The following is a 115343-nucleotide window of genomic DNA, read 5'->3' as shown; positions in this document are numbered from 1 at the left end:
GTGTCCAGCTCCGGCGCCGGCGACCTTTCCGACGGAGGCCTCCAGGATCCGCCCGCCGTCGGCGGGCCCCGGCCGTCTCAGCCGTCCCCCGGGTTGCGCCGCAGCAGATATGTGTCCATGATCCAGCCCTTGCGCTCCCGCGCCTCGGCGCGCACCCGCTCGATGCGGGGCGCCGCCTCGGCTATCGGGCCCCGGACGAGGATCTCGTCCGGGGTGCCCAGGTACGCACCCCAGTAGATGTCGATGTCCTGGTCCGCGTACCGCCGGAAGGCCTGATGGGCGTCGAGCATCACCACGACGTCGTCCACACCCTCGGGCAGCCCCTCGGCGAGCCGCCGACCGGTGGTGATCTGCACCGGCCGCGCCACCCGGTTCAGTCCGGTCCGGTGCCGGGCGACCAGCGAGGAGACGCTGCTGATGCCGGGCACGACGTCGTACTCGAACGACACCGCCCCGCGCTCCAGGATCCCCTCCAGGATGCCCAGCGTGCTGTCGTACAGCGCGGGGTCGCCCCACACCAGGAACGCGCCGCTCTCCTCCTCGCCCAGCTCCTCGGCGATCAGCCGCTCGTAGATGCCGGCGCGGGCACTGCGCCAGTCCCCGACGGCGGGGGAGTACGCCGTGCCGCCCGCGCTCCGGTCCCGCTCGGGGTCGCGCGCCTCGACGATCCGGTAGGTCCCCGGCGGTATGTGCGTCTCCAGCATGTCCCGGCGCAGCCGCACCAGGTCGGCCTTCGCCTCGCCCTTGTCCAGGACGAAGAACACGTCCGTGCTCCGCAGTGCCCGGACCGCCTGGAGCGTCAGCTGGTCGGGGTCGCCTGCACCGATACCGATCACATGAATTGTCCGCACGCCACGAGTCTGCCGCACGCCACCGACAACCCCCGGACCGGGCTCCCCCGGTTCTCCGGCCGGCCCGCCCTCAGCCCAGCAGCCGGGGCGCCCGCGCCCCCGCGTCCACCGGCACGCCGCCCTCCACGTCGCCCGCCAGCTCCCCGGCCCACCCGGCGACCGAGCCGAGATCCATGCCGTACGGCCGCTCCCGCCCGGCCGCCGACGCCGCCCACTCCGTCACGGCCTCCGCCCCGCGCCGCAGCAGCCTGGCCCCGCCGGTGACGTTGCCGCGAGCCGAGTGGGTGAGCCCCACGGCCAGCTGGGCCAGGCCCCGCCACAGCTGCCGCTCCTCCTCGGGACCCGCCTTCCAGGCGTCCTCGAAGACCTCGTGCGCGTGGAACGGCTTCCCCTCGTCCAGCAGCCGCTGCGCTTCGGCGACCGTGTCCTCGGGGGCCCGCACGAGACCCTCCGGCTGGCGGGGCACGCCGTGCGAGCCGTACGGCAGCGGGCGTCCGAGTCCGTCCCGCGGCCGGGCGTTGCGCGCCCGCCCCTCGTAGTCGCGGTCCCGTTTGTCCACCGGGCGGTCGGTGGCCGTGCTGTCCATGGGGTTGTCGGCAGGGCTGTCCATGGGGCCGATTGTCCCTCGCCCCCGCCCGCTTAGGCGTGACCCGGTGTGTGGGGTAAAGTGCTGTCCGCGTGATCGCGCGGTTCACCGCGCGTGAGCACACCGGGACGTGGCGCAGCTTGGTAGCGCACTTGACTGGGGGTCAAGGGGTCGCAGGTTCAAATCCTGTCGTCCCGACTGGAGACAGTCGCAGGTCAGGGCCGGTTTCGGGGGCATCCGAAACCGGCCCTTGATCATTCTTGGGGACCAGTCGGAGACCGGCGTCCTTGACCGGCTGTCCTCGTCGTCTCGGGTCCTCGCCCTGGTGACGGGCCGTGCCGTCACAGAAGTCGGTCGATGGTGAAGGGGAGGGAACGCAGGCGGCGGCCGGTGGCGTGGTGAATCGCGTTGCCGATGGCGGCCGCCACCCCGACCAGGCCGACTTCTCCAACGCCCTTGGTGCCGACGTTCGTGGCTCGGTCGGGTGTGCCGCAGAAGACCACATCCATGTCGGGGACGTCGGCGTTGACGGGCATCAGGTAGTCACCGAACGTGGCGTTGGCGATATGACCGGTGCCCTGATCGGTCGCGGTCTCCTCGAACATGGCCTGGCTGATGCCGCCGACGGTGCCGCCGACGACCTGGCTGGTGGCGGTCTTCTGGTTGAGGATGCGTCCACCGTCGATGGCGGAGGTCACGCGCGCCACCCGTAGCAGACCGAGCTCGGGATCGATACGGATTTCGGCGAACTTGGCGCCGAAGGCTCCCGCGGTGGCCATGCCGATATTGTGCGCGTCGGGCGGGGTGCTGCGGCCATCGGCGCTCAGTTCTTCCAGGCCGTGGCGGGCGAGGATGTCGGTGTAGGCCTCGCCCTGCTCCGGAGCGCTGATGCGGTGCAGGCGTCCTTCGTTCACCGCGACGTCCCCCGGGGGAGCCCCGCAAAGCGGCGAAACCTCGTCGTCACGCACGAGGCCGAGGAATTCCCGGACGAGGTTGCCGCACGCAGTGTGCACCGCGTTGGCCAGTGCCCCGGTGAGACCAGAGCCGCCGGCCTGGGGGGAATAGGGCATGTCGGAGTCGCCCAGGTCGAAGCGGACCTTGCGGATTTCCAGCCCGAGGAGTTCGGCGGCGAGCTGCGTCATGACCGTGTAGGTGCCGGTACCGATGTCGGTGGCGGCGCTGCGCACGTAGGCCGAGCCGTCGTGCCGCAGTGATGCTCGGGCCTGGCAAGGCGCCTGGTAGTACGGATAGGACACTCCGGCCATGCCGCACCCGACCAGCCACCGGCCGTCGCGCATGGAACCGATCTCCGGTGTGCGCCGAGACCAGCCGAACCGCTCCGCGCCCAGGCGGTAACAGTCGCGGAGGGCCTTGCTCGACCACGGAAGCCCGAGGACCGGATGCACCTCGGCGTAGTTGCGAAGACGGAATTCGACGGGGTCCATGCCGAGGGAGTGGGCCGCCTCGTCGATTGCGGACTCCAAGGCGAAGTTGCCCTGGCCTTCGGCGGGGGCGCGCATGGAGCCCGGGCAGGGGATGTTCAGGCGGGCCTGCCGGTCGCTCGTCAGCACGTTGGGACAGGAGTAGGAGACGGCCGAGCTGAAGGCGAGCGGCTCGTAGTCGTCGTCTTCCATGGCGACCGAGGAGATGGTGTGATGCTCGATGGCGACGATGTCGCCGGCACTGGTGACGCCGATCCTGACGCGCTGGACGTTGTCCGGCCGGTGCCCGACCGAGGTGAACATCTGAGGTCGCGTCAGTACCAGCTTCACCGGGCGCCCGACTTCGCGGGCAGCCAGCGCGGTCAGGATGGTGTGGGACCACACTCGCAGCCCGGCGCCGAAGCCGCCGCCGACAAAGGGAGCGAGCACCCGGACGCCGCTCTCCGGTATTCGGAAGATCTGGGCGAGTGAAGCACGCACGTTGCTGGGCCACTGCGTGGAGTCGTGCACCGTCACCGAGTCGCCGTGCCAGACTGCGACCGTGCTCATCAGACCGAGTGGGTTGTTGGTGTTGTCGGGCGTGGTGTAGCGCTCGTCGACCACCACGTCCGCCCGGGCGAAGCCGGTCGACACACTTCCGCGCTCGGTGTCCAGCCCCCACGGGTCGATCACCGTGTCGGCGCGTTCGTCCTCCACGTCCAGCAGCGCGTCGGTCGGCTCGTATTCCACGCGTACCAGCGACGCGGCGTGCCGTGCCTGCTCCGGACTGTCGGCCACGACGATCGCGATGTGCTGCCCGTAGTGCAGGACCCGGTCGTCCCGCATCGGTGCCGGCGGCGACGGTCCGAGCAGTGTCATGGGCCCGCGCTCCAGTCGTGGCGCGGTCAGTGGGGTGATCACCGTGAGGACACCCGGAGCGTACTGGGCCGCGGAGGCGTCGATCCGGCGGATGCGCCCTGCGGCGATCGTGCTCCCCACCAGGGCCGCATGCACCATGCCGGGATAGGTGTAGTCGTTGGGGTAGTGGGCTGCTCCCGTGACCTTCAACGGGGCGTCCACACGGTCCATGCCCTCACCGATGACGGTAGGCGGCGTTTCGAGGGTGGTCACGACGGGGCTCCTGCAACGGTCTCCAGGGCACGCACCAGCGTGCGCTTGGCCAGCTCCACCTTGAACGCGGTGCCCGGTAGCACACGGGCCCCTTCCAGGGCTGCTTCCGCACTGGCCCGGAAGATTCCATCGCCCACTGCGGCTCCCCGCAGCACTTCTTCGGCTCCCCGGGCCCGCCACGGGACCGTGCCGACCCCGCCCAGCCCGACACGGGCCTCGCGGACAGTGTCACCCTCCAACTGCAAGGCAATCCCGGCCGAGGTCAAGGCGAACTCGTAGGACACACGGTCACGTACCTTCAGATAGTGCGACCTGGTTCCTTCCGGCAGCAGCGGGATCTCCACCTCGGTGATCAGCTCGCCGTGTTTCAGCACGTTCTCGATGTGCGGTGTCGTGCCGGGCGGCAGATAGAACTGCGGCAGTGAGATCGACCGGTGGCCCTCCTGACCCTGTACGTGCACGATGGCGTCCAGTGCCACGAGGGGAACCGCGAGATCCGAGGCATGCAGGGCGATGCAGTCGTCACTTGTTCCCAGGATCGCGTGCATGCGCTGGATGCCGGCGATGGCGGCGCAGCCTGATCCGGGGTTCCGCTTGTTGCAGGCGGCTACCGTGGGATCCCTGAAGTACCGGCACCGGGCGCGCTGCAGGAGGTTGCCTCCGATGGTGGCCATGTTCCGCAACTGCGTTGAGGCTCCGAGTAGGAGTGCCTGCGGCACGAACGGGAGCCTCGCGCGCAGCTCGGTGTCGGCTGCGAGCTCCTCCATGGTCGTGAGTGCACCGATGTGCACGGACGACTCTGAGTGCATGATCCCCTTCAGAGGCAGCCGAGTGATGTCGACCAGCCGCTCGGGCTCCAGGACTCCGTCCTTCATCAGGTCCAGCTGAGTCGTACCTCCGGCGAGAAAAGACGTTCGGGGTTGTGCGGTGACGGCCGCCACGGCTTGCTCGGGGTCGGCGGCCCGGACGTACTCAAAGGGACGCATCGTCACCCTCCGAAGCGACTTCGCGGATTGCGGCACGAATGTTCGGATAAGCTCCGCAGCGGCAGATGTTCCCGCTCATGAACTCGCGGACGTCGTCTTCCGAACCTGCCCGGCCCTCGGCGAGCAAAGACACGGCGGACATGATCTGTCCGGGGGTGCAGTAGCCGCACTGAAACGCGTCATGCCGCGTGAACGCCGCCTGCATGGGATGCGGTACGCCGTTGTCCGCCAGGCCCTCCACCGTGGTGATCTCGCGATCTTCGTACTGAGCGGCCAACGCGAGACAGGACACGATGCGCTTTCCGTCGGCCAGGACCGTACAGGCGCCGCAGGCACCCTGGTCACACCCCTTCTTCGCACCGGTGAGCCCCAGGTGGTCACGCAGGGCGTCGAGAAGCGTCACGCGCGGGTCGATGCGCGCGTGGAACGAACTGCCGTTGACGCGCAGGGTGACGTCCACGCTCGGGAGTTCGGATGCCGTTGGCTCTTCCTGCCGCATGCCGATCACTCGATTTTCTCGTTCCTGCCATTCAGCGTATCGATCAACTTCTCCGCCAGAGCATGGCTGGAGTTGGGGTTCTGCCCCGAGATCAGGTTGTCGTCGACAACGACATTCACGCCCCATGCCTCGATCGACTGGATCTTGGCCCCGCGGGACCTCAGTACGTCCTCCAGCAACCACGGTGCGCGGTCGGCCGAGCCGTGGAGGCGCTCCTCCTCGTTCGTGAAACCCGTAAGTCTCTTCCCTTCGAACAACCAGCCTCCGCCAGGCAGATTCGCGCTCAGCAGACTCCCGGGGCCGTGGCACAGCGGCGCGATGATCTTTCCCGTCGCGTCGAACTCACTCAGGACACGGCCGACGTCGGGGTCATGTGCCAGATCCTCCATCGGACCATGGCCACCGACGATGAACACCGCGTCGAAGTCGTCAGCCGTGCGCACGTCGGACAGCGAAGTGGGGTTGGCCAATTCCGCGGAGTGATCGTCCAGGTACTTGGCGAACTCGGTGGCTTGGGGGCCGACCGCCTCCGTGCTCAGGCCTTCCTGGTCCGGTGTCGGCCTGCCCCCCGCGGTGGAGGCGACGTGCACATCGAAGCCTGCCTCGGTCATCAGGCGGTGCGGGACGGCGAATTCCTCAGGCCAGAACCCGCTGGGCTCCCTCGTTCCGTCGGCACCCGTCCAATGATCGACTCCCGACAAAACCATTAGAACACTGGTCATGACTACACCCTCTAAGATCGTCGAACCCGATCGGGCTCGTGCGAGGGTAAGGAAACGGCGGCGCCCTCGGAAGATGCGGCGTTGTACCCCCGCGATTCCCATCACACCATGCGGGCGGCGATTCGGCGAGCGCTGTAAATATGTGATAAGCCCCCCGGGCGGAGGAGCGCGCAACCGACTTCGTTGGTGACGCCGCGGAAGATTCGGGCGTGCATCCGACGGTCGTGGCCGTCCCTTGCTGTCGATTGCTGAGTCATATTGTGTTGTTTGACAGGGGCGTCTATTCCTGCACGATCGCCGCAGTCTGGAGGCGTGCCGCGTCCTGACCGGGTGGAGCCCCGAACATGCGCCGGTATTCACGGCTGAACTGCGAGGGGCTCTCGTACCCGACCGCGTACCCGATCGCAGCCACATCGTGCGGCGCTGCGATCAGCTGGATACGCGCTTTCTGGAGTCGGATCTGTTTCTGGTACTGCAGCGGACTCATCGCGGTCACCGCGCGGAAATGCCGGTTGAGCGAGGAAACGCTCATGCTGACTTCGTCGGCGAGGTCTTCGATGCGAATCACCCGGTCGTAGTGGGCCTTGATCCATGAGATCGCCCGAGCGACGAGAACCATGCGGCTGTCGGCCAGGCCGATCTGTCTGACCAGCGCCGCCTGCGGCCCGTTGAGCAGCCGCCAGTGGATCTCGCGTCGGACGGCGGGTGCCAGAACCGGGATGTCGCGTGGATCGTCAAGGAGGCGCAGCAGCCTGACGAGAGCGTCCAGCAGCCTTTCGTCGGCGTCGCTGGTCGCGATGCCCGGACCGACGTGAGAGCCGGCAGTGGCAGGGGTGGCCTCCAGCAGCAGCTGCGCGACGGTCGCGGGTTCCAGCGGCACCCCGAACCCGAGAAACGGCTCGGCGGGCGTGGCGCGGGTGATCTGGGAGGTCAGGGGCAGGTCGACGGTCGCAACGAGATACTGGCCCGAGTGGTAGTCGAAGATGCGGTCGTTGAGAACTGAACGTTTCGCTCCCTGGGCTGTCAGTGCGATCATAGGCGTATTGACTGTGCCCAGCGGTTCGGTCACACGTTCGGTCGAGAACACTGCCATCTGCTCGACCCACAGCGGGCGGGTGCTGCCCGCGGCCAGTCGCCTGATCCGGCGGCGGATTTCCTCCAGGTGATTCACCGCTCCAGAAGACCATACGAGCGTGCGCGAGAGCCAACACCATGAGGCCAAGGTTGAGCGGATCGTGCAACGGTCCGCGCGCATCGGTCTATGAGGTTGCGGCGAGGCGCGGTCCAATTGACGGAGTGCAGGGGAGATGGCAGCAGGTTCCTCCCCTCACTTCCTTCAGCTAGGGAGTTCCATCATGTCGCTCGATTCCTACGTCACGCTTGGCCGCTCGGGGCTGCGTATCAGTCCCTTCACCCTGGGCACGATGACGTTCGGGGAAGATCACGGATGGGGCAGCAGCCCGGAGGAGTCCACGAACATACTGGCCGCCTATCTGGACCGGGGCGGCAACTCGATCGATACCGCGAACATCTACACCAACGGTCACTCCGAGAAGATCGTCGGAGACTACCTCGCCGGCCGGTCGGCGTTGAGGGACCGGGTCGTACTGGGCACGAAATTCTTCGGCAATCTTTATGAGGGCGACCCCAATGGAGGAGGACCCGGCCGGAAGGCGATCGTGCGACAACTCGAAAACTCCCTGCGACGCCTGCGAACCGACTACGTCGACATCTACTGGCTGCACAATTTCGATCCGTCCACGCCGGTTGAGGAGACTCTCCGCGCGTTGGATGACATGGTCGGCGACGGCAAGGTCCGTTACGTCGGGTTCTCCGACGTGCCGGCGTGGGCGACGGCCGAGGCAGCCACCATCGCGCGTTTCCGTGGGTGGGCTCCGATCATCGCGCTCCAGTTGGAGTACTCGTTGCTCGAACGCACGTCGGAGGGGGAGCTGATCCCCATGGCTCAGGCCATGGGCATGGGTGTGATGCCCTGGGGGCCGCTGAAAAGCGGGTTCCTGTCCGGCAAGTATTCCAGCTCCACCACTGGAGCGGTCGACACCATGCGTACGCAGTTGGTCGGTGCCCCCCGGGAGGCCGACTACGTTGTGATCGACGCGCTCAACGACGTCGCCAGTCAGGTGGGCGCGAGTCCCGCCGCAGTGGCTCTGGCCTGGGTGAGGGGCCGCCCTGGAGTTACCTCGACCCTGGTCGGCGCGCGGCGCCTGGACCAGCTCGAAGCCAATCTGAGTGCCCTGGACGTGAGTCTCACCGAGGCGCAGCGGGGTGCGCTGAATGACGTCTCGACCCCCGCGCTGAACTTCCCGGCCGAGAACAACAGGACGTTGGCTCCGATGCTTCAGTTCGGCGGAGCCACCGTGGACGGCCGCACCTCGGCGGTGTCCCCGCTCCTGCGGACCAGCAGTACTCGTTACTGACCACCACCGCATACGTGCATCACCACGCCGAACATGGAGCTGGAAGGACAACCATGTCACAGCAGTTCGCGGGTAGGACGGCCTTGGTCACCGGAGGTGGGTCCGGTATCGGGAGGGCGACGACTCCGGCGCTGGCCGCCGAGGGAGCACTGGTCACCGTCTCGGGTCGTACGGAGGAGAGACCCTGAAGGAGACGGTGCGGCTGGTCGAGGCCGCCGGTGGTTCCGCCCGTTACATCGTGGCTGATGTATCCGATGAGTCCATGGTGGAAGCCATGGTCCGAGCGGCCATCGGGGACTCGGGCCGTTCGGACTTCGCTGTGAACAACGCCGGCTACGACGGTGAGTTCCAGCTCACCACTGATTACTCGACAGAGATGCTGGATCGAATGATCGCCGTCAGCATCCGCGGCGTGTTCCTGTCGATGAAGTACGAGCTGAGGCAGATGGTGGCGCAGGGCTTCGGTTCGGTGGTGAACATGTCGTCCGGCGCGGGGCTGGTGGGTGTGTCTGGGACGCCGACATCCACCTGCCCTTCCCCGGCCTCGGCGTCCAGCTCGGCGACCGGGTGCTCGCCGAGGTCGTCGCGCCCGCCCGCCGGCCCCCGGCACGAGCTGCACACGATCCGGAGGGCCGTCGGCCGAGGCAGGACCAGCACAGCCACCTGCGGCCCCGCTGCCGCTGCCCGGCGCCTCCTCGGTGGCCCGGCTCAAGGAGAACCTGGCAGCGGTTGGATCTGGAACCGACGGCGGATCAGCGGGTCCGGCCGGACGCGGCCCACTGAGCCGGGTCAAGTCCTGACCAGCAACTGGAAGTCGAACGCGTAGCGGGACGCGCGGTAGACGTGCGTCCCGTACTCGACCGGCCGCCCGGTGTCGTCGTACGCGGTGCGCTGCATGGTCAGCAGCGCGGCTCCCTCCTTCTCGTCGAGGCGCTCAGCCTCCTGGCGGCAGGCGATGCGGGCGCCGACGGTCTGGCGGGCACTGTGCAGGGTGATGCCCGACGCGCGCATCATCCGGTACAGGCCGGTCGACTCCAGCCGGGCGTCGTCGAGTTCCAGCAGGTCCGCCGGAAGGAAGTTGCACAGCAACGCCACCGGCCTGCCGTGGGTGAGCCGCAGCCGTTCCAGGACCGTGACCTCGGTGCCCTCCGCCACGCCGAGCGCCGCGGCCACCCCGGCGGTGGCCGGGACGCCCTCGTTGCGCACCACACGGGTGCCGGGGCCCTGGCCGGCCGCCTCCAGGTCGTCGTAGAGGCTGCTCAGCTCCAGCGGGCGCCTGACCTTGCTGTGCACCACCTGGGTGCCCACCCCGCGCCGCCGGACCAGGAGCCCCTTGTCGACCAGCGACTGGATGGCCTGGCGGACGGTCGGCCGGGACAGGCCGAGGCGGACGGAGAGGTCGACCTCGTTGCCCAGCAGGTTCCCCGGGACGAGGACCCCGTGCTCGATCGCCGCCTCCAGATGCTGGGCCAGCTGGTAGTACAGCGGCACCGGACTGCTCCGGTCCAGGGCGAAGTCCAGGGTGCCGAGCGCGGGGTCGGTCACGGCACGTGCGGGGTCGCCGGCCTTCGCCATGGACGTACCTCCCTTGCGTAGGTGACTGGCTGTCGGGGACAGGGGGCAGGGGAGCGGGGGACAGGGGGGTGGGCTGTCAGAGGTGGCGGCGACGGTCGGCGACCGAGCGCTCGTACGCCGCCCGCGCGTCCGTGGCGGCCTCGCGGGCGGACACCTCGGCCACCGGCACGTCCCACCACGCCTGCGCCGGGGAAGCGCTCCGCGCGGGCGCCGTCTCGACGTACACGCACGTCGGGCGGGTCGCCGCGCGGGCCGTTGACAGCGCCTCGCGCAGCTCCCGCACCGTCTTGGCGCGCAGTACGTCCATGCCGAGACTGGCCGCGTTGGCGGCCAGGTCGACGGGGAGCGGGGCGCCGGTGAAGGAGCCGTCGGCGGTGCGGTGGCGGTAGTCGGTGCCGAAGCGCTCGGCACCCACCGATTCGGACAGGCCGCCGATCGACGCGTACCCGTGGTTCTGCACCAGCACCAGCTTGACCGGCAGGTCCTCCTGCACCGCGGTGACGATCTCCGTCGGGTTCATCAGATACGTGCCGTCGCCGACCAGGGCCCACACCGGCGTGCCGGGGGCGGCCTGCTGGACGCCGAGCGCGGCCGGGATCTCGTAACCCATGCAGGAGTAGCCGTACTCCAGGTGGTACTGGCGGGGCGACCGGGTCCGCCACAGCTTGTGCAGGTCGCCCGGGAGCGAGCCGGCCGCGTTGATCACCACGTCCTCGTCGCCGACGACCGCGTCCAGTGCGCCCAGTACCTGCGTCTGGGTCGGCACCGCGCTGTCGTCGTCGGCGCGGAACGCCAGCCGGACCGTCTCGTCCCAACGGGCCTTCCCGGTGCGGTACTCCGTCTCGTACGCCGCGTCCACGCGGTGGCCGGACAGCGCCTCCGTCAGCGCGGTGAGTCCGGTCCGCGCGTCGCAGACCAGTGTGCGGGCGGCGAGCTTGTGGGCGTCGAAGGCGGTGATGTTCAGGTTGAGGAAGCGGACGCCGGGGCGCTGGAAGAGGGTGCCGGAGGCCGTGGTGAAGTCCGAGTAGCGGGTGCCCACGCCGATCACCAGGTCCGCGGTGCGGGCGAGGTCGTCGCTGACCGCGGTGCCGGTGTGGCCGACGCCGCCGAGGTCGGCCGGGTGGTCGTGGCGCAGCGCGCCCTTGCCGGCCTGGGTGGAGGCGACCGGGATGCCGGTGGTGTCCACGAACGCCTTGAGCGCCTGCTCGGCCTCGCTGTGGTGGACGCCGCCGCCCGCGACGATCAGCGGGCGTTCGGCGGCCCGGACCGCGCGCACGGCCTCGGCCAGTTCCTGCGGGTCGGGCGCCGGGCGCCGTACGCGCCACACGCGGTCGGCGAAGAACTCCTCCGGCCAGTCGTATGCCTCCGCCTGCACGTCCTGGGGGAGCGCGAGGGTGACGGCGCCGGTCTCGGCCGGATCGGTCAGCACCCGCATCGCCCGCAGCGCGGAGGCGAGGAGGGCCTCGGGGCGGCTGACCCGGTCGAAGTACCGGGACACTGGCCGCAGGGCGTCGTTGACGGACACGTCGGCCTCGACGGGGTGCTCCAGCTGCTGGAGCAGCGGGTCGGCGGCGTGCGAGGCGAAGTAGTCGCCGGGGAGCAGGAGGACCGGCAGCCGGTTGACGGTGGCGAGCGCCGCGCCGGTGACCAGGTTGGTGGCGCCAGGACCGATGGAGGTCGTCACCGCCTGCGCGGACAGCCGGTTCAGCTGGCGGGCGTGGCCGACGGCCGCGTGCACCATGGCCTGTTCGTTGCGGCCCTGGTGGTACGGCATGACGTCGCCGTACTCGACGAGTGCCTGGCCGAGGCCGGCCACGTTGCCGTGACCGAAGATGCCCCAGGTCCCGGCGATCAGGCGACGGCGTGCGCCGTCACGTTCGGTGTACTGCGCGGCCAGGAAGCGCACCAGCGCCTGGGCGGTGGTCAGTCGGCGGGTGGCGACGGCGCTCATGCGGACCTCTCCGGTGCGGTGTAGAGGGGGAGCCGGGCATCGACCGGCCGGTCCGGCCAGGTGTCCCGGATCCAGGCGTGGTCGGGATGGTCGCAGATCAGCCAGGCGCGTTCGGATCCGGGACCGGCCATGACGTTGAGGTAGTACATGTGGTGACCGGGGACGGCCATGGACGGTCCGTGCCAGCCGTCGGGGATCAGCACGACGTCCCCGTCACGCACTTCGGCCAGAACGTCCGTGCCCTGGCCGTGCCCGGACGGGGAGACTCGCTGATAGCCCAGGCCGGGGGTGCCGTCGTGGTCGGCGAACTCGAAGTAGTAGATCTCCTCCAGCACCGACTCCTCACCGGGACGGTGCTCGTCGTGCTTGTGTGGCGGGAAGGACGACCAGTTGCCGCCGGGGGTGATGACCTCGACCGCGATCAGCCTGTCGCACTCGAAGACCCCGGCCGCACCGAAGTTGTTGACCTGCCGCGAGCAGTTCCCGGTGCCCCGCAGCTCCACCGGTACCGACGACGCCGGGCCGTACCGGGCGGGCAGGCGGCGGGTGCAGCGGGCGCCGGTGAGCGCGAACCGGCCGCCGCCCGTGGACGTCACCGTCGTCCGGGCGTCGCGCGGGACGTACGCGAAGTCGGTGACCCCGCTGAACACGCTGTCGCGGCCGGTGAGTTCGAAGGTGTACTGGCCGAAGTCGTCGGCGGTGGCGACCGCGCAGCCACCGCTCAGCGGCAGGACGATCCACTCGCTCCCGCCACTGTCGAAGGTGTGGCTGCCACCCGGGGGCAGTCGCACCACACGCAGGCTGGAGAACCCCCAGCCGGCGCTCTCGGGGGTCACGTCCACGGCGTACGGGCCGTCCGCCTTCGCCTTGCCCGCCGGAAGGTGATGCCTCATCTCCTGGTCCTCCGCCTCTCCTCGGTCACAGCAGTCGCAGTCACAGCAGTCGCAGTCAGCGCAGTCGCAGTCGCAACAGTCCCGGTCACAGCAGTCCGACGGCCGTGTCCACCGCCTGTTCCACGCTGCCCTCGGCCGGGTAGAGCAGCGAACGGCCGACGACCATGCCCTGCACGGTGGGCAGCCTCAGCGCCTTGCGCCAGCGTTCGTAGGCCGCCGTCTGGTCCGCGGGGGAGCCGCCTATGTCGCCGCCGAGCAGGACGGCGGGCAGCGTGGATGTCTCCAGGACCTCGGCCATGTCGTCCGGGTCGTGGGTGACGGGCAGTTTCAGCCATGTGTAGGCGGAGGTGCCCCCGAGGCCCGAGGCGATGGCGATGGAGCGGGTGACCGCGTCGGCGGACAGGTCGTTGCGCACCCGGCCCTCGATCCGGCGCGAGATGAACGGTTCGACGAACAGTGGCAGTTCGCGTGCGGCCATGGCGTCGACCGCACGGGCGCTCGCCTCCATCGTGGCCAGCGAGCCGGGGTCGTCGTAGTCGAGGCGCAGCAGCAGCTTGCCCGCGTCGAAGCGCAGCCGGGCGATGTCCTCGGCGCGGTGGCCGGTGAAGCGGTCGTCCAACTCGAAGGCGGCGCCCGCGAGGCCGCCGCGGTTCATCGAACCCATGACGACCCTGTTCTCCAGCGCCCCGAGCAGCAGCAGGTCCTCCAGCACGTCGGCGGTGGCGAGCACTCCGTCGACGCCGGGCCGGGACAGCGCGGTGCACAGGCGTTCCAGCAGGTCGGCCCGGTTGGCCATGGCGAGCCCGCGGTCGCCGACGCCGAGCGCGCCGCGCGCCGGATGGTCGGCGGCCACGACCATCAGGCGGCCGGAGTCCCCGATCAGCGGTCGGCGTACCCGGCGGGCCGCCGCCTCGGCGATCGCCTCCGGGTGCCGGGCTCTGACCGCGGTGAGGTCGGGGATGCTGGAGATGCTGAGGGACAAGACGAAGCTCCGTTCAGGGAGTGGCTCGCGCGAGGAGGTCGTCGACCTCCGCCCCGGTGGGCATCGCGGAGGAACAGGCGAGGCGGGAGGCGACGAGGGCGCCGGCCGCGTTGGCGTACCGCATGATCCGCTCCAGCTCCCAGCCGGAGAGCAGACCGTGGCACAGGGCACCGCCGAACGCGTCGCCCGCGCCGAGGCCGTTGACCACCTCGACCGGCACGGGCGGCACCTCGGTGGACCGGCCGTCGCGGTGGACGGCGAGGACGCCCCTCGGGCCCTGCTTGACGACGGCCAGCTCCACACCGGCCGCCAGCAGGGCCTCGGCGCAGGCGCGGGGTTCGCGTACGCCCGTGGCGATCTCGCACTCGTCCAGGTTGCCGACCGCGACGGTCGCGTGCCGCAGGGCCTCGGCGTAGTACGGGCGGGCCTGGTCCGGGTCGCTCCAGAACATGGGGCGCCAGTCCAGGTCGAAGACAGTGGTGCCGGACTTCGCGCGGTGGGCGAGGGCGGTCAGGGTCGCCGTGCGGCTCGGTTCCTCGCTCAGTCCGGTGCCGGTCATCCAGAAGATCGAGGCCGCGCGGATCGCGGCGAGGTCGAGTTCGTGCGGGTGGATCTCCAGGTCCGGTGCCTTGGGGCGGCGGTAGAAGTACAGGGGGAAGTCGTCCGGCGGGAAGATCTCGCAGAATGTGACGGGGGTCGGGTGGGCGGCGACCGGGGTGACCCAGCGGTCGTCGACGCCGAACTCCTTCAGGGCGCTGTGCAGATAGCCGCCGAACGGGTCGTCGCCCGTGCGGGTGATGACGGCCGTGGCGCGGCCGAGCCGGGCGGCGGCGACCGCCACGTTGGAGGCCGAACCGCCGAGAAACTTGCCGAAGGTCTCAACCTGCGCCAGGGGTACGCCCGTCTGCAGAGGATAGAGATCGACCCCGATGCGACCCATCGTGATCAGATCGAAATGCTGGACTGACTCGGCCATGTGCGACGCTCCTCGGGCTGGGCGGGGGGCCTGCCGCCTCCCAGGTGTATGACTCCGAGGCGACCGTGTCAATACTTTGTACTTACATTCGGACCTGTGAGTGAAATGATGTCTTGACAAAGTATTGACAGCGGGCGCCTCAAGGACTTGTATCCGGTCCCAGCGCCACAGCCGTTCTTCTCCGGTCTGGCACACGGCTCCCCCGTCGCACAGTCGCACAGTGAGGTGCAGGAAAGATGGACCGCTCTTCGCACGCCCGCTCCCGCAGATTCGCCCCCGCCGTGGCCCTCGCCGCCGCCGCGGCCCTGACCCTCGCCGGCTGCTCCAGCGGCTCGGGCGGGAAGAAGGCCGACGAGGAGGGTGACCCGGGCGCCTCGGCGGGCAAGGCGAACACTCCCCGCATGACCGTCGCCCTGGTCACCCACCAGGCACCCGGCGACACCTTCTGGGACATCGTCCGCAAGGGCGCGGAGGCCGCCGCGGCCAAGGACAACATCAAGCTCGTCTACTCCGCCGACCCGAACGCGGGCAACCAGTCCAACCTGGTGCAGAACGCGATCGACCAGAAGGTCGACGGCATCGCCGTCACCCTCGCCAAGCCGGACGCCCTCAGGAGCGTCCTCGGCAAGGCGGAGAAGGCCGGGATACCCGTGGTCGGGCTCAACTCCGGTCTGGCGGACTGGAAGAAGCTCGGCCTGATGGAGTTCTTCGGCCAGGACGAGAGCGTGGCGGGTGAGGCGTTCGGCAAGAAGCTCAACGAGGTGGGTGCCAAGAAGGCCCTCTGCGTGATCCACGAACAGGGCAACGTCGGCCTGACCCAGCGCTGCGACGGCCTGAAGAAGACGTTCGAGGGCTCGGTGGAGAACCTCTACGTCAACGGCGCCGACAAGCCGTCGGTGAAGTCGACGGTCACCGCCAAGCTGAAGCAGGACAGCGACATCGACCATGTCGTCACCCTGGGCGCCCCCTTCGCCATGACCGCCGTCCAGTCGGTGGACGAGACCGGCAGCAAGGCCGAGGTCGCCACCTTCGACCTCAACAAGGAGCTGACCGGCGCCATCGAGAAGGGCGACATCGAGTTCGCCGTCGACCAGCAGCCCTACCTCCAGGGCTACCTCGCGGTCGACGGCCTGTGGCTCTACAAGAACAACGGCAACTACAGCGGCGGCGGTGAGCAGCCGGTGCTGACCGGCCCGGCCTTCGTCGACAAGTCCAACGTGAAGGCCGTCGCCGAGTTCGCCTCGAAGGGCACCCGGTGATGAGCACGACCCAACAGGCCGGGCCGGCGGTGACGACACCGCCGGCCCCCGGCCCCGGGCAGACCGACGGGCGGACGCGGCAGCGCTCCGTTGCGCTGCGGCTGCTCGGCCGCCCCGAGGTCGGGGTCTTCGTGGGCGCCGTCGCCGTCTTCGTCTTCTTCCTGATCGCCGCCCCCTCGCTGCGCGACGGCGGGTCCATGGCGACGGTCCTCTACCAGTCGTCCACCATCGGCATCATGGCGCTGCCGGTCGCCCTGCTGATGATCGGCGGAGAGTTCGACCTGTCGGCCGGTGTCGCCGTGGTCACCTCGGCGCTCACCGCCAGCATGCTCAGCTACCAGCTGACCATGAACGTCTGGGTGGGCGTGGTCGTCGCCCTCGTCGTCTCGCTCGCCGTCGGAGCGTTCAACGGCTGGGTGCTGATGAAGACCGGCCTGCCGAGCTTCCTCGTGACGCTCGGCACCTTCCTGATCCTCCAGGGCGTCAACCTCGCCGTCACCAAGCTCGTCACCGGCAACGTCGCCACCGACGACATCAGCGACATGGACGGCTTCGAGCAGGCCAAGGCACTCTTCGCCTCGTCCTTCGGCATCGGCGGCGTCCAGGTGAAGATCACGGTGGTGTGGTGGCTCGTCTTCGCCGCCCTGGCCACCTGGGTGCTGCTGCGCACCAAGTACGGCAACTGGATCTTCGCGGTCGGCGGCAGCCGGATGTCCGCCCGCGCCGTCGGCGTCCCCGTCACCTTCACCAAGATCACGCTGTTCATGCTGGTCGGCTTCGGCGCCTGGTTCGTCGGCATGCACCAGCTGTTCTCCTTCAACACCGTGCAGTCCGGCGAGGGCGTCGGCCAGGAGCTGATCTACATCGCCGCCGCGGTGATCGGCGGCTGTCTGCTCACCGGCGGTTACGGTTCCGCCATCGGCCCGGTCTTCGGCGCCTTCATGTTCGGCATGGTGAACCAGGGCATCGTCTTCGCCGGCTGGAACCCCGACTGGTTCAAGGCATTCCTCGGCGTGATGCTCCTCGGCGCCGTCCTCATCAACCTGTACGTCCGCCGCGCCGCGACCCGGAGGTGACCGGAAAATGACCAGCAGGACAGCGGGCACCCACGGGGCCGTCCCCGCGGACACCGTGCCCGAGACCGATCGGCCGACCGTCGAACTGCGAGGCGCGGGCAAGGCCTACGGCAACATCCGCGCCCTGCACGGCGTCGATCTCGCCGTCCACCCCGGCCGGGTGACCTGTGTACTCGGCGACAACGGTGCGGGCAAGTCCACCCTCATCAAGATCATCTCCGGGCTGCACCAGCACACCGAGGGCGAGTTCCTCGTCGACGGCGACTCCGTGCGCTTCACCACCCCGCGCGACGCCCTCGCCCGCGGGATCGCCACGGTCTACCAGGACCTCGCCACCATCCCGCTGATGCCGGTGTGGCGGAACTTCTTCCTCGGCTCCGAGATGACCAAGGGCCCCTGGCCGGTCCGCCGCCTCGACATCGCCCGCATGAAGCGGACCGCCGACGTGGAACTGCGCAACATGGGCATTGTCCTGGACGACCTCGAACAGCCCATCGGCACCCTCTCCGGCGGCCAGCGCCAGTGCGTCGCCATCGCCCGCGCCGTCTACTTCGGTGCCCGCGTCCTGATCCTCGACGAGCCCACCGCCGCCCTCGGCGTCAAGCAGTCCGGCGTGGTCCTCAAGTACATCGCCGCCGCCCGCGAACGCGGACTCGGCGTCATCTTCATCACCCACAACCCCCACCACGCCTACATGGTCGGCGACCACTTCAGCGTGCTGCGCCTGGGCACCCTCGAACTCAGCGCAGCCCGCGCCGACATCACCCTCGACGAACTCACCAACCACATGGCCGGCGGCGCCGAACTCGCCGCCCTCAAGCACGAACTGGCGCACACCGGCGGGGCCGACGTGGAGGCCCTCCCGGGCGAGGCGCCGGACGCCGCCGAGTCCGGCTCCGACACCGCGCCCAAGCCCGACGTTCCGCCCGCCAACGTGCCGGACTCCACCGCATCCGGCACCGCCGAAGGGAAGGCCTGAGAATGCCCTCTGCCCTCGACCGCATCCGCGTCGGCTCGGCCCCCGACTCCTGGGGCGTCTGGTTCCCGGACGACCCCCGGCAGGTGCCGTGGGAACGGTTCCTGGACGAGGTCACCGAGGCCGGCTACGACTGGATCGAGCTGGGCCCCTACGGCTACCTCCCCACCGACCCGGCCCGGCTCACCGACGAGGTGACCCGGCGCGGTCTCAAGGTCTCCGCGGGCACCATCTTCTGCGGGCTGCACCGCGGCCCCTCCGAGTGGGACGCCACCTGGGAACAGGTCAGCCGCGTCGCCGCCCTCACCCGGGCCATGGACGCCAAGCACCTCGTGGTCATCCCGTCCTTCTGGCGCGACGACAAGACCGCCGAGATCCTGGAGCCGCCGGAGCTGACCGGCGAGCAGTGGACCCACCTCACCCGGGGCATGGAACGCCTCGGCCACGAGGTGCGGGATACCTACGGCCTGGACATCGTCGTCCACCCGCACGCCGACACCCACATCGACACCGAGGAGCACGTCGAGCGCTTCCTCGACGCCACCGACTCCGACCTCGTGAACCTCTGCCTGGACACCGGCCACTACGCCTACTGCGGCGGCGACAGCGTCAAGCTGATCGAGACCTACGGCGAACGCGTCGGCTACCTCCACCTCAAGCAGGTCGACCCCGAGATCCTCGCCGAGGTGCGGTCCGGCGGGGTGCCGTTCGGGCCGGCCGTGCAGCGCGGCGTGATGTGCGAACCGCCGGCCGGTGTGCCGGACCTCGGCCCGGTGCTCACGGCGGCCCAGAAACTGGACGTGGACCTGTTCGCCATCGTCGAGCAGGACATGTACCCCTGCGAGCCGGACAAGCCGCTGCCGATCGCGGTGCGCACCCGGAAGTTCCTGCGGTCCTGCGGCGCCTGACGCCCACCGCTCGGGCGGGGAAGCGTCCCGCCGGTGCGCCGCTGGGCGGGCCCCTGTCCGTGGTGCGCGCCGGCGTGCCCAGCACTGGCACTTCGTCCCGTTCCCGGTAGGCGGTCACGACCTCGCGATCCCCATCCGTACCTCGGCTTCGGCGGCAACGGCCGACAGGCTATGGAGTTCTACGAGCAGGCGTTCGGCGGCACCCTGTCGCTGAACACCTTCGGCTCGTTCGGCATGTCCGCCGGCCCGAAGGCCGAGCAGATCACGCACGGCATGCCGGAGACCCCCGGCGGCCGCACCCTGATGGGCTCCGACCTGGCGCCGGGGCGGGGCGCCGCCCGCGGGGAACGATTTCTCGGTGCGTCTCGGCGGCGACGACGAGACCGAGCCGCGCGGTTACTGGGAGAAGCTCTCCGCCGAAGGCTCGGTCGGCGTGCCGCCGGAGCAGCAGATGTGGGGTGACGTCTTCTGCGGGGCGAGGTCTTCGGCATGCGCAGGGACCGGTTCGGCATCTCCTGGCTGGTGAACATCGGCGGGCCGGCGAGCTGACCCCGCAGCCCGCCGGTCCGGACGCCCCGCTCAGCCCCGCCGTACCTCCGCGATCGTCACCGGACGGTGCTCGTGCAGCGACAGAGTGCACGCCTCGGCGATCCAGCCCGCCTCCAGCGCGTCCTCGATCGTGCAGGGGGAGGGGCGGCCGCCCGCGACGACCTCGGTGAACGCGGTCAGCTCGGCGCGGTAGGCGGCGGCGAAGCGGTCCATGAAGAAGTCGTGGGGGGCACCGGCCGGGAAGGTCGCGCCGGGCTCTACCGAGCGCAGCGGGAGCTTGTCCTCCAGGCCGACGGCGATCGAGTCCGCGAAGCCGTGGATCTCCATGCGCACGTCGTAACCGCGGGCGTTGTGGCGGCTGTTGGAGACAACGGCGATCGTGCCGTCGTCCAGGGTGAGCACCGCGCCGGTGGTGTCGGCGTCACCCGCCTCCCGGATGAAGTCGGCGCCCCGGTTGCCTCCGGCGGCGTACACCTCGCCCACCTCGCGGCCGGTCACCCAGCGGATGATGTCGAAGTCGTGCACCGAGCAGTCGCGGAAGATGCCCCCGGAGGCGGCGACGTAGGCGGCGGGCGGCGGCGCCGGGTCCAGCGTGGTCGACCGTACGGTGTGCAGCCTGCCCAGCTCACCGGCCCGCACGGCGGCCCGGGCGGCGGCGAATCCGGCGTCGAAGCGGCGGTTGTAGCCGATCTGCACCGGCACGTCGTGGCCCGCGAGCGCCTTGAGCACCTCGACGCCCTCCGTCATGGTGCGGGCGACGGGCTTCTCGCAGAAGACGGGTACGCCGGCCTCGACCGCGGCGAGGATCAGGTCCGGGTGGGCGTCGGTCGCCGCCGCGATCACCACGCCGTCCACCCCCGCCGCCAGCACCGCCTCGGGCGAGTCCGCGACTTCGGCGCCGAACCGCCCGGCGGCCGTCTTCGCGGCGTCCGCGACCGGGTCGGCGACGATCAGCGAGTCGACGGCGTCGAGTCCGGAGAGGGTCTCGGCGTGGAAGGCGCCGATGCGGCCGAGGCCGAGGATTCCGATGCGCATGAGGGTCTTGCTCCTTGGTTGCGGTGCGGTGCGGTGCGGTGCTGTGCGGTGCGCTGCTGTGCGGTGTGCGGGTCGTGCGGGCAGTGGGCCGGTCCGGGCCGCCGAGCACGTTCTGGTGCCAGTCGGACAGTTCGGGGTGGTGTCGAGGAGCGTCCCGCGCGAGGTGGGTCCTGCCGAGTTGACCAGGCAGTCGACCCGGCCGTACGCCTCCGCCACCCGGGGCACGGAGGACTTCGCCCGCTCGGCGTCGGCGAGGTCGGCCCGTACGAACAGTGCCGTGCCGCCCGCCGCCGTCAGCTCGGCGACCAGGACATCACCGCGCCCGGTACCCCGCTCCGTGACGGTCACCGCCGCCCCTTCGCGGACGGCGGCCCGTGCGATCGCCGCCCCGACGCCCTGACTGCCGCCGCTGACCAGGACGGCCTTGTCGTCGAGAAGCGTCATCGCGCCCCTCGGCTCCTCCGGCGCTCGGCACCGGCCCGCAGCTCCGCCTCCAGCGCCCGGGGCGTCCACTCCTCGCGCAGCGCGCGCCGTACGACGTCCGCCTGGGAGGGCGGGGCCAGGCCGTCTGCCGGCGGGTCGCTGTCGAGGTCGGTGGGGAAGGGATATCCCTCCGCGCTCGCGGCGATCACGTGTGCCGGCCACCGCGCGTCCACGCCCTCGGCCCTGCGCTTCAGCAGCACGGGATAGACGGCGTTCACCACCGCCTCGCGGTCCACGGTCTCCATGGCGCGGCCGAACGCGGAGGAGATCTGCAGCAGGTTGGCCATGCGGCGGATGTCCGCGGAGCGGTTGGTGCCCGCCGCGTGGAACAGCGCGGGGTTGAAGAAGACCGCGTCGCCCTTGGCCAGCGGCAACTGGACGTGGTGCGCCTCGAAGTAGGCCCGGAACCGGGGGAGCCGCCAGGCGAGGTAGCCCGCCTCGTACTTCTGGGAGTGCGGCAGGTACATCGTGGGCCCCGACTCCACGGGCATGTCACGGTGCGCGACCGCGCCCTGGAGGGTGAGCACCGGGGACAGGCGGTGCACGTGCGCCGGGTAGGCGGCGGCGGCCTCGCCCGAGAGGAAACCGAGGTGGTAGTCGCGGTGCACGGTCTGGGCGGCGCCGCCCGGGTTGACCACGTTGATCTGGGAGGTGACCTGGTAGCCGGGGCCGAGCCAGGCACGGGCCACCAGGGCGAGCGTGTCGTTGGCGTAGTACTCGGCGAACGCCTCCGGGTCGTGCAGGGCCGCTTTCTCCAGCGCGTTCCACACCCGGTCGTTGGCGCCGGGCGCGGCGAAGTGGTCGCCGGAGCCGGTGCCCGAGGCACGCTGCTCGGCGATCAGGGCCTCGAAGACGGCGGTGGCCCGGTCGACGACCGCCGGGTCCGGGAACGCGCCCGCGACGACCACGATGCCGGGGCCGTCGCCGAGGGCGTGGACCAGTTCGGCCGCCGTCCCGCGGTCGTCGCGCAACCGTCCGGCGTCGTAGACCGGCACGTTCCGCTCCACGGCCGAGGCCCGCGGATACGCGGCGGGGTCGGTGGTGCGCTCGACGAGCGCACGGAAGGCGTCGAGGTCGCAGTCCCGTTCGGAGAGCCAGGTGCGGTGGGCGGGGACGGGAGTGGAGGACATCGTCGTCCTTTCGGTGACAGGGGCCACGCGGTGCTGTCATTGTTGTCCTGACAAACGCGGCGAACAACCAGCAGGCGGCCATCAAAAACCCCTCAGGCCGCACCCCAGGTCTACCCGAGGAGCCGGTGATGGGCCACCCCTTCCCCATCAGGGAGATCGCACGTCAGGCGGGCCTGAGCGAGGCCACGGTCGACCGGGTGCTCAACGGGCGCGGCGGGGTGCGGGGGAGCACCGCGGACGAGGTACGCCGGGCCATCGCCGACCTGGACCGGCAGCGCACCCAGGTCCGGCTGGTCGGCCGGACCTTCATGATCGACATCGTGATGCAGACCCCGGACCGCTTCTCCACCGCCGTACGCGCCGCGCTGGAGGCCGAGCTGCCCTCCCTGCATCCCGCCGTCGTGCGCTCCCGCTTCCACTTCCGGGAGACCGGCCCGGCCGGGGAACTGACCGCCGTACTGGACCGGATCGCCCGGCGCGGCTCGCAGGGGGTGATCCTCAAGGCGCCGGACGTCCCGGAGGTGGCCGCCGCGGTGGACCGGCTGACCGCCGCGGGCGTGCCCGTCGTGACCCTGGTGACCGACCTGCCCGCCAGTGCCCGGATCGGTTACGTCGGCATCGACAACCGCGCGGCGGGCGCGACCGCCGCCTACCTCGTGGGCCAGTGGCTCGGTGACCGGCCCGGCCACGTCCTCACCAGCCTGAGCAGCGGCTTCTTCCGCAACGAGGAGGAGCGCGAGATGGGCTTCCGGAGTGTCATGCGCGCCCGGTACCCGCAGCGCCGGCTCGTCGGGGTCGCCGAGGGCCAGGGCCTGGACGCCACCCAGTACGAGCTGGTCCGGACCGCGCTGGAGCGCGACCCGGACATTCGTGCGGTCTACTCGATCGGTGGTGGCAACATCGCCGCCCTGCGGGCCTTCGACGACCTCGGCCACCCCTGCGCGGTCTTCGTCGCGCACGACCTCGACCAGGACAACACCCGCCTGCTGCGCGAGCACCGGCTGTCCGCCGTGCTCCATCACGACCTGCGGCACGACGTGCTGGAGGCCTGCCGGCTGGTGATGCGGGCCCACCGCGCGCTGCCGCCCGCGGGCCCGACACCGCCGTCCGCGATCCAGGTGGTCACGCCCTACAACATGCCGCCCGCGCCGGCGCGCTGACCGACGGCGGGACGGGCCGCGCTGCGGTAGGCGCAGATGCCCAGGGCCAGCAGCCAGTAGCTGAGGACGGCGCCCATCAGGGCGGTCGTGCCCCAGCCGTTCGCCGCGTAGAAGTCGGCGGGGGTGTTGCCGAAGAACAGCGACGGTACGAAGGCCAGGTTGACGACGGCGAGGGCGTACGCCGACCGGCCGGTCCAGCGCGGCAGCAGGCGGGTTCGGGAGACGGCGTACCCCACGGCCGTGAGGAAGCAAGCGAGCATCAGCCGCGAGATCGAGCCGTAGAGGATGTACGTGCCGCTGACGTCGATGGTCGGGTCGATCGGGTGGTCGGTGGCGATGACCGCGCCGGCCTCCAGGCCGTGTGAGACCAGGGTGATGGTCGCGTAGACCAGCCCGGTGGCGAAGGCGAGGGAGCCGACCCACTCATGGGCCGGGCTCACCCGCCCGACCAACTCCCGGAAGGCCGTCACGAACACGACGAGGAAGGCGAGCGCCACGATCCCGATCAGCAACCGGGCCAGGACGTTCGAGTCCGGCGGCGGGCCCGAGTAGACGAAGTACAGCGGGACTTCGACGATGAGGGCGGCAGCGGCGGCGATGCCCGCGCCGCCGGTCAGCCGCCGGACGAGGGTCTCGTTCACGTTCATGGGTGACTCCCCGAGCGGCGTGGAGGGGCCTGTCGTCGGCGTGTTCGCCGATGCCGAGAGCCTGCCGTCCCGGGGGCCCGGCGTCCCTGGGCCTGGGGCCCGGAACGGGGGTGGTGCCACCGACACTCCCGTCGGCGCCTTCCGTCACCCCTCCTGCCGGACCTCGGCCCAGGCGCCGCTGCCCGCCGACCGTGCCATGGCCTCCAGGACGGCCGCGCTGTGGACCGCGTCCGGCAGGGTGGCGCCGTGCGGGGTGCCCTCCGCGATCGAGCGCAGGAAGCGGTAGGCCTCCACCACCTTCAGGTCGTCGTATCCCATGGCGTTCGCGGCACCCGGCTGGAAGGCGGCGAACTCGCCGTGCTCGGGGCCCACATGGACGGTGCTGACGGGCTGGTCCTGGTAGGCCGTGCCGCGGCTGACACCCAGTTCGTTCATGCGGCGGAAGTCCCAGAACACCGCGCCCCTGGTGCCGTGCACCTCGAAACCGTAGTTGTTCTGCTCGCCGACCGAGACCCGGCAGGCCTCCAGCACGCCGCGGGCGCCGGAGGCGAAGCGCAGCAGGCAGTTGACGTAGTCCTCGTTCTCGACCGGGCCCGGCTCGCCGCCCGCGGCCCGGGAGTGACCCGCCGTGGCCGCGGTGGGGCGAGCCCGCTCGGCCAGGAAGATCGCCGTGTCGGCGGTCAGGGAAGCGATCTCGCCGAGCAGGAAGCGGGCCAGGTCGGCGCCGTGCGAGGCCAGGTCGCCCAGTACCCCGCTGCCGCCGCGCTCGCGTTCGAACCGCCACGTCAGGGCGCCCTCGGGATGGGCCGCGTAGTCGCTGAAGAGACGGATGCGCACATGCGTGACGGCGCCGATCTCCCCGGCGGCGATCAGGTCGCGGGCGGCCTCGACGGCGGGCGCGTTGCGGTAGTTGAAACCGACGGCGCCCTGGACCCCTGCCCTGGCCACCGCGTCCGCGACCGCGCGGGTGTCCCCGGCGGTCAGCCCGACCGGCTTCTCGATCCAGATGTGCTTGCCCGCCTCGGCCATCGTGACGGCGATCTCGCGGTGCAGGAAGTTCGGCGCGGTGATGCTGACCGCCCGTACGCGCGGATCGGCGGCCACGTCGCGCCAGTTCCGGGTCGTCGAGGCGAACCCGAACTGCGCGGCCGCCTCCTCGGCCCGCCCCGGTACCTCCTCGGCGACCGTCACCAGCTCCGGACGCAGCGCCAGGTGCGGATAGTGGTGCCGGACGCGGGCGTACGCCTGGGTGTGCACCCGGCCCATCCAGCCGAAACCGACGACGGCGACACCGAGTGCGTCGACCATGAGAGCCCCTCTTCGGACCTGTCCGTGATCTGTCCAGGCCACCCTGGGCAGGACGTCGGCATCATGTCAACCTTTTGACAGGACAAACACCCGGGGCGGCCGGGACGACGGGTATGCGCTGTCCGAGGTCGACCGCGAACGCCTTGCGCAGCGTCTCGTGCACCGTCCACGTCGTGCGGTCGCCCTCGCGCAGTACGGCCAGGTCGCCCGGTCCGACCTTGAGGGTCGGACCGCCCGCCACCTCGATGGTGGCCGAGCCGCCGAGCACGACGAACACCTCGTCCGCCTCGGTGTCGGTGACCACGCCCGGCGTCATCTGCCAGATGCCCCGCACCTGGCGGCCGTCCGGCGACTCCCGGACCACCCGGCCGGTCACCTCGGGGGCGCCGGACACGATCCGGTCGTCGCCTTCTTCACGGACTACCTGGGCCTGACGGGCGGTCAACGGACAGGACATTGCCTACCCGGCACCTACGACGACTACGAACAGCGGCCGGCTGCGCGCCGCGCTCGGCGGCGACCCGCCCCACGGCCCCCTGTCCGGCGGCGGCCCTCCTCCAGGCGCCGCCGACCGGCGTCTCCGCCCCGCCACGGGGATGGGGTAGGCTTGACCGGCGCGATCACGGCGAACCCGGATCGCGCACCGGGACGTGGCGCAGCTTGGTAGCGCACTTGACTGGGGGTCAAGGGGTCGCAGGTTCAAATCCTGTCGTCCCGACGGAAACGTCGCAGATCAGAGGGGCCCTCCGGGGCCCCTCTTGAACGTTTACGGACGAGCAGTACAACGCGGAGATCGTCCGCGACTCCCTGGACACCTTCGAGGCTGTGGCGCGGGAGACCGGCCGGCCGGTCAACGAGCTGCGGACCGTCATCGCCCTGCGTCCCACGAAGGAGGGTTCGCCGTGGGCCAAGGTTCCTGATAGGACTGGAGCTTCTACAACCTGCGGGAAAGAGAAGGAGAACACTCCTTTTTGGGGCTCGTCATGATTCAGTGGAAGGCGGCCATATACGGAACCCTTTGGTGCACGGTTCGGGAGTACTGCCAATTGGCCTGGGAGTTCGGTGCTGCCACCCTTTCCGTCGGGGATATTCCATGTGCACAAGTAGTCATCCGGCTCGTATGGCAGGCGTAGTGGCGTCACTGATCGGACAAAGTTCCTCTTTTCTCAGCGCCTTCGCTGAAGGCCCTTAGCTTTACCGCCCCGGAAACGAGTGGCGTACCCCTAAGCGAGCAACAAGTGCCCATAGTCGGCCAGCACTTCGCGCGCCTCGGGCACGTCCTCGTAGGCCTTCAGCCGGTGGAGGACCGCCCGGGCCCGCTCCGCCGTGCGCTCCGAGGAAAGATCGCCGGACGTGTCGATGACGCGGCGGGCCTCTTCGGCGGCCTGCTCGGGTTCGTTCGCGTCGGCCAGGGCCACGGCCAGCCACGACCGGTACAGCGCGACCTCCCGGGCGTGCGTGGCGTCGTAGCGTCCCAGCACGTCCCGGAGCAGCGGCACCGCGCGCAGCGGGCGGCGCAGCTCGGTGAACACCCGGGCGTCCATGACCTCCAGCTCCTCGCGGTTCACCCAGTAGGCCCACGTCGGCGCGGTAGGTCCGCCCGTGGCGTCCAGGGCGGCGTGAGCCTCCCCGAGCGCCCGCAGGGCCGGTTGAGCCTCCCCGGCACGTGTATGCGCCCACGCCACGCGGTCCAGGAACAGGGCGCGGGTTGTGGCCGGAGCGTCCGGCCCGGCCTCGGCGACGGCTGCCTTCGCCAGTTTTAGGCCCTCCCGTTCCCGGCCGCTGTTCGTCAGGTGGTAGGCGAGGCTGCCCGCGAGCTGTGCCACCAGCGGCGCGTCCCCGGCCTGACGGGCGGCCGAGAGCCCGAGTCGGTACGCGTGCTCCGCGTCCTCACCCCGACCGGCGTCCGAGGCGATCCATCCGGCGATCTGACCCAACTCCCCAATCTGCACGAGCAGGCCGCGCCCCGTCTCCTCGGAGTGCCCGCACTCGCGGTACAGGCGGACGGCGGCGCGCAGCTCCCGGAAGGCGGGGGCGATCAGGTCACCGCCGGACAGCACATCGTCCGCGAGCCGGAGGCCGTGGACGCGAGCCGCCAGACCGTCCACGGTGGTGGCGCCGATTCGACGGCCACGGGGGGTCGCCAGGGGCTCCAGCACGTCCCCGTCGGGCAGCAGGTCCGGGAGGGTGGCCGCGACCCCGGGAAGGGTAGCCTGACTGTCCCCCCGGGCGTACGCGGCGGCCTGCTCCAGCTCACGCAGCGGCACGCCGAGCACCTGGGCGAAGGTGGGCAGCCACACGTCCGGGACGCGTTCCCCGCGCTCCCACCGGGAGACCTCGTTCCGCGTGATCGACTGGGCGCCCGACACGGCGCACAGCACGGCGGCGAACTGCCGCTGCGAGCGGCCGGAGTGCCGCCGCAGACCGGCGAGGTAGGCGCCGAACTCGCGGCGTCGCTCGGTGGTGTCGCTCATGGTGGCCCCCTTCCGTATCTAGTGTGGCCCCTCCCTGGCCCCCTGGTTGGCTCCTCCGCATGGTCACGCACCCCGGTTACCTGAACGCGAAGCGCCCCGGCGACCGCGTGAACGGCCCCGGGGCCGGCCGATCTGAAGGAAGCAGACCGACATGCCGCAACCTACAACCCGGGCCCGCCAGACCGGGCACCCCGGGTACAGCGAAATCCTGCCGAGGCAGCCCGAGAGCGCAGCCACCGCGCGGCGCCTGCTTCGTACCGCCTGTGCTGTCTGGGGGCTGGACGCATTGGCCGAGGATGGGGCGCTGATCGTCTCCGAGTTGGTGGCCAACGCCGTGCAGCACGCCCGGCGGGAGTCCATCCGGGTCGTCATCGACCGCCCCGGCGCCGCGCGGGTGCGTGTCGGCGTCGCGGACCTCTCCCGGGCGCGGCCGGTGCAGCGCGAAGCCGACGACAACAACGAGGGTGGGCGTGGTCTGCGTCTCGTGGCGGCGCTGGCCGCCGACTGGGGCACGGACGAGCGGCGCTGGGGCAAGATCGTGTGGGCGGACCTGGAGGGGCGCGGGTGACCACGGGAGAGGCCCCCGGCCGCAGTGCGGCCCGTACTCATCTGTCGCAGTTGATCGAGCTGTTCGGCACGGACGGATCCCTGCGGATCAGTACGGCCCCTGCTGAACCCTGGCCGCCCGCCGTCGGCAGAGAGGCCGAGGACGACGAGCAGAACTGACCGTCCCAAGGCGCGGCGAAACCCCGGCCGGTGAACTCGACCGAGCCGGGGCTTCGTCGTCTCACGGTCGTCTCACACAGGTCTCACGAACTGCACGGACTGACCTGGAATTGTGACGCTGACCTGGACGTTTCCGCTCTTCCTGGATCTCACGGACCCCCCTGGACTGTGTTTCGTTCACTGGGGGTCAAGGGGTCGCAGGTTCAAATCCTGTCGTCCCGACGGTTGCGAAGGGTCTTCGCGGGCGGAAGCTCGCGGAGGCCCTTTTCCGTACGGGCGATGTGCCGGCCCGGCGTCGGGCCGTCCCGCCCCACGGCACGGGACCTACGGAAGTCGCCGTGTCCGCCGCCCCCTCGCGGCGGACACGGCATGTGCCGCGGAACGTCTGCCCTCCCCCGAAGGAGACGTTCCGCGGCCGGCCCCCGGCGCCGGTCCGTGGCCACGGCGCCCGGGTGCTGGGGAGCCGCGCGGTCACCAGTACATGACCGCCGTCTCGCCCGCACCCCACGAGGAGTACAGGCGCACCCGGACGGCATAGCGGCGGCCCTTGACGAAACGGGCCCTGATGGCGGCGTTGCGGGGTGTTCCCCCGTCGTCCAGTCCGGCGAGGTAGCGGGGTACGCCGTCCCGCTCCTCGAAGACGACGACGACGGCGTCACTTTCGCCGAAGGTGCCCACGGTGTACTCGCGGGTCTCCGGCGGGTCCACTCGGAAGTCGGCCTGCTCGCCGGGCCCGAGGCCCAGCGGCACCGAGCGGAACGGCACCAGCGGACCAGGCCGGCCGGTGGGCGGGTACCAGCGCAGGGCGAACTCCTTGTCGGCGGCGGAAAGGGTCCCGGGCGGGTGCAGGCCGGAGCGGTAGTGCTCGGGCTCCAGGATCAGCCCCGACGGGAAGGGATACTCCATGATCGACTGCGGGTCCCAGACCCGGCCGTTGGCCTCGTCGCCGTCGAGCTTGCGCAGGATGTTGTGGAAGGTGCGCTCCCGGCTCCAGTGGTTCGGCGGGCCCGCCAGCTCGGTGTAGACGGCCTCGTCGTCCCAGAGGATGCCGGCGAACGGGCTCTGGTGCTCGTGCAGCATGCCGAGCGCGTGCCCGATCTGGTGCAGGGCCGTCGCACGCTCACCCTGCGCGGTCAGGTCCCAGCCGAAGTTCATCGTGCGGTCGTTCAGACCGACCCCGAGCGCGTCCTTGCCCACCGCCGACCAGGAGCCGTCGCCGGGCTGGAAGCCGATGCGCAGCTCCGCCTCCGAACGGTCGCGGACCTCCACGAGGCCGAGCCCGATGCCGAGGCCGAGCCATTCCCGGAAACACTCGCGCACCACGTCCCGCTGCTCTTCGGTCCCCACCCACGAACCCCGCCGCGGCCGTCCGGTGCCCGGCATCGGCACCACCGAGGTGTCGGTGTCGCCGCCGAGGAAGCAGTAGTGCAGCACGGTGCCGTTGACCCACATCCGCTGCCCGCCGACGAGCGCGGCGACGCGCTCGGCGGCCAGCCCCGGTGCGAGCACGGGGGCAGGCTGCTGCGCGAGCGAGCAGTAGCGTGCGGTCATGGTCATCAGGGTGCCGTCCGGCCCGGTACCGGCGCCTGAGTCGGGGGATACTCAAGTCACCCTGTATCAGGGCTGAGTAAGCCGACTCCTGTTGCCGTGACGACTACTCCGCGGGACGCGAAGACGCTGGAAACCCCCTGGCCGTTCACCGGGCGGGCGGACGAACTCGCGCTGGTGCGCGGGTCCGTGACCGCCGGGCGGACCGGCCTCGTGGTGACGGGGCCGGCCGGCTCGGGCAAGACCAGGCTCGTGACGGAGGCCGTGCGCGGCACGGACTGTGCCCGGGCCGCCGGGACGCCCGAGACCCGCGACATCCCCTTCGCCGCCTTCGCCCAACTGCTGCCCGGGACCGTCACCCTGCACCGGGCGGTACGACTCCTGTCCGGCGTGCGGCTGCTGCTGGTCGACGACGCCCACCTGCTCGACGACGCGTCCGCCGCACTCGTGCACCAGCTCGCCGTGCACGGCCGCACCCGACTGCTGGTCGTCACCACCGACGGAACCCGCGTGCCGGGCGCGGTGTCCCGGCTGTGGTCCGGGGAGCTGCTGCCGCGTCTGACCCTGGAACCGCTGCCCCGCGAGGAGACCGCCGAACTCCTCACGGCGGGCTCGGACACCGGCCTGGACCCCCTCACCGTCGACCGGCTGCACCGCCTGAGCCGCGGAGACCTGCGGCTGCTGCGCGAACTGCTGACCGCCGTGCGCGAGCAGGGACTGCTCGTACCGGTGCCGGACACGGACCACCGGGCGTGGCGGGGACCGGTACCGGTCACCGCGACCGTACGGGAGCGCACCGCCCCGGCCCTCGACCGCACCCGCACCGAGGAGCGCGAGACCCTCGAACGGCTCGCCTTCGCCGAGCCCCTGCCCCTGGACCCGGACGCCCCCGACGTGCGCATCCTGGAACGGTTGGAGGCCGAGGGCCTGGTCACCGTCGACGACCACGGTGCCGCCCGTCTCGCGCACCCCCTGCACGGCCCGGTCCTGCGCGCCGCCGCGGGCCGGCTGCGTGCCCGGCGCCTGGCCCGCACCCCGGACCGGTGCGGCCCCGCCCTGGAGGCCGAGCTGGCCGCCCTCGCCCTGCGCATCGAGCGGGCCGACGTACGGACGATGGAGACGCCCGTGGGGGAGTGGCTGGCGGCCGAGGGGGCACCGCTGCCGGCCCGGTACGCGGCCCTGCGGGCCCGGTTCGCCCGGCTGCGCGGCCGGCTGCGCGACGCCGCGGCCTGGGCCCGCGAGGGCCTGCGGACCAGCCACGACGACCTGTCCTGCCTCGGGGAACTCGCCCTGGCACTCGCACAGTCGGGCGACGTGCCGCAGGGCGGCGAGCGGGCGCCGGGCACCTGGGCCGCCTGGTCCGCCGCCGCGCGCGGCGACCTCGACGAGGCGGCCCGGATGGCCGCCGCGGGTGATCCGTACGACGCCGTCCGGCTCGGTGCACCCGAGCGGGCGGCCGGCCGCCTGACCGGTGTCTTCGCCGCACACGCCGACGCCCTCGCGCGCGCGGACGGACCGGCTCTCGACCGGGCGGCCGAGGAGCTGGAGCGGCGCGGGTTCCTGCTGTTCGCGGCCGAGGCGAACGCCCAGGCGGTACGCGCCCACCGCGACCCGCGTGCCGCCCGCACCGCCCGGACCCGCGCCGTCGCCCTCGCCCGGCGCTGCCAGGGCGCCCGCACACCTGCCCTGTCCGGCCTGGTGCTCGGCGAACTCACCGCCCGGCAACGGCAGATCGTCACGCTCGCCGCGGCGGGCCTGAGCAACCGCCAGATCGCGGAGCGGCTCACCCTCTCCGTCCGCACCGTCGGCAACCACCTCTACGGCGCCTACACCCGCCTCGGCGCGGGCGACCGCGGCGCCCTGCCCTGGCTGATGGAACTGCCCGAGCCCCAACCGGCCTGAGTTCCGGCCCGTCCGGGCCCGCGCCCTCTCAGGCCGCCCCGAACGCCGAGAACGCCCACCCGGTCGCCCGGTGCGCCGCGTCGCCCGGCAGCGCGGCCCGCGCGTCGCGCAGCGCCTCCGCCAGGGACAGACCCGCGTCCAGCCCCTTGTGCAGCGCCAGCATCAGCGGCACCACCGCGGCGTCGTTGACCGGCGCGGTGCACGCCACCACCCCGGCCGTGCCCAGCGGCAGCAGCGCGGTGACCAGGCCGAGCAGCTCGTCGGCGCCGACCGACGCGAAGCGGGCGGTGTCGCAGCAGGGCAGGATGATCCGGTACGGACTGCGGTCCAGCCGCTCGAAGTCGTGCACGATGAGCGGACCGTCCGCCATCCGCAGCGACGAGAACAAGGGGCTGTCCGCGCGGAAGGTCCCGTGCGCCGCGATGTGCGCCAGCGCGGCCCCGTCCAGTTCCCGCAACACCCGCGGCACCCGCGCGTCGTCCCCCTCCAGCACGGTCGGTCCGCCGCGCCCGGCGACGACACCGCCTTCCGGCACGGTCCGGAGCCCGTGGCGGTCGCCGCCGGAACGCGTTCGTCCGCCCCCGCCGTCCTCCCGGCGGGCCCCGCAGTCCCCCGGCGCGCGCGGCCCGCCGTACCGTTCGGAGAGCTCGGGTACCTCCGCGCCGCCGCTGGCCAGTCCGGGGCCGCGGACGAGGACCTGGCCCCCGCCGGGCGGGGGAGCGGTGTCCCCCGCCCGCAGCCAGCTGCTCGCCGACGGCGACACGCTCAGGACCCGTTCACGCAGCGCGGGCAACAGGGCCCACGGCACCCGGTGCAGCCGGCCAGGCGGGACCACGACGACCGGACCGGAGCCCAGATGTGCAGCGGCGGGCCCCAGCAGCAGTCGCTGAAGGCGGGCGCCCGCCGCCTCCACCAGCGGCAGCCGCGCCTCGGCCCCGGGATGGGCCAGCCGCCGCAGACCGGCCTGTACGTGCTCCGCCTCCCGCTCCGCCTCGGCCACCAGCCCGGCCTCGAACCGCCGCACCCGTCCCTGCCCGCACAGCAGCACGTGCACGCGCCCGTCGAGCACCGCCAGCTCCACCAGCCGTACGCCGTCGCCCAGCCGCCGCAGCAGCCGGCCCACGTCGAACCGGTCGCCGTCACCGGGCGCCTCACCGCGCATGTGCAGGGTGCGGGAGCGGATCTCCCGTTCCAGGCGCCGCTGTTCGCGCTCCAGGGCGGGAACGGGCCGGCCACCGTCGGTGCGGGCCTCGTCCGCGCGGGCGGCGAGCTCCCGGAACGCCGTCATGGTGCTCAGCAGCACCGGATCTGCGGGCGGCCGGGTCGGCGGCGCCGACAGCACCGTCGCCCGCCAGCGCTCGCTCCAGCCCAGCAGCCGCCGCGGCCCGCCCGAGACCAGGGACGCCCGCTGCGCCAGCGCCGCCAGCTCCGCGCCCTGCGCGGTGGCCCGGGCCCGCAGCTCCGAGGCGCCCAGCGTCATCCGGTGGTCGTCGAGGACGTCCAGACCGCGCCGGCAGGCCTCCAGCACACCCCGCGCCGAACCGGCCGCCCGCGCCCGCAGCGCCTGTGCGGCCCAGCCCGTCATCCGCGCCAGCGGCGGCCCGTTGTGACGGCTGCGGGCGGCCACCGCCAGGTGCCGTTCGGCGTCCGCCGTCCAGCCGAGATCCAGCGCGATGCGGCCCGCCAGCAGGGAAGCCTCCGGCGCGGCCGGCGCCCCGAAGGCCGCCAGTCGCTCCGCCACCGCCGCCGCGTCCGCGACCAGCCGGCCCGACCCGCGCCCCGTGGCGACCCGCGCCTCGATCAGCACCAGCCGGGCGTGCGTCTCGTACCAGGTGCGCCGCTGCCCGGCGAACAGCCGGACGGCGACGGCCGCGCGTGCGAGCGCGGTCTGCGGCTCGCCCGCCAGCCGGGCCGCCCGCGCGGCCACCAGCAGCAGCTCCGCCTTGCGGGTGGACTGCCCGCCGATCCCGTCCAGCGCCGCGATCGCCCCGTCCGCCTCGGTCAGCGCCTCGGTGGCCAGCCCCGCCGCCATCAGCACCTCGCAGCGCCGGATGGTGAGCATGAACGTCGGCGTGCCCAGCTTCGCGTACCGCTCCTCCGCCTCGTCCAGCAGCCTGAGCGCCGCCGGCACGTCACCCGACCGGAACGCCGCGAGCCCCCGGCTCTCCACCGCGTCGGCCTTGTCGTGCTCCTGGCCCGTGGTGTCCCACAGCGCCTCGGCCGCGGTGAAGTCCGCGTCCGCCCGCTCCACCGAGCCCAGCGCCAGATGCACGGTCGCCCGCAGCGTCAGCGCCCGCGCCGTCCAGATCACGTCGTCCGCCTGCCGCAGCACCGGGATCGCCCGCCTTACGTCCTCCAGCGCCTCGCCGTGCCGGCCCAGCACCCACCACACGTACGCCCGCCGGTACAGCACCCGCGCGCGCGTGTGTCCGCTTCCACGCGCCACGCCCCGCTCGAACGCGGCCAGCCCCTCCCGGGTACGGCCGGTGTGCACCAGCGCCACCCCCAGCGTGGCCAGTACGTCCGCCTCCCGTTCGGCCGAGTCGGCGCGGGCCGCCAGAACACGCGCCCGCCGCAGATGGGCCAGGGCCCGCCGGGTGTCGCCGAAGTCCCGCTGCCAGATGCCGATCACCTGATGGGCGATCGAGGCGTGCAGCGGCGAGGGGTCCGCACCCAGCAACTCCTCCGCCCGCGTCAGCGCTTCGCCCGGGGCGGCGAACACCATCGGCAGCAGTTGGAAAACCGGGTCGTCTCGCGCCGTCACCCCAGGGATGCTAGTGCTCCGCAACCACGCCACACAGGTTCGAGTCTGTATCAATCGGCCACCCCGGGACTCTGATTGACGACCGCGGCCACGACCGTGGACACGACCACGGCCACGACCGTCGTCACCGCCGCCGCCTCAGTGGAGGACAAGCCATGGCACCACAGCGATTCCGTGAGCAGTTCGACCAGATCCAGCGCTCGATGCCGGACGTCCCGCTGGCGATGGGCCCGGACGACTCCGCCGAGTTCTTCTACGAGAAGGGCGTCGTCCTCGCCCGCGACGGCGAGGAGGCCCGCCTCGTCGAGGACACCGTGCGCGACCACTTCACCACGATGGCCGGTCTGGCCCCGGACCACGTACGCCGGGCGGGCCCCGAGTCCAACCGCACCGGCATCACCCGCATCCAGGTCGCCGACCCCGGCGAGGGTGTCCGCGACGGCGACCCCACCGTCGCCCACGCCCTGCGTTCGCTCAGGACGGCGGAGGGCCGCGCGGGCCGCCGGCTGATCAGCCGCAACCACGTCGTCTCCATCGCCGTCAACGCCTGCCCCGGCGACGAGCCCGTGCCCGTCCCGGCGAGCGAGCCGCCGAACCCGGCCGCCGCCACGACCCCGTACGACGCCGCGACCGCCGTCGGCGTCCTCGTCATCGACACCGGCCTCATGCACGACTACCGGTCCTACCCGCTGCTGGCCCACACCGGGGGCGACGCCCAGATCAGGGAGTGCGACGACGACGGCGTCCTCCAGCAGTACGTCGGGCACGGCACCTTCATCGCCGGGCTCGTCGCCGCCGTCGCGCCCAACACCGAGGTGACCGTCCGCAACACGCTCAACGACGCGGGCGCGATCCTGGAGTCCGAGCTGGGCGAGAAGCTCTTCGAGGCAGTCGACCGAGGCGGCTGGCCGGAGGTCCTCAGCCTCTCCGCCGGTACCTCCAACGGCCGCACCGACGGCCTGCTCGGCGTCCACGCCTTCATGGAGGAACTCCGCGGCCAGCGCACCCTGCTGGTCGCCGCCGCGGGCAACAACGCCAGCGCCACCCCCTTCTGGCCCGCCGCCTACGCTACCGTCCCCGGCTGGGAGAACTCCGTACTGTCGGTCGGCGCGCTGCGCTCCGACGGCGAGTTCGGCGCCTGCTTCAGCAACCACGGCGGCTGGGTCAGGGCCTACGCCCCCGGCGAGCGCCTCACCGGCGCCCTCACGGGCTTCGCGGCGCCCGTGCCGTACGTCTACCAGCACTCCACCTACGACGCCTGCCGGTTCGGCTTCACCTACACCTGCACCTGCCAGTACCCCCGGCACAGCGGGGTACTGAGCGAGCCGGGCGAGGCACCCGCCAAGCCGGACCAGGTGATGTTCGAAGGGCACGCGCAGTGGAGCGGCACCTCCTTCGCCGCCCCCGTGGCCGCGGGCCTCGTCGCCTCCCACATGACGGCGCGCAAGGAGACCGATCCGCGCGAGGCCGGCAGGCAACTGCTCGCGGCCGGCACCGAGTACGCGGAGGTGCGCGGAGCTCACGTGCCCGCGCTGCTGCCGCCCACCTGGCGCCCGGTCCCCGTCGACCCGTCGGCCGACGGGTCGTGAGCGGCCCGATGCCGGTCGGAACCACCCACTCCACGGCGTACGATGGCAGGTCGTACACGAGGGGTGGGACCGTGGACCGTGCAGATGTCGGGGCGCTCGTCCAGTCGGCGGCCGACGGGGACGCGGCGGCCTGGAAGTCACTGGTGGACGGGCTCGGCCCGCTCGTGTGGTCCGTCGTGCGGTCGCACGGGCTGTCCGACGCCGACGCGCACGAGGTGTACCAGACCGCCTGGTTCCGGTTCGCCCAGCACCTGGGGCGGATCCGCGAACCGGAGAAGACCGGCTCCTGGCTGGCGAGCACGGCACGCCACGAGTGCCTGAAGCTGCTCAAGGCGTCGAGGCGGTGGACGCCGACCGACGATCCGCAGCTGCTCGACCGGCCGAGCGAGGACCGTACGCCGGAGGAGTCGGTGCTCGACTCCGAGGAGGCCGCCGCGCAGACCGAGCGCGTACGGCTGCTGTGGCAGGAGTTCGAGGAACTGGGCGAGCGGTGCCGCCGGTTGCTGCGAGTGCTGATCTCCTCGCCACCGCCCAGTTATCAGGAGGTGTCCGCCGCGCTGGGCATCGCGGTGGGCAGCATCGGGCCGATGCGCCAGCGCTGTCTGCGCCGGCTGCGGGCCCGGCTGGAGGCACGGGGGACACGATGAGCGATCTGAACGACGGATACGGCGAGTCCGGCGATTACGGCGAGTCCGGCGATCACGGCGAGTCTGGCGATCACGGCGATTACGAAGGCTCACAGGGAGAGCCGGGCGAAGGCTCTTTCACGGACGCGGAGCTGGACGCCGGTGTCCTGGAGGAGGAACTTCGCCAGGCCGCCGCGATCCTGGACCCGGTCCCGGCCGAGCTGCGGCGGATCGCCGTCGACGCCTTCGTCCTGCACGACATGGACGCCCGGGTCGCCGAGCTGACCTTCGACTCGCTGGTCGACGCCATCCCGGTCAGGGGAGAGACGGACCCGCCACGCATGCTGACCTTCCGCACGGACGAGACGACCGTCGACGTCGAGGTGACCGCGGGTGGTCTGATCGGGCAGGTGCTGCCGCCGGGGCCGGCCGGGATCGAGGTGCTGAGCGGCCCGTTGGCCCCTGCGCGTCTGACTGCCGACGACATGGGCCGCTTCACCGGCGAGGCACCACCCGCCGGCCCGTTCGCGCTGCGGCTGCGGACCGGCCGGGAGGTGGTCGTGACGGAGTGGCTGCGCGCCTGAACATGTCGTCCACCAGGTGCAGGGCAGGGCGCGCGGACCCCTGATCACGGTCTTGCGGCGCCAGGCCACCTGATCGGCGGGGACCACGAGCCGCGGTCCCGGCGGCCGCTCCAGCAGCGTGTCGACGAGGAGCTCGGCCCTCGTCCGGGCGGGCACGGCATCCGTGCGCAAGCGGCGCCCGTCGCCGGGGCCGGGTGCGGGTGGGGGAACGCCGGGTGCGGGTGGGGAACGGAGCGCGGGGCCGGGCCGACGGTCAGGCGGACACGGCGTCCACGAGCGCCGCCAGCGACGCGGCGAGCCGGGGCAGGCCCGGGCCGGCCGGGCCGCCCGGCTCCGTCATGTAGGTGTCCCGGCGGATCTCCACCATCAGCGCGCCGACCTCGCTCCGCTTCCCGTAGAAGTCCAGCGGCACGTACGCCCCTCCGAACGGACTGTCCAGGCCGGTCCCGCCGCACGGGGCGAAGGCCGCCCGGGCAGCCGCGAGCAGCTCGGGCGGTGTGTGGAAGCCGTCGGTGCCCAGGCAGACGGGCGGGCGCGGGCCTTCGCCGTGCAGCTCGTAGGGCAGGGGCTCACTCGGGTAGGAGTGCACGTCGATGATCACGGCCCGGCCGGTGACCGCGAGCCGGCCTGCGACCGCCTCGGTCATCGCCCGCGCGTAGGGACGGAAGTAGCGCTCGATCAGCGGTTCCGGGTCGGTGCCGTCCGACCGCAGCACCTCGCGGTGCGACGTCCGCGTGTACACGGCACCCATCCCGACGGCCGTCATCTCCTCCCGCTCGTCCGGAAACCGCTCAGGGTCGACCACCAGCCGCGACGCCCGGTTCACGAACCGCCAGGGTGTGAGACCGGCCAGTGCGGAGGCCCGCTCGGCGATCTCCGCCGTGTGCGAGTCGGTCATGTGGTCCAGCTCCCGTTCCAGCTCCGCCTCCCCCAGGACGATGCCGGGACGCACGTCGGCGGGTATCCGCCGGGAGGAGTGCGGCACGTGCAGGATCACCGGCGACGCGGCGGCGCCCGGGAGGAGGGCGAAGGCGGCGGTGGTGCCGGTCATACGGGCGCTCCGAAGGCGTGGGAATCGACAGACGGGCACCCCGCCTCCGCCGGGACGGAGGCGGGGTGCCCGTGGGACGTGCGGGGCTCCGGGGCGATCAGGCGAAGGAGGCCAGCGCCTCGTTCCAGGTGGCCGACGGGCGCATGACCTCGGCCGCCCTGGCCGGGTCGGGCTGGTAGTAGCCGCCGATCTCGGCGGGCTTGCCCTGTACGGCGTTCAGCTCCTCGACGATCTGCTGCTCGGCGGCGGTGAGCGTCTCGGCGAGCGGGGCGAAGGCCTTGGCCAGGTCCGCGTCGTCGGTCTGCTCGGCCAGCTCCCGCGCCCAGTACAGGGACAGGTAGAAGTGGCTGCCGCGGTTGTCGATGCCGCCGACACGACGGGTCGGGGACTTGTCCTCGTTGAGGAAGGTCGCCGTGGCGCGGTCGAGGGCGTCGGCCAGAACCTTGGCACGGGTGTTGCCGGTGGTCTCGGCGTACTGCTCCAGGGACGGCACCAGGGCGAAGAACTCGCCGAGGGAGTCCCAGCGCAGGTAGTCCTCCTTGACCAGCTGCTGCACGTGCTTGGGGGCCGAACCGCCGGCGCCGGTCTCGAAGAGGCCGCCGCCCGCCATCAGCGGGACGACCGACAGCATCTTGGCGCTGGTGCCCAGCTCCAGGATCGGGAAGAGGTCGGTCAGGTAGTCGCGCAGGACGTTGCCGGTCACCGAGATGGTGTTCTCGCCGCGGCGGATGCGCTCCACCGACAGCTTGGTCGCCTCGACCGGGGACAGGATCCTGATGTCCAGACCCTCGGTGTCGTGCTCCGGCAGGTACCGCTCGACCTTGGCGATCAGGTTGGCGTCGTGGGCGCGGCCCGCGTCCAGCCAGAAGACGGCCGGGTCGCCGGTGGCGCGGGCCCGGGTGACGGCCAGCTTGACCCAGTCGCGGATCGGGGCGTCCTTGGTCTGGCAGGCGCGGAAGATGTCACCGGCGGAGACCGCCTGCTCCAGCACGGCGTTTCCGGCGGCGTCGACCAGACGGACCGTGCCCGTGGTGGGGATCTCGAAGGTCTTGTCGTGGCTGCCGTACTCCTCGGCCTTCTGCGCCATGAGGCCCACGTTCGGCACGGAACCCATGGTGGAGGGGTCGTAGGCGCCGTTGGCGCGGCAGTCCTCGATGACGGCCTGGTACACGCCGGCGTAGGAGGAGTCCGGGATGACGGCGAGGGCGTCGTGCTCCTGGCCGTCCGCGCCCCACATGTGACCGGAGGTGCGGATCATCGCCGGCATGGAGGCGTCGATGATGACGTCCGAGGGCACGTGCAGGTTGGTGATGCCCTTGTCGGAGTCGACCATCGCCAGCTCCGGGCCCTCGGCGAGCTCGGCGTCGAAGGAGGCCTTGATCTCGGCGCCCTCGGGCAGGGACTCCAGGCCCTTGTAGATGCCGCCCAGACCGTCGTTCGGGGTGAGGCCGGCCTTGGCGAGCACGTCGCCGTACCGGGCGAAGGTCTTCGGGAAGAAGGCGCGGACCACGTGGCCGAAGATGATCGGGTCGGAGACCTTCATCATCGTGGCCTTCAGGTGCACCGAGTAGAGGATTCCCTCGGCCTTGGCACGGGCGACCTGGGCGGTGAGGAACTCGCGCAGGGCGGCGACGCGCAGTACGGAGGCGTCGACGACCTCGTCCTTCTTCACCGGCACGGACTCGCGCAGCACCGTGGTGGTGCCGTCGTCGCCGACCAGCTCGATCCGCAGGGCGCCGTCCTCGGCGATCACCACCGACTTCTCGGTGGAGCGGAAGTCGTTCTCGCCCATGGTCGCGACGTTCGTCCTGGACTCGCCGGTCCAGGCGCCCATGCGGTGCGGGTGGGTCTTGGCGTAGTTCTTCACCGAGGCCGGGGCACGGCGGTCGGAGTTGCCCTCGCGCAGGACCGGGTTGACCGCGGAGCCCTTGACCTTGTCGTAGCGGGCGCGGATGTCGCGCTCCTCGTCGGTCTTCGGGTCGTCCGGGTAGGCCGGCAGGGCGTAGCCCCGGCCCTGCAGCTCGGCGACGGCCGCCTTGAGCTGCGGGATCGACGCCGAGATGTTCGGCAGCTTGATGATGTTGGCGGCGGGCGTCTTGGCCAGCTCGCCGAGCTCCGCGAGGGCGTCCGGGATGCGCTGGTCCTCGGTCAGGTACTCCGGGAACAGGGCGATGATGCGGCCTGCCAGCGAGATGTCGCGGATCTCGACCGCGACACCCGCCTGCGAGGCGTACGCCCGGACCACCGGCAGGAACGAATACGTCGCCAGGGCCGGGGCCTCGTCAGTGTGTGTATAGATGATGGTCGAGTCAGTCACCGGGTACTCCGCTCCACGTCTGCAACATTGCTCGACATCAAGATATCTCGTGATCGACCTCGGCTCGACAGGGGTCGCGCGCGGATTCCGGCCACCCGGGCACCCGGGCACGCGACCCCCGCCCCGTCAATCGAACGGACGTGCGATTATGTGGTGATCAGGTGATCAGGTGATCAGGTGAACGGGACGACGTCCTCGCCCGCCCGCTGCTGCGGAAGGACCACGGCCCCCTGCTGGAGCGCGACCGTCCGCGCGGGCGACGGAATCCGGATGCCCTCCGCGCGGTAGCGCCGGTGCAGGCGCTTGATGAACTCGTGCTTGACCCGGTACTGGTCGCTGAACTCGCCCACGCCCAGGATCACCGTGAAGCCGATCCGCGAGTCGCCGAACGTGTGGAAACGCACCGCCGGCTCGTGCTCCGGCACCGCGCCGCTGATCTCGGTCATCACCTCGGCGATCACCTCGGTCGTCACCCGCTCCACGTGCTCCAGGTCACTGTCGTAGGAGACGCCGACCTGGACCAGCACCGTGAGCCGCTGCTCCGGTCGCATGAAGTTGGTCATGTTCGACTTCGCGAGCTGCCCGTTCGGGATCACGACCAGGTTGTTGGACAGCTCGCGGACGGTGGTCTGGCGCCAGTTGATGTCCTCGACGTAACCCTCCTCGCCGCTGCTGAGCTGGATGTAGTCACCCGGCTGCACGGTCTTCGAGGCGAGGATGTGAATGCCCGCGAAGAGGTTGGCCAGCGTGTCCTGAAGGGCCAGCGCGACCGCCAGGCCCCCCACGCCCAGGGCGGTGAGCATCGGCGCGATGGAGACGCCCAGCGTCTGCAGCATCACCAGGAAGCCGATGGCCAGCACCAGGATCCGGGTGATGTTGACGAAGATCGTGGCCGAGCCGGCCACCCCGGAGCGGGACGTCGTCACCGTCCGTACCAGACCGGCGATCACCCGGGCCGCCGTCACCGTCGTCACGAAGATCAGCAGGACCGTCAGCACCTGGTTGACGCCGTGCTGCACCGTCCGCGTCAGCGGCAGCGCCGCCGCCGCACCGGCCACCCCGCCCGCGACCGCCGCCCACGGCACCACGGTGCGCAGCGCGGCCACGATCACGTCGTCGCCGCCCCAGCGGGTGCGCCCGGCGTGTCCCGCCAGCCACCGCAGCAGCATCCGCAGCAGGAACGCCGCCAGCAGGCCCGCCCCCAGCGCGATGCCGGCGGGTACCAGCCGGTCCATGGTCAGGTCGTCGGTCACCGGCCACCTCCGGTGGGCACGGATGCGGCGAAGCCCCTCGCCGACGGCCGGATGTGATTGCTCGTCACGTCGTCACCTGCTCGATACCTACGGGATGTCGGGGATGCGATCGGCCGAACCGCATGACAGTTCGACCGGCGCGAGGGCTCATCCTGCCGTACACCGGGCGCCGTTCCCTACCGTGCCGAGCGGCGGACCTGGCGATGCGGACACCGCGCTCGGCCGGTTCCGCCTGCCCACGGCCGTCGCCGTACGCCGCGGTCGTGGACGTGCCGTACGAACGGCGGACGACGAACCACCACACGGTGGCCGATACCCGTACGACGGCCGGGGCGGGGGCGGCGTAGTCATCGTGTCGACCGTCACCGGGGGCGACCGCGGGAGGCGGAACAGCACGGTGACCAACGCCACCACACCACCGCGACCCACCCGGCCGGCCTGCTCCACCGCCCCAGGTTCCAGGGCCCCGGCTGCACCCGGTCACCGGCCCGCGGGCGCAGCAGCACCGGGACGGCGTACGCCTGGAGGATGCCGATGACGTCGAGGGCGGTCACCGCGCGCCGTAAGCCGTCGCCGAGTACGCGGTCGCCCCCCCCGGGGGCGGGCCGGTACACGTCACCGCCGTCCGGCCGTGTCCGAGGTAGGCCAGGCGTCCGGCCGTGCCCGCGGCGGGCCTCCCCTCAGATCACCCGCATCCTTACCAGCGCCGCCAGCGTCAGCGCCCCCGGCAGCAGTGGCAGCCACACCGTCAGCAGCCTGAACGCCAGTACCACCGCCGTGGCCGCCGCCGCCGGCCCGCCCGCCGCCACCAGCGCCACGACCAGCGCCGCCTCGACCGAGCCGATGCCGCCCGGCGTGGGCACCAGCGCCACCGCGACCGTCGCCGCGAGATACGCCACCGCCATGTGCGCGGCCGGCACCGGCAACACCAGCGCCCGCCCCACCAGCACCAGCGCCGACGCCTGCAGTGCGGGGAACACCAGCGCGCCGCCCCACAGCGCCAGCGCCCGCGCCGGGCGGCCGTGCACCGAGCGGGCCTCGCCCAGCGCCGTCCGCAGGAAGGAGACCACGGCCCCGCGCAGCCGTGGCATCAGCGCCGACGCCACCGCCGCCACGACCGGGACCGCGCCCACGACGGCCAGCAACGGCCCCGCGGCCCCCTCGGGCAGCAGCGAGCCGAGCCGCAGCGCGTCGGGAAACGCGATCAGCAGGGCACCCAGCAGGGCGAGGCGGCCGACGCTCTCCGCCAGCAGATACAGGGCGAGCGCGGCCGAGGAACGGGCGAGCGGCAGCCCGCACACCGTCATGAACCGCAGGTTCACCGCGCTCGCGCCCAGCCCCGTCGGCAGCAGATGATTGGCCGCGCCCGCCGCGAACTGCGTGGCCAGCAGCCGCCGCCGGGGCAACCGCTCCACCACCGCGCCCTGCCGGGTGCAGGCGGCGGCGACCCAGGTAAGGCAGGTCGCGCCGGCGGCGGCCAGCAGCCAGGGCCAGCGGGCCGTGGCGAGATGACCGAAACCCTCGGCCAGCACCGACCGGTGCCGCACCGCGACCACCGTCACCAGGAGCAGCGGAAGCACACACAGGACCCGGCGGACCGGGACACGGTGCGGAAGTGGCTTCTCGGGGTGTCGAACCGCTGTCGTCACACCACAAGACATTCCCCGAGTCGCGCCAACTACGGATGTCCGACGCGCGGACACGGGCTTACGGACCGCGGGCGTCGTCTCCTTGACCTCAAGGCCGGTCGAGGTTCTAACGTCACCCGCATGAGTATGGAGACCACAGCGTGGACCCAGCTGCACAGCGTCATGAACGCCGAGCAGGAGCGCCGCCCCCTCGCCCGTGCGACGCTGCGCCGCATCGGCGCGTTCGCCCGGCCGCACCGCCGCCGCATCGCCCGGTTCGTGCTGCTCGGGATGGTGACCGCGCTGCTCGCCGTCGCCACCCCCGTCCTGGCCGGAAAGGTCGTGAACGCGATCGTGTCGGACGGCGACGAGGGCACGGTCGTGCGACTCGCCCTGCTGATCGCGCTCATCGCCCTCGCCGAGGCGGTACTCGGCATCCTCTCCCGCAGGCTCTCGGCGACGCTCGGGGAGGGACTCATCCTCGATCTGCGGACGGCCGTGTTCGATCATGTGCAGCGCATGCCGGTCGCGTTCTTCACACGCACTCGTACGGGCGCGCTCGTCTCCCGTCTCAACAACGACGTCATCGGGGCCCAGCGCGCCTTCAGCAACACCCTCTCCGGCGTGGTCAGCAACCTGGTCACCCTGCTGCTCACCCTCGCCGTCATGCTCACCCTGTCCTGGCAGATCACCCTGCTCGCCCTGGCCCTGCTCCCGGTGTTCGTGCTCCCGGCCCGGCGCATGGGCCGCCGCATGGCCCGCATGCAGCGCGAGGCCGCCACCCTGAACGCCGCGATGGGCACCCGCATGACCGAGCGCTTCTCGGCGCCCGGCGCCACCCTGATCAAGCTGTTCGGCCGGCCCGAGGAGGAGTCCGCCGAGTTCGCCGGCCGCGCCCGCCGCGTCGCCGACATCGGCGTGCGCACCGCCACCGCCCAGGCGGCCTTCATCACCGCCCTCACCCTGGTCTCCGCGCTCGCCCTGGCCCTCGTCTACGGCCTCGGCGGCTTCTTCGCCCTGCGCGGCACCCTCGACCCGGGCGCCGTCGTGGCACTCGCCCTGCTGCTGACCCGCCTGTACGCGCCGTTGACCGCCCTCGCCGGGGCCCGCGTGGAGGTCATGAGCGCACTCGTCAGCTTCGAGCGGGTCTTCGAGGTGCTGGACCTGACCCCGCTCATCGACGAGAAGCCCGACGCCCGCCCGGTCCCCGACGGCCCGGTCGCCGTCGAGTTCGACGACGTCCGCTTCGGCTACCCGTCCGCCGACAAGGTCTCCCTCGCCTCCCTCGAAGAGGCCGCCTCCCTGGACACCCGCGGCGGCGAAGAGGTCCTGCACGGCCTCTCCTTCCGCGCGGAACCGGGCCAGACCGTCGCCCTCGTCGGCACCTCGGGCGCCGGCAAGTCCACCATCGCCCAGCTGCTGCCGCGCCTGTACGACACCGACGGCGGCACCGTGCGCGTCGGCGGCGTCGACGTGCGCGACCTCAGTGCGCGGTCGCTGCGCGACACCGTCGGCATGGTCACCCAGGACGGCCACCTCTTCCACGACACGGTCCGGGCCAACCTGCTGCTCGCCCGGCCCGACGCCACCGAGGACGAGCTGTGGGAGGCACTGCGCCGCGCCCGCCTGGCCGACCTCGTACGGACCCTGCCGGACGGACTCGACACCGTGGTCGGCGAGCGCGGCTACCGGCTCTCGGGCGGCGAACGCCAGCGCATGACCATCGCCAGGCTGCTGCTGGCCCGTCAGCGCGTCGTCATCCTCGACGAGGCCACCGCGCACCTGGACAACACTTCCGAGGCGGCCGTCCAGGAGGCCCTCGCCGAGGCCCTGGCGGGCAGGACGGCCGTGGTGATCGCACACCGGCTGTCCACCATCCGGGCGGCCGACCAGATCCTGGTGGTCGAGGCGGGTCACATCGTGGAACGCGGCACCCACGAGGAACTGCTCGCGGCCGACGGCCGCTACGCCCAACTCCACCGCACCCAGTTCGGGCGGCCGGTGATGGACAAGGCCGCGTAGACCGGCGGCGCGGGTGCGTGCTACGGCGGGCCGGACTCCCCGGCCCGCACCGGCAGGTCCTGCTCGGCCCAGACGACCTTCCCCTCGGGCGTGCGGCACGAGCCCCAGCGCCGGCACAGCATGTTGACCAGCTGGAGACCGCGGCCGCTCTCGTCGCTCACGTCCGCGTGCTGGATCTGCGGCAGGTCGGGACCGGAGTCGGAGACCTCCACCGACAGCCGCTCGTCCCGCAGCAGCCGCAGCTCACCGGGGGCGTTCCCGTACCGCAGGGCGTTCGCGACCAGCTCGCTGACCACCAGCTCCGTCGTGTCGACCAGCTCCTCCAGGCCCCACCGCACCAACTGCTCGCGCACCGCCGTACGGGCCTGCCCGGCGGCTTTGCCGTCCGGCGGCAGCGGCCGCACGTACACATCGCACCCCGCACCGAGCGGCCGGGCGCGGGCGGCCAGGACGATCGCGTCGTCCGACCGGTCACCGCCGACCCGCTCGGCGACCGTCCGGCACTCGGTGCCGTCGTCGGGCACGCCGTCGCCGACCGCCTCGCGCAGCCGCTCCAGCTGGGTGGCCAGATCGGCCGTGCGCGACTTGATCAGCCCGTCCGTGAACAGCGTGAGCCGGCTCCGCTCGGGCACGGGCCGCTCGACCGTGTCGTACGGGATCACCCCGGTCCCCAGCGGCGCCCCCGTGGGCACCTCCAGGAACGAGGAGTCACCGTCGGGCCCGGTCAGCAGCGGCGGCGGGTGACCGGCGCTGGCGATGCGGAAGGTGCCCCCGTACGGGTCGTAGACCGCGCACAGACAGGTGGCGACCTGGTCCTCCTCCAGATCGCGGGCCGCCAGGTCGAGGCGGGCCAGCAACCGCTCGGGCGCGATGTCCAGCGCCATCAGGGTCCGGGCCACCGTGCGCAGCCGGCCCATGGTCGCGGCGGCGGCCAGGCCGCGCCCCATCACGTCGCCCACCATCAGCGCGGTGCGGCCGCTGGGCAGCGCGACCACGTCGAACCAGTCGCCACCCACGGCGGCCGGATCGGCGGCCGGGTCGTAGCACGAGGTCACGTCGAGGCCGGGCGTGCTCGGGCTGGACCGGGGGAGCAACGCCCGCTGCAGGGTGACCACGTGCTCGCGCTCGCGCCCGTAGAGCCGGGCGTTGTCGATGTACACGGCCGCCCTGGACGCCAGTTCCATGACCAGTGCCACGTCGCCGCGTGTGAAGGGGGGCCGGCTGCCCGCCCGGATGAAATCGGCCAGACCCAGCAGCACCCCGCGGGCGATCAGCGGCACCGCGAGGTAGGAGTGCACTCCCGCGTGCCGCATCCGGTCGGCCGCCTCGGGGGTGGGTGCCACGGCGGCGAAGTCGGACCGCTCCATGCGCGCCACCAGCACGGGCCTGCGGGTGGTCAGGCAGGTGCGCACGAGCCGGTCCGGGGTGTACACGGACAGCTCGCCGACCGGATCCGGCGCGAGGTCGAGCCCCGGGATCTCGGAGACCGCCATGGCCCTCAGCTCGGGTGCGTCCGCCGTCGCCTCCGGGCGGTCGCCGTCCTGGAACCGGAGTACCGACTCCAGCAGGTCCACCGCGCACCCGTCGGCCAGTTCCGGCACGGTGAAACCGGCCAGCTCCTCGGCCGTGCGCCGCAGGTCCAGCGTGGTCCCGATACGCATCCCGGCCTCGTTCAGCCACGCCAGCCGACGCCGGGCGCGAACCGCCTCGGTCACCGGACGCACGGCCGCCTTCAGAGCCCGCCGGCCGCCCATGAGCGCCTCGGGAGGCCGGCGGCCCCCGCGCAGCCACGGTCGTTCCCGCACGCGTCGCCTCCTCCCACGGCCTCCTGCCCCGATTCTGCCTCGCCTCGGGGCGAGGGGCGACGGCGGCGCCCCGGGGGGCGGTCGCGCCCAGCGGGGCGCCGCAGCGGTGCGGCGCCCCCGGGGCGGCTCAGGCGCGCAGCCACACCGCCGTGTCACCCGGCAGCCTGCCGTCGCCGTCCAGGGGCCCGCTGAGGAGCAGGACGGCACTGTGCGGGGGCAGCTCGACCGGTGCGTCGGACAGGTTGACGACGCACACCGGGCCGTCCGCGCGCCGGAACGCGAGGACGCCGTCCGGCGCCGTCAGCCAGTCGAGCGGACCGTCGCCGAACCCCGCGGTGGAGCGCCGCAGACGCAGGGCCTCGCGGTAGAGCGAGAGCATCGAGCCCGGGTCGGCGTCCTGGCGGTCCGCCGCGTACGCCGACCAGCCCGCCGGCTGCGGCAGCCAGGGCTCGGTCTCGGAGCCGAACCCGCAGTACGGTGCGTCGGCGGCCCAGGGGAGTGGGACGCGGCAGCCGTCCCGCCCCGGATCGACGCCTGCGGAGCGGAAGTGCATCGGGTCCTGGATCCGGTCGCGCGGGACGTCGGCCTCGGGCAGGCCGAGTTCCTCCCCCTGGTACAGGTAGACGGACCCGGGCAGGGCCAGCGTCAGCAGCGCGGCGGCCCTCGCGCGCCGGGTGCCCAGGGCCAGGTCGGTCGGGGTGCCGAAGGCCTTCTTCGCGAAGTCGAAGCCGGTGTCCTCACGGCCGTACCGGGTCGCCGTGCGGGTCACGTCGTGGTTGCAGAGCACCCAGGTGGCCGGTGCGCCGACGGGGGCGTGCTCGGCCAGGGTGTCGTCGATGGCGCGGCGCAGCCGGTCCGCCTCCCAGGGGCAGGACAGGAAGTTGAAGTTGAAGGCGGTGTGCAGTTCGTCGGGCCGCAGGTAGCGGGCGAACCGCTCGGCGTCGGGCAGCCACACCTCACCGACGAAGACGCCCCCGTACTCGTCGGCGACGGCGCGCCAGGAGCGGTAGATGTCGTGCAGTTCGTCCTGGTCGATGTACGGATGCGGGTCGACGCCCTCCTCGAAGTCCGCGAGCGCGGGGTCCTTCGCGAGCAGCGCGGCGGAGTCGATGCGCACGCCCGCCACCCCGCGCTCGAACCAGAAGCGCAGCACGTCCTCGTGCTCCCGGCGCACCTCGGGATGGTCCCAGTTGAGGTCGGGCTGCTCCGGGGTGAACAGGTGCAGGTACCACTCGCCGTCCGGGACCCGGGTCCAGGTGCGGCCGGAGAACTGGGAGGGCCAGTCGTTGGGCGGCAGTTCGCCGTCCTCGCCGCGGCCGGGGCGGAAGTGGAAGCGCTCCCGCTCCGCGCTGCCGGGGCCGGCCTCCAGGGCCGCCCGGAACCAGGCGTGCTGGTCGGAGACATGGTTGGGGACGATGTCGACGATGGTCCGGATGCCCAGCTCCCGCGCCTCGGCGATCAGCTTCTCGGCCTCGCCCAGGGTGCCGAAGGCGGGGTCGATCGCGCGGTAGTCGGCGACGTCGTAGCCGCCGTCCACGAGCGGTGAGACGTACCAGGGGGTGAACCAGACGGCGTCCACGCCGAGTTCGGCGAGGTAGGGCAGTCTCGCCCGGACGCCCGCGAGGTCACCGGTGCCGTCGCCGTCACCGTCGGCGAAACTGCGGGGATACACCTGGTAGATGACGGCGTCGCGCCACCAGTCGTCGGTGCGGTGCGAGTCGGGGGCTGCCACGTGACGGTCCTTTCGGGCAGGGTGGGTCTTCGCCGCCGGCCCGGACGGAGCGGGGCGTCGGGCGGGCCGGCGGCGAAGGCTGACGGGACGAGCCGGGAGGCGGGGGGAGGGCGGGCGGCAGCGCCTCGCCCCTGGACCCCTCAGCCCTTGAGCCCTCCGGCGGTGAGTCCGCTCATGATGTTGCGCTGGAAGATCAGGAAGATGACGAGGGTCGGCAGCGAGGCCATGGTGAGCGCGGCGATCAGCACGTTCGTGGGCACCCCGTTGGACAGGGAGTAGATGCCGACGTTCAGGGTCTGCCTGGCCGGGTCGGGCAGGGTCAGCATGGGCCAGAGGAAGTCCTTCCAGACGCCCACGATCGCGAAGATGGACACCACCCCGAGGATCGGCCGCGAGATCGGCAGCACGATCGACCAGAGCGTGCGCACCGGCGAGGCACCGTCCATGGAGGCGGCGTCGAGCAGCTCCCTGGGGATCGAGTCGAAGAACCGCTTCAGCAGGAAGATGTTGAAGGCGTTGGTCACTGAGGGGAGCCAGATCACCCACGGTGTGTTCAGCAGGTTGCGTTCGAAGATCGGCACGTCGAGCACCGTCAGGTACTGCGGCACGACCAGCACGGTCGCCGGGATCATCAGGGTCGCCAGCATCAGGCCGAGGATGGCCCTGCCGAAGATCGGGCGGAGCTTGGACAGCGAGTAGGCCGCCGCCACGTCGAACACCAGCTGGAAGGCGAGTGCGCCGAACGCGTAGAACAGCGTGTTCCCCAGCAGGCCGGCCAGGTCCATGACGTTCCACGCCTGCGAGTAGTTCTCCGGCCGGAAGGACTCGGGGACCAGCGTCGGCGGCGTCCGGACGACCTCCTGGGTGTCCTTGAATCCGCTGGAGACCATCCAGTACATCGGCCCGAGAAACACCACGGTGAAGAGCGCGACGATGAGGCCGAATGCCATCCAGTACAGCAACTTTCCACGCGGACGGGCAAGTTGAGCCGGTGAGATGAGCGTGCGTGTGGACATCTGTGGTTTCCCCCGGCTCTACTCGTCCTCGGCGCGGCTGAGCTTCACGTACGCCGCCGAGAAACCGGCCAGGAGCACGAGAAGCAGCAGGCCGAGGGCCGCCGCGGCACCGTAGTTGTTGAAGTTGAAGGCGTACTGGTAGATGAGGTAGACGACCGTGGTGGTCGAGCCCTCGGGGCCGGCACCGCCGGTCAGCAGGAAGGGCTCCACGAAGACCTGCATGGTGGCGATGACCTGCATCAGCAGCATCAGCGAGAGGATGAGCCGCGTCTGCGGGATCGTCACGTGCCAGACCTTGCGCAGCAGCCCGGCACCGTCGAGCTCCGCCGCCTCGTACAGCTCGCCGGGGATGCCCTGGAGCGCGGCCAGGTAGATGAGCGCCGCGCCGCCCATGTTCATCCACGTCGACGCGATGACCACGGAGAGCATGGAGAGGCCGGGATCCTGCAGCCACTGCTGCTCGGGCAGCCCGAAGAAGCCGGACACCTCGTTGAGCAGGCCGTAGCCGGGGTCGTACAGGTACTTGAAGAGCAGCACGGCGGCGACCGGGGGCAGCATCACCGGCAGGTAGACGAGAAGCCGCAAGTACCCCTTGCCGTGCCTCAGTTCGTTGATGACGATCGCGACGACGAACGGCACGGCGAAGCCGAGGACCAGGGCCAGCGCGGTGAACAGCAGGGTGTTGCGCCAGGCCTGCCAGAAGGCCGGGTCGTTGAAGACCGTGGACAGGTTGTCCATGCCGACCCAGGAGACCTCGCCCTGGTCCGTCTTCTGGAAGGCGAGGAAGAACTCCCGGACCATCGGGTACCAGGAGAAGAACGCGAAGCAGAGAACCGCTCCGATCAGGAAGCCGTGCGCGGTGAGGTTGCGCTTCAGGCTCCTGCCGAACGACCCGCCGCGCCGGGGCGGGCCGTCCACCGGCGGCTGGGCGTGGCGCACTCTCGCCGCCTTGCTCGGGGTCAGGCTGGGGGCCGACATCGTCGCTCCTTGGGGCTGGTCTCATGGGCCCAGGGGGGCGGCGCGGCCCGCCCCCCGAGGGAGCCGGTCACTGCGTGGCCAGAACCTGGTCGACCTGCTGCTCCGCGGTGGAGAGCAGCTTGTCGACGTCGGCGTCCTCGTTGGTGAGGATGCCGGACATCACGTTGTCCAGGACCTTGTAGACCTCCTGGGCCTTCGGCGGCTCGGCCATGCCCGGGACCGGGGCGTCCATGAACGCCTTGAAGTTCTCGACCGGCATGGTGGCGTGCTCCACCCGGGCCGCGTCGTCCTTCTGCTTCGACCCGTTGAGCCAGAAGTTGGGCTGCGGGAGACCGACCGGCAGCTTGTCGGTCTTCTTGCGGGCCCAGTCGAACTGCCCCTTCCCGACGGTCAGGTTCTCGAAGTTCAGCCAGGCGACGGCCGCCTTGACCTTGTCGGAGGAGATCCCCTTCTTGATCATGTAGCTGTTGCCGCCGGCGAGGGTGCTCTTCGCGCCCGGGATCGGGCCCATGCCGAAGTTCTCGTAGTCGGCGCCCAGTTGCTGGACCATGTAGGTGATGTCGTCGGGCGCGGCGAGGAACATGCCGAGCTTGTCCGTGGCGATCTGCTTCTGCAGGTCGCCCCACTTGAGCAGCTGGGTCTTGCCCATGCTCTCGTCCTCCCAGCGCATGGCATGGAGGTTCTCGGCGACCTGCTTGCCCAGCGCTTCGTCGAACGCCGCCTTCTTGCCGCTCTCGTCGACGACCTCCCCGCCGATGCTGTACATCTGGGCGGTGAAGTGCCAGCCGCCGGTGTTGCCCGCGCTGTACTCGCCGAAGCCTGCTGTCCCGTCGCCCAGGTCGGCGATCTTCTTGGCGGCGGTGCGGACCTCGTCCCAGGTGCGCGGCGGAGCGTCGGGGTCGAGTCCGGCCTTCTCGAAGAGCTTGCGGTTGATCAGCAGGCCCATCGTGTAGTTGCTCGTGGGCAGGCCGTAGAGCTTGTTCTCGTGCTTGAGCGAGCCCAGGACGTTCGGGTCGATGTCCTTCAGGAGCGGCACGGTCTTCTCGTTGACGTACGCCGTGATGTCCTCGGCGCCGTCGTTGTCCAGCACCTGCGGCAGGTCGGTGAAGTAGGTGTAGAAGACGTCGGGCTGCGACTTGGCCTTGAGCATCGCCGTGAAGCGCGGCGGCTCCAGACACTGGCCGGGGGTGGAGCGGCCGTCGATGGTGACGTTGGGGTAGATCTTGTTGAACTCCTTGACGTCCTCCTTCCACTCCTTCAGCTCGGCCGCCTTCGCCGTCGGCGGCATGCAGTCGATGGTGATCGTCACCTTGGTCTTCGGGTCCAGCGGAGCAGCCGGGTCGGAGGACCCGCCGCCGCCTTCGGAACCGCCGTCGTCGCTGCTGCTGCTCGTGCCGCAGGCGGCAAGAGCGGTCAGAGTGAGAGCGGAGACGAGCGTGATGGCGCCGGCACGGCGAGTACGGCGGAACCGAGCACTTCTCATGGGTGGTCCCCTTCGGGCATGAACGTGGAAGGCGCCCCACCGCCGATGCGTTGTGGGGCGCCGCTCACTCAACCACCGCGAACAAGTGAGCGCAATATCTCGCGCTGACTTCGTAATTGTTTGACAGCGCGCCGAAGATGTTGAGGTCCCGTTATCGGGTGGCTGTCTGTGCGGTGGAGCCGCGGACCACGAGTTCGGGTTCGAAGAGCAGCTCTCCGTGGGGGACTTCGGTGCCCTGGATTTGTGCGCAGAGGAGGTCGACGGCGGCGCGGCCCATGGCTTCGATGGGTTGGCGGACGGTGGTGAGGGGTGGTTCGGTGCAGGTCATGAAGGCGGAGTCGTCGTAGCCGATGACGGAGACGTCGTGGGGTACGTGGTGTCCGCGTCGGCGGGCTGCGCGGATGGCGCCGAGGGCGAGGGGGTCGCTGGCGCAGATGATGCCGGTGATGCCGCGGTCGAGGAGGCGGGAGGCGGCTGCTTGGCCGCCTTCGAGGGAGAACATGGCCCGCTCGATGTGTGTGTCGGGGAGTTCGGCGTGGGTGGTCCGGGCGGCGTCGTGTGCGGCGGCGAGTTTCCTGCGGGAGGGGATGTGGTCGGAGGGGCCCAGGACCAGGCCGATGCGTTGGTGGCCGAGGGAGGCCAGGTGCCGCCAGGACTGCTCGACGGCCACGGCGTCGTCGCAGGCGATGCACGGGAAGTCGAGGTGCTCGATCGACGCGTTGATGAGCACGACGGGGATGTTGCGCTCGGCGAGCAGCCGGTAGTGGTCGTGGGGTGCGTCGGCCTGGGCGAACAGGCCGCCGGCGAAGACCACGCCGGAGACCTGTTGCTGCAGGAGCAGTTCGACGTAGTCGGCCTCGGAGACGCCGCCCTTGGTCTGGGTGCACAGGACGGGGGTGAGCCCCTGCTGGGCCAGCGCACCGCCGATGACCTCGGCGAACGCGGGGAAGATGGGATTCTGCAGTTCGGGCAGCACCAGCCCGACCAGCCGTGCGCGCTCCCCCCGCAGCTGGGTGGGCCGCTCGTAGCCCAGGACGTCCAGCGCACTCAGCACGGACTGCCGGGTCGCGTCGGAGACTCCCGGCTTGCCGTTGAGCACCCGGCTGACCGTGGCCTCGCTGACCCCAACCTTCTTCGCCACCTGGGCAAGTCGTCGCGTCACACACGCAAGACTAGCGCAAGTCTGTGCAAGAGGCTTGCGCCAGTCCGTGGGTCTTCCGACAAGGGTCGATACGGCCCCGCGGTCTACGGATTGCGGATGATCTTGAAAGTGGACGTCGTGTTGCGCACGTCCACGGCATTGTCGCCGAGCTTGAGTCCGTTGAAGGTGACCTCACCCACCGCCGGTCCCTGCCCGGCCTCGGGCAACTCGTTGGCCCACAGGCCGAAACCGGACTTGGCGTCGAACGCGTCACCGCTCTTGTGCGCGCCCGTGACGGAGACGTCGGTGAAGACCGTGTCCTTGATCGGGAACTGTGGCCGGCCTCCCACGTAGTTCGTCTGGAACATGATGCCGCTGTAGGTCGGATCGACGATGTCGACGTTGTCGACCCGGATGCCCCGGAACACCTTGGACGCCGAGAACACCCAGATGCCGGGGAAGGTCTGCCCGCCCCAGAAGTGTCCGCCCGCCCTGACGACCGAGATGTTCTCGAAGGTCGTCGGATCGGTGCCGAAGCCGTTCATCGGGTAGCCGAAGTCCAGCGAGCTGATGGTGATGCCCGAGTAGGCCAGGGTGTCCGCGATGTGGATGTTCCGGAAGGTGTTGTGGTAGCCGCCGTAGACGGCGAGGCCCGCGGCACGCCAGGTCAGCGTCGTCGTGAGGTTCTCGTACAGGTTGTTCTTCATGTCCGCGCCCCCGGCGTCGATCGCCGAGAAGAGCGCGAAGCTGTCGTCGCCGGTCGCCCGGGCGTCGTTGTTGGAGACGAGGTTGTCGGTCGAGCCGTTGGTCATGTTGATGCCGTCGGCGAACATGTTGCGGATCCGGGAGTTCTTGATCGTCATCCGGTCGGTGTTGGCGCCCCAGTACAGGCACACCATGTGCTCGTTCCAGATGTTGTCGATCACTATGTCCGACGTGTTGGAGAAGTCGAACACCTTGCCCGGCCCGTCGATGCGGCTCGTGTAGTTGCCGAAGTAGGCGAAGTTCGCGAACGTCGAGCCCTTCGCGCTCGCCTCGGCACGGAACCCGATGTCGGTGTTGTCCTGCGCCGCGGGCGCGTGGAACCGGGTGAACCAGGGGCCGGCGCCGATCACCTTCACCGCCTTGCCGTACACCTGGAACTTGCTCGACGTCTGGTAGTCACCGGGCGGCAGATACACACCGGCCAGCTTGCCCGAGGTGTCCATGCGGACCCTGTCGAGCGCGTTCTGCACGTCCTGGTGCGTGAACCCGGCCGGCACCGTGTACGCCGCCGGGTCGGGGTTCGGGACCGCCGCGACCTGCTCCAGGCTGACGAAGTCGATGGCGTAGTCGGAGGTGTTCGCCGCGTCCTTCTGCAGCCGGATCCTGCTGCCCGCCGGGACGGTCTCGCCCAGCATGATGTGCGCCTCGTCGTACACGTGCCGCGGCGCCCCCGCACCGGGGGAGTTACCGGGCCCGGCCTCGTTGCCGTACAGCCAGGCGTACTTCGACGTGAGCGGCAGCGCCTTCTTCATGACGCCGTCGACGTACACGTCGATCGTGGCGTCGATGCCGCCGCCACCCGGCGCGTCCGGGATGGAGAAGCGGGTCACCAGGGTGTTGGTGTCCGCCCTCGTGGTGAACTCGACGTACTCACCGGTCTCGTCCAGGTGGACGGCCTTGCGGCCCGACGCCTCGCCCGCGATGTCACCGATGGTCCGGTTGGGGCCTGTCACGGTGGCACCGCCGCCGACCGTACCGTCCTCCGCCTCGTACATGTCGTACGGCATGTTCGCGCCGCGCCCGACGAACAACGGCTGCGCCGAGGTGTTGTTCTCCCGCTTGACCGGCAGTTCGTTCGCGTCGTCGGCGACCCTCACCTTCAGGGTGTACGAGCCGTTGGCCGCCTTCCAGGTGCCGAGGTCCACGGCCGGGGCCGTGGTGCCGGCGCCGATGACACCGGAGTGCGCACCGGTCAGCGTCCTGACGGTGGTGCCCTTGACGTCGACCAGGTCGAGCGTCACCTGATGGCCGCCGCTATCGGAGTCCTGGGTGCCCTGGTTCCTGAGCGCTACCTCGAAGGTCACGTCGTCACCGGCGGCCGGGCTGGAGGGAGAGGCGGTGACGGCGGCGGCGACCAGGTCCGAACTCTGGACCGGCTTGACGACCAGCGGCTCGGGCCGGATGTAGGTGTTGTTGGTCTCGTTCTGCTCGATGATCTCGTTCGCCTCGTCGGCTACCGCACCCAGTTCGTACGAACCGGCCCCGCGGGCCCCGACGGAGGCGCTGACCGTGCTCTGCGCACCCGCCTTCAGGGCGGGGACGTCGGCGGTGGCGACCTTGGTTCCGCCCAGCCTGAGGGCGACCTCGCCGGCCGGGGCGTCGGCGGCGCCGCTGTTGCGGACCGTCGCGGACACCGTGATCTCGTCCGACTCGACGGGGGCGTCGGGCGTCGTGGCCAGCTTCGTGACCTCGAGGTCGGGGTTGGGTGCGGGAGTGCCGATGACCTGGAACTCGGCGACCTGCCCGGCCGTCGCCCCGGTGTTCGAGGTGAACCTGAGCTGGACGTCCGCGGCCCGGTCGCCGACGGGTATGGTCACGCTGTTGCCGCCGCTCACCGGGTCGAAGACGTAGTCCTTCGCGGCCACCAGGCCGGTGAAGCCCGACGCGTCCTGGGCGCGGCCGAGCACCTGGATGTTCTGGGTGCGCTTCGACCAGCCGGTGTCGGGATCGAGCTTGAGGACGACGCTGTCGATGTCCGCGTTCGCGCCCAGCCTGAGGGTCAGCGTGTTCGGGTAGCTGCCCGCCGCGCCCTCCCAGTAGGTGGAGGTGCTGTTGTCGTTGGCGTTCTCGGCGACGAAGGTGTGGATGACGGACGAGGCGCTGATCGGCTTGCCGACGGCCAGGTTCGATCCGCCGCCGCTGCCGGCGCGGGTCACGGAGTTGCTGTTGCCCGACTGGTTGCCGGCCGCGTCCTTCGCCCGCACGAAGTAGGTCACGTTCGCGGACGCCGGCTGGGTGTCGGTGAAGGTGGTGACGTCACCGGCGACGCTCTCGCGGAGCTTGTTGTCGGCGTAGACGTCGTAACCGGTGACGCCCTTGTTGTCGGCCGAGGCGTCCCAGGTCAGCCTGATCCGGCCGGTGGCCGGTTCGGTGAGGGCGAGATTCGAGGGCGCGGTGGGTGCCTGGGTGTCACCGGTGTCGCCGCGGCGGGTGACCGAGTTGCTGTCGCCCGACCGGTTCCCGGCCGCGTCCTTGGCGCGCACGTGGTAGGTGACCGTCGCGTCGGTCGGCCTGGTGTCCGTGTACGTGGTGACGTCGCCCGCGACCGAGGTCAGCAGATCCCCGTTGGCGTAGACGTCGTACCCCGTGACGGCCGTGTCGTCCGAGGACTCGTTCCAGGTCAGCCTGATCTGCCCGGTGGCCGGTTCGGTGAACGCGAGGTTCGCCGGTGCGGTGGGGGCCTGCGTGTCACCCGTCGCCGGACCGTAGATCTCCAGCTCGGAGACCTGGGCGGCGGGCCGGCCGGTGTTGGCCGTCACCAGGACGCGCACATGGCGGGTGGTCGCCGCGTCGAAGGTGATCGTGGCCGACTGGCCGCCCCCCGCGTCGAAGGTGTACGCCCTGGCGGCGGTCAGGTCGGTGAAGTCCGAGCCGTTCTCACTGGCCTGGATCTTCAGGGTCTGGCTGCGGGACGGCCAGCCGTCCGGCAGCCGCAGCACGACCCGGTCGACCCGGCGGGACGAGCCGAGGTCGGCCTGTAGCCACTGCGGCAGGGCGTTGTTGGCGCTCTCCCAGTAGGTCGCCCGGTTGCCGTCGTTGCCGTTGCCCGGGGTGTACGCGCCGGTGGAACCGCTCGCCGTCAGAACCCGGCCGGCGGCGAGATTCGCGGACGACTCCCCGGCCGCGTGCACCTCGAGCTCCGAGAGCTGCGCCGCCTGCCAGCCGGTGTTCGCGGTGATGTCCACCCGCACGAACCGTGTCCGCGTGGCGGGGAAACTCACGGTGACCGTGTTGGCCGCCCCCGGGGTGAAGGCGTAGGTGGCGGACGTCTTCAGCGTGCTGAAACTCGTGCCGTCGGCACTGCCCTGTACGGAGAGCGTCTGCTCCCGGCTCTCCCAGCCGGCGGGCAGTCTGAGGACGACCTCGTCGATCCGCTCGGTGGCACCGAGGTCGGTCTGGACCCACTGGGGCAGGCTGCCGCCGTCGCTCTGCCAGTACGAACCCTGATTGCCGTCGGTGATGTTGGCGGCGCCGTACTCACCATGCGAACTGCTCGCCGCCGTGGCGTCTCCCACGGCGATGTTGGGGCCACCGGCTGCCGTGGCCGACAGCAGCGGTCCCCCCAACGCCAGGAGACTGGTCGCGACCACGGTGCACAGGGCACGTGATCTCCAGTGCCGGTTTCTCATCTGTCCCCGATCTCCGCCTCGTGCCGCAAGGCCACGAGGCACGGCTCAGTCGGATGCGGTACATCAGGTGGACACTCAATGTTCTCTTCCATTTACGTTGAGCGCTCAGAGAGTTGCAGAGAAATGTTGAGTCGTCCACAGGATGAGCAGTGCCGACTTGCCATGGAACAGGGGGCAGTGCGCAGGGCGGCCCTCGGGGAAGTGCCGGGGCATACCTCGGATCAGCGGCTTTCATCGGCTGCGTCGAGCAGCCGCAAACCACTGTCGATTTCCGCAAGATACTTGCGGACAGGAATGGAGAGCTGAACGTCCCGTTATCGGGTGGCTGTCTGTGCGGTGGAGCCGCGGACCACGAGTTCGGGTTCGAAGAGCAGCTCTCCGTGGGGGACTTCGGTGCCCTGGATTTGTGCGCAGAGGAGGTCGACGGCGGCGCGGCCCATGGCTTCGATGGGTTGGCGGACGGTGGTGAGGGGTGGTTCGGTGCAGGTCATGAAGGCGGAGTCGTCGTAGCCGATGACGGAGACGTCGTGGGGTACGTGGTGTCCGCGTCGGCGGGCTGCGCGGATGGCGCCGAGGGCGAGGGGGTCGCTGGCGCAGATGATGCCGGTGATGCCGCGGTCGAGGAGGCGGGAGGCGGCTGCTTGGCCGCCTTCGAGGGAGAACATGGCCCGCTCGATGTGTGTGTCGGGGAGTTCGGCGTGGGTGGTCCGGGCGGCGTCGTGTGCGGCGGCGAGTTTCCTGCGGGAGGGGATGTGGTCGGAGGGGCCCAGGACCAGGCCGATGCGTTGGTGGCCGAGGGAGGCCAGGTGCCGCCAGGACTGCTCGACGGCCACGGCGTCGTCGCAGGCGATGCACGGGAAGTCGAGGTGCTCGATCGACGCGTTGATGAGCACGACGGGGATGTTGCGCTCGGCGAGCAGCCGGTAGTGGTCGTGGGGTGCGTCGGCCTGGGCGAACAGGCCGCCGGCGAAGACCACGCCGGAGACCTGTTGCTGCAGGAGCAGTTCGACGTAGTCGGCCTCGGAGACGCCGCCCTTGGTCTGGGTGCACAGGACGGGGGTGAGCCCCTGCTGGGCCAGCGCACCGCCGATGACCTCGGCGAACGCGGGGAAGATGGGATTCTGCAGTTCGGGCAGCACCAGCCCGACCAGCCGTGCGCGCTCCCCCCGCAGCTGGGTGGGCCGCTCGTAGCCCAGGACGTCCAGCGCACTCAGCACGGACTGCCGGGTCGCGTCGGAGACTCCCGGCTTGCCGTTGAGCACCCGGCTGACCGTGGCCTCGCTGACCCCAACCTTCTTCGCCACCTGGGCAAGTCGTCGCGTCACACACGCAAGGCTAACGCAAGCACTGCAAGCGGCTTGCTCACCGGCCGCATTGAGAGGGATACACCCCTCCTGGCGACTGATGTTCCTTTCGTTCAGTCAGTCCGGAGTGACCCGGGCGACGACAGGAAGGTGGTCGCTGCCGGTGGCGGAGAGGGTGCGGACGCGGCCGACGGTCGCGGAGCGGGCCATGACCTGATCGATCCGCGCCAGGGGGAAGAACGCGGGAAAGCTGAGGGCGACGCCCCGTTCGGGGACGTTCAGCCGCGTGGTCAGGGGCTCCAGCGCCCGGTCGTCGACCGTGCCGTTGAGATCGCCCAGCAGGATCACCGGGTCAAGCTCCTCCGCCGCGAGGGCGTCACCCAGCAGACCGGCGCTCTCGTCCCGCCAGGACGCCGCAAGACCGCCCGCCCCGACCCGGACCGACGGCAGATGCGCGACGTACACGGCGATCTCACCGCGCGGCGCGTGCGCCACGGCCCGCAGCCCACGCTCCCACTCCTGCCTGATGCCTCGGGGTCCGATGTCGAGCGGGCGGGTGTCGGCGAGCGGATGCTTCGACCAGAGCCCGACCGTGCCCCGGATCGTCCGGTACGGGTAGTCCGCGGCCAGAACCCCCTCGTACACCTCCCGGGCAGGCGACACCAGCTCCTCGAGCGCGATGAGGTCGGGCCCGGCGGCGGCCAGGTCGCGGGCCGTGCCCGCGGGGTCGGTGTTCTCGTCGCTGACGTTGTGCTGCACGACGACCAGGTCGTGGGGGCCGGGCTCCGGTGCGGGCAGGAGCAGCGGGCCGTAGAGATGCGTCCAGGCCGCCACCGGCAGGAGCAGGGCCACCAGCGCGAGGGCCGAACGGCGCAGCAGCGCCAGGGCGAGCAGTGGCACGACCATCAGGCCGAGCCAGGGCAGGAACGATTCCAGCAGACTGCCGAGCCCGCCCATCCCGTTGGGGACCAGCCGGTGGAACATCAGCAGGAGGGCCGTCAGCAGCGCCGCCGCTCCCGGCGCACGCCCTCGCGTCCAGGCCGCCCGCCCCGTCACGCCCGCCCCACCCGCTCGGTCATCGAACCCCGTTCCCTCCTCCTCACCCAGTCAGGACGAAGGGACGGCGGTCCGCGTTCCGGCGCCTACGGCGAAAAGGGGCCAGTGAGGCCGATCTCCCCCGGTGCCGTACAGGACGTGAGCCCGCGGATCGTCCGTGCCGGGGCGCGGCGGCGGCAGGCCTGCCGCCGGTGACGGGGTGTCCGGGCGGAGCAGAGGGCGGTCGCCGTGTCGTCGGCGGCGGCGGCTGCGGCCGGCGGCCGTCCGGGCGGCCGCGTGCGAGTGCGTCTCATATGTGTCTCCGGAGAAGGCGGACGGCGTCGCCGCGGGTGGTGCGAGCGGCCAGGCCCTGAAAGACTGAGCGGAAAGTTTCAGAAATCCCTTACGGCAGCGGGAAGTTACCCGCGTGCGAGGCTGCCGTAAAGGGGTCTCGCTTCGATTCCCCGGTGTGCTGCGACGGTGCGTGACCGCCTCGCGAACCGGCTGACGCCTCGCCATGGACTCCGGAGAAGGGGCGATGCCGAAGGGGTTGACCTTGTTGAACGCCGCCCTTACGGTCACGACCGCAACCTCTTGCAGGGCTCTTGCCGCAACGTGTTGCAGCCATGTGCCGACTCCCCCAGACTTCCGCCGGCACCGCATCCCCGGGACACCCGCACCCTCACACGGGAGACTCCATGCACGGGAGCACCAGCACCGCACGAAGAGTCGCCGCCGCGGCGCTCGCCCTCACCGCCGGGCTGGCCGGCAGCCTCCTCGCCACCGCGGCACCGGCCCAGGCATCGCCACCCGGAGACAAGGACGTCACCGCGGTGATGTTCGAGTGGGACTTCGACTCCGTCGCCCAGGCGTGCACCGGCACCCTCGGACCGGCCGGCTACGGCTTCGTCCAGGTCTCGCCGCCCCAGGAGCACATCCAGGGCGGACAGTGGTGGACCTCGTACCAGCCGGTCAGCTACAGGATCGCGGGCCGCCTCGGCGACCGCGCCCAGTTCAAAAGCATGGTCGACACCTGTCACGCGGCGGGTGTGAAGGTCGTCGCCGACTCGGTCATCAACCACATGTCGGCCGGCAGCGGCACGGGCACCGGCGGATCGGCGTACACCAAGTACCGATATCCCGGCCTCTATTCGTCGAACGACCTGGACAACTGCACCTCGCAGATCAGCGACTACGGCAACCGCTTCAACGTCCAGGAGTGCGAGCTGGTCGGCCTCGCGGACCTGGACACCGGCGAGGACTACGTGCGCGGGAGGATCGCCGGCTACCTCGACGACCTGCTGTCCCTCGGCGTCGACGGCTTCCGGATCGACGCGGCCAAACACATGGCCGCCGGTGACCTGGCCGACATCAAGTCCCGGCTGAGCAAGCCCGGCGTCTACTGGAAGCACGAGGCGATCCACGGCGCCGGCGAGGCCGTCTCCCCGGCCGAGTACCTCGGCAGCGGCGACGTGCAGGAGTTCCGCTACGCACGCGACCTCAAACGGGTCTTCAACGGCGAGAACCTCGCGTACCTGAAGAACTTCGGTGAGGCCTGGGGCTACATGCCCTCGGACAAGGCCGGTGCCTTCGTCACCAATCACGACACCGAACGGAACGGCGAGACCCTCACCTACAAGGACGGTGCCGCCCACACCCTGGCGCACGTGTTCATGCTGGCCTGGCCGTACGGCAGCCCCGACATCCACTCCGGCTACGAGTTCACCGACCACGACGCGGGCCCGCCGAACGGCGGCCGGGTGAAGGCCTGTCACAGCGACGGCTGGAAGTGCCAGCACGCCTGGCGCGAGATCTCCTCCATGGTCGGCTTCCGCAACACCGCACGCGGCCGGTCCGTGACCGACTGGTGGGACGACGGCGGCGACCGGATAGCGTTCGGACGCGGCACGAAGGCGTACGTCGCCATCAACCACGAGGGCTCCCCGCTGACCCGTACCTTCCAGACGTCGCTGCCCGCCGGCGACTACTGCGACGTCCAGTCCGGCAGGGGCGTCACGGTCGACGCGTCCGGCCGGTTCACCGCCACGCTGGGCGCCGACACGGCCGTGGCCCTGCACGTGGGCGCCCGCACCTGTGAAGGCGGTCCCGGTCCCGCCCCCGAGCCGGTGACCTCCGGCGTGTCCTTCGCCGTCGGTGCCAACACCAGCTGGGGCCAGAACGTCTACGTGACCGGCAACCGGCCGGAACTCGGCGACTGGAACCCGGCCGGCGCCCTCGCGCTCGACGCGGCCGCCTACCCGGTGTGGAAACGGGACGTGGAACTCCCCGAGGGCACGACCTTCCAGTACAAGTACCTTCGCAAGGACGAGGCGGGCCACGTGACCTGGGAGAGCGGCGCCAACCGCACGGCGACCGTCGGCACCACCCGGACCACCCTCAGCGACACCTGGCGCGACTGAACCCGCTCGTCGGACAGTTGCGTGTGAGCAAGCTGACACCTGCGGGGACACCGGGGCCGGCCGTTCGGGGGAAGGTAGTGTGTTCAAGGCTCGAACGGCCCCTCCTGCGACCCGCGGCGGGGACCGCGGCGCCAGCCGTCCGTCTGAGCCGCCCGCACGCGACCTCTGAAAAGTGGAGCTCATGAACGTGTCGACCGGCGGCAGACGGTTACGGAGCCGGGGCGCCACAGCAGCCCTCGTCTGCGCGCTCGTCCTGTTGCCCGGCCCCGGTTACGCGGCCCCGAACGAACCCGGCCCCCACGACGACCAGTCGATCGAGGACATCCGCACCGAACTGGACGGCCTCTACCGCGAGGCGGAGGTGGCCACCGAGGCGTACAACGCCGCGAACGTGAAGGCGGCCAAGCAGGAGAAGCGGCTGACGTCCCTGCGCGAGGATCTGACCCGTGCCGAGAAGCGGGTGAAGAACCTGCGCGACCTCGCGGGCGCTGCCGCCCGGACCCAGTACCGCGGGGGCGATCTCGCCGCAACGGGCATCCAGCTGCTGCTCGGCGACCACCCGGACCAGGCCCTCGACGAGGCGTCCCAGGCCCGCCAGGCCATGCGGGGCCTGGTCAACGTCGCCGAGACCCAGAAGACCGCCCGCGCGGAGCTGGGCGAGCAGACCGAGGCCGCCACCGAGGAGCTGCGGAAGCTCAGGAGCAGCCGCGCGGACAAGGCCGCGGCCAAGCAGAAGACCGAGAAGAAGATAGCCGCGGCCGAGCGGATCGAGGCGGGACTGGAGAAGGAACAGGCCCGCAGACTCGCCCAGTTGGAGCGGGAGAGAGCGCGGGAGGCCGAGGCCAGGTGGACGGGCTCCGACTCCGGCGGTGGCGCCTCGACGGGGAAGGGGAAAGGAAAGGGGGCGGGGCCCGGCGGCGGGACGCACGCGAGCGGCGCGGCCGCGCAGGCCGTCGGCTTCGCGATGGCGCAGATCGGCAAACCGTACGTGTGGGGCGCCGTTGGCCCCTCGTCCTACGACTGCTCGGGACTCACCTCCGCGGCCTGGGCGGCGGCCGGGCACCCCATCCCCCGCACGTCCCAGGCACAATGGGGGCAGCTGACCCGCGTAAGCCTGTCCTCGGCCCGCCCCGGAGACCTGATCATCTACTACAACGACGCCACCCACGTGGGCATGTACATCGGAGGAGGACAGATCGTCCACGCCCCGCGGCCCGGCCGCTCGATCACCACCGCGCCGGCCGCCTCCATGCCCGTCCTCGGCGTCGTACGACCCGGAGCCTGAGCGGATGACCCACTCGCCGACCCCCCGCGACGAGGGGAACCTGCCCGTCCTCGGCGCCACGCCGCTGATCCGCCTAGACGCCTACGTGGCCGAGGACGGCTCCACGGTGGTCAACGGTCACCTGCTGGAGATGGGCGGCATGCGGCCGCCCAACGAGGCGATCCTCGACGCCGTCGCCATGTTCGCCCGCACACTGCGGGCCCCGGTCGCGGCCACCGTCATCGACCGCACCGTGCAGCAGGTCGCACGCCTGCGTGTCCACCCCGACGGTTCGAGCCGGACCATCGCCGACGAGGAGGACCTGCCGCCCGGACGCGAACGCACCGCCGCGGAGGAGGAGGCGTTCCCGCCGCTCGCCCGCGTCGAGCGCATCATCCAGCACGCGCAGCGCGAGGAGCTGCACGCCGCGTTCGTCCTCGCCAGCGCACTGCGGGAGCACCTCACGCTGCGCCGCGGCGCGGAGGACGAACTCTCCCTGGAGGCACGGGCGATCGAGGCGTACCTCGCGTACCTGCGCGGCGACTACATGCTCTCCACCGTCCTCGCGCTGACCGTCGCCCGTATCCGCTGCCGCACCGACCTGGACCGGGCCGCCCCCGACGTGGCCCGTGCCACGGCGGCGTGGCAGCGACTCTGGGACGAGGGCCAGGTGGCCACCCGCGGGCAGGAACTGCTGCACATGTGGGAGCGGCTGTCCGAGGCCGGCCTGCTGCAGGAACCCGCGCACCTCGCCATGGCCCAGGCCGTACGCGGCCGGCTCGCCCGAGGCGACCGGTCGGTACCGTCCCGCGCCCCCACCACCGCGGCGGCCCTGACCGCGGGCCCGTCCCCGGTCGCCCCCGAGGACAAGCCGCTCAAGCCGACCCGCCGTGGACTGCGGCGTTTCACCCGACGGCCCGGCCGGTCCGCCGGGCCGCCGTCCTGACGGCACCGCGCGGCCGGTTCACCCGACGCCTGGACGTCCCGGGCCCCGTTCATGGTCCGCCTGTGCGGGCCGCGGGCAGGCGGGCGAGCCACTCGGTGATCGTGACGGTGGTGCCGTGTCCGGTGTGGCTGTCGAGGGTGAATTCCTGGACGAGCCGTCTGGCGCCGCTCAGGCCCAGGCCCAGACCGCCGCCAGAGGTGTATCCGTCGGTCATGGCCAGTTCGATGTCGGTGATGCCGGGGCCCTCGTCCGTGAAGGCGAGCCGGAGCCCGCGGCCGGTGCCGCTGTCGAGGTGCGCCATGTCGACGTGCCCGCCGCCGCCGTGTACGAGGGTGTTGCGGGCGAGTTCGCTCGCCGCGGTGACGAGTTTCGTCTGCTGGACGAGGCTGAAGCCGATGCGGGCGGTGGCTCGGCGCACCTGGTGGCGTACCTGGGCCAGGTCCGCGTCCGAGCTGATGTGCAGGCGGGTGGTCGGGGTCGTCGGGGGTGCCGGGGCATGCATCACGGTGCACTGCCGCAGGGGGTGCAGGTCGCACCGGGAAGGTTGAAGGGGGGGCGCGGCCGGGGAGGGCGGAGTTGTGTGCTCCGCGCAGGCGCAGCAGTCGGCGGTGAAGCAGAAGGTGCGCTTCGCGCAGGCGGGGTTGAGCCGCTGGCCGCGAGCGGACACGGTCACGCCGGGAGCCGACCCCAGCACGGCCCCTGGGGAATGTCGTGGGCGCGCCCCGGGTGCCGGTCAGGGCACCAGGGAGCGCAACAGGTCGGCTGAGAGGGCCTCGAGCAGCTGTGACTGGCAGGTGGTGAGGAAGAAGTGCCCGCCAGGCAGCATGAGCAGTTGGAAGCGCCCCGTCGTCAGCCGGCCCCAGGCCCGCAGGTCCGCGGGATCGCAGTCCGCGTCCTCGGTGCCTCCGTATGCCGAGACCGGACAGTCGAGCCGGGGACCAGGCCGGTACCGGTAGGTCTCCAGGGCCGTCGTGTCGGCCCGCAGCGCCGGCAGGTAGATCGCGCGCATGTCGGCGGATTCCCGGATCATGGGCGGGATCGCCTGGAAGCGATGGTCCAGTACGTCGATGAAGGCGTCGTCGGGCAGGATGTGCACCGGGGGGTGCCGCATCGGCGTCTGCGGTGCGGGGCGGGCCGCCACCCCGAGGTGGGCGGCCCGTAGCCCGTACCCGTCACGCAGCTCCCGTACCAGCTCGAAAGCGACCCAGGCGCCGAGACTGTAGCCGAACACGGCGAACGTTTCCCGCAGATCGGGCGCCAGGGCGGCGGCGGCCTGCTGCGCGATCTGCGCCACGCTGTGCAGCGGTGCCTCGCGCAGCCGTGCCTCCTGCCCCGGCAGTCGCAGCAGCCACGGCTCCACCGCGTCCCCCAGCCCGCGGGGCCATGCGTGGTACGCGGCGGGGCCGCCACCCGCGTACGGCACGCAGATCAGGCGCAGCACGGCCGTGGGGCGTGGCTCCGGGCGCAGGATCCACTTCTCGAAGGGAGAGGTGACCGTCGTCATGCGCGGCGTACGTCGAAGGTGAGCCGCTTCGGGTTGCACAGCGCGTAGGTCGGATACCAGACGAGCCCGGTCGGGGTGAGTTCGGTGTACCGGTCCAGGATCGCGTTGAGCGCGATCTTCGCCTCGAGCCGGGCCAGATGGGCGCCGAGGCAGTAGTGGATGCCCGTTGTGAAGGCGAGTTGGGGGTTGGGGTCGCGGTGGATGTCGAACCGGTCGGGGTCGGTGTACTTGCGCTCGTCGCGATTGGCGGAGATCAGCGAGCACAGCACCATCTTGTTGGCGGGGATGACCACGCCGCCGAGCTCCACCTCCCGGTTGGTGACCCGGCCGCCCTCGGGTACGGGTGTGCGGTAGCGCAGTACCTCTTCGACGGCGCCGGGCACCAGGCTGCGGTCTGCGCGTACCTGGGCCAGCTGGTCGGGGTGCTCGCTCAGGGTCACCATCATGTTGCCGAGCAGCGACATGGTGGTGAGGTGGCCGGCGAGCAGGAGCAGGACGGTGAAGTTGACGACCTCCTCCTCGTCCGGCGAGCGGTCGCCGACGGTCGCGGTGACCAGCTGGCTGATCAGGTCGTCGCGCGGCTCGGCGCGGCGTCGGGCGCTGAGGTCCCTGACGTAGTCCTGCAGCTCCTCCATGGCCTTCTGGACCTGCACGGCGAAGTCGGGATTGGCAGGGTTCTCGCAGGTCAGTGCCAGTTGTGCGTCCGCCGTGCGCTGAAGCACACCGCGGTCCTCGCGGGGGACGCCGATCAGGGTCGAGATGACGTTCAGCGGCAGCTGGTACGCCAGGTCCCTGGTGATGTCGATCTCGCCCCGGTCCTCGACCGCGTCCAGCAGTTCCTTGGTCAAGGTCTCGATGCGGGGGGCGAGTTCGGCCAGGGTCCGAGGTGTGAACCCCTGGGCGATGACGCCTCGGAGCTGTTTGTGTTCGGGCGGGTCCATCGTGGACAGGTTGCCCCGAGTGAACGCGTGCTGGGGTATGACCCGGCACATGTCGTTGGAGAACACTTCCCAGTCGGAGAGCACGCGGTGGACGTCCTCGTACCGGTAGACCTTCCAGGACTGCGATGGTTCGTCGAACATGACCGGGGTGTTGTCCCGGGTGTTCCGCATCCACGCGTGGAGCGCGGGGCCACCGTCGGCGAAGAACGGCGGCGCGGCCACGGAGTGGTCAGCCATGTGTCCCCTATCCTCCTCGGTTCCGCGGCGGGTCCGGCAGGAGCGGGGCCCGCACGGCTCGTCACGGCTCAGTCTTCGCCCGCGCACCGAGGAGGCGCCCCCGGGGCACACCCCAGCACCGCCCCCGGCTTTACGAGTGCTCGGCGTCGTACTGCTCGCGCCACTTGTCGAAGAGGGGGGTCAGCTCGCGCTGCATGAAGGCGTGGAAGTCCTGCATCTCGTGGAGCCGGCGGCCCGCGGGGCTGTCGTGGCCCGCAGTCCGCAGACCGTCCGAGGCGGCCTGCTCCAGGACGTCGATCACCGCGTTCTGGTTGCCCATCATCGTGGCCCAGGCGTGGTTGCGGAACCGGTAGTGCTCGCGGCGGCTGCCGGGGGCGGGCACTCGCTCGATGATGCCGATCTGGACGAGCTGCTTCACTGCCCCGGAGACGGCGCCCGAGCTGATCTGAAGCTGTTCGCAGAGGTCGCCCGCGGTCATCGTTTCCTGCTGCGTGTAGAGCAGTGCGGTCATCACCCGGGCCATGGTGCGCTGCATGCCGCTCGCCGTGAGGGAGAGTGCCAACTTCTCGGCCGCATCGCGGAGTTCTGCGTCGTTCTGGTCCATCCGGGCTCCCTGGTGCTTCCTCGGCAAGAAGGTCCTGCTCGGGGCGTGAAGTCTTGACGCCCCCTTAGCGTAACGAAAACTCGCGAAACTCCGAGTCTTTACAAAACTCTGAAAACTCAGCATAGTCGGAGTGTGATGAACGCGATCGAGCTCGGCGAGCTCACCAAGACGTACGGCACCCGCCGCGGCCTGACCGGACTGACGCTGCAGGTGAGGGCCGGAGAGGTCTTCGGCTTCCTGGGGCCGAACGGCGCGGGCAAGACCACTACCATCCGGCTGCTCCTGGACCTGATCCGCCCGACATCGGGTTCCTGCAAGGTGCTCGGCCTCGACCCGTTGGCCGACGGTGCCAAGCTTCGCGGCCGCGTGGGCTATCTGCCCGGAGACTTCGTGTGTGACGGGCGTCAGAACGTCCGCGGCTATCTGCGCTTCCTCGCCGCACTTCGCGGTGGCGTGCCGCAGGGACGAATCGACGAACTCGCCGAACGGCTCGGCCTCGACCAGAGCGCCAAGATCAAGAAGCTCTCGAAGGGCAACCGGCAGAAGGTCGGTCTGGTGCAGGCCCTGATGCATACGCCTGAGCTGCTGATCCTCGACGAGCCCACCTCCGGTCTCGACCCACTGGTCCAGCAGACCTTCCTGGATTTGATCTCCGAGGCCGCCGAACGGGGGCAGACGGTCTTCATGTCCAGCCACATCATGAGCGAGGTCGAGGCGGTCGCCCACCGCGTCGGCATCATCCGTGACGGTGCCCTCGTCGCGCTCGACAGCGTCGCCAACCTGCGTTCCGCTTCGGTCCGCGATGTGCGGATCACCTTCGTCACGCCTGTTCCGGCCGACGCGTTCACGAGGGTGCCCGGGGGCGAAGGGCTCCGTGTCGATGCCGAGGGGACCGGACTGAGCGGCCCGTTCTCCGGGAACCCGGACGACCTGATCAAGGCCCTCGCCAAGTACGACGTCGCCGGCCTCCAGGTCACCAAACCGGCCCTGGAGGACCTTTTCCACTCCTACTACGAAGGGGCGGAAGCCGCCCCGCGCCCCGCTCCGGTCTACGAGCGCTGAGCACTCCGCACCGTCAGTGGCCTCGCACACCGGACCGGAAAGGACCAACCCCCTCCATGAGTTCCGCCGTCTACACCAAGTTCTTCGCCGACAGCCGCCGTGGCCTGCTCGCCTGGGCGATCGGCGCCGCGGTCGTCGGGATGGGATACGCCAGCACCTATCCCGACCAGAAGGACAACACCGATAGCCTGCCCGCAGGGCTCCGTGACTCCCTGCACGTCGACGCCACGGCCGCCGGCTATCTCCAGGCAGCTGTCTTCGGCCTCATCCTGCCGCTGCTTCTCATGATCTACGGAATCGCCGCGGGGTTGCGTGCCACCGCGAGCGACGAGGATTCCGGCCAGTTGGACCTCTTGCTCGCGCACCCGGTCACCCGCACCAAGGTGGTGCTGCAGCGCTTCGCCAGTGTGGCCACCGGCGCCTTGGTGATCAGCTTCGTCATCTTCCTCGCGCTGCTCGCCATCCGCTCCAGCGCGGAGCTCGACAGCATCACGACCGTGGAGTTTCTGGCCCAGTGCGTGAATCTGTTCCTGTTGTCCGTGACGTTCGCGGCGCTCGCCTTCGGCCTTGGCACCGCCTTCGGCAGCAAGGTCATCACACTCGCGGGCTCCGCGGCGGTCGGCGTCGTCGCGTACATGGGCAACTCCCTCTACGCGCGGATCGGCGACGGCATCAAGTACCTGTCCCCGATGTACTACTACATCGGGGGCGAGCCGCTGCGGAACGGTTTCCAGTGGGGTGACATCGCCATCCTCGTCATCCTCTCCGCGATCTTCCTGGGCATCGGCACGGTCCGTTTCAACCGGCGCGACGTGAACTGCTGAACCGACCGTTCCGCGGCAACTCAAAGCCAACCGGCGAATCCCCCGCTGTCTGGGCCGCCGTCGGGGGCGGCCCAGACATGTTTCCGGCTCTGCCCACGGTGATCCGCGGGTTGGATCAGTCGGCGGCGCCCTGTATGAGGGCGTCGGCCTGGGAGGAGCGGCGACAGTAGACGGTCCGGCCCCGGCGGTGTGCAGTCGGGTCAGATGGTAGGAGATCGATCCGGCGGTGAGCGCGTGGAGTTTCGCCAGTTCGGCGGTCGTACGGGCCGGGCCCAGAGATTTGAGGAGCGCGAGCCGGGTGCGGCCCATGACCGGGCCGAGCGGAAACTCGGTGGCCGCGGGCTCGGCTTCCGGCTGTCCCACGGGATAGGCCAGTGCGGTGTCGCGCCGCTTGCGGACGTCGGCGAACAGCACCGGACGATACGCGTGCGTCGACGGCAGAAGGATCAGTGAGCGCGACCAGGAAATCCGGCCGTCATGCTGCTGCGCCGCACCAACGAAGCCTTCAACCAGAACGTCCGGCTGCTCACGGAGTACGTGCCGCAACCCCTGCCGGAACCCGTCGACGTCACCTTCTTCCACGCGACCCAGGGCTTCGTCGGCGAGGGCACGTACCCGCGCCCCCCATCAATCGGAACTCCCTCTGTGGATCGTCCACTCCTCCAACCCGCGGACCTGGATCACAGCGGGAGAACTCGGCACCAACGTCCTCGTCCTGGTGCCGGTAGCGGTCGGCCCACCGCTGGGCGGTGGTGGGTGAAACCTGGAAGCGTTCGGCGGCCCGGCGCAGCGGCCAGCCGTCCTCGACGACGCAGCGGGCCAGGCGCAGGCGTCCGGTCTCGGTCAGGGTGCATTACGGTGGGGCACGAGGGCCTTTCTGTTGGTGTAGACGTCGCAATCCACACCGAACCGAAAGGCCCTCACCCATTTCAAGATCGCTCAGCCGTGACGCCTGTCACTGTCCACAACCTCCCGGGACAGAACCCCTAGTCCAATGCTTCGGGGTCGAATGAAGTCCCAGCTGCTGGCTGCGTTGAACGATCTCCAGGTCGATGCGGAGGACAGCTCGGTGCTCAACGAAGTGCTTACCCCTCGCATCGTCAGGTAAGTCAGCATCTGGTCGGCACGAGTCCTCGCGCACTCCGAAGCAGGTGCTCGAGCGGGTGCTTGGGCGACGATGGTGTAGCAGCGTGATTCTACGCGGAAGCGCGGGCGAGGAGTCTTCCTGCCCGAGTGAGCGATGTTCCTTGGAATCTTCGAGTTCGAGGAGGGCTGATGTACAGTGAACAACGCCCCTGACCTGCAGAAAGCAGGCGGGGAGCCGTCTTCTAGGAGTCCAAAGTGCTGCGTACTCTGTTCAAGTCCAAGATCTAGCATTTGGGCGTTTGTGCAGGTCAGAGGTGCAGTAGGGCCGCTCAGGTCAGCAAACGGTCAGCATCGGGCGCGAGGGCGTCCTGGCTTGCTGACTTGGTGACCGTCGCGGCGGGTTGCCTGGGCGCAGATGCCCGGCTCCCGTCTGGAAGGTGCGTCACGTGGCTCGTCAGCTCGCTCGCTGTATGGGTCGTTCTGCAAGGACCGCGGCCGTGCCAGGCCGACGCGGTGCCCGCACCCGTTCACGGTCCGTTTCAAGCAATGGTCGGGGGGAGCAGGTCGAGGGGGGCGGCTTTACCACGCAGGACGATGCAATCGAGCGCTTGACGCAGATCTATGCGGAGAAGACGGCGGTCCGGCTCCCCGGCACACGGACGTACATGCACTGGACACCGTCCTGACCACGGCCGACCGGGACGCCTCCGCCGTCTATCCGGGCCTGGCCGACTTCCTGCGCTCCTGGACACCTTGGTGCCCAGCACGGATCGCCTTCGAGCGCCCCCCCAAGTTCGTCGGCCGGGTCTATTCGCGGGAGGTGGCGCGCACGTCCTCGCCCGCAAGCGCGGCTGGCACATCGCCAAGGACACCACGAGATGGCGCCGCGTCGTCCCGTCCCCAGCGCCGGAGGCCGTCGTGGAGACGGACACCGTCCACGCCCTGCCGAGCAGCGAACGCTGGTCGTCTGCGCCGGCGGCAAAGGCGCCCCCGTCACGGCCGATCACGACACCGGGGCGCTGACCGGAGTCGAAGCCGTCGTGGACGAGGACTTCACCGCCGCTTCCCTGCTCGCCTCGCCAGCAGCCCGTGCTCGACGTAACCCCTCAACTTCGGGACAGGGCCTTCCCCGAGGGGTCGATGAAGCCCAAGACCGAGGCCGCTGCCCGGTTCGTGGAACGGGCCGGTGGCCTGCTCGCTGTCGGAGCCCTCGACGCCGCGTACGCCATCGTCCACGGAACATCGGGGACGCTCGTACGACCCGAACTCCCCATCGGATGACAAGCAGCAGGCGGCGCACCGGAGAGCCGGATTCCGGGACGGTCGGCTCCTGGCCAGGGGCCAGTGGCCTCTGCTGTCACCGCCTGACGGGACCAAGACTCGAAGCAGACTGAAGGAGGATTTCCATGACCCGCACCATCACCGTCGGACTGGACGGTTCGCCGGCGAGCCTGGCTGCCGCAGACTGGGCCGCGCACGAGGCACAGCTCAGGGACCTGCCTCTGAGGCTCGTGACCGCGTGGGAGTGGCAAGCCCCCGCCTTCGCACCTGCGACCGGACTCGGCGTACCGGTGCCGCCGAGCGACCTCCAGCGGGCATCGGCACAGCACCTGCTGGCCCAGGCACGCTCCCGCGTCGGCGAGACCTGCCCCGGGCTGCGGATCGACGCGGACGAGATCGCCGGTCTGCCCGTCCCGGCTCTGCTGAAGGCCACCGAGGAGGCTGAACTGCTGGTACTGGGCTCCCGCGGACTGAGCAAGGCGGCGGGATACCTGCTCGGTTCCGTCTCCCATGCCGTCCTGGCCTCGTGCGAGCGGCCCGTCGTCCTCGTCCGTGCTGCCGAGCACAGCGAGGAGGAGGCGACGCCGAAGACCTCGGCACGCGAGGTCTGCGCCGTCTCCGGCCACCGTGACGTCGTCCTGGGCCTGGATCTGCATGAGCCCAATGACGCGGTGATCGACTTCGCGTTCCACGCGGCTTCACGGCGCGCCGCACGCATACGGATCATTCACGGTTGGACGCTGCCGCCCTACTACTACGGCGGTGCGCTCATGCCCGATCTGAACGACGGCATGGTCAAGCAGGTACGGAGCAAACTGTCCGACCTCCTGCGACCGTGGCAGGACAGGTACCCCGCTGTGGAGGTTCACGCGCAGGCCACGATCGGTGGTGCCGGGCGCCACCTGGTCGACGCCTCCTACGACGCCGCCCTCGTGGTGGTGGGCAGGCAGAACCGTCGGGCGGCGGTAGGTGCTCATATCGGTCCGGTGACCCAGGCGCTGCTGCATCATGCCGTCGCTCCGGTGGCGGTGATCTCGCACGACTGACCGAGAAGGACTGCCCAGGACAGCGAACGCAACGAGGGAGACCTTCCCTGTCCGTTCCTCAGCCCGCCTGTACGCGGTGCGCGTGACGCGCCGCGTGCAGGCGGGCTGTTTCATCGCCGGTGGCCCTGGGGCACGTGGCGGTCGGTCCGATGGAGTCGACGTTCCACTCGTGGGCCGGGGTGGTGTGGGCGGACTGGCTGTTCATGCTGGGTCTGCTGCGGATCGGGCTGGCGTTGACGGCGGGGGTGGCGCTGCGTCTGGCGGCCTTCGCGGGGTCGGTGATGATGGCGTTGATGTGGGTGGCGGAGTGGGGCTCTCACCGCCGGGCAGCTCCCGCAGGTGGTCCTGCGCCTCGGACACGCGCCACGCGTCCCGGCTCTGCCTCGGTGCGCTCTCGCCGACGTACTCGGTTGACAACGGTCCCGGCGGGCGGCCCGGCCTCGGACCAGGGGCGCTGCACCTCGGGGCCGTACGGCGGAGGGCCGGCCCGTTCGGCCCCTGTGCCGGAATGGGGCGCCGTAGCAGCCTCTCGTCGAGTAAGCGGGGCTGCGCCGTCGGCCGGTCCGCGAGGGAGGGGGGATCGTCATGGACGGCCCGGTCGTGATGGTATTGGACAGCTCGTGTGATGTTTCCGCGGTCGTGGACTTCGCGGCGCGTGAGGCGGATCGGCGAGGAGTGGCCCTGCGGTTCACACAGGCCATCGCATGGCCCAGCGGTCGGGCCATGGTGGTGTGCCTCCGTTGTCAGGGACCGCCGTGCTCATGCGGCGGCTCGGGACGGGAGGGACACCGCGGGGGGACGGGCGCCCCTCCCTGGCTCCACTCTCCGACGGATCCCGGTGCCCTGGCAGGCGCCGAAGGGCCCCTCTCGAGTCCGTCCGGCCCGGCTGGGCAGGGACCGTCGGCCCCGGCACGGCCGGCCCGCCCGGCCCGCCGCACGTCGGCGCCGGCCGCTGAGGTCACGGGCTCCCGGTCCGGTGGGACGGGGTGGGCTACTCGCGGTCGTCGATGCGGAAGCCAAGGCCGTTCACCACGCCGACCACGCCGTCGAGCCGCCAGACGGCGTGCACGAGTTCCGGCACCTGGCTACGCGCTTCCACCCGGCCGTCGAGGGTGACGACGCCGTCGCGGACAGCGACGCAGACCGCGTCGGACGGCAGCCCTATCGCAGTCACGACGATCTCCTCGGTCACCTGGCGGCGGATGTCGTCGTCCGCGCGCAGGAAGACCCGTAGCAGGTCACGGCGGGTGGCGATGCCGATGAGGCGGTCGGCCTCGTCGACCACGGGCAGTCGCTCGACGCCGCGGCGCTCCATGAGCCGGGCGGCGTCCGGCACGGTCTGCTCGGGGTGCACGGTGATGGCGGGGCTCGACATCACGTCGCCCGCCGTCACGGACTGCGGCGGAGCGGGGCCGTCCCGGTGCGCCTGGTTGCGTACGAGGTCGCTGCCGGACAGGACGCCGAGGACCTTGTCGTCGGCGTCGACCACCGGCAGTCCGTTGATCCGGTGGTGGTCGAGCAACCGGACGACCTCTTTGAACGGTGTCGTCCGGCGGGCGTGGACGACGTCTCTGGTCATTACCTCGCCGACGATGTGAGCGGTCACGGCGGATCTCCTTTGCGAGCGCGGGGGAGGGCCGGAGCCCGGTTCGGCTCCGGCTCCCCGCCAGGTCGGGCGGGCGCCGTGTGGCGCCTACTTCTGCGGGCCGCCGCGCCACGGGGGCGGGGCGTCCGTCCGGCGGGTGGTGTCGCTTCGGTGGGTGACGCGTTCGGTGGCGGAGCGCAGCCGGTCGTGGAGCCGGTCGGCGAGTTCGCGGGCGCTCGCCTCGCGCGCGTGGACGACGACGAGGTCGGTGCCGACCCGGATGTCGGTGCGGCCGGACCAGGGCAGTTCCACATGGTGGGCCGATGCCCGCCGTACGCGCACCTCACCGTTCACGGGCGGCAGGCCGGGTCGGTCCAGAGCGGCGGCGACCTTCTCGTGGAGGTAGGCGAGAGATTCCTCGTGCACCTCGCCGTCGGCGCGGACCAGCACAGCGGCGGTCTCACGGGTACCGATGTCCTTGGCGGTCATGTGTTCCACTCCCTGCGATCGTTCTGCGTCGCCTCAAGCCTGCTGCGCCGGTCGCTCCCCTCCCAGGGGCGACCGGTCCCGGAGGGAGGAGCGGCCGGTCCCCGGCACGAGGGCCGAGCGGCCCCGCCCCGCGGTTCACCTGCTGTCGCTCCCCTCGGTTTCCTCCAGCGCCGCCCGCCCCGCCTCCAGCCGCGCCACCGGCACCCGGAACGGCGAGCAGGAGACGTAGTCCAGTCCGGCGGTGTGGAAGAAGTGCACCGAGTCGGGGTCGCCGCCGTGCTCACCGCACACCCCGATCTTGAGGTCCGGGCGGGTGGCGTGGCCCTCGGCGACCGCGATGTTCACCAGTCGGCCGACCCCCTCGCGGTCGAGCGCCTCGAAGGGGGAGGTGGAGAAGACGCCCTTGTCCAGGTAGGCGGAGAAGAACTCCGCCTCGACGTCGTCGCGGGAGAAGCCCCAGGTCGTCTGGGTCAGGTCATTGGTGCCGAAGGAGAAGAACTCGGCTTCCTCGGCGATCCGGCCCGCGGTCAGGGCGGCCCTGGGCAACTCGATCATGGTGCCGACCGGGCAGTCGAGGACGACTCCGGCCGCCCGTGAGATCTCGGCCAGCACCCGCTGCACCTCCGCGCGCACGAGGCGCAGTTCGCGGACGTCACCGACGAGCGGGACCATGATCTCCGCCTTGGGTGTGCCACCGGCCAGCAGGCGCTCGGTCACGGCCTCACCGATCGCCCGGACCTGCATGGCGACCAGGCCGGGCACGACCAGGCCCAGGCGTACGCCGCGCAGCCCGAGCATCGGGTTCTCCTCGTGCATGCGGTTCACCGCGCCGAGCAGTTCGACGTCGTGCGTGTCCGGCTCCTCGCCACGGGCCTGAGCGGTGGCGATCCGCACCGCCAGTTCGGTGTGGTCGGGCAGAAATTCGTGCAGTGGCGGGTCCAGCAGCCGGATGGTGACCGGCAGACCGTCCATGGCCTCCAGGATGCCGACGAAGTCCCGCCGCTGCAGCGGCAGGAGGTCCGCCAGGGCCCGGTCGCGCTCGGCGTCCGTGCCGGCCAGGATCATCTGCTCGACCAGCTTGCGGCGGTCACCGAGGAACATGTGCTCGGTGCGGCACAGGCCGATGCCCTGCGCTCCGAACCGGCGGGCCCGGACGGCGTCCTCCGGGGTGTCGGCGTTGGCCCGCACCTCCAGCCGCCGCACGGTGTCGGCGCGGGCCAACGCCCGGGCCACCGCGTCGACCACGTCCACGCCCTGCGAGCCACCGCCGCCCCGGGCGTCCTCCAGATACCGGATCACCGCCGAGTCCACCAGCGGCACCGAACCGGCGTACACCGCTCCTGCGGAGCCGTCCACCGAGACGACTGTGCCCTCCTCGACCACGGTGCCGTCCGCGGCGGTGAAGCGCCGGGCCTCGGTGTCCACGGTGAGCTCCTCGGCGCCGCACACGCAGACCTTGCCCATGCCGCGGGCGACGACGGCCGCGTGGCTGGTCTTGCCACCCCGGCTGGTGAGGACCGCCTGAGCGGCGATCATGCCGGGCAGGTCGTCCGGGGTGGTCTCCTGACGGACCAGGACCACCTTCTCGCCGGCCGCGGCGCGGCGCACCGCCTGGGCGGAGTCGAAGACCACGGTCCCGACCGCCGCGCCGGGAGAGGCAGGGACGCCGTGGGCGAGCGCGGTACCGGTCGCGGAGGCGTCGAAGCGCGGGAACATCAGCCGGGCCAGGCCCTCGCCGCTCACCCGGGCCAGCGCCTCGTCCGGGGTGATGAGCCCTTCGTCGGCCAGCTCGGCGGCGAGAACGAAGGCGGCCTCGGCGGTGCGCTTGCCGACCCGGGTCTGGAGCATCCACAGGGTGCCGCGTTCGATGGTGAACTCGATGTCGCACAGATCCCGGTAGTGGCGTTCCAGGGTGCGCATGTGCGTGCGCAGCCCGTCGTAGGACCTGGCGTCCAGGCGCTTCAGCTCGGTCAGCGGCACGGTGTTGCGGATGCCGGCGACGACGTCCTCGCCCTGCGCGTCGGGCAGGTAGTCGCCGTACAGGCCGGAACGGCCGGTGGCCGGGTCGCGGGTGAAGGCGACGCCACTGCCGGAGTCGGCCCCGAGGTTGCCGAAGACCATGCGCTGGACGTTGACGGCGGTACCCAAATCGTCGGCGATGTGCTCGCGGCGCCGGTACAGGCGGGCGCGTTCGCCGTTCCAGGACTCGAAGACCGCCAGGATTGCCCGGCGCAGCTGCTCGGTGGGGGACTGGGGGAAGTGGTCACCTGTCTCCAGGTGGATCAGGTTCTTGTACGTCTCGACCAGCTCGGCCAGGTCGGATGCCGTCAGGTGCACATCGTCCTGGACGCCGCGCAGGTCCTTGAGGAGGGCGAGGGAACGCTCGAAGCGGGAGGAGTCGACGCCCATGACCGTGCTGTCGAACATCTGGACGAGGCGGCGGTAGGAGTCCCAGGCGAAGCGTTCGTTGCCGGAGACCTTGGCAAGCCCGAGGACGGAGTCGTCGTTGAGGCCGATGTCGAGGATCGTCTCCATCATGCCGGGCATGGAGAACTTCGCGCCGGAGCGGACGGACAGCAGCAGCGGGTCGTCCGGTTGCCCCAGCGAACGGCCGGCGGAGGCTTCGAGGCCCGCCAGGTGTGCGGAGACCTCCTCCCACAGGCTCGCGGGTTCGCTACCTGTCTCCAGGAAGGCGCGGCACGCCTCGGTGATGAGGGTGAATCCCGGCGGTACGGGAAGCCCGAGCCGGGTCATCTCCGCCAGGTTCGATCCCTTGCCGCCGAGGAGATCGGCCATGTCACGGCCTCCCTCGGTGAAGTCGTACACGTAACGGACCATGACGCTGCGCTCCTCAAGCGTTGGGGCGTGATGACTCCAGCGTCGGACGGGGGCGGGCCCGACGCGAGGTGCCGGCCGTCCCGCGTGAGGGACCGGTCGGCCCCCGATGAGCCCTTGCCATTCAGGAGGGACCATCGGCGCCCTGCCGGGGCTGTACGGCCCGTGGGCCACCGGCACGGCCGGGCCGAGGCTCGAAGCCATCGGATTCCGACGACCAGGGAGGGGACACGTCATGCCGCACGACATCGTGGTGGGGATCGACGGATCGACCGAAGGACTAGCCGCCGCACACTGGGCTGCCCAGGAGGCTCAGCGGCGAGGAACCGGACTCGGCGTGATCCACGTCTGGCACAGCCACCCCCACCCCGCGCCGTATGTCCCCATGGACAGCACCGAGCGCGACTGGGCCGAGCAGCTCCTGGGCGAGGCAGTACGCAGTGTCCGGGCCGCCCACCCAGGGCTACGGATCACCGGCCGACTCGTGTGCGACTCCACGGTGACCGGCTTGCTCAAGGCCGCGGACGACACCGACCTGCTGGTCCTCGGTTCCCGTGGCCTCGGGCCTGTGGGCGGCTTTCTCACGGGCTCCGTGTCCCAGCGAGTCGTCGGCCGGTCCGCCCGCCCGGTCGTCCTGGTCCGCGCGGGACGGTCCGCCGCCGACGAGCACCTGCCGGCCACCGACGGCGTCGCCCCCGAGGAGATACCACAGACGCCCTACCGCCAGGTGGTCCTGGGGCTGCAGACGGACCGTCCTTGCGACGAACTGATCGAGTTCGCCTTCGACGCCGCCCTCCGGCGTGGCACCGGCCTGTCCGTGGTCCACGCTTTCCGGACCGCCTTCCGGCCCGCCCCCGTTCCGTCCGTGCCACTGGTGTCCGCGGCTCCGGAGGGCCCGGCTCCCGTTCCGTGGCCGCAGGCTCAGGCACTGGCGGACCAGGAGCGCACCGTGGCGGCGGTACTGCGTCCCTGGCGGGAGAAGTACCCGACCGTCCCCGTGACCGAGACAGTCACCGAGGGGCGCGCCGCGGTGGTTCTGGTGCGGGCCGCTCAGGACGCGGGCCTCCTGGTCGTGGGCCGCCGCGGGCTCGATCACCAGGTCGGTGTCTTCACGGGGCCGGTCACGCACGCCGTCCTGCACCATGTCGGATGTCCCGTCGCCGTGGTTCCGCACGACTGACACCACGGCGGCCGGTCGGGGCCGAAAGTCCCGGCCGGCCGGGGCCGCACGGGACCACCCGGTGCCCTGTCCGGCACTCCTCGCCGCGGACCCGCACGACGAGCATCGACAGTGACAAGACCGTACGACGAGAGGACCTGTGATGACCGCTACGGTGACAGCCGGCCCCCGGACCGCCGACGCCTGGCGGCAGTTCGCCGGGAGCGGGTGGCGCGAGCGCATCGACGTGCGCGACTTCATCCAGGCCAACTACACGCCCTACGAGGGCGACGCCTCCTTCCTGGCCGGCCCCACGGACCGCACCCGAGCGGTCTGGGAGAAGGTCAGTGCGCTGTTCCCGGAGGAGCGGCGCAGGGGCGTGCTCGACGTGGACGCCGCCACCCCCTCCACCATCACCTCGCACGCCCCCGGTTACATCGACCGCGACCGCGAGCTGATCGTCGGCCTGCAGACGGAAGCCCCGCTGAAGCGGGCGATCATGCCCAACGGCGGCCTGCGCATGGTGGAGAACGGGCTGAAGGCGTACGGCTACGAGCCCGACCCGTTCGTCACGAAGGTGTTCGACACCTACCGCAAGACCCACAACGCGGGCGTCTTCGACGCCTACACCCCCGCCATGCGTGCCGCCCGCAAGGTCGGCATCATCACCGGACTGCCCGACGCCTACGGCCGCGGCAGGATCATCGGGGACTACCGCCGCGTCGCCCTGTACGGCACCGACCGGCTCACCGAGGCCAAGCGTGCCGAGCGGGCCCTGCTGGACGCCCGGCCGTCCACCGCCGACGTCGTCCGCGACCGCGAGGAACTCGCCGAGCAGATCCGGGCGCTGGGAGAGCTGGCCGAGATGGCCGCGTCCTACGGCTGTGACGTCACCCGGCCCGCGGCCACCGCGCACGAGGCCGTTCAGTGGCTCTACCTCGGCTTCCTCGCCGCGGTGAAGGAGCAGAACGGCGCGGCCATGTCACTGGGCCGTACCTCCACCTTCCTGGACGTCTACCTCCAGCACGACCTCGACGAGGGGCTCCTCGACGAGAGGCGTGTCCAGGAGCTGATCGACGACTTCGTCATCAAGCTGCGCATCGTGCGCTTCCTGCGCACCCCCGAGTACGACGCCCTGTTCTCCGGCGATCCGACCTGGGTGACGGAGTCCATCGGCGGCATCGGCGCAGACGGCCGCCCGCTGGTCACCCGCACCTCCTTCCGCTTCCTGCAGACCCTCTACAACCTCGGCCCCGCACCGGAACCGAACCTGACCGTGCTGTGGTCGCCCCGCCTGCCGGCCGGTTTCAAGGAGTTCTGCGCCCAGGTGTCCATCGACACCAGCGCCGTCCAGTACGAGTCCGACGACCTGATGCGCCCGCGCACCGGCGACGACACCGCCATCGCCTGCTGCGTCTCCGCGATGGCGGTCGGCAAGCAAATGCAGTTCTTCGGCGCCCGCGTCAACCTCGCCAAGGCGCTGCTGTACGCCGTCAACGGCGGCCGGGACGAGATGACCGGCGACCAGATCACCCCGGAGATGCCCCCGCTGACCGGCGAGTACCTGGACTACGACCAACTGTCGGCCGCCTACGACCGCGTACTGGACTGGCTGGCCCAGACCTACGTCGACGCACTCAACGTCATCCACTACATGCACGACAAGTACGCCTACGAGCGCATCGAGATGGCCCTGCACGACCACCCCGTGCACCGCTTCATGGCGTGCGGCATCGCCGGGCTCTCGGTCGCCGCCGACAGCCTCTCCGCCGTCAAGCACGCCCGGGTCAAGGTCATCCGTGACGCGACCGGACTGGCCGTGGACTTCCACACCGAGGGCGACTTCCCGGCGTACGGCAACAACGACGACCGCGCCGACGCGATCGCCGTCGCCCTGGTGGAGTCGTTCATGGCGAAGGTGCGCGAGCACCCCACCTACCGCGACGCCGAACACACGCAGTCGGTGCTGACCATCACCTCCAACGTCGTGTACGGCCACCACACCGGCAACACCCCCGACGGTCGCCGCGCCGGACAGCCCTTCGCGCCCGGCGCCAACCCGATGAACGGCCGCGACAAGCACGGCGTGGCCGCCTCCGCCCTCTCGGTGGCCAAGCTGCCCTACGAGGCGGCACGCGACGGCATCTCCCTGACCACCACGATCACCCCCGAAGGGCTGGGCCACGTCCCCGAGGAGCGGGCCGGTCACCTGGTCGGCATCCTCGACGCCTACATGTCCGCTGGCGGCTTCCACATGAACGTCAACGTGCTGGACCGCGCCGTGCTGGAGGACGCGATGGAACACCCGGAGAAGTACCCCGAGCTGACGATCAGGGTCTCCGGCTACGCGGTGAACTTCGTCCGCCTGACCCGCGAGCAGCAGCTCGACGTGATCAGCCGCACCTTCCACGGATCGCTGTGAGCACGATGCCCCCGACCGTGGCAGCGGGATCGGTCACCGGCCGCATCCACTCCTGGGACCTGTCCACCGGCGTGGACGGTCCCGGGACCCGCTTCGTCCTCTTCGCCAGCGGCTGCCCCCTGCGCTGCCTCTACTGCGCCAACCCCGACACCTGGCAGATGCGAGACGGCCGGGAGGCCACCGTCGACGAGGTGATGGCGGAGATCGACAAGTACCGGGACTTCCTCGTCACGGCCGGCGGGGGAGTGACCCTCACCGGCGGCGAACCCCTGCTCCAGCCGGCCTTCACCGCGGCGGTCCTGCGCCGCTGCAAGGAGGCCGGCCTGCACACCGCCCTCGACACCTCCGGCTTCCTCGGCGCCCGCGCCACGGACACGCTCCTGGCCGACACCGACCTGGTGCTGCTGGACATCAAGTCGTTCGACGTCCCGACGTACCGGAAGCTGACGGGCGGCGCCCTCGCCCCCACCCTGAACTTCGCCACCCGGCTCGACGGGCTGGGCAAGCGCGTGTGGATCAGGTACGTCCTGGTGCCCGGCTGGACCGACGACGAGGAGGCCGTCGACGGACTCGCCGGATTCCTCTCCGGCCTCGCCTGCGTGGAGCGGGTCGACATCCTGCCGTTCCACGAGCTCGGCGCCGCCAAGTACGACGCTCTGGGCATCCCCTTTCCCCTGCGTGACGCCCCGGTCCCCGATCGGGCGCTGGTGGACCGGGTGCGTGGCCAGTTCCGCGAGCGCGGCCTCATGGCCCACTGACGCAGGCGAAATCGGGGCCGACCGGCCCTGGACCTCGGCCATCCTGGGAAGAAAGGATTCCGACACAGACCGAGGCATTGCGAGGAGCAATCGATGGCGCACAGCGAGCAGGGCGACAGCACGGGAAGCCCGATCAAGGTCTTCCTCCTGGACGACCACGAAGTGGTACGACGCGGGGTGCACGACCTGCTGGACGACGAACCGGACATCACCGTGGTCGGAGAAGCCGCGACGGTGGAACAGGCGCTGGTCCGGGTTCCCGCCCTGCGCCCCGACGTGGCCGTCCTCGACGTGCGCCTGCCCGACGGAGACGGCGTGACCGTCTGCCGCGAGCTGCGGTCGCAGATGCCGGACCTGGCCTGCCTGATGCTGACCTCCTTCGACGACGAGGAGGCGCTGCTGGATTCGATCATGGCGGGGGCGGCCGGATACGTCCTCAAGCAGATCCAGGGCTCGGACCTGGTCTCCGCCGTGCGCACGGTGGCCCGCGGCCAGTCGCTGCTGGACGCCAGCGCCACGACCAAGCTGATGGCACGGCTGCGGGGCGGCGGGCAGCAGCCGGCCGAGGAGCCGGAGATGCTGCCGGGTCTCACCGACCGGGAACGCGAGATCCTCGAACTGATCGGCGAAGGGCTCACCAACCGGCAGATCGGCCAGCGGCTCTACCTGGCCGAGAAGACGGTCAAGAACCACATCTCCCGCCTGCTCGCCAAGCTCGGCGTGGAACGCCGTATCCAGGCCGCCGTCATCGCCACCCAGGCACGCGACCGGATGCGCGGCGAAGGCCAGTAACGGGCCGAGTCCCTCGCTCGGCCCCGCACCCGGTCCCGTGGGGGCCGAAGGTCCCCACGGCCCGCCCCCGCCCGGCCCATACCCGCACGGACTCCCGGGCGGCAGGCTGAGAGCGGTCCCGGAACACCGCCGGGCATCGCCGCACCAAGGGGAGGACGGAAGACATGACCGTGCGAGTGGGTATCAACGGCTTCGGCCGGGTCGGCCGGAACTACCTGCGTTGCGTCCTGGAACGCACCGGCGCCGCGGCAGCGCCGCTGGAGGTGGTGGCGGTCAACGACGTCACCTCCCCGGCGGCGCTCGCGCACCTGCTGACGTACGACTCGACGTACGGCCGGCTGAACCGCCCCGTCGAGCACGACGAGACCTCGCTGACCGTGGACGGACACCGCATCGCGGTGACCGCCGAGCGCGACCCGGCCGCGCTGGACTGGGGCGGCCTCGGCGTGGACGTGGTGATCGAGTCCACCGGCCGCTTCCGCACCCGCGACCAGGCCGGCCTGCACCTGGCGGCCGGCGCGCGCAAGGTACTCCTGTCCGTGCCCGGCAAGGACGTCGACGCCACGATCGTCATGGGCGTCAACGAGGGCACGTACGACCCGGAGAACCACCACGTGATCTCCAACGCCTCGTGCACCACCAACTGCGTGGCTCCCATGGTCAAGGTCCTCGACGAGCACTTCGGCGTCGTCAAGGGACTGATGACCACGATCCACGGCTACACCAACGACCAGGTGGTCCTGGACGGCCCCCACACGGACCTGCGCCGGGGCCGCTCTGCGGCGGTCAACATCATCCCCACCACCACCGGCGCCGCCCGCGCCGTCGGCCTGGTCCTGCCCGAGCTGGCGGGCACGCTGGACGGCAGCGCCGTGCGCGTTCCGGTCGAGGACGGCTCGCTGACCGACCTGACCGTGGTACTCGAGCGGGCGGTGAGCGCGGAGGAGATCAACGCCGCCTACCGCGAGGCCGCCGAGGGGCCGCTGAAGGACGTCCTGCGGGTGTCCGACGCCCCGATCGTCTCCCGCGACGTGGTCGGCGACCCCGCATCCTGCGTCCTGGACGCCCCCCTCACTCAGACCCAAGGCGACCTGGTCAAGGTCTTCGGCTGGTACGACAACGAATGGGGCTACACGAACCGCCTGCTCGACCTCACCTCGTACGTCGCGGCCCGACTGCCCCGGAGCTGACGGTTCCGGCCAGCCGGCCCTGCGGCTGCGCTGATCCCTTATCGTCTCCCTGTTCGAGCCGCTACCGTGGCAGGTGCACGGTAAGGCTGCCGACATGCGGTGAGGCGTTGGAGGAGCAGCGGTGGAGAACGCCGACGAGGCCCACGAGGCACGGGTACGGCTGCCCCAGCTGCGGCTGGACGAGCTGCTGGAGGAACTGCAGGCCCGGCTGGACGCGGCACGCGGCACCCGGGACCGGGTCCACAGCCTCCTGGAGGCCGTGCTGTCGGTCGGCCGCGAGCTCGACCTGGAGCAGGCGCTGCGCAGCATCGTCGAGGCCGCGGCGGCCCTGGTCGACGCGGAGTACGCGGCGCTGGGGGTGATCGGTCCGGACGGCAAGCGGCTGTCGGCCTTCCACACGGTGGGCGTCGACGCGGAGCAGATCGCGCGCATCGGCCCCTACCCGGAGGGCCACGGCATCCTGGGCGAGCTGATCCGCCACCCCGAGCCGCTGCGTCTGACCAAGCTCTCCGACCACCCCGCTTCCTACGGGTTCCCGGCCCACCACCCGCCGATGAACACCTTCCTCGGCGTACCGATCCGGGTGCGTGACCACATCTTCGGCAACCTGTATTTGACGGAGAAGCGCGGCGGGCAGCAGTTCGACGAGGACGACGAGTCGGTGCTGGCGACGCTGGCCGTGGCGGCCGGCGTCGCGATCGACAACGCCCGTCTCTACGAGGAGTCCCGGCTGCGCGAGCGCTGGCTCCAGGTGAACGCCGAGATCACTCACACCCTGATGTCCGGCGCGGACCAGGGCGGTGTGCTGGCGCTGATCGCGGAGCGTGCCCGGGAGATCACCGCTTCCGCCCTGAGCGTGGTGGCCATGTCGGTGAGCGGAACCGACAACCTCGCCGTCGAACTCGCCATCGGCCAGGAGGCCGACGCATGGCGCGGGATCGTACTGCCCACGGAGGGCACGCTCATCGGGCAGGCGTTCGTCCGGCGGGCACCGGTCAGCAGCCCGGACGTCTCGTGCGACTCCCGGGTCTCCGCCGGTCCGCCACGCTTCGCAGGGCTCGGACCGGCCGTCGCCGTGCCGATCGGCACGGGCGACGAGGCTCGCGGTGTGGTGCTGCTGGTCCGGCAGTCCGGCGGCCGGGAGTTCTCCGAGAAGGAGACCGAGCCGCTCCAGGTCTTCGCCGCCCAGGCCGCCGTCGCGATGGAACTGGCGGAACGACGCGCGGACGCCGAACAGATCACCCTGCTGGAGGACCGCGACCGGATCGCCCGTGACCTCCACGACCTGGCCATCCAACGGCTCTTCGCCACCGGCATGACCCTGCAGAGCGCCGGTCGCCGCGTCCAGGACGCCATGGCCTCCGAGCGGATCCTGCGGGCCGTGGACGACCTCGACGAAACCATCAAGATCATCAGGTCGACGATCTTCGGCCTCCGCTTCCGCGACGACGACGCGGCGCCCGGCCTGCGCTCCCGCGCGGTGCGCGCGATCGGCGAGGCCGCCCCGCTCCTCGGCTTCGCTCCCAGCGTCCGCATGGAGGGCCTGCTCGACACGCACGTGCCGACCCAGACCGCCGACCACGTCATGGCCGTCCTCACAGAATCCCTGACCAACGTCGCCCGGCACGCCGGCGCCGACCGCACCGACGTCGTGCTGGAGACGGACGGCAAGCAGGTCCGCCTGACGGTCACGGACAACGGCGTCGGCATCCCGGACGGAGGCCGCCGCAGCGGTCTGACCAACATGGCCGAGCGAGCGCGGAAGCTCGGCGGCGACCTGGAGCTGGAAAGCCCCGGCGGCAAGGGGACGCGGCTGGTGTGGCACGCGCCGCTGGCGCAGTCCCCGGACACGGCGCAGCCCGGCCGGTCCGCCCGGTGACACAGGGTGCCGGCGGCGAGCGGCACCTTGAGGGCTCCTGCCGAACAGGGACGGCCGCACTGGGACCATCGGCATACGGCGCGCGGGTCCCTCGGCCCATGACGGCGGACCGCGACCGCGGTCCAATTGAGGTGCCGAGGCGGACGACCGGGCCCGGCCCGGCCGGCCGGCCCGGCCCGCCGGCCCGGCTCGGGTGGGCGGAGCAGCCGCTGCGGACGCACCATCAACGTCACACGACTCGCGCCCCAGGATCTTCCGGCTTCCATGGGACGCGTCGTCCTGGACACTGCCCGTGCTCCGCACGACAGCCGGGCCCCGTGGCTGTCGCTGACGGCCGAGGAGGCGCGGCGCTTGGCCGGTCTGCTGCTCTTCCAGGCCGCCGCCGTGGAGCCCGCCCCTGACGGGCCGGCCGGACGCGTCGACGTGACGCCTGTCGCCGGCGACGCCTTCGAAGTGCGGGTACGGGGACACGTCCTGACCGTTGACCAGCCATGGACCGCCGGTGGCAGGGACACGGCACCCACGCCCGTGGAACTCTTCATCGCGTCCGTGGCCTCCTGCACCGCGCACTGCGCGGGCCGGTACCTGGACCGGCATGGCCTCAGCCGGGACGGCCTGACCGTCCGGGCGGACTTCCGCATGGCCGACGACCGTCCCGCACGGGTCGCCTCCCTGTCGATGACCGTCCACGCCCCGTCCCTGCCCGCCGAGCGGCTGACCGCGCTGCGAGCGGTGGTCTCGCACTGCACGGTGAGCAACACACTGGCCGGCGCTCCCGACATGCGGGTGCACGTCCGATGCGAGCCGGACAGTGCGGAGACACCACAGGCCGTGGAACTCGGGCACGTCGACGCGGGGTGACACGCGCGGCAGACGGGCACGGAGTGCTCACGCTGACCGACTTCGGCAGAGCACCGCCCGGTCGCGTCGTCGACGGGACCGGGCGGCACGCGTGGTCACACGTTGGCTTCCACTACCTCCTCGACCGGGCGGCGCGGTGACGCGGGACCCTCGTACCCGAGCCGGATCACCATTTGCGTGTACACGCGAGGACCGTCGGCCGGCAGACCGTCGAGGGCCCGGCGCAGATCGGGCCACTCCATGGCCTGGTGAAGAAGCGACGCGCGCACCCCGCGTCGGGTGGCCAGCAGAAGCACGTGTTCCAGGGCCTGGCCGGCCCGCAGCCAGTCCGTCCGCCGGTCGTGTGCCGTGGACAGCAGCGCGAGCGTAGGACGCGTCTCGAAGGCGCGGGCGGGCAGCACCTCCGGGTGCCGGTGGGCCCCGAAGTCCCGCATCGGCATGCGCTCCAGGGCGTCCTGCGGGCCGAGAACCGCTGCCGGGAGCCCCAGCCACGGGGAGTGCGGGCCACTGACCAGCCGACGGCTCTCCGCCGCGCGGTCGGTGTCGGCCCGGTTGCGCCACTCCGCCTCCCTCGTGGCGCGCAACACCCGCTCGGTGTCGTTGCGCCCCGGGAAACGCAGGGTCGCACCCTCCAGATGGGCTGCCTCGGCCAGCTCGGCGAGCAGGTCCGACGGCAGCGGTCGCCCGGAGAAGGGGAAACGACTGCTGTGCCGGCGCCACACCGCCTCGTACAAGCCGGTCGACGGCGCACCACGCACCGCTTCGGCGAGCCGGACCGTGGCGAGCAGAGCGGGACGGTCCGGGCACGGGACCAGCCGGGTCACCGGCTCCCAGCCGAAGTGGGCGGCGGCGACACGCAGGTTGAGGACCGCGCAGCCCACGGACAAATGCACGGCGCGGCCCACCGGGTCGGTGTGGCGCAGCGCCCGGTCAGCGGCGGCGTCGATCCGTACCGTGCGGGTGTCGGTATCGAGCCGGAAGCGCCAGGGCTGGGTGTTGTGCAGGGACGGCGCGGCCACGGCTGCCGCGATCAACCGCTCCACGGCCGGAGCGTCGAGGGCCGTCGAGCTCATCGGGACTCCTTCCCGCCCACGTCCGAGGGCGGCTGGGCTGGTGGGTGAACCCTTCCCAGCCTTTGCCCCCCGCCGGCCCGCGCGTAAGGGGCCATCCGGTCACCGCCCGGCACCGTTCGGCCTTGTCTTCCCGTGGTGGCCGAAGGTCCCTGTGGATTGGGGCTGTTGGGGCCCTGGGGTGTGGACCTTCGGCGTCGGGTGCGGGGTGGTGGGGTCCGGGAGAGTGAGTGGTGTCAGGCACCAGCCGGATCTTCTCTGAAGGAGTCACTGCCATGGCCGTGCACCAGTCCACGCACCGTAGTTCGGGTTTCCGTCTGCCGTCGTTCCGCCGTAACGGCGTCGTTCCCGCGCCCAGGGCGGCGGGGTCGGTGGAGGCCGGCGCGTTTACCGCTCGGGCCTGTGTGTTCGCGTCGGCCAGGGTGCTGATGGGGTTCGTGTTCCTGTGGGCGTTCCTGGACAAGACGTTCGGGTTCGGTTACGCCACCGCGTCCGGGAAGGGCTGGGTCGACGGTGGTTCGCCCACGGAGGGCTTCCTGGGGCATGTGGCGGTCGGTCCGATGGAGTCGACGTTCCACGCGTGGGCGGGGGCGGCGTGGGCGGACTGGCTGTTCATGCTGGGTCTGCTGGGGATCGGGCTGGCCCTGACCGCGGGGGTGGCGCTGCGTCTGGCGGCCTTCGCGGGGACGGTGATGATGGCGTTGATGTGGGTGGCGGAGTGGCCGCCGGCCAAGCACCTGTCCGACGGGTCGGCGAGCATGTCGACGAACCCGTTCGCCGACTACCACCTGGTGTACGCCGTGGTGCTGATCGCGCTGGCCGCGGTCTCGGCCGGGAACGTCTTCGGGCTGGGCCGACTGTGGGCGCGGCTCCCCATCGTCCGCGACCACGCGTGGCTGTGCTGAACACGACTGGTGGGGCGGGACCACCCAAGGACCCCCCGCTTGCCGGCAGGGACCGTCGGCCGCACTCCGGGACCACAGGCCCCTGCCCCCCGGCACCGCCCGAAGAGACGCTGAGAACAGACCAATGACACAGGAGGTGGCCGGCATGGCCCGCACGATCACCGTAGGACTCGACGGCTCGTCCGAGAGCCGGGCAGCCGCAGAGTGGGCGGCCCGCGAAGCCGCGCTGCGCCAGGTGCCGGTACGGCTGCTTCACGTGTGGCAGCCGGTACCGGAGCCCATGGCCCAGGCCCCGCTCCTCGGCGCCGAAACACACCAGCACTGGTCCGAGCGCATCCCCCGGGAAGCCGCCGAAGGGCTGAGGCTGCGACACCCCGGCGTCGAGGTGACCACCGAGCAGCGGGCCGGGGCCCCGGCGGAGGTGCTGCTCGAAGCCGCTCGCGACGCGGAACTGCTGGTGCTGGGCTCGCGTGCCCTGAGCGGCCTCACGGGTTTCCTGATCGGGTCCGTCGGCCAGTCCGTGGTCGCCCGTGCCGAGGTGCCAGTTGTTCTCGTCCGGGCCGGCGAACAGGCCGCCGACGAACACGTCAAGGACCCCACCGGCATACCGTCCGCCGCCACCGGCTTCCGGCCCGTGGTCCTGGGCCTGGACACCGACAGCCCCGACGAGACGGTCATCACCTTCGCGTTCGAGGAAGCCCGGCGCCAAGAGGCCACGCTGACCGTCGTCACGGGCTGGAACCTGCCGCCCTACTACGTCTACAGCCTGGCCGCCGGCGTCGACCCCCGCGAGGACATCATCCGCGAGCAGGCCGCCGCCCTCACCGAAGCGCTCCGGCCGTGGCGGGAGAAGTACCCGGACGTCGAGGTGACCGAACAGTCCAGGCTCGGCAGCCCCGCCAACCACCTGGTGGACGCGGCCCACGAGGCGTCCCTCGTCGTCGTCGGCCGCCGCATCCGCCGCAGCCCGTTCGGCATGCACATCGGCGCCGTGGCCCACGCGGTCATGCACCACGCCACCACCCCCGTCGCTGTCGTCGCGCACGACTGACGCGGCCCACCGAAGGCAAGCACAGAAGGAGCAGGACCATGAAGGCAGCGGTCGTCCGGGAGTTCGGCAAGCCCCTGGTCATCGAGGACAGGCCCGATCCGGAGCCCGGTCCGGGGCAGGTGCTCGTAGCCGTCGAGGCATCCGGCCTGTGCCACACCGACATCCACGCCGCGCACGGCGACTGGCCGGTCAAGCCCACCCCGCCGTTCGTCCCCGGGCACGAGGGCGTCGGCCTGGTCGAGAAGCTGGGCGCCGGCGTTACCCACCTCGCCGTCGGACAACGCGTCGCCGTGCCCTGGCTCGGCAAGGCGTGCGGACGGTGCGAGCACTGCCGGTCCGGCTGGGAGACCCTGTGCGAGGACCAGGTCAACACCGGGTACGGCTGCGACGGCGGGTACGCCGAGAAGATGCTGGCCTGGGCCGACTTCGCCCAGCCGGTGCCCGAGGGCGTCAGCGCCCTCGACGCCGCCCCGCTCACCTGCGCGGGCGTCACCACCTACAAGGCGCTGAAGGTCGCGGACGTCCGGCCCGCCCAGCTTGTCGCCATCTCGGGCGTGGGCGGACTCGGGCACCTCGCGGTGCAGTACGCGAAGATCGCCGGGGCCCGGGTCGCCGCGATCGATGTCACCGACGACAAGCTGCAACTGGCCCGGGAGCTGGGTGCGGACATCGTCATCGACGCCCGCACCCAGGACGTCGGCGCCGAGCTGAAACGACACGGCGGTGCGCACGCCGCCCTCGCCCTCGCGGTGAACCCGGCCGCTTTCCAGGCCGTCAACTCCGGTCTGCGGCGCGGCGGGAAACTCGTCATGGTGGCCCTGCCCGCGCACGGCACCCTCCAGGTCTCGATCTTCGACACGGTCCTCAACGGCACCTCGGTCATCGGCTCCATCGTCGGCACCCGGCAGGATCTCGCCGAGGTCTTCCAGCTCCACGCCGAGGGCCGCACGAAGGTCATCCGGGAGACCCGTCCGCTCGCCGCCGTGAACGACTGCATCGACGAGGTCCTCGGCGGCCAGGTCAAGGCCCGGATCGTGTTCGATCTCAACGCGGGAGGCTGAGAACGATGTTCCTGCCCATGGTCGTCGGAGTCGACGGCTCCGAGTCGAGCCTGCGGGCCGTCGACTGGGCGGCCGACGAGGCCGCCCTGCACGGAGTACCCCTGCGGATCGTCCACGCCTACCGCTGGGACCGCTACGAGGGGGCTTCCCTCGCCCGCGAACTCGGCAAGCCGTCCGGTCACGTCACCTCCGACGACATCCTCGTCGTCGCCACCCGCCGAGCCCGTCGTCACCACCCGGACCTCGCCGTCACCACCGCGGCGGTGGCCGAAGAACCGGAGTACGTCCTCCTGCGCGAAGCGCGCAACGCCTCCGCCGTGATCGTGGGCACCCGCGGGCGCGGCGAACTCGCCGACCTCCTGCTCGGCTCCGTCAGCCTGGCCGTGGCCACGACGGCGGACTGTCCGGTCATCGTGATCCGCGGAAACCACGACAACCGGGCCGCCGGCGGCCGGCGCGGCCGCGTAGTCGTCGGCGTGGCCGACGCACCCACCGCGGCGGTGCGCTTCGCCTACGAGGAGGCCCGGCGGCGCGGCGCCGCCCTGGACGCGGTACGGGCATGGCGATGCCCCACCCATGAAACGGTCGACCACCCGCTGCTCGCGGGCACGCCCGAGCGGGTGCACGAGGAACGGGCGGCCAAGGAACTGGAGGCCGCGCTCGCCGACGCCCCGGCGGACGTACGCCTGCGCCGCCACACGGCCGAGGGACCCGCCCGCCGAGTGCTGCTGACCGCCTCGCACGAGGCGGACCTGCTGGTCCTCGGCCGACGGCGTCCAGGGCAGTTCGGGCACCGCCTCGGCCGGGTCGCCCACACATTCCTGCACCACTCCGCCTGTCCGGTCGCGGTCGTACCCGACACGGCGTGATCGCCCGGAGGTGCCGCCCGGGACGACCGGCGGGAGACCGGGGACCGACCGGCCCTGCGGGCATCCCCGCTCGGCCCCTGGGCGCGACCGACATCGTGACAGACGCTCGACAGGCCAAGGACCCGAGCGGCTCGAAGGAGAACCGCCATGAAGGACGACACGCCACACCGCCCCGCAGTCCACGCGCTGCTCACGGACGGCACCACCGTCCGTATCCGCCCCGTCGAGCCCAGGGACCACGACCAATTGGAGGGACTCTACGCGGAGATGTCACCGGACAACCGCCGCCTGCGCTTCTTCTCAGTCGGCTCCCGCTCCGCCGGCCTGGCCGCGGACACCGTGTGCGCGCCGGCCCGGCGCGGACACCGGGCCCTGCTCGCCGAACGCGCCGGACAGGTCCTCGGCCTCGTCGAGTACCACGCCGCCGCCGACGCGCCGCACACCGCCGAACTCGCCGTCGCGGTCGCCGACGGCCTGCACCACCGGGGCGTAGGAACCCTGCTCGTCGAGCACCTCGTCTCGGCCGCCCGGACCGACGGCATCACCGCCTACACCGCCGACGCCCTCAGCGACAACCACGAGGTACTGCGGCTCTTCGCCGACCTCGGCCTCACCGTGACCCGGCACTTCGACGGCCCCGAGGTGCACTGCGACATCGACCTGCACGTCGACGAGACCTACCTCACGGCCTCGGAGGCCCGGGGACGGACCGCCGACGTGGCCAGCCTGGAGCCGCTGCTGCAGCCGCGCTCCATCGCCGTCGTCGGGGCCGGCCGCCGTCCCGGCTCGGTGGGACGCGCCCTGCTGCACCACCTTCACGAGGACGGCTTCACCGGCCGCCTGTTCGCGGTCAATCCCGCCACCACCGCCATCCTCGGCGTACCGTCCTACCCCTGCGTCGGCGCCCTTCCCGTCGTCCCTGACCTGGTCGTCGTGGCGAGCCCGGCCGGGACCGTGCCGGCCGTCGCCAAGGAGTGCGGCAAGGCGGGCGTACGCGCCCTCGTCGTGGTCTCCGCCGGACTGGACACGGAGCAGGCCGAGGCCCTGCTCACCGCCTGCCGGACTCGCGGGATGCGCCTGGTCGGCCCCAACTGCCTCGGCGTGGCCAACACCGCTCCCGGGTACCGCTTCGACGCCACCTTCGCCGCCGCACACCCCCGCGCCGGGACCGCGGGGGTCGCCGTACAGTCCGGCGGCATCGGCATCGCCCTGCTGGAGGGACTGTCCCGGCTGGGCATTGGCGTCTCCACGTTCGCCTCGCTCGGCGACAAGTACGACGTCAGCGGCAATGACCTGCTCCAGTGGTGGGAGAGCGACGGCCACACCGACCTCGCCCTGCTCCACCTGGAGTCCTTCGGCAACCCGCGGGCCTTCTCCCGCACCGCCCGGCGGCTCACCCGGCGCATGCCGGTACTGACCGTCGACGCCGGACGCACCGACGCCGGCCGCCGCGCCGCCGCCTCGCACACCGCCGCCGCGGCCACTGGCACGATGACCCGCCAGGCCCTGTTCACCCAGGCCGGCGTCACCGCGACCCGCTCCGTCGGCGAGCTGCTGGAGGCGGCGGCCCTGCTGCACGCACAGCCCCTGCCGGCCGGCCCCCGCGTCGCCGTGCTCACCAACGCCGGCGGTGCGGGAGTCCTGGCCGCCGACGCCTGCGCCGAAGCCGGCCTGACCCTCAACCCGCCCAGCCCCGAACTGGCCGACGACCTGCTCGCCGCGCTGCCCGCCGGAGCGAGCGCCGGCAACCCCGTGGACGCCACCGCCGCCGTGACCGAGGACGCGTTGCACACCTGCGTCGAGCGGCTCGAGGGTCATCCGTCCGTCGACGCGGTCCTGGTGGCCCTCGTCCCCACCGCGGTCGCCGCCGCGACGGGCGACGACCTGGTCCGGGCCGCCACCCGAGGACCCGGCCGCCGGGCCAAGCCCGTCATCGTCGTACGCCTGGAACAGGACCTGCCGGTCACCCTGCTGCCCGTCACCGATGGCGAGGCGATCCCCTCGTACGCCGAACCGCGGGCGGCGGCACGGGCGTTGGCCCACGCCGCCCGTCGGGCCGCCTGGCTCGCCCGGCCCGTCGTCACCGTGCCGGACCCGGACGACATCGACACCTCCCGCGCGCATGCTCTGGCGGACGACTTCCTCGCCCGCCAGCCGGACGGAGGCTGGCTGGACCCGTGTGCCTGCGCCGAACTCCTCTCCTGCTACGGTATCCCTCAGCTGCCCTGGGCCTGGGCCGAGACCGAGGACGACGCCGTACGCGCCGCCGAGCGCCTGCGCGGCACCGACGGCCGAGTGGTCCTCAAGGCACACTGGCCCGGACTCGTGCACAAGAGCCTCCAGCATGCCGTCTACCTCGACCTGCGTGACGAGGCCCAGGTACGCGCCGCCTTCCAGGACCTGCGGACCCGCTTCGAAGGGCTCATGACCGGAGTCGTCGTCCAGCCGCTCGCATCCCGCGGCACCGAGCTGTTCGCCGGCGTCGTCCAGGACGGCGTCTTCGGCCCGCTCGTCGTCTTCGGCCTGGGGGGCACGGCGACAGAGGTGCTCGCCGACCACGCCGCCCGTCTCGCCCCGCTCACCGGTCAGGACGTTCACGACCTGATCACCGCCCCGCGTTGCGCCCCCTTGCTCTTCGGCACGCAAGGCGGCGGCCCCGTCGACCTGGAGGGACTGGAGCAGGTACTCCACCGGCTGTCCAAGATGGCCGTGGACCTGCCGCAGCTCGCCGAAGCCGATTTCAACCCGGTCCTCGCCACACCCGGCGGGATCACCGTTCTCGACGCGCGGATACGCCTGCTGCCCCGTCGGCCGCAGGACCCCTATCTGCGCCGACTGCGCTGAGGAGGAACAGGCATGAGGAACCAGAAGGTCGGCTCCGTGATGACCACCCAGGTGATCCGCGCCGAGTGCGGCACCCCCTTCAAGGCCGTCGCGGGGCTGCTCTCGGAACACCGCGTCAGCGGACTGCCCGTGGTGGACGACGACCAGCACGTCATCGGCGTCGTCTCCGAGACGGACCTGATGCTCCATCAGGCCGCGACGCCGCTCGCCTACGAACCACCCCCGCGGTTCCGCCTCGCACGGCTGACACCGCGCGCCCGCCGGCAGGCGGCCAAGGCCAGGGCGCGCACGGCCGGCCGTCTGATGACCGCGCCCGCCGTCAGCGTGCACGCCGAGGACACCGTCGTGGAGGCCGCCCGCACCATGGTCGAGCACCGGGTGAACCGGCTCCCGGTACTCGACGAGGACGACCGCCTGGTCGGCATCGTCACCCGGCACGACCTGCTGCAGACCTTCCTGCGACCCGACGCGGAGATCCGCGAGGAAGTGATCCGCGAGGTGCTGCAACGCGGACTGTGGCTGGTCAACGGCAGCGTCGACGTCACCGTCACGGAGGGAGTCGTCACGCTGGAAGGGCAGCTGGAGCGGAAGAGCGAAACCGAGATAGCGGTGGCCATGACCCGCAGGACCGACGGAGTCGTCGACGTCGTGGACAGGCTCACCCACCGCTTCGACGACTCCGAGTTCCGGGACGACACGCGCGTGCCGGGCGGCGTCGCGGACGACTGGCTGCGGCGCCTGTGAGAGGAGACGGACCACCATGGAGCAGAAGGTGCTTGTCGCCTACGGGACAGCCAACGGATCGACGCAGGAGATCGCCGAGACCGTGGCGGAGGTGCTGCGGACGACGGGGATCACGGCCGAGGTGCTGCCCGCCCGGTCGGTGACGGATCTGGACCCCTATGAGGCTGTGGCGGTCGGCGGAGCCCTGTACGCCGGGCGCTGGCACAAGGACGCCAGGCGCTTCGTACGGCGGCACCGCGGAGCTCTGGCGCACCGGCCGGTGTGGTTCTTCAGCTCCGGACCGCTCGACTCGACGGCCTCGCAGCGGGACATTTCGCCCGTGCCGGGTGTCAAGAGGGCCATAGCCAGGCTCGACGCCCGCGGGCATGTCACCTTCGGCGGTTGCCTCACCGAAGGCGCGCAAGGCTCCATCGCCCGGATGATCCTTCGCAACGGCAAGGGCGGTGACTTCCGCGACTTCGCCGCGATCGAGCACTGGGCGGCGGGTGTGGCGGAGGAGCTTGGTGCCATGACACACGGGTGAACGGCCCTGGCGGTACGGTCCCGTCGTGCCCCAGGGGTGAAACGTGGATCTGAGGGGTGTGCTTGTCGCGCGTGTCCTGGCGGCAGGAGCGGCAGGGGCCCGTCCGGGCACGCCGGCCACCGGCTCCGAGGTGCACGGCGGACTGCGGCACCCGGGTTCCGACGGAAGCCCGGTCGTCGAACGGCGACCGTGGTGACACCCCGCTGCACTGAGGACTCGGGCGTCCTCGTCCTCGGTGGCGGTGCGGCCGGTCTCAGCCTCGCTCACCGGCTGACGGAGAGCGGCACGGCCACCGCCGTGACCCTGGTGGAGCCGCCGGACGGGCCGCTGCGCCCCGCGGAGCGCACCTGGTGCTACTGGGGCGCCGGCACCGACGGCCTCGAAGAGGCGGTCAGCGCCTCCTGGTCCGTACTGCGTCTGCACGGCGCGGACGCTGGTTCGGTCACCGTCGATCCGGCCCCCTTCACCTACCGCATGGTGCGCTCCGCGGACTTCGAGCGACTGGTCCACGGCCGCCTGGCCCGTACGGAGGGAGCGCGCCTTCTGCGAGGGACGGCGGAAGCGGTGCGCGCCGTACCCGCGGGCGCGGAGGTCCGGTGCGCGCTGCCGGGAGGCCGGCCCCTGACGCTGTACGCCCGCAGGGTCTTCGACTCGCGGCCGCTGCCCGGTCTGCCGCCGGCGCGTACGCGGCTGCTCCAGCACTTCCGTGGCTGGTTCGTGCGCACCGACACCGACCGGTTCGATCCCGCGGTCGCGGATCTGATGGACTTCCGGGTTCCGCAGCCGGCCCGCGGGCTCGCCTTCGGCTACGTCCTGCCGCTGGCGCCGGACCGGGCGCTCATGGAGTACACCGAGTTCTCCCGCGACGTGCTGACCACCGCGGCGTACGAGTCGGCACTCGGGCACTACTGCCGCGACATCCTTGGACTCGGCCGACTCACCGTGGAACGGACGGAGCAGGGGGCATCCCCATGACCGACGCCCGCTTTCCACGGCGTGCCGGGCACGCCGTGTTCCGTATCGGCACCGCGGGCGGTGCCACTCGTCCGCCACCGGCTACACCTTCGCCGCGGTGCAACGCCACAGCAGGGCCATCGCCGCCGCCCTGCGTGACGGACACGACCGCTTCCCGGCACCGCACGGGCTGCGGGCGCTGGCCATGGACGCGATCCTGCTGCGCGCCCTGGACACCGGTCGCATCGACGGGCCGCGCTTCTTCACCGACCTGTTCCGCCGGGTCCCGGCCGAGCGTCTGCTGAGGTTCCTCGACGGCACGACCTCGCTCCGGGAGGAGTGGGGCATCGGGCTGCGCACCCCCGTCCGGCCGATGCTGCGCACCGCGGCCGAAGTGCCCTTCCTCCCGCGCCGCTCCCGGCCCGCCGACCGAACCGGAGGACACACCCGATGACGCTCCCGCGCGACCACGACCTGGCCCGCGCCTTCGACCACGCCTCCCACACCTACGACCACCTCACGGCCCTCAATCCCGGCTACCGCGCCGGCCTCCTGCGCTCGGCCCGACGTCTCGCGCTCCCGGACGACGGGGCCGGACTGCACCTGCTCGACCTCGGATGCGGCACCGGCGCCTCCACCCGGGCCCTGCTCAGGGCCGCCCCACGGGCCCGGATCACGGCCGTGGACGCCTCCGCCGGCATGCTGCGCCGAGCACTTGCCAAACCGTGGCCCCCACGCGTGCGCTTCCTCCACCTGACCGCCGAGGAAGTCGGTGCGGTCCGCGAGGGCGAGAGCCCTTTCGACGCGGTCTTCGCCGCCTACCTGTTCCGCAACGTCACCGACCCGGACGCGGTCCTCGGGAGGGTCCGCGGACTCCTGCGGCCGGGCGGACGCTTCGCCGCCCACGAGTACAGCCTCAGCGGCTCACCGGTGCACCGGGCCCTGTGGTCGGCGGTGTGCCGCGGGCTCGTCGTCCCCGCGGGCACACTCACCGGCGACCGCACCCTCTACCGCCATCTCCGGCACAGCGTCGTCGCCTTCGACACCGCACCCGAGTTCGCCGCCCGGCTGAGGCGGGCGGGCCTGACCTCGGTGCGCGTCGCCCCCGTCGCCGGATGGCAGACGGGCACCGTGCACACCTTCCTCGCCCGCAAGGGCGAGCCCAAGACGACAGAGGACCGCGTCCGGTGACCGCCCGCCGCACCACCGCCGCCCGACGGGGCCGCGACCGCAAGGCCGAGATCGTCTTCCCCGCACCCGGTGCGGACCGATTCCGACGCGGTGACGAGCCGTCCGTGGCGGTGATCGGCGGCGGGATCGCCGGTCTGGCCGCGGCCACCCTCATGGCCGAACGCGGCGCCCGCGTGACCCTGTACGAGAAAGGGGACTCACTCGGTGGCCGACTCTCCGGCCGGCGCACCACGCTGGCGGACGGCAGCGCCGTGACCATGACCCGAGGCTTCCATGCCTTCTTCCGCCAGTACTACAACCTCCGCGGACTGCTCCGCCGCACGGACCCCGGCCTGGAGCGCCTCACCCCGCTGCCCGACTACCCGCTGCGGCACAGCGGCGGTCTGACCGACAGCTTCGCCCGTGTCCCGCGGACCCCGCCGTTCAGCGCGCTCGGCTTCGTCGCGCTCAGCCCCGCCTTCGGGTGGCGGGACCTCGCCGCGATGGACGCGCGGGCCGCACTGCCGCTCCTCGACGTGCGCGTGCCCGAGGTCTACGAACGCTTCGACACCGTCACCGCCACCGGCTTCCTGGAAGGCGTGCGCTTCCCGAAGCGGCGCACCACCTGGCCTTCGAGGTGTTCTCCCGCAGCTTCTTCGCCGATCCGCGGCGGCTGTCCGCCGCGGAACTGCTGCTGATGTTCCACATCTACTTCCTCGGATCGGCCGAGGGCCTGCTCTTCGACGTACCGGCCGAACCCTTCCCCCAGGCATTGTGGGACCCACTGGGCGACTACCTCAGGCGCCTCGGAGTGGACGTGCGCACCGGAACCCCCGTGCAAGGGGTCCTTCCGCGCGACGGCGGGGGAGCGGACGTGATCACGGACACCGGTGCCGACCGCCACCAGGCGGTGGTGCTGGCCCTCGACACCGCGGGGCTGCGGCAGACCGTCGCAGCGTCACCCGGCCTGGGCACCGACGCCTGGCGGGACGGCATCGCCGCCCTGCGCACGCGCCGCCGTTCCTCGTCTCGCGGCTCTGGCTCGACCGGCCGGTCGACGCCGACCGGCCCGGGTTCCTCGGCACCAGCGGCTACGACGGACTGGACAACGTCAGCGTCCTGGAGCGGTACGAGGGCGAGGCCGCCCGCTGGGCCGCGCGGAACGGGGGATCGGTCGTGGAACTGCACGCCTACGCCGTGGACCCGGCGGCCGAACCGAAGGAGGTGCAGGACGAACTCGTCGACCGGCTGCGCCAGGTGTACCCGGAAACCCGTGAGGCGCGCGTCGTCGACGCCCGGCACGAGTGGCGCTCGGACTGCCCGCTGTTCGAGGTCGGCTCCCACCGGTGGCGCCCCACCGTGCGCACCCCCCCACTCGTGGCTGACCCTGGCCGGCGACGGAATCCGCTGCGACCTGCCCGTCGCCCTCATGGAACGGGCCGCCACCACCGGCTTCCTGGCCGCGAACGCCCTGCTCGCCGACCGTGGAGTGCGCGGCCAGACCCTGTGGACGGTTCCCCGGACCGGGCGTTCGCCCGTGCTGCGAGCGCTCGGGGCCGCCGCAGGACGCCACTCGGCTCCCTGACCGGCGGCCGCCCTCAGCCGGGAAACCGACCGGTGCTGCGCAGCGTCCAGCGCCGTTCGGCGTAGGCTAGGTCGTCGCGCCACAGCCGTCCGGCCGTACGGCGCATCAGCGGGCGCAGCACGGGGGCCGCGGCCCGGGCCACGGCGAAGCCGGGCCGGTCCGAGGCGGCGACGACCGCCTCGACCACGGCGGTGCGGGGACGCTCGTGGTCCGGCCCGGTCAGCGGCGTCGCGTGCGTCTCCACCACGGACGAGGCGCCCTCCCCGTCGGTGATGCGCATGACGACCGTGCGCGGCTCCGGCGCGGTGAACTCGGCCCGCACCGGCACCACGAGCCGCCCAGCCACCCGGAAGGAGACGTCGACGACGAAGGCGTCGTCCTCGTCCCCCTGCGGCTCACGCACCACCGAAAGGTCGACGAACGAGTACGGATGGAACCACGAGCCGTGCCACGGATCGAGCCGGTTGGCCACCACGTCCTGCGGTTCGCACCGCCCCACCGCCGTGAACACCGCGTCCACCCCACGGCCCGTTACGGGCCGGGCGGGCACGACGGGCCGCTCGCTGGGCTCCTCGCCGCCCACCTCGTCCAGCCGCACCCAGACGAGTACGCCGTCGTCGTGCACGGGGAACGGCCGCCAGCCGGCGGACGCGGAACCGTCCAGGGCGAGCCCGTGCCAGTGGCAGACCAGCGTGCCGCACACCACCCGGCTGTCGCGCAACGGAGCGCCCAGGTGCGGGCAGCTGCCCGCGCCGGCACGGGGCTCGCCGTCCTCCGAGCGCCACAGCACGACCTCCACACCACCGATCGTCCGGCCGTATGGCCGGTCGCCCGCGCGCACGTTCCGGGAGGCGCCGACCACGAACCAGTTGCCGGACGGACGGGCGGACGCCCTCTTGAGCGCGTCGGCGATGAGCGCGGGACGCGCCTGTCGCCACGTCGGAGTCTGAGCCGCCCAGTGGGGACCGGAAGCACGTCGGCGCAAGGGTGGCGACCACCGCTTGCCGTTCCCTCGACCGCTCACCGCACCGGACCCTTCCGTTCGACTGCCGACGCTCCTGCCCGTGCCACGCGGTCCTCCGTACGAGCACGCAACCGGGCACCGGCTACGCGCAGTACCCCGGCAGCGGCCGTTGCCGCCCGACGCCGACGCGACACCACCGCACGACGATGCAGCACGCTGTAGTCCTGCTCGGCGATCGCGTCGAGAATCCCGCCGTAGAGGGTGAACGCGGCACGAGTGCAGGGACGCACCCGCGGATCGAGCATGATGATGCCCGGCTCCGCCGTCCGGTACACGCGCCGCGTCATGGCCTCCGCCGCCATGAGAGCGGCCCGGATGCGGCAGTCGCGGCGCCCGGTACGCCTGCTCCACTCCAGCAGGGGCCGGTCCACGCCGTGCGCGGCCAGCAGATCACCGGGCAGGTAGACCCGCCCGCGGTCGAGATCCTCGCCGACGTCGCGCAGGAAGTTGGTGAGCTGGAACGCCACGCCGAGCGCCGCCGCGTGCGGCGCCGCCTGCTCCCGGGCCGTGACCGTGCCGAGGACCGGCAGCATCTGCAGGCCGATGACCGCCGCCGAACCGTGCACGTACCCCTGCAGATCGGCGAAGGTCGGGTAGTGGGTGACGGTCAGGTCGGCCCGCATCGAGGACAGGAAGTCGGCGAAGAGCGCATGATCGATGCCGTACCGGCCGGCGGTGTCCGCGACGGCCCTGACCTCCTGAAGTCGGTGGAGGGCACGCGCCGAAAGCCCGGCGGAGCGCCTGACGGAATCACTGCCGGATTCCTTTCCAGACTGGATCCTCAGCACGTCCGGTGCACCCCGGCGGCCACGGTGCGTGCCCAGTGCGACGCTCGGTCCCGTGCCGGCCGGGGCTACCCGGGCGGTCGTCGCGGCAGGCGCACGGTGAACGTGGTGGTGCCCGGGCCGCCGGTGACGGTCGCGCTGCCGCCGTGTGCGGCGGCCACCGCGGCGACAATGGACAGCCCGAGGCCCGTGCCGCCCCCGTCGGCGCCGCGGGGGCCGTCTCCGTGGACGAATCGGTCGAAGAGGTGGTTGCGCAGGGCGGGCGGGACACCCGGCCCGTCGTCGGTCACCGTGAGGCAGGCGGTGCCGTCGTCGTCCCGTCGTACACCCACGGTCACCGCGGTACCGGGAGGTGTGTGCAGCCGGGCGTTGGCCGTGAGGTTCGCGAGTAGCTGGTGAAGGCGGTGCCGGTCGCCCGACACGATGACCGGCTCCTGCGGCAGTTCCAGGGACCACCGGTGATCCGGACCGGCGGCCCGCGCGTCGTCGACCACGTCCAGCACGAGCCGCGTCAGGTCGACGGGTTCGTCCTCCAGGGGGCGGCCGGCGTCCAGCCGGGCGAGCAGGAGAAGGTCGTCGACCATGGCGCCCATCCGGGCGGACTCCGCGGCGATCCGCTCCAGCGCGCGGCCCACCTCGGGTGGCAGGGGGCCGGGGTGGAGCAGAGCCAGCTCGGCGTGACCGCGCACCGAGGCCACGGGGGTGCGCAGTTCGTGACTGGCGTCGGCGGAGAAGCTGCGCAGACGCTCCTCACTGCGCTGGCGCTGGGTCAGGGCATGCTCCACGTGCCCCAGCATCCGGTTGAACGCGGTGGTGACCTGGTCGACCTCCTCGCTACGTGGCCGGGTGTCGGGGGCGCGCGCGGGCAGCGCGACCGTCCCGCTCGCGAGGGGAAGCTCACTGACCCGGGTCGCGGTGTCGGCGATGCGGCTGAGGGAGCGCAGGGACCAGCGCACCCAGAGCGCACCCGCGACGCCGGCACCGACGAGCGCCAGCCCGAAGACCCCGCCCGCGACGAGTTCGAGCCGGTGGACCGCCGCTTCGACCGGCTCCAGCGGCAGGCCGGTGATCAGCGTGTCGCCGTCCCGCCCCTGCCATGCCATCACCCGGTAGTCGCCGAGACCGGTCAGCTCGACGCTGTGGCCCTGTCCGTCCGTGGGCACAGCCGCGAGGGCCCGGGCGTCGTCGGCGTCGACCTCGAGGGTGACCACGTCAGCCGGTGCGTCGCCCTGTCGGACCACGGCGGCGTTGGTCACCCGGCCGTCCGCGATCCGGACCCCCAGCGTCTCGGCTGCCTGGCGGCGGGTGTCACCGCGTTCGTCTCCGTCGTGGTCGTCGTGGTCCGTCTCCGGGTGCTCCAGACTCGCCGCGAAAGCGCTGCCCGTGTCGGCCAGCTGCTGGTCGAGGCGGTCGGTGAGGAACCCGTTCAGTTCCAGTACGGCCGCCCCGCCCACCGTGGCGCACGCGACGGCGAGCAGCACGAGCAGCCCGGCGGTCAGGCGGGCGCGCAGCGTATGAAGGCGCGGCCACCTCACTGGGGCGCCGGCTTCAGGACGTATCCGGCGCCCCGCACCGTGTGGATCATCGGGGCGCGGCCCGAGTCGATCTTCTTGCGAAGGTACGAGATGTACAGCTCGACGACGTGGGCACCGCCTCCGAAGTCGTAGGACCAGACCAGATCGAGAAGCTGCGTCTTGCTCAACACCTGACGAGCGTGCCGCATGAGGCAGCACAGCAGCTGGAACTCGGTCGGCGACAGGTCGATCAGGTCGCCGCCCCGGGTGACTTCGTGCGCGTCCTCGTCCAGTTCCAGGTCCCCGACCACGAGCAGGGAGTCGGTCGCCCGCTCGCGTGTCATCCCGGCGCGGCGCAGCAGGCCGCGCAGTCGCGCGACGAGCTCCCCGAGGCTGAACGGCTTGGTCACGTAGTCGTCGCCGCCCGCCGTGATCCCGGTGATGCGGTCCTCGACGGCATCCCGCGCCGTGAGGAACAGCACGCACACGTGCGGCTGCTCGGCGCGCAGGTCGCGCAGGACCGACAGCCCATCGCGGTCCGGCAGCATGATGTCCAGGACGACGGCGTCGGGCCGGAAGGCGCGGGCTTCGCGGACGGCGGCGTCCGCCGAGGCCGCCGCGCGGACGTCCCAGCCCTCGTAGCGCAGGGCTCCGGTGACGACCTCTGCGAGATCGGGTTCGTCGTCGACGACGAGGACGCGCACGGGGGTGCCGTCGGCACGGGTCAGGACTGCGCTGGGTGTGTTCATGGCCGTCCCAGCATCCCCCGTAACCCTCTGGATTTCCTCTGAACGTCTTCTGCGCCCCCTCGTACCGTCACGGTCGGGGTGCGGCTCAGAGCCGGCTCAGAGGTCGCGGCGCCACAGTGGACAGCCCCTGCCCGAGGAGACGTCCATGGCCACCGCGACCGACCGACCGCCCCCGGCGCGGCACCGCGCCTCCGCCACGCCGTGGCGGGCATCACCGGCCGCGGCGCTCCAGGCGGCCGCGTGGGCCGGAGGCATCGCCGTACTCGCGCTGTGGTGGAGGGACACGGGCTCGGTCGTCGGTGCGGCCGGCTGGCTCACCGGTGCGGGGCGCATCTCGGGGCTCCTGTGCGGTTACATGTGCGCCCTGCTGGTCGCCCTGATGGCGAGGGTGCCGTGGCTGGAGAGCCGGGTGGGCAGCGACCGTGCCGCGCGCTGGCACGCCTCGGCGGGTCGCTGGACCATCGGCCTGCTCCTGGCGCACATCCTGCTGATCGTCCTCGGCTATACGGCACAGGCACAGGTGGGGGCGTTGAGAGAACTCGGCACGATCGTGTTCGATCTGCCGGAGATGCTCAAAGCCACGGCAGGCGCCCTGATACTGCTCGCCGTCGGCTACACCTCGGTGCGCGCGGTACGTCGCCGGATGCGCTACGAGACCTGGTACCACCTGCACCTGTTCACGTACGCGGCGGTCTTCCTCGGCTTCTCGCACCAGTTGGCCGTCGGGGCGGACTTCGTGAGCAACGCGCCCGCCCGCGCCGCCTGGTACACGCTGTACGCCTCCGTGGCCTGCCTGGTCCTGTATTTCCGTGTCCTCATCCCGGTGCGGCTCAATCTCCGGCACCGGATCCATGTCGAGGCCGTCGTGCCCGAGGCACCCGGTGTGTACTCCGTCTGGATGCGGGGTCGCCGGCTCGACCGGCTCGACGCCCGGCCCGGGCAGTTCCTGCGCTGGCGCTTCCTGACCCCCGGCATGCGGGGCGCCAGCCATCCGTACTCGCTCTCGGCCGTGCCGCGCGACGACCTGATGCGCATCACCGTCAAGACGCTCGGCGATCACAGTGCGGCCGTCGCCGCCCTCCGCCCCGGCACCCGGGTGTGGGCGGAAGGGCCGTACGGCGCCCTCACCGCGGCACGACGCAGCCGCCGCAAGGTGTTGCTGATCGCGGGCGGCACCGGGATCACCCCGCTGCGCACGCTGTTCGAGACGCTGCCCGCCGCGCCCGGCGACCTGACGCTGCTCTACCGGGCGCGCACCCCGCAGGAGCTGGCGCTGAGCGGGGAACTGGAAGCCGTCGCCGCCGCACGCGGCGCCCGTCTCGTGTACGTCCTCAACAACCCGGACGGCTCGCGCGTCCGGATCACCGCGGAACGGCTCAGGGCGGTCGTGCCGGACGTCGACCGGCACGACGTGTACCTGTGCGGGCCGAGGGGACTGTCCCTGGCCGTGTACGACGCCCTGCGGGACGCCGGGGTGCCCGCGTCCCGCATCCACCACGAGTCCTTCGAACTGTGAGCCCCGCCATGCGCGCCCACCCCGTCCGCCGCACCGCGCTGACCTGCGCCGCCACCGTCACCGTGACGGTCCTCGCGCTGTCGCTCAAGCCTCACCATCCGCCGGTCGGCGCCCTGCCGCCCGCCACGACGCCCACGCCGAGCAGCGGCACCGGCACCGGCACGGGGGGAACCTCCTCGGGAACCCGTACGGTCACAGGTCCCACGGTCCAGACCCGCTACGGGCCCGTTCAGGTGCAGCTCACGCTCGACGGTTCGCGGATCGTCGCCGCGCGCGCCGTGCAGTCTCCCGGCGGCGACCCCCGCAGCCGGCAGATCAACGCCTCGGCGGTGCCCGCTCTCATCAAGGAGACGGTGAACGCCCAGAGCGCCCACCTCGACGCGGTCTCGGGCGCGACCTACACGAGCGAGGGCTACATGAGCTCTCTGCAGAGCGCGCTGGACCAGGCTCGTGCCTGAGCCGGCACTGCACCGCGTGGTGCACACGATGGGCACGGTGTTCTCCTGCACGGTGCGCGCCGAACCCACGCCCAGCCTCCGCCGGGCCCTCGACGCGGCCGAAAGCCTGCTGCACCACGTCGACGAGGTCTTCTCGCCCTTCCGGCCGGACAGCGCCGTCAGTCGCGTCGGGCACGGGCGCCCCGTGCCCGAGGAGTGGCAGCCGGAACTGCGCGAAATCCTCGCCCTGTGTGCGGACGCCCACCGGCGCACCGGCGGCCGGTTCGCGGCGTGGCACTCGGGCGTCTTCGACCCGAGCGGCCTCGTCAAGGGATGGGCGGTGGAGCGTGCTGCGGTTCTGCTCCGCGAGGCGGGGGCGGAGCACGTGTGTCTCAACGGGGGAGGGGACGTGCAACTGTACGGCGGGCCCTGGCGCGTAGGCATCACCCATCCCCTCCGGCCCGGCTCCTGCGCCGCGGTTGTCGAGTCGCCCGGAGGCCTGCTGGCAATCGCCACGTCCGGGCCTGGCGAGCGGGGATGCCACATCGTGGACCCGCGCACCGGCGCGCCGCCCACGGACGGCCTCGCCTCGCTGACCGTGACCGCTCCTTCGCTCACGGAGGCCGACGTGCTCGCGACGGCGGCGTACTGCATGGGCGCCGAAGCCCGCGGGTGGCTGGGCGCCCTGCCCGGCGTCGCCGCCTTCGCGGTGATGCCGGACGGACAGACCTGGACGACCGGCAAGGGCTGAGCGGGAAGGCGGTCCGCCGGGCGTCGGGACCGATGCCGACCTGCGGTTCGGCCGCACGGACCGGCCGAAGGGACCCTCGGTCGTGTCCGGGGACGAGTGGCCCCTACCCCGGCGCCTCCGTTGCGCGACACGCTGGAGTCGGAAGGGCCGACACGGGAGGTGTGCGACATGACCCGCACGATCACGGTGGGAATCGACGGCTCGCCCCAGAGCCACGCCGCCGCCGAGTGGGCGGCCCGTGAGGCCGAGTTGCGCGATCTGCCGGTACGCCTGCTCCACGTGTGGGAGCCGGCTCCCGCGGTCCTGGCCCAGGATCCGGTCCTCGGCGCGAAGACCCACCAGCACTGGACGGAGCGTGTCCCACAGAAGGTGGGCGATGGGCTCCGGCTGAAGACGCACCGCCCGACGTCGCCTTGCGCCGGCACACCGTCGAGGGCCCGGCACGCGCGGTGCTGCCCGCCGCTTCGGCGGAAGCCGGCCTGCTGGTGATCGGCCGTCGCACCCAGGGGCGGCCACGCCGTCCTGCACCGCTCGGCCTGCCCGGTCGTCGTCGTGCCGGAGCGGACGTGAGCACGCCGAGCGGGCCGAGGGCCGACAGGCGGCGGGCGGGGGCCGACCGGCCCAAGCGGCGTCCGTGCTGCCGGGGACACTCTGGAGTTGTGGGGCAATCCCCGTCGTACCGACGGTCGTGGGCCCGCGTGGCGCGGACCGGTCACCGTGGCCCCGGATGCTCCCGAGCGCTAGGAGAGTGAGCATCACGATGAAAGGCTACGTATTCCACGGTCCGGGCCGGTCCGCTTGGGAGGACACACCCGATCCGGAACTGAAGGAGCCCACCGACGCCATCGTGCGGGTCGACGCCGTCACCATCTGCGGGACGGACCTGCACATTCTGAAAGGGGACGTCCCCGAGGTGCGGCCCGGAACCGTCCTCGGTCACGAAGCGGTCGGCGAGATCGTCGAGGTCGGCACGGACGTACGCACCGTACGGCCGGGAGACCGCGCCCTGGTGTCCTGCATCACCGCCGACCGCGCGCGAGGCTGGAGTGAGGAACCCCTTCGACGGAGAGGGCGCGGTCATGTACGCACACCTCGGCGACCGGCTGATCGTCGAAAGCCCGTCCACCGGCGTCACCCGGCGGGACGGGGAGATAGTCGGCCTCCACCACGACGACGGAACTCCGCCCTACGACGTGCGCTGGTCCGACACCGGGGATGTCACTCTGGTGTTCCCCGGCCCCGACGCACGTGTGAACCATGGGTCAGAAGAGGTGAGGGGGTCGGAGGGAGCGCCTTCGGGCGTGCCCCGTGGCGAAGGGGTGGAATCCTCCCTGGCCGCCGCCGAAGCCGGCGACGTCGGTCGACGCCTGGCCGCGGCGCGCCGACGCAAGGGGCTGAGCCTGGAGCAGGTGGCCCAACGGGCCCGGATGGCGCCGCAGTACCTGGCCTACCTGGAGACGCACACCGCGGATCCGGGATTGGGCAGCCTCGTGCGACTGGCCGATGCCCTGGGCACGACCTGCGTCGAGCTGCAGGGAGGCGGCGCCGACCGTCCACCGGGGCGGGGAGTGGCACTTCGCGACCCGACGCTGCGCGACCTCGACGAGGAGGAGTGCCGCGCCCTGCTCTCGACACACGGAGTGGGCCGCCTCGCGCTGAACACGCCCGACGGCCCGGCGGTCTTCCCCCTCAACTACGTGGTGTCGGAGGGAGACGTCGCGTTCCGTACCGACCCCGACGCGGCCACTGCCGCGGCCGTGGACAGCCAGGTGGCCTTCGAGGTCGACCACATCGACGAACCCATGAGTCAGGGATGGAGCGTCCTCGTGGTCGGTCGATGCCGGGCCGTGACGGATCCGGAGGAGGCACGTCGGCTGGCGGAGCACGCGCACACCGAGCCATGGCCCGGCGGACGACGCACCATGTGGCTCGCCGTGGAGACGGAACGTCTGACAGGACGCCGTATCACTTCCGCGTCCGGCTACTGAGACAGGTGGTGCTCGCACGGCGCACGAGGCGGGACCCTCCGGTCCCGGAAGCACGCGCCCGGGTGGCGTCGGACCGGACCGGGACCGGCCGACGCGGTGAGGCCGACCGGCGAAACCTGGCGGGAGACGAGATGAAACTGCACACACACTGTGGTCGTACGATCAATGTCACCCGGTTCACTCCCCGGGGGCTGCCCAAGCGGATGGGGCGCGTCGTCCTGGACACGTCCTTCGCCTCCTACGACGAGGACGAGCTGTGGACGTCGCTCACGGCAGAGGAGGCCAGGCGTCTCGCCGGTCTGCTGCTGTTCCAGGCAGCCGCCGTGGAACCGGAGCCCAGTGCCGCACCCGGAGTCGTTGACGTGGTGCCGGTCGTCGCAGACGCCTACGAGGTCCGGGTCCGTGAGCATGTCCTGACCGTCGACCAACCGCTCGCCGACGGAGGAAAGGACACCGCTCCCACGCCCGTGGAGCTGTTCGTGGCGGCGGTGGCTTCGTGCGCCGCGCACTACGCGGGGCGCTTCCTGGACCGGCACGGTGCCGGTCGGGACGGCTTCTCCGTCCGTGCCGGGTTCCGCATGGCGGACGACCGGCCGCCGCGCGTCGCGTCGTTGCGCCTGACCGTGACGGCCCCCCGCCTGCCGGCGGAGAAGCTGGCCGCCCTGCGTGCGGTGGTGTCGCACTGCACCGTGACCAACACCTTGGCCCAGGCGCCCGAGGTGACGCTGGAGGTGCGCGGGACACCCTCCGGGGAGACCGCCCTCGGCACGGAGACGAGCGCACGCTGAAGCTGAGCGGGTAAGACGGTTCCCGCCCGTCGTGACCGCCTCGCGGTCGACGGTGCGAGGACCCTGCGTTTCCGGGTGGCCACCGGCTCAGTCGCCCATCGGCCCGCCGGTGAGACGGATCAGTGAGCCGGGTCGGTCTCCGTTTCCTGGCGGACGACGACGACGGGGCAGGCCGCGTGCTGAGCGCAGCGCTGGCTCACCGAGCCCAGCATCGCCCGCGCGAACGCGCCCCTGCCCCGGCGGCCGACCACGAGGAGTTCGGCCCCTTGGGAAGCGCGGATCAGGGTCTCGGACGGGTCGCCCTCCACGATGACCTCCCGCAAACCCGGCGGCCGTTCCTCGGCGAAGATGACGTCCAGCTCCGCCGCGAAACGCTCGCGCGCCTGCTCCAGGTCGAAGTCGGGATCGATGGCCGGACCGGTGAAACCGACGGCGGACGGTGTGTCCCAGACGTGGATCGCCTCCACCACACCACCGACGGAACGTGCGTACCGATCGGCCCAGCGCAGCGCGGCATAGGAGGACGGAGACCCGTCCACCCCCACGACCACCCGTGCTGTCGTCTCAGAGGACTGCATGGTCACCTCACTCACAAGCGTCGTCCGCCCCTGTCCACGCTGCCCGGTAGCACGCCACCGCGCCAGCGGAGAGGGGGCCGGCCCGACTTCGTGCCAGGGCCACGCGGGCGGAGGCTAGGACGAGCGGAGGCGCTCGGTGAGGTCCGCGGTCAGCTCGGACAGCCGTTCGGAGAACACGGCTCTTGCCGGCCGGGGAGCCCGGATACGCACAGCGTCGGCGGGCAGGCTCGCCAGGTCCGCCGTCAGCCGGGCGTGTCCCTCCGGCAGGGTGTCCGGTGGGCCGAGACGCCGGCCGTCACGCATGAGCGTGCGCAGCAGTGGCTCCGCCCCGGCCGGACCCGGTTCGTCCCACAGGGCGATGACGTCGTCACCACCCCGGCGCCGGAAGATTTGTTTGCGTCCTGGCGACGTCACCTTGGCGGACGACAGTTTCATGACCGGGCGGCCGTCGTACTGCACGAGCTTGTACGCCGAGTCCAGATACGGAGCGTCGGCCGACGTGCCGACACGGGTGCCGACCGCGTACACGTCGATGGGCGCTCCGGAACGGGCGAGGGCGTCCACCCCGTACTCGTCCAGGCCGCCGCTGGCGACGACACGGACGTCGGGAAGGCCGGCACGGTCCAGTTCGGCGCGCGCACGACGGGCGAGATCACCGAGGTCACCGCTGTCCAGCCGTACGGCGCACCCCGGCCCCCGCCCGAGGTCGCGCAGGACACGAGCCGCAGTACGGAGCCCGCGTACCGAGTCGTACGTGTCCACCAGGAACGTCACCGGCCCCGGGTGGGCGCGGGCGAAGGCGCGGAAGGCGGCCTCCTCGTCGCGAAAGGCTTCGACGTACGAGTGCGCCATCGTTCCGGACGCGGGCAGCCCCCAGCGGACCGCCGCCGCCACGTTGCTGGTTCCCGCGAAACCCGTGAGCGCCGCCGTGCGCGCGGCTTGCATTCCGGCGGAGGTCCCGTGGGCGCGGCGCAGGGAGAAGTCGATCACCGGACGCCCCGCGGCGGCCAGGACGGACCGCACCGCCTTCGACGCCACGGCCGTCTGATGCGAGACCTGGTTGAGCAGGAAGGTCTCCACGAGCTGGGCCTGCGCGAGCGGCGCGGTGACTTCCAGCAGTGGTTCTCCGGCGAACACGACACGTCCCTCGGGTATGGCGCGGACCTCGCCGGTGAACGTCGTCCCGCACAGCGGGGAGAGGTCGGCGTACGGCCGGTGCAGCGCGGAGGCGAAGTCCTCCACGTCCGCCGAGGTGACGCGGAAGGCGCTGAGGTAGTCGAGCGCGGGTTCGATGCCCGCGCTGACGAGAAACCCGCGTTCGGGGGGCAGGTCACGCACGAACAGACTGAACGTCGCGGGCCGGCTCATGTCTTCGAGTAGGTAGGACAGGGCCATGGTGACTTCGTACAGGTCCGTAGTGGTCACATCCGACATGGTCCTCACCCGCCCGTAGCCACTCGTGCCCGGTCACAACAAGCCTCACCGGCTCCCCGGGGCGTGGGGAAGGGCCGGCCGGCCACTCCCCGTGGCCACTCGGCCCCATGCGTCCGCGGCAACGGTGACGGACCCTGTAGGTGTCGGGACACTCTCCAGCCAGGTGGGAGGAAGCCATGGACGGCCACGTCTACAGAGTCGACGACGTCATGACCCGCAGGGTCATCGCCCTGGCCGGTGGAGCGACGTTCAAGGACATCGTCAGGACCATGGAGACGCAGCGGATCAGTGCACTTCCCGTCATCGACTCCGGAAGCCATGTGATCGGTGTCGTCTCCGAGGCCGACGTGCTGCGCAAGGAGGAATTCCGCGACAGCGACCACAAGCGCGGCCCCCGGAGCCGGACCCCCGGGGCACTGGTGAAGGCGCGGGCAGTCACCGCGGAGGACCTGATGACCACTCCCGCCGTGACCGTCCAGCCGGAGGCACCTGTGGCCCGGGCTGCCCGTCTCATGGCACGTCACAGGGTCAAGCGCCTCCCCGTCGTCGACCAGGCAGGCGTACTCCAGGGCATCGTCAGCCGCGCAGACCTGCTCAGGGTGTTCCTGCGGTCCGATCCCGACATCGCCGAGGAGGTCCGCCGGGAGATCGTCGGGAGCCGGTTCCCGGAAGGACTCGGATCGGTGCATGTGGAGGTGCACGACGGAGTCGTCACCCTCACCGGCCGGGTGCCGGACACCTCGCTCGTTCCGCTGGCCGAACGGCTGGTGCGCTCGGTCGAGGGCGTCGTGGACGTGCGGTGCGCGCTGACTGGCCCCCGGCACCGCCCGGTCACGGAACCGGATCTCATGCAGGAGGAGCACAGGCACACATCGGAGGGCAGGTGATGGGTGGGGCGAAGGCGAACAGCCGGCAACTCGCGACCACTCTCGCCCTGTCCGTCACACCATGGACATCGTCGGCGGCGGTCCGTCAGGCTCTCGACAGGCTCACCACGGGTGCGTACCGGCACGAGACGGACTCCGGGTCGGTGATCGCCGTACGCGTAGACGTGAATCGCCGTCGGCGCAGTCCGGACTGAGTGCGCGCCGAGCAGGTACTCGATGAGTCCCTTCACCTTTCGGCAGGGGCTTCGACGTCCGTCGGGTCCCACCGGACGTCGACGACACCCTCCACGGCGCGCACCAGGCGGGCGGTCACGGGCACCAACGAGGTGTCCTTGACCCTTCCTCGGAGAGTGACGAGGCCGTCCGACACCTCCACCCGGACGGCGTCCGCCGGTGAGGGGAAGAGCGGTGCGACGACCTCCAGGCCGACCTCTTCGGCGATGTCGTCGTCCGTGCGCAGGAACACCTTCAACAGGTCGGCTCGGCTGACGACACCCTCGAGAAGTCCCTCGGCGTTGACGACGGGCAGCCGCTTGACCTTCCGTTGCGCCATGATGCGTGCGGCCTGGGCGAGGGTGGCGTCGGGGTGGACGGTGACGGCCGGAGCCGTCATGACGTCCGCCGCGGTCAGACTGCCCGCCTTGGCCAGATCGGTCAGGCGGCGCATCTGAGTGAAGCGGTCCGGGTCACTGTCCCGGAACTCCTCCTTGGGCAGCAGGTCGGCCTCGGAAACGAGACCGATCACTCGTCCCTCGCCCTCGAGTACGGGCAGGGCGCTGACCTTCCACTGGTCCATGAGCGCGATGATGTCCTTGAACGGAGCCTGTGGACCCACGGCCACGGCCGTGTGCGTCATCACGTCACTCACCGTGTGAGGGCTGTTGAGCATGGCTTCCTCCTCGGCCCGGTCTGAGGAGCCGTACTCACGGCAGGATTCCGCTGCCGTGCGGGGCGTACAGGTCCAACAGACGGATGCGCGTCTTCTGCAGGCGGTCGGCCACCACCTGCCCGACCCAGGTCGCGACCGCCCGGCCGAACTCGGGGTGCTCGGCACTCACGGTCAGGACGGTCTTCGCGTCGAACTCCCAGGCCCGTACCGGGCTGAGTGCCTCGGCGCCCAGGTGCCACTGGTACGGGGGGAAGTGCCAGGACCAGCCGAGCAGTTCGCCGTGGCCCAGCGACTCGACGACGGCGTTGCGGCCGTCGGGGACGCGGATGTCCAGAACGACCGTTCCGGTGCGGATGATCCAGAAGCGATCGGCCCGCCGGCCCTCTTCGAACAGCCGCGCACCCGACGGGAACGAGACTTCGCGCGCGAGTCGCAGCAGACGTTCGCGGTGCTGCGCCGACATGGCTATCGGGAGGGTGGTTGTGGAGGTCATCGTTTCGTCTCCTTCCCGCGGCCCTCGGGGAGCGGTCGTTCGGGCGGCTGCCATGTGCGGCTGCTCTTCCCTGGTACCAGCCAGCCTGTCGCGTGTGCGCCCCTGGCACCACGGGCCTTCCGGGCACTGCCGGGACCGTCGGCCCCGGGCAAGTGGGGCCATCCGGGTGCCACGACGGAGAGAGCAGTCCGGCCCGGGCAGAGGGAGAGGATCCGGGCCGCCGCAGATGCCGCACAAGGGAGGTGCAGCCAGGGCGCATCAAGGCCGGGAAGGACATCCGCTTCTCGCGGATCCTGATCGCACGGTGCACGGATTCCGACCGTTTCCCCGTGTCCCTGCTGTCCTTCCCGCCACCTCCAGCACACCACGCGGATCGCCGGGGTGGAAGGGCCGACCGGCCCCATCGTGCTGCCGCCCTACGCGCCTCGCACAGGCACGCACCGGATTCCACGTACGCCGATGGCGCACCACGTTCTTCGCCGGGACCTGAGCCGTGGGACGGGCCCTAGTACTCCAGCAGTACTTCGTGGCTTGACCTGAGGGAACGTGGAGCGGTGGGAGTGTAGCGGGCAGGATGCCGTCACGGACGACTTCCGCCCGCACCCCCCTCGAAGGAGTGCCCACGACGGCGGTAG

General features: G+C 71.4%; 92 protein-coding genes, 2 tRNA genes and 9 pseudogenes. 51 read left to right on the top strand and 52 right to left on the bottom strand.

Annotation, left to right across the window (positions count from 1 at the left end):
- Positions 1-77: 77 nt before the first annotated feature.
- Both cobF and ACGFYH_RS16600 read right to left on the bottom strand, forming a co-directional pair.
- Positions 78-851 (bottom strand): precorrin-6A synthase (deacetylating), encoded by a 774-nt coding sequence (cobF, locus tag ACGFYH_RS16605; RefSeq protein WP_393803832.1) that lies wholly within the window; start codon positions 849-851, stop codon positions 78-80.
- Between the two features lie 70 nt (positions 852-921).
- The gene (locus tag ACGFYH_RS16600; protein ID WP_393803831.1) at positions 922-1461 is read right to left on the bottom strand and encodes a DUF309 domain-containing protein; all 540 of its coding nucleotides are present in this window, start codon (positions 1459-1461) and stop codon (positions 922-924) included.
- Positions 1462-1561: 100 nt separating this feature from the next.
- On the opposite strand from ACGFYH_RS16600, the gene ACGFYH_RS16595 reads away from it, so the two are divergent.
- Positions 1562-1635, top strand: a tRNA-Pro gene (locus ACGFYH_RS16595).
- A gap of 143 nt (positions 1636-1778) precedes the next feature.
- Here the strand turns inward: ACGFYH_RS16595 and ACGFYH_RS16590 are convergent.
- The 5 genes from ACGFYH_RS16590 to ACGFYH_RS16570 all read right to left on the bottom strand — a co-directional run bounded on the left by ACGFYH_RS16590 (position 1779) and on the right by ACGFYH_RS16570 (position 7289).
- Positions 1779-3989 carry a xanthine dehydrogenase family protein molybdopterin-binding subunit gene (locus ACGFYH_RS16590; RefSeq protein ID WP_393803830.1) on the bottom strand — a complete coding sequence of 737 codons (2211 nt, stop codon included), beginning with the start codon at positions 3987-3989 and terminating at the stop codon, positions 1779-1781.
- A complete protein-coding gene (locus ACGFYH_RS16585; protein WP_393803829.1) occupies positions 3986-4975 on the bottom strand; it encodes an FAD binding domain-containing protein in 990 nt (329 codons plus the stop codon). Before ACGFYH_RS16585 ends, ACGFYH_RS16590 begins: the two co-directional genes overlap by 4 nt.
- On the bottom strand, positions 4962-5474 hold the full coding sequence (locus tag ACGFYH_RS16580; protein WP_393803828.1) for a (2Fe-2S)-binding protein: 513 nt from the start codon (positions 5472-5474) through the stop codon (positions 4962-4964). The genes ACGFYH_RS16585 and ACGFYH_RS16580 overlap by 14 nt, the downstream gene beginning before the upstream one ends.
- Before the next feature lie 5 nt (positions 5475-5479).
- Positions 5480-6196 (bottom strand): type 1 glutamine amidotransferase domain-containing protein, encoded by a 717-nt coding sequence (locus ACGFYH_RS16575; RefSeq protein WP_393803827.1) that lies wholly within the window; start codon positions 6194-6196, stop codon positions 5480-5482.
- 280 nt (positions 6197-6476) lie between these two features.
- Entirely contained in the window at positions 6477-7289 is an 813-nt protein-coding gene (locus tag ACGFYH_RS16570) for an AraC family transcriptional regulator N-terminal domain-containing protein (protein ID WP_393803906.1), read from the bottom strand.
- A 262-nt stretch (positions 7290-7551) separates the two neighbouring features.
- Between ACGFYH_RS16570 and ACGFYH_RS16565 the strand changes: the two genes are divergently transcribed.
- The 3 genes from ACGFYH_RS16565 to ACGFYH_RS16555 are packed head-to-tail and all read left to right on the top strand — an operon-like array spanning position 7552 to position 9460.
- On the top strand, positions 7552-8634 hold the full coding sequence (locus tag ACGFYH_RS16565; protein ID WP_393803826.1) for an aldo/keto reductase: 1083 nt from the start codon (positions 7552-7554) through the stop codon (positions 8632-8634).
- A gap of 53 nt (positions 8635-8687) precedes the next feature.
- Positions 8688-8822, top strand: coding sequence for an SDR family NAD(P)-dependent oxidoreductase (locus ACGFYH_RS16560; RefSeq protein ID WP_393803825.1), 135 nt, complete (start codon positions 8688-8690; stop codon positions 8820-8822).
- An 8-nt stretch (positions 8823-8830) separates the two neighbouring features.
- Positions 8831-9460, top strand: a complete 630-nt coding sequence (locus ACGFYH_RS16555; RefSeq protein ID WP_393803824.1) for an SDR family NAD(P)-dependent oxidoreductase — start codon at positions 8831-8833, stop codon at positions 9458-9460.
- Here ACGFYH_RS16555 and ACGFYH_RS16550 read toward each other — a convergent pair.
- The 5 genes from ACGFYH_RS16550 to iolC all read right to left on the bottom strand — a co-directional run bounded on the left by ACGFYH_RS16550 (position 9424) and on the right by iolC (position 15011).
- On the bottom strand, positions 9424-10209 hold the full coding sequence (locus ACGFYH_RS16550) for a GntR family transcriptional regulator (protein WP_393803823.1): 786 nt from the start codon (positions 10207-10209) through the stop codon (positions 9424-9426). The genes ACGFYH_RS16555 and ACGFYH_RS16550 overlap by 37 nt on opposite strands.
- Positions 10210-10285: 76 nt before the next feature.
- Entirely contained in the window at positions 10286-12160 is a 1875-nt protein-coding gene (iolD, locus tag ACGFYH_RS16545) for a 3D-(3,5/4)-trihydroxycyclohexane-1,2-dione acylhydrolase (decyclizing) (protein WP_393803822.1), read from the bottom strand.
- Positions 12157-13053: a 5-deoxy-glucuronate isomerase gene (gene iolB / locus ACGFYH_RS16540; protein WP_393803821.1), complete on the bottom strand. Its 897-nt coding sequence runs from the start codon at positions 13051-13053 to the stop codon at positions 12157-12159. Before iolB ends, iolD begins: the two co-directional genes overlap by 4 nt.
- A gap of 85 nt (positions 13054-13138) precedes the next feature.
- Positions 13139-14035 (bottom strand): deoxyribose-phosphate aldolase, encoded by an 897-nt coding sequence (locus ACGFYH_RS16535; RefSeq protein WP_393803820.1) that lies wholly within the window; start codon positions 14033-14035, stop codon positions 13139-13141.
- Between the two features lie 13 nt (positions 14036-14048).
- Complete coding sequence (gene iolC / locus ACGFYH_RS16530; RefSeq protein ID WP_393803819.1) at positions 14049-15011, bottom strand: 5-dehydro-2-deoxygluconokinase; 963 nt, start codon at positions 15009-15011, stop codon at positions 14049-14051.
- 236 nt (positions 15012-15247) lie between these two features.
- Here iolC and ACGFYH_RS16525 point away from each other — a divergent pair, with 236 nt between their 5' ends.
- The 5 genes and pseudogenes from ACGFYH_RS16525 (at position 15248) to ACGFYH_RS16505 (ending at position 19779) form a co-directional block, all read left to right on the top strand.
- The gene (locus ACGFYH_RS16525) at positions 15248-16270 is read left to right on the top strand and encodes a sugar ABC transporter substrate-binding protein (RefSeq protein ID WP_393803818.1); all 1023 of its coding nucleotides are present in this window, start codon (positions 15248-15250) and stop codon (positions 16268-16270) included.
- A complete protein-coding gene (locus tag ACGFYH_RS16520) occupies positions 16270-17346 on the top strand; it encodes an ABC transporter permease (protein WP_393803817.1) in 1077 nt (358 codons plus the stop codon). The genes ACGFYH_RS16525 and ACGFYH_RS16520 overlap by 1 nt, the downstream gene beginning before the upstream one ends.
- Before the next feature lie 7 nt (positions 17347-17353).
- A complete protein-coding gene (locus tag ACGFYH_RS16515; protein ID WP_393803816.1) occupies positions 17354-18325 on the top strand; it encodes an ATP-binding cassette domain-containing protein in 972 nt (323 codons plus the stop codon).
- A gap of 2 nt (positions 18326-18327) precedes the next feature.
- Positions 18328-19230 (top strand): sugar phosphate isomerase/epimerase family protein, encoded by a 903-nt coding sequence (locus ACGFYH_RS16510; RefSeq protein WP_393803815.1) that lies wholly within the window; start codon positions 18328-18330, stop codon positions 19228-19230.
- Between the two features lie 171 nt (positions 19231-19401).
- Positions 19402-19779, top strand: a pseudogene (locus tag ACGFYH_RS16505) (VOC family protein).
- A 30-nt stretch (positions 19780-19809) separates the two neighbouring features.
- Here the strand turns inward: ACGFYH_RS16505 and ACGFYH_RS16500 are convergent.
- The 3 genes and pseudogenes from ACGFYH_RS16500 to ACGFYH_RS16490 all read right to left on the bottom strand — a co-directional run bounded on the left by ACGFYH_RS16500 (position 19810) and on the right by ACGFYH_RS16490 (position 22427).
- The gene (locus ACGFYH_RS16500) at positions 19810-20814 is read right to left on the bottom strand and encodes a Gfo/Idh/MocA family oxidoreductase (RefSeq protein WP_393803905.1); all 1005 of its coding nucleotides are present in this window, start codon (positions 20812-20814) and stop codon (positions 19810-19812) included.
- Between the two features lie 144 nt (positions 20815-20958).
- Positions 20959-21258 (bottom strand): annotated as a pseudogene (locus tag ACGFYH_RS16495) (SDR family NAD(P)-dependent oxidoreductase); the annotation flags it as partial.
- A complete protein-coding gene (locus ACGFYH_RS16490) occupies positions 21255-22427 on the bottom strand; it encodes a phytanoyl-CoA dioxygenase family protein (RefSeq protein ID WP_393803814.1) in 1173 nt (390 codons plus the stop codon). The gene ACGFYH_RS16490 and the pseudogene ACGFYH_RS16495, both read right to left, overlap by 4 nt.
- 128 nt (positions 22428-22555) lie before the next feature.
- Between ACGFYH_RS16490 and ACGFYH_RS16485 the strand changes: the two genes are divergently transcribed.
- Positions 22556-23587, top strand: a complete 1032-nt coding sequence (locus ACGFYH_RS16485; RefSeq protein WP_393803813.1) for a LacI family DNA-binding transcriptional regulator — start codon at positions 22556-22558, stop codon at positions 23585-23587.
- Here the strand turns inward: ACGFYH_RS16485 and ACGFYH_RS16480 are convergent.
- The 3 genes from ACGFYH_RS16480 to ACGFYH_RS16470 form a co-directional block, all read right to left on the bottom strand.
- A complete protein-coding gene (locus tag ACGFYH_RS16480; RefSeq protein WP_393803904.1) occupies positions 23557-24228 on the bottom strand; it encodes a hypothetical protein in 672 nt (223 codons plus the stop codon). The two genes, ACGFYH_RS16485 and ACGFYH_RS16480, sit on opposite strands and share 31 nt — an antisense overlap.
- 150 nt (positions 24229-24378) lie before the next feature.
- On the bottom strand, positions 24379-25542 hold the full coding sequence (locus tag ACGFYH_RS16475) for a Gfo/Idh/MocA family protein (protein WP_393803812.1): 1164 nt from the start codon (positions 25540-25542) through the stop codon (positions 24379-24381).
- A gap of 61 nt (positions 25543-25603) precedes the next feature.
- Entirely contained in the window at positions 25604-25987 is a 384-nt protein-coding gene (locus tag ACGFYH_RS16470; RefSeq protein WP_393803811.1) for a cupin domain-containing protein, read from the bottom strand.
- A gap of 199 nt (positions 25988-26186) precedes the next feature.
- Here ACGFYH_RS16470 and ACGFYH_RS16465 point away from each other — a divergent pair.
- Positions 26187-26260: transfer RNA gene (locus tag ACGFYH_RS16465), tRNA-Pro, on the top strand.
- A gap of 505 nt (positions 26261-26765) precedes the next feature.
- Here the strand turns inward: ACGFYH_RS16465 and ACGFYH_RS16460 are convergent.
- On the bottom strand, positions 26766-28016 hold the full coding sequence (locus ACGFYH_RS16460) for a helix-turn-helix domain-containing protein (RefSeq protein WP_393803810.1): 1251 nt from the start codon (positions 28014-28016) through the stop codon (positions 26766-26768).
- 151 nt (positions 28017-28167) lie between these two features.
- Between ACGFYH_RS16460 and ACGFYH_RS16455 the strand changes: the two genes are divergently transcribed.
- Together ACGFYH_RS16455 and ACGFYH_RS16450 are read left to right on the top strand one after the other, a co-directional pair.
- A complete protein-coding gene (locus tag ACGFYH_RS16455) occupies positions 28168-28584 on the top strand; it encodes an ATP-binding protein (RefSeq protein ID WP_356408850.1) in 417 nt (138 codons plus the stop codon).
- Positions 28581-28742 (top strand): hypothetical protein, encoded by a 162-nt coding sequence (locus ACGFYH_RS16450; protein ID WP_393803809.1) that lies wholly within the window; start codon positions 28581-28583, stop codon positions 28740-28742. Before ACGFYH_RS16455 ends, ACGFYH_RS16450 begins: the two co-directional genes overlap by 4 nt.
- Positions 28743-29213: 471 nt before the next feature.
- Here ACGFYH_RS16450 and ACGFYH_RS16445 read toward each other — a convergent pair whose 3' ends face one another.
- Entirely contained in the window at positions 29214-30293 is a 1080-nt protein-coding gene (locus ACGFYH_RS16445) for a hypothetical protein (protein WP_393803808.1), read from the bottom strand.
- 96 nt (positions 30294-30389) lie between these two features.
- On the opposite strand from ACGFYH_RS16445, the gene ACGFYH_RS16440 reads away from it, so the two are divergent.
- Positions 30390-32192 (top strand): LuxR C-terminal-related transcriptional regulator, encoded by a 1803-nt coding sequence (locus ACGFYH_RS16440; protein WP_393803807.1) that lies wholly within the window; start codon positions 30390-30392, stop codon positions 32190-32192.
- Between the two features lie 28 nt (positions 32193-32220).
- Here the strand turns inward: ACGFYH_RS16440 and ACGFYH_RS16435 are convergent, their stop codons facing one another.
- Positions 32221-34917 (bottom strand): CHAT domain-containing protein, encoded by a 2697-nt coding sequence (locus ACGFYH_RS16435; protein WP_393803903.1) that lies wholly within the window; start codon positions 34915-34917, stop codon positions 32221-32223.
- Positions 34918-35111: 194 nt separating this feature from the next.
- Between ACGFYH_RS16435 and ACGFYH_RS16430 the strand changes: the two genes are divergently transcribed.
- The 3 genes from ACGFYH_RS16430 to ACGFYH_RS16420 all read left to right on the top strand — a co-directional run bounded on the left by ACGFYH_RS16430 (position 35112) and on the right by ACGFYH_RS16420 (position 37755).
- A complete protein-coding gene (locus ACGFYH_RS16430; RefSeq protein ID WP_393803806.1) occupies positions 35112-36545 on the top strand; it encodes a S8/S53 family peptidase in 1434 nt (477 codons plus the stop codon).
- A 71-nt stretch (positions 36546-36616) separates the two neighbouring features.
- Positions 36617-37192, top strand: coding sequence for an RNA polymerase sigma factor (locus ACGFYH_RS16425; protein WP_393803805.1), 576 nt, complete (start codon positions 36617-36619; stop codon positions 37190-37192).
- Positions 37189-37755 carry a hypothetical protein gene (locus tag ACGFYH_RS16420; RefSeq protein ID WP_393803804.1) on the top strand — a complete coding sequence of 189 codons (567 nt, stop codon included), beginning with the start codon at positions 37189-37191 and terminating at the stop codon, positions 37753-37755. The genes ACGFYH_RS16425 and ACGFYH_RS16420 overlap by 4 nt, the downstream gene beginning before the upstream one ends.
- A 253-nt stretch (positions 37756-38008) precedes the next feature.
- Here ACGFYH_RS16420 and ACGFYH_RS16415 read toward each other — a convergent pair whose 3' ends face one another.
- From ACGFYH_RS16415 to ACGFYH_RS16395, 5 genes and pseudogenes are all read right to left on the bottom strand, one after another.
- Positions 38009-38806 (bottom strand): N-formylglutamate amidohydrolase, encoded by a 798-nt coding sequence (locus ACGFYH_RS16415; RefSeq protein ID WP_393803803.1) that lies wholly within the window; start codon positions 38804-38806, stop codon positions 38009-38011.
- Positions 38807-38903: 97 nt separating this feature from the next.
- On the bottom strand, positions 38904-41123 hold the full coding sequence (locus tag ACGFYH_RS16410; RefSeq protein WP_393803802.1) for an NADP-dependent isocitrate dehydrogenase: 2220 nt from the start codon (positions 41121-41123) through the stop codon (positions 38904-38906).
- 173 nt (positions 41124-41296) lie between these two features.
- The gene (locus ACGFYH_RS16405; RefSeq protein WP_393803902.1) at positions 41297-42358 is read right to left on the bottom strand and encodes a mechanosensitive ion channel family protein; all 1062 of its coding nucleotides are present in this window, start codon (positions 42356-42358) and stop codon (positions 41297-41299) included.
- Between the two features lie 235 nt (positions 42359-42593).
- A pseudogene (locus tag ACGFYH_RS16400) lies at positions 42594-42956 on the bottom strand (amino acid permease); the annotation flags it as partial.
- 100 nt (positions 42957-43056) lie between these two features.
- A complete protein-coding gene (locus tag ACGFYH_RS16395; protein ID WP_393803801.1) occupies positions 43057-43956 on the bottom strand; it encodes a YbhN family protein in 900 nt (299 codons plus the stop codon).
- Between the two features lie 189 nt (positions 43957-44145).
- Between ACGFYH_RS16395 and ACGFYH_RS16390 the strand changes: the two genes are divergently transcribed.
- On the top strand, positions 44146-46026 hold the full coding sequence (locus ACGFYH_RS16390; RefSeq protein ID WP_393803800.1) for an ABC transporter ATP-binding protein: 1881 nt from the start codon (positions 44146-44148) through the stop codon (positions 46024-46026).
- A 20-nt stretch (positions 46027-46046) separates the two neighbouring features.
- Here ACGFYH_RS16390 and ACGFYH_RS16385 read toward each other — a convergent pair whose 3' ends face one another.
- The 9 genes from ACGFYH_RS16385 to ACGFYH_RS16345 form a co-directional block, all read right to left on the bottom strand.
- Positions 46047-47780 carry a SpoIIE family protein phosphatase gene (locus ACGFYH_RS16385; protein WP_393803901.1) on the bottom strand — a complete coding sequence of 578 codons (1734 nt, stop codon included), beginning with the start codon at positions 47778-47780 and terminating at the stop codon, positions 46047-46049.
- A gap of 178 nt (positions 47781-47958) precedes the next feature.
- Entirely contained in the window at positions 47959-49563 is a 1605-nt protein-coding gene (locus tag ACGFYH_RS16380; RefSeq protein ID WP_393803799.1) for a glycoside hydrolase family 13 protein, read from the bottom strand.
- Positions 49564-49703: 140 nt separating this feature from the next.
- Positions 49704-50579: a carbohydrate ABC transporter permease gene (locus ACGFYH_RS16375; RefSeq protein WP_393803798.1), complete on the bottom strand. Its 876-nt coding sequence runs from the start codon at positions 50577-50579 to the stop codon at positions 49704-49706.
- A gap of 18 nt (positions 50580-50597) precedes the next feature.
- Positions 50598-51557: a carbohydrate ABC transporter permease gene (locus ACGFYH_RS16370; RefSeq protein WP_393803797.1), complete on the bottom strand. Its 960-nt coding sequence runs from the start codon at positions 51555-51557 to the stop codon at positions 50598-50600.
- A 67-nt stretch (positions 51558-51624) separates the two neighbouring features.
- Entirely contained in the window at positions 51625-53040 is a 1416-nt protein-coding gene (locus ACGFYH_RS16365; protein WP_393803796.1) for an extracellular solute-binding protein, read from the bottom strand.
- Positions 53041-53191: 151 nt separating this feature from the next.
- A complete protein-coding gene (locus ACGFYH_RS16360) occupies positions 53192-54202 on the bottom strand; it encodes a LacI family DNA-binding transcriptional regulator (protein ID WP_393803794.1) in 1011 nt (336 codons plus the stop codon).
- Between the two features lie 83 nt (positions 54203-54285).
- The gene (locus ACGFYH_RS16355) at positions 54286-58575 is read right to left on the bottom strand and encodes a discoidin domain-containing protein (protein WP_393803795.1); all 4290 of its coding nucleotides are present in this window, start codon (positions 58573-58575) and stop codon (positions 54286-54288) included.
- Positions 58576-58889: 314 nt separating this feature from the next.
- A complete protein-coding gene (locus ACGFYH_RS16350; RefSeq protein WP_393803794.1) occupies positions 58890-59900 on the bottom strand; it encodes a LacI family DNA-binding transcriptional regulator in 1011 nt (336 codons plus the stop codon).
- Positions 59901-59996: 96 nt separating this feature from the next.
- A complete protein-coding gene (locus ACGFYH_RS16345; protein WP_393803900.1) occupies positions 59997-60863 on the bottom strand; it encodes an endonuclease/exonuclease/phosphatase family protein in 867 nt (288 codons plus the stop codon).
- A gap of 749 nt (positions 60864-61612) precedes the next feature.
- On the opposite strand from ACGFYH_RS16345, the gene ACGFYH_RS16340 reads away from it, so the two are divergent.
- From ACGFYH_RS16340 to ACGFYH_RS16330, 3 genes are all read left to right on the top strand, one after another.
- Entirely contained in the window at positions 61613-63334 is a 1722-nt protein-coding gene (locus ACGFYH_RS16340) for a carbohydrate-binding module family 20 domain-containing protein (protein ID WP_393803793.1), read from the top strand.
- A gap of 181 nt (positions 63335-63515) precedes the next feature.
- Entirely contained in the window at positions 63516-64619 is a 1104-nt protein-coding gene (locus ACGFYH_RS16335) for an NlpC/P60 family protein (protein ID WP_393803792.1), read from the top strand.
- Between the two features lie 4 nt (positions 64620-64623).
- Positions 64624-65544 (top strand): hypothetical protein, encoded by a 921-nt coding sequence (locus ACGFYH_RS16330; protein ID WP_393803791.1) that lies wholly within the window; start codon positions 64624-64626, stop codon positions 65542-65544.
- Positions 65545-65593: 49 nt separating this feature from the next.
- Here the strand turns inward: ACGFYH_RS16330 and ACGFYH_RS16325 are convergent, their stop codons facing one another.
- The 4 genes from ACGFYH_RS16325 to ACGFYH_RS16310 form a co-directional block, all read right to left on the bottom strand.
- A complete protein-coding gene (locus ACGFYH_RS16325) occupies positions 65594-66046 on the bottom strand; it encodes an ATP-binding protein (RefSeq protein ID WP_393803899.1) in 453 nt (150 codons plus the stop codon).
- A 231-nt stretch (positions 66047-66277) separates the two neighbouring features.
- The gene (locus ACGFYH_RS16320) at positions 66278-67048 is read right to left on the bottom strand and encodes a thioesterase II family protein (protein ID WP_393803790.1); all 771 of its coding nucleotides are present in this window, start codon (positions 67046-67048) and stop codon (positions 66278-66280) included.
- The gene (locus ACGFYH_RS16315; RefSeq protein ID WP_393803789.1) at positions 67045-68226 is read right to left on the bottom strand and encodes a cytochrome P450; all 1182 of its coding nucleotides are present in this window, start codon (positions 68224-68226) and stop codon (positions 67045-67047) included. Before ACGFYH_RS16315 ends, ACGFYH_RS16320 begins: the two co-directional genes overlap by 4 nt.
- 130 nt (positions 68227-68356) lie before the next feature.
- Entirely contained in the window at positions 68357-68830 is a 474-nt protein-coding gene (locus ACGFYH_RS16310; protein WP_393803788.1) for a GbsR/MarR family transcriptional regulator, read from the bottom strand.
- A gap of 135 nt (positions 68831-68965) precedes the next feature.
- Between ACGFYH_RS16310 and ACGFYH_RS16305 the strand changes: the two genes are divergently transcribed.
- Positions 68966-69892, top strand: a complete 927-nt coding sequence (locus tag ACGFYH_RS16305; protein WP_393803787.1) for an ABC transporter ATP-binding protein — start codon at positions 68966-68968, stop codon at positions 69890-69892.
- Between the two features lie 56 nt (positions 69893-69948).
- A complete protein-coding gene (locus tag ACGFYH_RS16300; RefSeq protein ID WP_393803786.1) occupies positions 69949-70716 on the top strand; it encodes an ABC transporter permease subunit in 768 nt (255 codons plus the stop codon).
- A gap of 721 nt (positions 70717-71437) precedes the next feature.
- On the opposite strand, the pseudogene ACGFYH_RS16295 reads toward ACGFYH_RS16300, so the two are convergent.
- Positions 71438-71583, bottom strand: a pseudogene (locus ACGFYH_RS16295) (helix-turn-helix domain-containing protein); the annotation flags it as partial.
- A gap of 991 nt (positions 71584-72574) precedes the next feature.
- Between ACGFYH_RS16295 and ACGFYH_RS16290 the strand changes: the two are divergent.
- From ACGFYH_RS16290 to ACGFYH_RS16280, 3 genes and pseudogenes are all read left to right on the top strand, one after another.
- Positions 72575-73083 (top strand): annotated as a pseudogene (locus ACGFYH_RS16290) (carbamate kinase); the annotation flags it as partial.
- 125 nt (positions 73084-73208) lie between these two features.
- Complete coding sequence (locus tag ACGFYH_RS16285) at positions 73209-74129, top strand: universal stress protein (RefSeq protein ID WP_393803785.1); 921 nt, start codon at positions 73209-73211, stop codon at positions 74127-74129.
- A gap of 125 nt (positions 74130-74254) precedes the next feature.
- A pseudogene (locus tag ACGFYH_RS16280) lies at positions 74255-74440 on the top strand (hypothetical protein); the annotation flags it as partial.
- 680 nt (positions 74441-75120) lie between these two features.
- On the opposite strand, the gene ACGFYH_RS16275 reads toward ACGFYH_RS16280, so the two are convergent.
- From ACGFYH_RS16275 to ppdK, 3 genes are all read right to left on the bottom strand, one after another.
- Positions 75121-75708 carry a CBS domain-containing protein gene (locus ACGFYH_RS16275; RefSeq protein ID WP_393803898.1) on the bottom strand — a complete coding sequence of 196 codons (588 nt, stop codon included), beginning with the start codon at positions 75706-75708 and terminating at the stop codon, positions 75121-75123.
- A 114-nt stretch (positions 75709-75822) separates the two neighbouring features.
- Positions 75823-76203, bottom strand: coding sequence for a hypothetical protein (locus ACGFYH_RS16270; protein WP_393803784.1), 381 nt, complete (start codon positions 76201-76203; stop codon positions 75823-75825).
- A 135-nt stretch (positions 76204-76338) separates the two neighbouring features.
- Positions 76339-79041 (bottom strand): pyruvate, phosphate dikinase, encoded by a 2703-nt coding sequence (gene ppdK / locus ACGFYH_RS16265; protein WP_393803783.1) that lies wholly within the window; start codon positions 79039-79041, stop codon positions 76339-76341.
- Positions 79042-79273: 232 nt separating this feature from the next.
- On the opposite strand from ppdK, the gene ACGFYH_RS16260 reads away from it, so the two are divergent.
- From ACGFYH_RS16260 to ACGFYH_RS16230, 7 genes are all read left to right on the top strand, one after another.
- On the top strand, positions 79274-80218 hold the full coding sequence (locus ACGFYH_RS16260; RefSeq protein WP_393803782.1) for a universal stress protein: 945 nt from the start codon (positions 79274-79276) through the stop codon (positions 80216-80218).
- A 142-nt stretch (positions 80219-80360) separates the two neighbouring features.
- Positions 80361-82619, top strand: a complete 2259-nt coding sequence (pflB, locus tag ACGFYH_RS16255) for a formate C-acetyltransferase (RefSeq protein WP_393803781.1) — start codon at positions 80361-80363, stop codon at positions 82617-82619.
- A gap of 5 nt (positions 82620-82624) precedes the next feature.
- Complete coding sequence (pflA, locus tag ACGFYH_RS16250; RefSeq protein WP_393803897.1) at positions 82625-83377, top strand: pyruvate formate-lyase-activating protein; 753 nt, start codon at positions 82625-82627, stop codon at positions 83375-83377.
- Positions 83378-83470: 93 nt separating this feature from the next.
- The gene (locus tag ACGFYH_RS16245) at positions 83471-84169 is read left to right on the top strand and encodes a response regulator (protein ID WP_393803780.1); all 699 of its coding nucleotides are present in this window, start codon (positions 83471-83473) and stop codon (positions 84167-84169) included.
- A 164-nt stretch (positions 84170-84333) separates the two neighbouring features.
- The gene (gap, locus tag ACGFYH_RS16240) at positions 84334-85359 is read left to right on the top strand and encodes a type I glyceraldehyde-3-phosphate dehydrogenase (RefSeq protein WP_393803779.1); all 1026 of its coding nucleotides are present in this window, start codon (positions 84334-84336) and stop codon (positions 85357-85359) included.
- A gap of 121 nt (positions 85360-85480) precedes the next feature.
- Positions 85481-87238, top strand: a complete 1758-nt coding sequence (locus ACGFYH_RS16235; protein WP_393803778.1) for a GAF domain-containing protein — start codon at positions 85481-85483, stop codon at positions 87236-87238.
- 264 nt (positions 87239-87502) lie between these two features.
- Complete coding sequence (locus tag ACGFYH_RS16230; RefSeq protein WP_393803777.1) at positions 87503-88099, top strand: OsmC family protein; 597 nt, start codon at positions 87503-87505, stop codon at positions 88097-88099.
- A 95-nt stretch (positions 88100-88194) separates the two neighbouring features.
- Here the strand turns inward: ACGFYH_RS16230 and ACGFYH_RS16225 are convergent, their stop codons facing one another.
- Positions 88195-89172, bottom strand: a complete 978-nt coding sequence (locus tag ACGFYH_RS16225; RefSeq protein WP_393803776.1) for an Acg family FMN-binding oxidoreductase — start codon at positions 89170-89172, stop codon at positions 88195-88197.
- Positions 89173-89444: 272 nt separating this feature from the next.
- Here ACGFYH_RS16225 and ACGFYH_RS16220 point away from each other — a divergent pair, with 272 nt between their 5' ends.
- The 10 genes and pseudogenes from ACGFYH_RS16220 (at position 89445) to ACGFYH_RS16175 (ending at position 100875) form a co-directional block, all read left to right on the top strand.
- A complete protein-coding gene (locus ACGFYH_RS16220; protein ID WP_393803775.1) occupies positions 89445-90074 on the top strand; it encodes a hypothetical protein in 630 nt (209 codons plus the stop codon).
- Positions 90075-90219: 145 nt separating this feature from the next.
- On the top strand, positions 90220-91125 hold the full coding sequence (locus ACGFYH_RS16215) for a universal stress protein (RefSeq protein ID WP_393803774.1): 906 nt from the start codon (positions 90220-90222) through the stop codon (positions 91123-91125).
- Between the two features lie 38 nt (positions 91126-91163).
- Complete coding sequence (gene adhP / locus ACGFYH_RS16210; protein WP_393803773.1) at positions 91164-92186, top strand: alcohol dehydrogenase AdhP; 1023 nt, start codon at positions 91164-91166, stop codon at positions 92184-92186.
- Between the two features lie 5 nt (positions 92187-92191).
- The gene (locus ACGFYH_RS16205; protein ID WP_393803772.1) at positions 92192-93055 is read left to right on the top strand and encodes a universal stress protein; all 864 of its coding nucleotides are present in this window, start codon (positions 92192-92194) and stop codon (positions 93053-93055) included.
- A 147-nt stretch (positions 93056-93202) separates the two neighbouring features.
- The gene (locus ACGFYH_RS16200) at positions 93203-95899 is read left to right on the top strand and encodes a GNAT family N-acetyltransferase (protein WP_393803771.1); all 2697 of its coding nucleotides are present in this window, start codon (positions 93203-93205) and stop codon (positions 95897-95899) included.
- A gap of 12 nt (positions 95900-95911) precedes the next feature.
- Positions 95912-96643, top strand: a complete 732-nt coding sequence (locus tag ACGFYH_RS16195; RefSeq protein ID WP_393803770.1) for a CBS domain-containing protein — start codon at positions 95912-95914, stop codon at positions 96641-96643.
- Between the two features lie 16 nt (positions 96644-96659).
- Positions 96660-97166: a flavodoxin domain-containing protein gene (locus tag ACGFYH_RS16190; protein ID WP_393803769.1), complete on the top strand. Its 507-nt coding sequence runs from the start codon at positions 96660-96662 to the stop codon at positions 97164-97166.
- Positions 97167-97358: 192 nt separating this feature from the next.
- Positions 97359-98574: pseudogene (locus tag ACGFYH_RS16185) on the top strand (lycopene cyclase family protein).
- Positions 98571-99311 carry a methyltransferase domain-containing protein gene (locus ACGFYH_RS16180; RefSeq protein WP_393803768.1) on the top strand — a complete coding sequence of 247 codons (741 nt, stop codon included), beginning with the start codon at positions 98571-98573 and terminating at the stop codon, positions 99309-99311. Before ACGFYH_RS16185 ends, ACGFYH_RS16180 begins: the two are co-directional and overlap by 4 nt.
- Positions 99308-100875 (top strand): annotated as a pseudogene (locus ACGFYH_RS16175) (FAD-dependent oxidoreductase). The gene ACGFYH_RS16180 and the pseudogene ACGFYH_RS16175 overlap by 4 nt, the downstream one beginning before the upstream one ends.
- Before the next feature lie 13 nt (positions 100876-100888).
- Here the strand turns inward: ACGFYH_RS16175 and ACGFYH_RS16170 are convergent.
- The 4 genes from ACGFYH_RS16170 to ACGFYH_RS16155 all read right to left on the bottom strand — a co-directional run bounded on the left by ACGFYH_RS16170 (position 100889) and on the right by ACGFYH_RS16155 (position 104947).
- Complete coding sequence (locus tag ACGFYH_RS16170) at positions 100889-101899, bottom strand: DUF5914 domain-containing protein (protein WP_393803767.1); 1011 nt, start codon at positions 101897-101899, stop codon at positions 100889-100891.
- Positions 101896-102687 carry a phytoene/squalene synthase family protein gene (locus ACGFYH_RS16165; RefSeq protein ID WP_393803766.1) on the bottom strand — a complete coding sequence of 264 codons (792 nt, stop codon included), beginning with the start codon at positions 102685-102687 and terminating at the stop codon, positions 101896-101898. Before ACGFYH_RS16165 ends, ACGFYH_RS16170 begins: the two co-directional genes overlap by 4 nt.
- A 65-nt stretch (positions 102688-102752) precedes the next feature.
- Complete coding sequence (locus ACGFYH_RS16160) at positions 102753-104219, bottom strand: sensor histidine kinase (RefSeq protein ID WP_393803765.1); 1467 nt, start codon at positions 104217-104219, stop codon at positions 102753-102755.
- Complete coding sequence (locus ACGFYH_RS16155) at positions 104216-104947, bottom strand: response regulator transcription factor (RefSeq protein ID WP_393803764.1); 732 nt, start codon at positions 104945-104947, stop codon at positions 104216-104218. The genes ACGFYH_RS16160 and ACGFYH_RS16155 overlap by 4 nt, the downstream gene beginning before the upstream one ends.
- A gap of 145 nt (positions 104948-105092) precedes the next feature.
- Here ACGFYH_RS16155 and ACGFYH_RS16150 point away from each other — a divergent pair, with 145 nt between their 5' ends.
- From ACGFYH_RS16150 to ACGFYH_RS16120, 7 genes and pseudogenes are all read left to right on the top strand, one after another.
- Entirely contained in the window at positions 105093-106463 is a 1371-nt protein-coding gene (locus ACGFYH_RS16150) for a ferric reductase-like transmembrane domain-containing protein (protein ID WP_393803763.1), read from the top strand.
- Positions 106464-106471: 8 nt separating this feature from the next.
- Complete coding sequence (locus ACGFYH_RS16145) at positions 106472-106921, top strand: FMN-binding protein (protein ID WP_393803762.1); 450 nt, start codon at positions 106472-106474, stop codon at positions 106919-106921.
- Positions 106922-106949: 28 nt separating this feature from the next.
- A complete protein-coding gene (locus ACGFYH_RS16140; RefSeq protein ID WP_393803896.1) occupies positions 106950-107651 on the top strand; it encodes an FAD:protein FMN transferase in 702 nt (233 codons plus the stop codon).
- A 168-nt stretch (positions 107652-107819) separates the two neighbouring features.
- Positions 107820-108140 (top strand): universal stress protein, encoded by a 321-nt coding sequence (locus ACGFYH_RS16135; RefSeq protein WP_393803761.1) that lies wholly within the window; start codon positions 107820-107822, stop codon positions 108138-108140.
- A gap of 271 nt (positions 108141-108411) precedes the next feature.
- Positions 108412-108678, top strand: a pseudogene (locus ACGFYH_RS16130) (alcohol dehydrogenase catalytic domain-containing protein); the annotation flags it as partial.
- Positions 108679-108730: 52 nt separating this feature from the next.
- A complete protein-coding gene (locus tag ACGFYH_RS16125) occupies positions 108731-109639 on the top strand; it encodes a pyridoxamine 5'-phosphate oxidase family protein (protein ID WP_393803760.1) in 909 nt (302 codons plus the stop codon).
- Positions 109640-109770: 131 nt separating this feature from the next.
- Entirely contained in the window at positions 109771-110427 is a 657-nt protein-coding gene (locus tag ACGFYH_RS16120) for an OsmC family protein (RefSeq protein ID WP_393803895.1), read from the top strand.
- Positions 110428-110546: 119 nt separating this feature from the next.
- Here ACGFYH_RS16120 and ACGFYH_RS16115 read toward each other — a convergent pair whose 3' ends face one another.
- Both ACGFYH_RS16115 and ACGFYH_RS16110 read right to left on the bottom strand, forming a co-directional pair.
- Entirely contained in the window at positions 110547-111005 is a 459-nt protein-coding gene (locus ACGFYH_RS16115; RefSeq protein WP_393803759.1) for a universal stress protein, read from the bottom strand.
- A 114-nt stretch (positions 111006-111119) separates the two neighbouring features.
- Positions 111120-112439 carry a nicotinate phosphoribosyltransferase gene (locus ACGFYH_RS16110; RefSeq protein WP_393803758.1) on the bottom strand — a complete coding sequence of 440 codons (1320 nt, stop codon included), beginning with the start codon at positions 112437-112439 and terminating at the stop codon, positions 111120-111122.
- Between the two features lie 176 nt (positions 112440-112615).
- Between ACGFYH_RS16110 and ACGFYH_RS16105 the strand changes: the two genes are divergently transcribed.
- Entirely contained in the window at positions 112616-113326 is a 711-nt protein-coding gene (locus ACGFYH_RS16105; RefSeq protein WP_393803757.1) for a CBS domain-containing protein, read from the top strand.
- A gap of 226 nt (positions 113327-113552) precedes the next feature.
- Here the strand turns inward: ACGFYH_RS16105 and ACGFYH_RS16100 are convergent, their stop codons facing one another.
- Both ACGFYH_RS16100 and ACGFYH_RS16095 read right to left on the bottom strand, forming a co-directional pair.
- The gene (locus tag ACGFYH_RS16100) at positions 113553-114215 is read right to left on the bottom strand and encodes a CBS domain-containing protein (protein WP_393803756.1); all 663 of its coding nucleotides are present in this window, start codon (positions 114213-114215) and stop codon (positions 113553-113555) included.
- Positions 114216-114249: 34 nt separating this feature from the next.
- Positions 114250-114708, bottom strand: a complete 459-nt coding sequence (locus tag ACGFYH_RS16095; RefSeq protein WP_393803755.1) for a cyclic nucleotide-binding domain-containing protein — start codon at positions 114706-114708, stop codon at positions 114250-114252.
- Positions 114709-115343: the final 635 nt, after the last annotated feature.

Source organism: Streptomyces sp. NPDC048392 (assembly GCF_043200575.1).
Classification (GTDB): Bacteria; Actinomycetota; Actinomycetes; order Streptomycetales; family Streptomycetaceae; genus Streptomyces.
Note: the sequence above shows the minus strand (reverse complement) of the source record. Positions and strands in the feature narration are given on the sequence as shown.

Bases quoted from the DNA above. Each gene is read 5' to 3' on its own strand.
- ACGFYH_RS16600 (WP_393803831.1), bottom strand. From the start codon at position 1,461: ATGGACAGCCCTGCCGACAACCCCATGGACAGCACGGCCACCGACCGC.
- ACGFYH_RS16585 (WP_393803829.1), bottom strand. From the start codon at position 4,975: ATGCGTCCCTTTGAGTACGTCCGGGCCGCCGACCCCGAGCAAGCCGTG.
- ACGFYH_RS16580 (WP_393803828.1), bottom strand. From the start codon at position 5,474: ATGCGGCAGGAAGAGCCAACGGCATCCGAACTCCCGAGCGTGGACGTC.
- ACGFYH_RS16575 (WP_393803827.1), bottom strand. From the start codon at position 6,196: ATGACCAGTGTTCTAATGGTTTTGTCGGGAGTCGATCATTGGACGGGT.
- ACGFYH_RS16570 (WP_393803906.1), bottom strand. From the start codon at position 7,289: ATGGCAGTGTTCTCGACCGAACGTGTGACCGAACCGCTGGGCACAGTC.
- ACGFYH_RS16565 (WP_393803826.1), top strand. From the start codon at position 7,552: ATGTCGCTCGATTCCTACGTCACGCTTGGCCGCTCGGGGCTGCGTATC.
- ACGFYH_RS16560 (WP_393803825.1), top strand. From the start codon at position 8,688: ATGTCACAGCAGTTCGCGGGTAGGACGGCCTTGGTCACCGGAGGTGGG.
- ACGFYH_RS16550 (WP_393803823.1), bottom strand. From the start codon at position 10,209: ATGGCGAAGGCCGGCGACCCCGCACGTGCCGTGACCGACCCCGCGCTC.
- iolD (WP_393803822.1), bottom strand. From the start codon at position 12,160: ATGAGCGCCGTCGCCACCCGCCGACTGACCACCGCCCAGGCGCTGGTG.
- iolB (WP_393803821.1), bottom strand. From the start codon at position 13,053: ATGAGGCATCACCTTCCGGCGGGCAAGGCGAAGGCGGACGGCCCGTAC.
- iolC (WP_393803819.1), bottom strand. From the start codon at position 15,011: ATGGCCGAGTCAGTCCAGCATTTCGATCTGATCACGATGGGTCGCATC.
- ACGFYH_RS16525 (WP_393803818.1), top strand. From the start codon at position 15,248: ATGGACCGCTCTTCGCACGCCCGCTCCCGCAGATTCGCCCCCGCCGTG.
- ACGFYH_RS16520 (WP_393803817.1), top strand. From the start codon at position 16,270: ATGAGCACGACCCAACAGGCCGGGCCGGCGGTGACGACACCGCCGGCC.
- ACGFYH_RS16515 (WP_393803816.1), top strand. From the start codon at position 17,354: ATGACCAGCAGGACAGCGGGCACCCACGGGGCCGTCCCCGCGGACACC.
- ACGFYH_RS16510 (WP_393803815.1), top strand. From the start codon at position 18,328: ATGCCCTCTGCCCTCGACCGCATCCGCGTCGGCTCGGCCCCCGACTCC.
- ACGFYH_RS16500 (WP_393803905.1), bottom strand. From the start codon at position 20,814: ATGCGCATCGGAATCCTCGGCCTCGGCCGCATCGGCGCCTTCCACGCC.
- ACGFYH_RS16490 (WP_393803814.1), bottom strand. From the start codon at position 22,427: ATGTCCTCCACTCCCGTCCCCGCCCACCGCACCTGGCTCTCCGAACGG.
- ACGFYH_RS16485 (WP_393803813.1), top strand. From the start codon at position 22,556: ATGGGCCACCCCTTCCCCATCAGGGAGATCGCACGTCAGGCGGGCCTG.
- ACGFYH_RS16475 (WP_393803812.1), bottom strand. From the start codon at position 25,542: ATGGTCGACGCACTCGGTGTCGCCGTCGTCGGTTTCGGCTGGATGGGC.
- ACGFYH_RS16460 (WP_393803810.1), bottom strand. From the start codon at position 28,016: ATGAGCGACACCACCGAGCGACGCCGCGAGTTCGGCGCCTACCTCGCC.
- ACGFYH_RS16455 (WP_356408850.1), top strand. From the start codon at position 28,168: ATGCCGCAACCTACAACCCGGGCCCGCCAGACCGGGCACCCCGGGTAC.
- ACGFYH_RS16445 (WP_393803808.1), bottom strand. From the start codon at position 30,293: ATGACCGCACGCTACTGCTCGCTCGCGCAGCAGCCTGCCCCCGTGCTC.
- ACGFYH_RS16435 (WP_393803903.1), bottom strand. From the start codon at position 34,917: ATGGTGTTCGCCGCCCCGGGCGAAGCGCTGACGCGGGCGGAGGAGTTG.
- ACGFYH_RS16430 (WP_393803806.1), top strand. From the start codon at position 35,112: ATGGCACCACAGCGATTCCGTGAGCAGTTCGACCAGATCCAGCGCTCG.
- ACGFYH_RS16420 (WP_393803804.1), top strand. From the start codon at position 37,189: ATGAGCGATCTGAACGACGGATACGGCGAGTCCGGCGATTACGGCGAG.
- ACGFYH_RS16415 (WP_393803803.1), bottom strand. From the start codon at position 38,806: ATGACCGGCACCACCGCCGCCTTCGCCCTCCTCCCGGGCGCCGCCGCG.
- ACGFYH_RS16405 (WP_393803902.1), bottom strand. From the start codon at position 42,358: ATGGACCGGCTGGTACCCGCCGGCATCGCGCTGGGGGCGGGCCTGCTG.
- ACGFYH_RS16390 (WP_393803800.1), top strand. From the start codon at position 44,146: ATGAGTATGGAGACCACAGCGTGGACCCAGCTGCACAGCGTCATGAAC.
- ACGFYH_RS16385 (WP_393803901.1), bottom strand. From the start codon at position 47,780: ATGGGCGGCCGGCGGGCTCTGAAGGCGGCCGTGCGTCCGGTGACCGAG.
- ACGFYH_RS16375 (WP_393803798.1), bottom strand. From the start codon at position 50,579: ATGTCCACACGCACGCTCATCTCACCGGCTCAACTTGCCCGTCCGCGT.
- ACGFYH_RS16370 (WP_393803797.1), bottom strand. From the start codon at position 51,557: ATGTCGGCCCCCAGCCTGACCCCGAGCAAGGCGGCGAGAGTGCGCCAC.
- ACGFYH_RS16365 (WP_393803796.1), bottom strand. From the start codon at position 53,040: ATGAGAAGTGCTCGGTTCCGCCGTACTCGCCGTGCCGGCGCCATCACG.
- ACGFYH_RS16355 (WP_393803795.1), bottom strand. From the start codon at position 58,575: ATGAGAAACCGGCACTGGAGATCACGTGCCCTGTGCACCGTGGTCGCG.
- ACGFYH_RS16345 (WP_393803900.1), bottom strand. From the start codon at position 60,863: ATGTTCCACCGGCTGGTCCCCAACGGGATGGGCGGGCTCGGCAGTCTG.
- ACGFYH_RS16340 (WP_393803793.1), top strand. From the start codon at position 61,613: ATGCACGGGAGCACCAGCACCGCACGAAGAGTCGCCGCCGCGGCGCTC.
- ACGFYH_RS16335 (WP_393803792.1), top strand. From the start codon at position 63,516: ATGAACGTGTCGACCGGCGGCAGACGGTTACGGAGCCGGGGCGCCACA.
- ACGFYH_RS16330 (WP_393803791.1), top strand. From the start codon at position 64,624: ATGACCCACTCGCCGACCCCCCGCGACGAGGGGAACCTGCCCGTCCTC.
- ACGFYH_RS16325 (WP_393803899.1), bottom strand. From the start codon at position 66,046: ATGCATGCCCCGGCACCCCCGACGACCCCGACCACCCGCCTGCACATC.
- ACGFYH_RS16320 (WP_393803790.1), bottom strand. From the start codon at position 67,048: ATGACGACGGTCACCTCTCCCTTCGAGAAGTGGATCCTGCGCCCGGAG.
- ACGFYH_RS16315 (WP_393803789.1), bottom strand. From the start codon at position 68,226: ATGGCTGACCACTCCGTGGCCGCGCCGCCGTTCTTCGCCGACGGTGGC.
- ACGFYH_RS16310 (WP_393803788.1), bottom strand. From the start codon at position 68,830: ATGGACCAGAACGACGCAGAACTCCGCGATGCGGCCGAGAAGTTGGCA.
- ACGFYH_RS16305 (WP_393803787.1), top strand. From the start codon at position 68,966: ATGAACGCGATCGAGCTCGGCGAGCTCACCAAGACGTACGGCACCCGC.
- ACGFYH_RS16300 (WP_393803786.1), top strand. From the start codon at position 69,949: ATGAGTTCCGCCGTCTACACCAAGTTCTTCGCCGACAGCCGCCGTGGC.
- ACGFYH_RS16285 (WP_393803785.1), top strand. From the start codon at position 73,209: ATGACCCGCACCATCACCGTCGGACTGGACGGTTCGCCGGCGAGCCTG.
- ACGFYH_RS16275 (WP_393803898.1), bottom strand. From the start codon at position 75,708: ATGACCAGAGACGTCGTCCACGCCCGCCGGACGACACCGTTCAAAGAG.
- ACGFYH_RS16270 (WP_393803784.1), bottom strand. From the start codon at position 76,203: ATGACCGCCAAGGACATCGGTACCCGTGAGACCGCCGCTGTGCTGGTC.
- ppdK (WP_393803783.1), bottom strand. From the start codon at position 79,041: ATGGTCCGTTACGTGTACGACTTCACCGAGGGAGGCCGTGACATGGCC.
- ACGFYH_RS16260 (WP_393803782.1), top strand. From the start codon at position 79,274: ATGCCGCACGACATCGTGGTGGGGATCGACGGATCGACCGAAGGACTA.
- pflB (WP_393803781.1), top strand. From the start codon at position 80,361: ATGACCGCTACGGTGACAGCCGGCCCCCGGACCGCCGACGCCTGGCGG.
- pflA (WP_393803897.1), top strand. From the start codon at position 82,625: ATGCCCCCGACCGTGGCAGCGGGATCGGTCACCGGCCGCATCCACTCC.
- ACGFYH_RS16245 (WP_393803780.1), top strand. From the start codon at position 83,471: ATGGCGCACAGCGAGCAGGGCGACAGCACGGGAAGCCCGATCAAGGTC.
- gap (WP_393803779.1), top strand. From the start codon at position 84,334: ATGACCGTGCGAGTGGGTATCAACGGCTTCGGCCGGGTCGGCCGGAAC.
- ACGFYH_RS16230 (WP_393803777.1), top strand. From the start codon at position 87,503: ATGGGACGCGTCGTCCTGGACACTGCCCGTGCTCCGCACGACAGCCGG.
- ACGFYH_RS16225 (WP_393803776.1), bottom strand. From the start codon at position 89,172: ATGAGCTCGACGGCCCTCGACGCTCCGGCCGTGGAGCGGTTGATCGCG.
- ACGFYH_RS16220 (WP_393803775.1), top strand. From the start codon at position 89,445: ATGGCCGTGCACCAGTCCACGCACCGTAGTTCGGGTTTCCGTCTGCCG.
- ACGFYH_RS16215 (WP_393803774.1), top strand. From the start codon at position 90,220: ATGGCCCGCACGATCACCGTAGGACTCGACGGCTCGTCCGAGAGCCGG.
- adhP (WP_393803773.1), top strand. From the start codon at position 91,164: ATGAAGGCAGCGGTCGTCCGGGAGTTCGGCAAGCCCCTGGTCATCGAG.
- ACGFYH_RS16205 (WP_393803772.1), top strand. From the start codon at position 92,192: ATGTTCCTGCCCATGGTCGTCGGAGTCGACGGCTCCGAGTCGAGCCTG.
- ACGFYH_RS16200 (WP_393803771.1), top strand. From the start codon at position 93,203: ATGAAGGACGACACGCCACACCGCCCCGCAGTCCACGCGCTGCTCACG.
- ACGFYH_RS16195 (WP_393803770.1), top strand. From the start codon at position 95,912: ATGAGGAACCAGAAGGTCGGCTCCGTGATGACCACCCAGGTGATCCGC.
- ACGFYH_RS16190 (WP_393803769.1), top strand. From the start codon at position 96,660: ATGGAGCAGAAGGTGCTTGTCGCCTACGGGACAGCCAACGGATCGACG.
- ACGFYH_RS16180 (WP_393803768.1), top strand. From the start codon at position 98,571: ATGACGCTCCCGCGCGACCACGACCTGGCCCGCGCCTTCGACCACGCC.
- ACGFYH_RS16155 (WP_393803764.1), bottom strand. From the start codon at position 104,947: ATGAACACACCCAGCGCAGTCCTGACCCGTGCCGACGGCACCCCCGTG.
- ACGFYH_RS16150 (WP_393803763.1), top strand. From the start codon at position 105,093: ATGGCCACCGCGACCGACCGACCGCCCCCGGCGCGGCACCGCGCCTCC.
- ACGFYH_RS16145 (WP_393803762.1), top strand. From the start codon at position 106,472: ATGCGCGCCCACCCCGTCCGCCGCACCGCGCTGACCTGCGCCGCCACC.
- ACGFYH_RS16140 (WP_393803896.1), top strand. From the start codon at position 106,950: ATGGGCACGGTGTTCTCCTGCACGGTGCGCGCCGAACCCACGCCCAGC.
- ACGFYH_RS16135 (WP_393803761.1), top strand. From the start codon at position 107,820: ATGACCCGCACGATCACGGTGGGAATCGACGGCTCGCCCCAGAGCCAC.
- ACGFYH_RS16125 (WP_393803760.1), top strand. From the start codon at position 108,731: ATGTACGCACACCTCGGCGACCGGCTGATCGTCGAAAGCCCGTCCACC.
- ACGFYH_RS16120 (WP_393803895.1), top strand. From the start codon at position 109,771: ATGAAACTGCACACACACTGTGGTCGTACGATCAATGTCACCCGGTTC.
- ACGFYH_RS16115 (WP_393803759.1), bottom strand. From the start codon at position 111,005: ATGCAGTCCTCTGAGACGACAGCACGGGTGGTCGTGGGGGTGGACGGG.
- ACGFYH_RS16110 (WP_393803758.1), bottom strand. From the start codon at position 112,439: ATGTCGGATGTGACCACTACGGACCTGTACGAAGTCACCATGGCCCTG.
- ACGFYH_RS16105 (WP_393803757.1), top strand. From the start codon at position 112,616: ATGGACGGCCACGTCTACAGAGTCGACGACGTCATGACCCGCAGGGTC.
- ACGFYH_RS16100 (WP_393803756.1), bottom strand. From the start codon at position 114,215: ATGCTCAACAGCCCTCACACGGTGAGTGACGTGATGACGCACACGGCC.
- ACGFYH_RS16095 (WP_393803755.1), bottom strand. From the start codon at position 114,708: ATGACCTCCACAACCACCCTCCCGATAGCCATGTCGGCGCAGCACCGC.